The sequence below is a fragment of the Prolixibacteraceae bacterium genome (assembly GCA_019856515.1).
Lineage (GTDB): Bacteria > Bacteroidota > Bacteroidia > Bacteroidales > Prolixibacteraceae > Halosquirtibacter > Halosquirtibacter xylanolyticus.
Genome location: CP082230.1, coordinates 3,748,640 through 3,863,982, shown reverse-complemented (window position 1 = coordinate 3,863,982; position 115,343 = coordinate 3,748,640). Strand labels below are relative to the sequence as shown.

Below are 115,343 nucleotides of genomic sequence, written 5' to 3'. Positions count from 1 at the left end.
CTTTTTCTCTAAAGACGATAAAAGTCAGGCTTATCATGTATGGAACTATACTCATAGTGCTAACAATAGCTTTATCTTAGATCTAAAAAACCGCCCTTTCATTAGCGACTTTCTTATCGCAGACAAAGGAGTGGCTACGGAGAATAAAAGTGACAATGTAGATAAAGTTACTGTTAGTATCAGTGATGATAAGTTAACTTGGATTGATTACACGATTGAAAATGATTTGGACATTAAATATCTACATATCGAACCGACACAAGCAAGGTATGTAAAGCTAACCATTGACAATGCTAATCAAAAAGAAGATGGATTCATTGGCCTATTCCAAGTATATGGAAATAATAAAAATCCGAATATCACTAATAATATTGAGGGTATTCATGCAGTATTAAATGACAATGAACTTGAAGAGCCAGCATCTGGATGGAAAGCAGATAAGTCACACACTCATCTATTTGAATTCGATGACATATACACGATTGATCAAATTGACTTCTTTGAATATCGTAATTTCTGGCAAAGTGTAGGGTTTCCTCCAACCATTGACATGAAGGTGGAAGTGAGTATTGATAACAAAAATTGGACAACTATTTCTCAACAAAAGTCAACGAATAGATTTAAACGTGTAGGATTAGTTGACCCTGTTGTTGCAAAATACATAAGAACGACAACCCATCAAAAGACTGAAAGAGTATACCCTGGTCCTTCATCATCCTATTGGTCACTTTCAGAGGTTAGAGTATTTGGAAGAAGGTCTACTGTTGGAGAGCGAAAATTAGCAACGGCAGTTAAGACTATAGGCAATTCGGATATTAGTATTTATCCAAATCCAGCATCCAACTTTATCGTAATTAAAGGGGATAACATCAAAGGCGACATCAAGTTCTACAGTATTATTGGAGCTCTTGTGAAAGAGGTTTCTAACTACCAAATAGGTGATAAAATTGATATCACAGATCTTCAGTCGGGCATGTACCTAATCAAGAACAGTGGTAAAACATATAAGATTGTTGTCAAGTAATACCAAGTTCTAACTTTAAAGTGACCTATAAGTTATTGCTAATATATTTTATCTTGTCAAAGCAAAAAGTGTAGGTATCACTTTTACTATGATGATGATTAATCAACGTAGAAACAACAGATAGAACTGTAAGATATAGATCATTTTATTATTTGACTTAAAACCTATAGCTATTCAGGTCTGATAGATTTACGACAACTGTAGTTCGACTATGGTTGTCGTATTTATTATATCTCGGAGAAGTATATCTTTTTCACTCTTTGTCCAATTCCTGTCATCACTTCATATGGGATGGTCTCCAAAGATTCAGCGATGGTGTGAATAGAGTGTGATGGACCAAATACAATCACTTCATCTCCTACAGAAACATCCGCGACATTGGTTACATCAACCATACACATATCCATACAGATATTACCTATAGTAGGAGCTAAAACACCACGTATTAGCACCGTGTGATTTCCATTTCCCATCTTACGATGATACCCATCTGCATAGCCAATGGGAAGTATCGCAATTTTTCCGACAGTATCTCTTCTACCATGACGACCATAACCAACAGTATCTTTGTTATCAATCACTTTTAACTGTGAAATCTGGGTCTTTAATGTCATCACTTCCGTAAGTGCATCTTGACAGAAGAAGCTCACTCCATATAATCCTATTCCCAAACGAACCATATCCATCTGGTAAGGTGCAAACCGTTCAATACCCGCGGTATTTAAAGTGTGCTTCATAAAATCATAACCTAGGCGCTCCTCCAAATGAGATGCTAACATCTCAAAATGATCAAACTGTTTATAAGTAAAATGCTCTTCACCTTCTGTATCACTAACGGCTAAATGCGTAAATACACTTTTCACTTTTAGATACGGATAGGTTTTTAATTTCGCTGCAAGGATATCCATCTGATCCATAGAATCAAAACCAAGACGGCGCATACCTGTATCTAATTTAACATGGATAGCCACATGACTCTTTCCACTCTTAGATACTGCCATTGCAAAATCGTTTAACAGAGAGAAGTCATAAATATTAGGTTCTAAGTCATACTCAAGCATCAAATCAAAAGCATGCTTCTCAGGATTCATCACCACAACAGGAATACGAACATTCGATTTTCTTAACTCAATACCTTCATCAGCAATGGCCACAGCCAAATAGTCTACTCCACAATTTTGAAGCATATGCGCCACCTCAATACTTCCAGTTCCATAAGAAGAGGCTTTTACCATGGCCATCACTTTAGTGGTAGCTCCCAACAACGACTTATAGTATTGTAGATTATCTCGCATCGCATCCAGGTTCACCTCCAAATAAGTTTGATGCGTCTTCTCTTGGATCTGATATGAAAACTCTTCAAGCCTATAACTACGCGTACCCTTAATCAAGATACAATGTTGGGCTATTCTGAGGTTTGGGATATCTTGGATTAGCTGATCAGTATTCAGATAGAACTTTGCATTCAACTGCTCAAATAGAGAACGGTAATGATAAAGACGTGAGCCAACACCATAAAGCTGTACAATATGGTGTTGTGAAATAAGAGATGCTACCTCATGATATATCTGGGCCTCATCTTCTTCTCTCTGTTGAGAAAGATCTGATAGCACCAGTACTTTCTCTTTGTTCTCTTTATTATTTTGTTCCTGATAATTCAAGGCCACCGAAAGAGACAATAAATCACTATTATAACTATCATCAATGATGGTTGCATTTTGTAGCCCCTCTTTGATCTCCAAACGCAATGAGACACGCTCTAGATGTGCCAATTTATTTACACATTCATCACACCAAAGTCCCATCGACAGAACAAAGGATGCAGACAAGATAGCATTCTCAATAGCTGCCTCGTCTTTATATGGGATAGTAAAAGAGTAGTCCTTACCTTCAAATCGAAGCACGATGGCTGTAGACATATCTCCGATATCCACGAGAGACACAAAAACATCCGCATTCTTCTGATGCTGAGATATAATAAGCCGACGTGATCTATCCGTAATTTTCTTTTCAACAACATCCTTAACCCACTCTTGTGAGTCGAAGTAAATCAACTTATCAACATGTTGAAAAAGTAGTAATTTTTCTTCTAACAGATCTACTCTGTCATTAAAATTACTTAGATGAGCATCCCCCATATGGGTAAGCACACCTATGGTAGGTGCTATCACTTGTTGTAACCTAGCCATCTCATCTGGCTCAGATATTCCTGCCTCAAATAACCCAATATCATGTGATACATCTAGCATCTGTACAGACAGAGGGACACCAATCTGAGAATTAAAGCTCCTCGGGCTTTTCACCAAATTACACTGACCAAACAATATTTGTGAGATCCACTCCTTCACCTGGGTCTTGCCATTGGATCCCGTAATACCTACAACTGGTACAGAGAACTGACTTCGATGAAATCTGGCCAATTGCTGCATAGCATATAAGGGATCATCCACCACTACAAAGGCGATAGTATCCGTGACCAAATCTACAGGTACCTTTCGAACAAGGAAGGCTCTGACACCCATATCAATTGCCTGGCGTATATAGTTATGACCATCCGATTTCGTTCCTTTCAAACAGACAAAAAGCGTATGTTCTGCATCTGATATAGAACGAGTGTCCACCGCAAAACTGTGGATATACTTTCCCTGTAACGTATCACTATCAACATGACACATCAACTTCGATACCAAAGTGGACAACGGATAATTCATATTAATTTACTGTGCTTTATTTATCTCTTTAAAACAATGTCTACAAACAGGCTCATAAGCCTCTTGTTCTCCTAATAGCACTTGCTTATCATCAGTGGTTAGACGGTGACTAAACTGAGCTAAGTTACCACAACGAACACATATTGCATGCACTTTCGTAACATACTCTGCTTCTGCCATCAAAGAAGGAATAGGACCGAAAGGGACCCCCTTAAAATCCATATCTAATCCTGCCACAATAACCCTCACACCACTGTTTGCAAGTTCACGACAAACATCAACAATAGAACTATCAAAAAACTGGGCTTCATCAATGCCTACCACATCAGTATCGGCACTTAACAATAGAATATTCGCTGGGTTCTCAACAGGAGTTGAACGAATCGCACTTTCGTCATGCGAAACGACCTTATCTTCAGAATAACGAGTGTCAATAGAAGGCTTAAATATCTCCACATTCTGTTTTGCAATCTGTGCTCGTTTCAATCGACGAATCAACTCTTCTGTTTTACCTGAAAACATAGACCCACAGACTACTTCAATCCAGCCTCTCTTTTGTGTTGCATTGATGGTTGTTTCTAAAAACATATGTAATAGTTATAGCAATTTAATGTATTCATTTCTCTTCAACAAAGATAATAGATATAAGAATACTGTATATGATATTTCCATTGAAAGGTGTATAAAATTACATTGCCAATAAGATTTAAAAGATCTCTTTCTTACTTAAATTACAAAAATACTATAAAGATTATTGTAACTTTAGAACATAACTATTTAACTGTAAATCAAATGAACACACCACTATTTTTCATTCAAATCCTACTTTTAATCAGCCTCTGCTCCGGATGTAAGCATAGCAAAACATTAATCGTAGATAACAACTCTACCGACAGCTACACCCTTACTGACGCATTTACTGAGGCTTCAAGATTAAAAGAGCTCGACGACCATTTAAATATCCAAATTATCATTAAAGAAGGTACCTACTATTTAGACCGTCCTATTAGTATCACCCCTGTCATGAGTGGTTTATCCATTATAGGACAAGGGTTGGTAGAGATAAAAGGTTCGCGTATCTTAAAACCTAATTGGAAGATATACAATGATAAAATCATGTCATCTAATATTAAAAATATCTCCAGCAATTCACTACTATTTGTTGATAACCAGAAGCAGATCCTTGCTCGATACCCCAACTATAATGAAAAGAAAGGTCCTTGGCAAGGTTGGGCTGCAGATGCAATATCAAAAGAAAGAGTTGCTTCGTGGAAGAACCCCAAAGGTGCCATTTTTAATGCAATGCATAGAGGACAGTGGGGGGATTTTCACTATACAATTACTGGGGTCGATGACAATGGCAAGGCTATTCTTAGTGGAGGCCAACAGAATAACAGAGCTTCAAAACCGCATATTAAGTATCGGATGATAGAAAATATATTTGAAGAGTTAGATAGCCCCAAAGAGTGGTTTTTTAACAGACAAGAGCAAAAGCTTTATCTATGGGAAACAACAATCATGCCCCAATTAGTAGAGGTATCAAATCTAGACAATCTAATACACATAGAGGGTACAGAGAACAATCCGGTAAAAAATATTTCAATAGAAGGAGTACAATTTAGCCAAACCAACCGAACTTACTTGAAAGACTATGAGCCCCTTCTTCGTAGCGACTGGACTATACATCGAGATGGTGCTATTTATATGAAAGGAGCTGAAAAAGTATCAATAAACAGATGTACATTTAAAGACCTAGGAGGAAATGTTGTTTTTATCGATGGATATAATAGAGATCACCATTTCAGCAACAACCTAATCCACGACTGTGGAGCAACAGCATTTAATTTCGTGGGAGATCCCTCCGCAGTAAGATCTCCTGCTTTTCAATACTACCAATCCGTCGACCGAGATAAGATGGATACCCTAAAAGGGCCTAAAAACAATCACTATCCGATGCAATGTGTTGTAGACAACAACCTTATATATCGTATTGGTCGTATTGAAAAACAAACTGCTGGAGTAAACATATCGATGTCTCGACGCATTAAAGTCGATCACAACACCATTTATGATGTCCCAAGAGCTGCTATAAATATTTGCGATGGAACATGGGGTGGTCACCAAATTACCAACAATGATGCATTCAACACAGTACTTGAAACGAGCGATCATGGTGCGTTCAACTCGTGGGGAAGAGACCGATTTTGGCATCCAAACAGGGGCGTGATGAACAAATTAACAGCTAAAGATGCTTCCATTGCCAAATGGGATGCCATTGAGACGACAACCATTGCAAACAATAGGTTTAGATGTGACCATGGATGGGATATTGATCTTGACGATGGATCATCAAACTACATTATTGAGAACAACTTATGTCTCTCAGGAGGAATAAAACTAAGAGAAGGATTCTATCGAACCGTTCGTAATAATATCACACTAAACAATGGATTCCATCCACATGTGTGGTTTAGTAATTCTCACGACTCAATCTATAACAACATCTTTATGAGTAAGCACAAAGATATTCGCCTCCAAGCATGGGGAGATTACGTCGATAAAAACATATATACCGATAAAAGCATGCTTGTTATAAACAAGACCAAAGGGGTGGATAATAATAGCGGCTATAGCGATGATATAAGACATGCCATAGAGAAGAAAGTGTTCAATTTCGATCAAAATCTATTGCTTGATTTCAATTTCATCAACTTCGACACACAGCACTTTGGAGTCACAGATCCTAAACTAAAAGAGCTAGCAAAGAAACCAAACATATCCATTATCGTAAGAACAGAACAATTATCTAATGATATGGTATTCTATAACTGGAAGGGAGCAAAAGTAAAACAGGTTACTTCTTTAGCTGAAAGATCCGCTGCAGGACTACCAAACTCTAAAGGAATAATTATTGTATCAATAAAAAAAGAGAGTCCTGCCGATAGTTCTGATCTTCAGGTAGGAGATGTGATTACAAACATAGAAAACTACGAAACCTCTAGTTTACCTCAGTTTATCAAGGCCATAGGTCAACTTGAAACACATCATAGTTTAAAGATAAAAAGATATCGTAATCAGAAACAGAGTACAGTTACTATTACGAACTTGAAATAGTGATATCCATTAAATTATAGCGCATCGGTTAATGCAATGGATTAGTACCGACAATATCTTTGAGGTCTAAGGATTTGTTTCCAATAATTCTTAGACCTCCACAGATTTACGAAAACGGAGTATATGGATAACATGGATGTTAATCTTTAAACGAAAAAAATAGAGATAGAGTCCTTTTTTTACACGATGTTTCTACCTTTGTAAACAATTAAATATATCCTTCTTAAATACTTATGTTTTATGAACAAAACACAGATTGAAAAGCATTTAGATTTTGTACGTAAGGACATCGACCACCTTGTTTTTTTATTAGACAATCTAACAACGGAAGACAAAATCGTCCCTTCTCGTATTCGAAGCATTGTAAACAAATGTGATGGAATCTCTGATATGCTAAAACTTCTTTTAGATGAAAACGATGGGGCAGAAATAAACCAAACAGAAGAAGAGACAATCGTTGACCATAAACCTGTAACCGTATTAGAAGAAAAGAAGGTGGAACAAGAAGAGATACCAGCTCAGGCTCCTCCAAAGCCTGAAGAAGTAGCTCCCACACAAGCCAATATTCAAGAGCCAGAGAAGGTCGAGACACCTCAACCAGTAGAGGATAGAGTGGCAGACAATGCTCATACCCCTACCAAGACAGAACTTAAAATAGAGGCTGTAGAGAACAGCGATACTCCTGAACCGAAAACAGAAGAGACACCTCAACCTACACCCTCAGCTGTATCAGAAAACTCGATTGCTGGATTTGCCCAACTAAGACAATTGTATAACAACATATACATCGACCCAGCGGTAGTTGCATTCTTAGCTCCGAAAGAAGAGAGACAAATTGCTCTAAATCTTAATGACAGATTAATGTATGTCAGAGATCTCTTTGCAGGTGACATGGAGAGATTAAACAGCACGATGGAGAAACTAAACAGTACTCTTTCTGAACAAGAAGCACTTGTCATTCTTTCTGAAGTATCTCAGTGGAAAGAAGAACCTGCCCACCAATCTTTTCTAGAGCAAGTTAAACGTAAATTTATTTAATCGATCACAAATCATTATGTCAAAACTATATTTAGTTCCTACTCCTGTAGGAAACCTAGAAGATATGACATTCCGTGCAATACGTATCTTAAAAGAGGTCGATTTGATCCTCGCTGAAGATACTAGGACATCTGGAAAATTATTGAAACATTTCGAGATCGACACTCGATGTATCTCACACCATAAGTTCAACGAACACAAAACATCGGAGAGGTTTGCTTTAGAGATAAAGGCAGGGACCACGATGGCATTAATCACCGATGCAGGGACACCAGCAATCTCTGATCCAGGCTATCTTTTAGCAAAGAGCTGTATTGAAAATGATGTAGAGATAGATTGTCTTCCTGGTGCTACTGCTTTCGTACCAGCACTTGTGAATAGTGGTTTAGCTAATGATAAGTTCTGTTTCGAAGGCTTTCTTCCCCAAAAGAAGGGACGTCAGAAGAGACTGCAAGAGCTTGCGGAAGAAGAAAGAACCATCATCTTCTACGAATCACCCTACCGTGTAGTAAAAACACTCACCCAATTTAAAGAGTTTATCGGAGAAGATCGTAGGATAAGTATCAGTAGAGAGATTAGCAAGATGTACGAAGAGACCGTAAGAGGAACGGTAACAGAGATGATTGCTCACTTTGAAAATCATCCTCCTAAAGGAGAGTTTGTAATGGTATTAGAGGGGAAAATTCCTGAAAAAAAGAAGAAGAAGTTGTAATTATCAAAACCCCCTTCTGTTTGAGAATCAAAATATTTTAAATAAGAGAAGGAGTAGTCAGACTACTCCTTCTCTTATTTATTGAAATCATGGAATTGCTTGGCAAGATAATCTTAATGACAACTATCCACCTAAGTAATTTTATTATAACTCTTCGGTAGTATACCCTTTAACCAAATCACGCATATTATACGACGAAGCCATTGTTTGTCCATAAGCTCCAGAAGAGTGTATGGCCACAATATCACCTCGCTTAGATTTTGGAAGCATAACTCCTTTTGCAAATACATCCGATGATTCACACACAGGACCTACCACATCATATTTCTCTCTTGAGAGATCACTCGTAAGAACCGAGATGTCATGATGTGCTCCATAAAGTGCAGGACGAATTAACTCTGTCATTCCTGCATCCAAAATCATAAATTGGGTCTCCAAACCTTGCTTTACATACAAGACTTTAGATATCAAATGGCCACACTGTGCCACAACAGATCTCCCCAATTCGAAGTGAAGCTCCTGCCCCTCCTCTAAATGAATATGATCATGGAATGCTTTAAAGTAGCCCTTAAAATCTGCCACAGGTGCCTCAACAGGTGCTTCATAATTGATTCCTAATCCACCACCAACGTTAATATGATGAAGATGAAAATCATTCTCCTTAAACCATGCAGCGATTTTATTGATCTTCAAACTCAACTGCTCAAAGACAGTCATATCCATAATCTGCGATCCCACATGAAAATGAATACCAGTCAACTCAATATTATCTAACGATTTAAGACGCTCAGCCACCACATCAAAATCCCAATGGTTGATACCAAACTTATTGTCCTTTAATCCTGTTGTAATATACTCATGTGTCTTTGGGTCAACATCTGGATTAATGCGAATCGCGATAGGTGCTACGACTCCTTCCTGTGCTGCCAAATCATTGATCACCTCAATCTCAGGGATACTCTCACAGTTGAAACTGAAGATCCCCACACGTAATGCCGTTAGTATCTCATGATCTGTCTTTCCAACTCCAGCAAAGGCAATACGTTCAGAAGGTATACCCATACTATGAGCATAACTTACCTCATTACCACTCACACAATCTGCACCAAAACCCGCTGCTACAATCTCTTTTACAACACCATCATGTGTATTCGCCTTTAAGGCATAATGCACTTGATAGCCATACTTATTACTCTCCGTTTTGATCTCCTGAATCGTCTTTCTCAACAATTCTGTATCGTAAAAGTAATAAGGTGTAGCCTTGCTTGTCAGCTTTGATAATAACTCTCTATTTATCATGATCTCTTAAAATCTTAATCTAACAGGTGATTAGAAATCGCTTGTAACGTTCTTTTCTTATCCTCTGTTGAAACCAATACTGAAATATTGTGGTCACTACCACCATACGATATCATTCGTACAGGAATATCACCCAATGCATCAAAAACCTTCATGGCTAAACCTTCAGATGTAGAGATCATATTTCCAACAATACATATAATCGTTTGATCTACATCAAGCTCAACATCTCCATACTCCTTGAGCTCCATTACAATCGCATCTAGATTCTTAGGATCATCAATAGTAACAGAGACAGCAACCTCAGAGGTCGTAATCATATCAATAGGTGTCTTAAAGAACTCAAAGATCTCAAAGATGTTTTTCAAGAAACCATAGGCATTTAACATTCGTCCTGAACGAATCTTAACCGCAGTAATTCCATCTTTTGCAGCAACTGCTTTTAGACCTTGTGAACCCGTCTGACTTCGGATAATTGTTCCTTCATCATTACGGTTCATCGTATTCTTAAGACGTACAGGGATATTAGCCAATTTTGCAGGCAATACTGTTTGAGGATGAAGAATCTTAGCACCAAAATATGCAAGCTCTGCTGCTTCATCAAAAGATAGTGAATCCACTTTCTTCGTATTCTCTACCTCACGTGGATCATTATTGTGAAATCCGTCAATATCAGTCCATATCTGAACCTCTTCTGCCTTAATCGCAGCTCCAATCAACGATGCTGTATAGTCGGAACCACCACGCTGTAAATTATCAATCTCATCATCACTATTCAGACAGATAAACCCCTGTGTGATATAATAATCAGCACTTGGATTCTCCTCTAATAATTTACATACATTCTTCTCAATATAAAATTGATCCGCTGACTTATCACTATCAATCTTCATGAAATCTAGTGCCGAAAGTAGTGTAGACTTATACCCTTCTTGAATCAACAATAAGTTGAAAAGATTAGAAGAGATAATCTCTCCTTGGGCTAATATATTTTTTTCTCCATTCTCGGTGAACTCACCAGAAGTGAACGACTTGATCGTATCGAAACAATCTTCAACAATCATGAAAGCTCGCTCAATGATCTCTTCCGAATGATACATCTCACGAATGGTTTGGTAGTACTGTTTCTCTAACTTGCTGATGACAAAGCGTGCAGAATCCTTGTTCTTCTTGGCAAGATAATCTGCAATCTCCACCAAAGTATTAGTGGTTCCAGACATCGCAGAAAGAACAACCAACTTTTTCTCTCCATCGGTAACAATATCCATTACCGTCTTCATGTTTTCTACTGATCCAACAGAAGTTCCTCCAAATTTTAATACTTTCATTTGCCTCAACAGTTATAATTTCATAATCTACTACACACAAAATACTGCATGTTCATAAACTTAAACTATATCTAAAAGTATCACACTTATCACTTTCAATTTGTAAGCAACAAGGAAACACTCTTATTTATGTGTGTATGAGGTACAAAATTAATAAAATAATGATTCATAAAGTCGTCACACAAGATTAAAATGAAATAAATCAATAAAAATGTAAGCATTAGACCACCAAACTAATTGATTTATTAGTTTTTAGCAATATGAATACCAATTTGATATTTATTTAACAATTAAACTAGAAGAAAACAATTACATCAAACTTTTTACTATACATTCATTCTCTGCAAATAGAACACTCCCAAACACTCAAAGTGATCTATTTTTACATGACGAGAACCTCAAACCAATACTACTCTATGACTAGTCACTCATAGAAACACGCAATGAATCAACTTAAATAGAAAAAATGACAAATCGCAGAAGAAGTTATTATTCAAAACAGACTACCCCAACTCGGCTATTTAAGAGTAATTTAAAAGGGGTTTAAAAGGGACCTCACAGCCACCAAAGTTACCCTAAACTTACCCTTAAGTTACCCTTCCCTTACCAAAATAGCCTTTTGAGGTAAGGGAAAGGTAACTTAAGGGTAAGTAAACTGTATTTCAATAGGCTGTGAGATATATGCAAGCTCTATTTTTATCAGCCATTAATCCTTGATTCAATATTTTTTTGTTGGGGTTGTAATAAATACCACAAACATTCTACATATAGAGTAGAACAATAAATTATAAAGGAAATGAAAAAGGCGTTATTAATGCTAATGGTACTTCTTGGGGTACAACTAAGCAGTTTTTCAATGGAGAAACCTGATGTGACAAAACTTCCAAAGTATGTGATCATTACGATCGAAAATACTAAGCTACTAGGAGGAATCGGGATGACTATCGATTGGAAGCGTTCTCCATATAAACCACAATTACAAGAACTGCTAGATTATTTAGAGCTAAAAGATGGTCGTCGTATTCGTGCTGCAATTGACCTTTTTAATGTGATGGATGAACTTGGGTTTGAATATAAGGATGCATATAATGCCAACTCAGGATCTTTGGGAGTGGGAAATGGAAATTCAGATATCGAAGTTTCAGCTAGCCAAGCCAAGTTTCGTGTAAATATTGTCTTTAAAAAATACAACAAATAGCAACAATCTATTTTAAAAGAGTAGATAATAAAATAGCATCCCCGTAATGGAGGATGCTATTCTTTGCTTATTTCTTATTCAAAAGGTGTGGAACTAATTCTCAATGTTATAATTGAGATCGATATTTATCGAGTAGCTCTTGTGCCGCACCAAATGAGGATATTTTATCTTTCTCAATTTCATCCTCATACTTTCCAAGAAGGGCTTTTATCTCTTGGTTATGGAAGAAATCATTCTTCAATCTTTCGTTGATTGTTTCATACATCCAATACTTATCTTGTTCGGATCTACGAAGATCAAAATATTTGTTCTCTTGAGTGAATGACATATAGTCCATCATCATAGTCCAGATCTCGGTTATACGCAACTTATACAGTGCGGAACAAGTTACAACCTGTGGAGACCATCCTGATTTTGGTTTCGGAAACAGATGTAAAGCATTGCGAAACTGAGCAGCAGCTAATTCTGCTTTGTTTGCATTATCATCCTCCGCCTTATTTATTGCGATACCATCAGCCATCTCCATAATGCCTCTCTTAATTCCTTGTAACTCATCACCAGCACCAGCTATTTGGATTAAAAGGAAAAAATCAACCATAGAATGAACAGCTGTCTCAGACTGTCCGACTCCTACGGTTTCAATAAATATCGTGTCAAATCCTGCAGCTTCAACCAATATGATTGTCTCACGAGTTTTTCGTGCTACACCTCCTAATGAACCAGCAGATGGGCTAGGACGAATATATGCATTAGGATCAGCAGATAGATCTTCCATACGAGTTTTATCTCCTAAGATGCTCCCTTTAGTTCGTTCACTAGAGGGGTCAATTGCCAATACAGCTAATTTGTGTCCTTTTCCTGTGACTAGGGTACCTAAAGCTTCAATAAATGTACTCTTTCCAGCTCCTGGGACTCCTGTGATACCAATGCGGATAGATTTACCTGAATATGGAAGACATCGCTTTATCACCTCTTGGGCAATCTTTTGATGTTTTGGATTACTACTCTCAATAAGGGTTACTGCCTTACTAAGAATGGTTATGTTTTGATCTAAAATACCTTGAACGTACTCGTCAACAGTCAATAGACGGCGTTGTTTATTTAGAAAACGCTCGACAGCACTTTGATTTACAATCTCTGGTTGTGAAACTCCACTATTTACAGCCAGCCCTTTATATTGAGGATCATTCTCTGGATGATGATCTTTGCAGTTGTTACTCATAGAAAAATCATTTAATGATGAATTCTTTCTACAAATTTAGCAAAAAACAATCGGCCTTTTCACTACGATCACTTCTTTATAGCTTCTAAATTATCCTATATGCTTGCTAAAATTTAGCATAATAAATACTTTCACTATGCGAATAGTCGTTATTTTTGAAATAAAAAACAATGAAGAAGTTACTTACTATGCTAAGCATCATTCTGCTTAGCTCTTGTGCAAAAGAGTATATTGAAGGAGAAGGTCCTGTAATTAAGGACAAAGAATTACAAATTGATCCATTTACTAAGATCTCGGTAGAAGGTCCATTTACTGTGAACATAACACAAGGAACGGAACAAAAGGTTACCATCACTACGGAACAAAATATTATTGATAGAACCAACAAAGTGGTTGTAGATGGGGTATGGCAAATACGTCTTCAGGAAGGAGATTATAAGAACATATTACCAAAGATTAATGTTACTGTGCCTAATCTAACCTCGTTTGTGTCTCTTAATGAAGCGAAAGTATTTGTTTCTGAATGGGATTGTGGAGACGATGATCTACACCTTGAAGCATCTGCAGGAAAACTATCATTTGATCCTCCTGTTGTAGCAAAAAACATCAACATAACCATCTCCAAAGGAGCAGAAATATTTACACCTAAGGTGTCTACAAACGCCATAGACGTTGCTAGTGATAATTGTAGAGACCTCTCTATTACAGGTAGTACAACCAAACTGAACATCACCCACACAGGAAACGGAGGCATCAACACAAGAGCTCTTCAAGCTGATGATGTTACCGTTGTAATCACCAATGGTTCTAAAGTTAATGTAACTGCCAATAAAACATTAAATGCTACTGTTAATGGTTATGGACGTATTGGATATTATGGAGACCCTGTAATTACAAAATCAATTAATGGAACAGGCGAATTAAATCACTATAAATAGATATTTATATACAAAGCCAATCTGATAAATTTTTATCAGACTGGCTTTGTACATCGTTTAGATTCATGGATAGTATCTTGAATGTAGATCACAATTAATGATATGACCATAGTAATAGCTATTGTAATAAAGGTTCTTTCAACTGCACCATATTGAGAAATTTCCATTAATATTTGATTAACTCCATAATGAATAAAAAATACTAAAGCACTTAATCGTCTAAACAAAATACTATTAATTCCTAACTTGATATGATCCTTAAAATATAATAATAAGAAGACAGAGGTTGGCAAAAGCATAAACATAAAATCTGCACCTTCTGTTGACTCATAAATGTTGAAAAATTTTATTCTAAGAACATAAGACTCAAATAGTAAAGCTGTAATTGATAATAAAAACAACACCAAGTTATAACTTTGTTTAATTGTGAATCTTTTCCTCTTTATCATATAACCAATACCAATAAATGGTAGTGCATCCCAAAAACCATTTCTTATTAGGTATTTTGGTAGTTTTAAGATTTTTGCCACGATATTATGGTCAATATCTTCACTTATTATTTGAATATAATAAAATGAGAAACATGCAACTGCATAGATAAATATATAAAGTAAAACATTATTCAGTCTCGATTTATAGATAAAAGAAAATAGGAATACGCCAAGAATCATTGCACCGATATACCACAAGTGGCCATAGCCCATAACAAAGTTTAAACAATATGTTGATATAGAAGTATGATAATAAAATGGGAAATATAGTAAAGACCAAAATAAATAAATCTTTATATTTTTTTTCAAGTATAATGATTTATTCAATAAATATTGCTCTTTGAGTAAAAGTCCATTTATTAAGAAAAATGATGGCACAGCAATCCTTATAATTCCCTCAATTAAAAATTTATAACAATTATCATTCTTTATTGGATTACAATGAATGAGAACAACGAGTAAACTCAGAATGAACTTTAATAAATCTATACCATTAGTCGAGTGTTTCTTTTCCATGTCATGTTACTTAGTTAAAACAAATACGATACACCAAATATTAACCCAAGATTATTCCCCAAAAGATCTCCATGGTCATATCCCAACTGAGCTGTGAATACCCACCTACTTTTATAACTATAATCTAGTTCAAAAGAGTAGCTCTGCTGATTCTTAGGGTATTCAGGACTATCTTTAATAGAACTTGGGTCCTCTTCAAAATATCGCGCATAGTGCTTTAAATATGAAGCCCTCAGCTTCCACTTCACCTGATAATTTAGATACCCCATCGCACCTAAATAGTACGAGATAAAACGAGAAGATTCAAACCCTAAATTATTCTCCTGTGGGATCATAAAGGGAGTCCCAATAGTTTTATTATGATAGGTCCATCCAGACTTATATATATAATTGCCCATATAATTATCTTGTCCATACATATGATTTTCAGGATCATGATAACGACCTGACTGATCTAAAGTAGTCGCATATTCTGCGACCATTGAATCAAAGAACTTATCTCCAGAACGATCTATAAAAATACCCCAAGTTCCATCAGGGAAATTATTAAAACGTTTTCCCGAACCATCCTCAAAGAGATGAAAGTAATAAGCCTCCATTTTAAAGAACTTATTCTCATGAGATAGACGAAACACATGTTGAGAAATATGATTTCCAGCAACATTTTTTTTATCGAAATCAAGGCCTGTATCCCCTCCTTGCATACCCAGTATTGCTCTGTAATAACCTTCAAATGATTCATCCATTTGTCCAATATTAGGGTCTGGAGAAACTCCTCCCCACTGTACATAGTCATCTAGTCCAACCTCAATTGCTAATATTTTCGGAACTTTTAACCTAAAATGTAACTTCTTTTGATGAATATGAACCTCGTCCACATACCTATCATCATTAAGTAATCCTTCTCCATATTCAGCATACCAATCAAACCATTTATCGGCAATTTTAAATGGTAAAGAGACAAACCCATTGGTTGAAAATTTAAGCATCGGATAAGGAAGAGCATTATTACTCATCAACATATCACCATTAGTTGCAGACAAACCATTATAGCGAACATTATCTGATTTTGCTCCAATATCAAGTTTAAATATTCTACTGCTTAAGGACAAACTATATTGATCTAGTAGACCTTTAATACCACCAGAAGAGGTATTATATATCGAACTAGCCAAACGTGCTTCAATTGTATATTTGCTATCATTGAATGATTTTGAATAATTAAGCCACGGTCTAATATATTGAGTTACTACCTGTTTATTTTCCTCAATTACACCATTGGCACCACTATATAGCCAAAATGGTGTCTGTCCATCTATATTCACTAACGTACGCGATGACACAAACCCGTCAAGTTGTGCCAATGTGGAAAAATGACAAAGCAATAAAACGATTATCGTAAGATATCTCTTCAAAGAATGATTAATCACGTTACATCTTTATTTTAATTACATAAAAAACTAAATGGCACCTACATCAGATGTATGTGCCATTTAGTTAAATAGAGCTACACCAATTGCTCTTTATTCCGTCACATAAATATCATCATGATCCTTATTTGTATCAATGAACTCATAATGCAAAGTATTATGCAATCCCTCGGCTAAAGTATAGGGAGGCTTAAAACCAGCACTCCGTACAGCTGAAGCATCAAATTGAGTAGTAGCACAGAATTTCTTTATTCTCACACTACTTACTGCCAATTTCTTTCGTGTTACTAGAGCAAGTAGATCAAAACAGTACCCTCCTAACATTCCCAATGCATATGGAAACTTTACAGAAGGGATTTTCTTATCTAGACTTGTTTCTACCTGAGAAACCAATTCATTCATAGTGCAATCAGGGGTATCTACGTAGTTAAACACCTCATACCCAGAAACACGATTAATTAAACGATCTTTAATTAATGCAACAATATTCCCCACATAAGCCATTGATTTTTTATTATTACCTTGACCAATCATAAAGAAATGCCCTGATGCAATTTGCTTTAAAAGATTAAAAACATTACCCCGATTGCATTCTCCAAAGATTACTGTAGGACGTATGATTGTTAAAGATCTATTTTCAGGATCTTTGTGATACCATTCTCTTAATACCTCTTCTGCTTGCCATTTGCTCTTTCCATAATGATTAAATGGATCATGAGGATGGTTTTCATTAGGACAATTCTTATTAAGACCATAGACTGCGACTGAACTCGTAAAGATTATTTTCTTTACACCATTCTTATCCATTGCATTAAGAACATTTTTCGTCCCCTCTACATTAACATTATAATACAAGGAGGTAGGAGAAACATCATCGCGATGCTCCGCAGCAAGCAATACTACTGCATCAGTTCCTTTTAATGAAACATCTAAACTATCCTGATCTCTAACGTCGCCAATACTTGTTATATCACTATGATGGCGACTTGGGTTCTTATCTAAATTGTAGACAGAGAACTCATTTCGATATGTGTCTAGAAATCTCGAACCGACAAAGCCAGAAGCTCCAATTAGCTGAATATTCATTTGTTGTTATATATTTTTAAGAGAGAATCTAGAACTATGTGATCAGAAAATACGGTTTTAACCCTTTCACAAGCATTATTCCCCAATTTAATCCGGTAATCTATATCAAAAGACAATTTATCGATTGCCTTAGATAATTCATCAACATTATTTGGTTCGACAGTTATCCCAGTAATCTTATCCAACGAAACAAATGGAACTCCTGTTGGTAGATTAGTATTGATTACTGGCTTTGAACAAATCATTGCTTCAAGTTGAATAATGCCAAATGCTTCACTTGGCTGTACAGATGGAAAGACAAAAAAAGAACAGTTCTTAATCATTTCCCATTTTTCCTCTTCTGTTACGAAAAAATTTTTAAAAATAATTTTATCAGGAAACTGCTCTCTATATTCATTCACCAAATCGACGATAGAAGATTCACCATCACCTACAATCACTAACTTTAGACTAGTTACTGACTTATCATATGCTTTTAATAAAATATCTATTCCTTTATAATAGGACAATCTTCCCAAATAGAGAATATAGGAATCATCTTCTGTGATAGTATCCTTGACCTCAATACTTAGCGGAAGTACCTTGACCTTATATGAGTAATCTTGCAACAATTTAGAGAACTTAATCATATTAGGTGAAGTTGTTGTAATAACATCAGCTCTCCTTAATAATAAAGATTGGAAGAACTCAACAAAACCTTTAAGTATTTTTTGCTTAATTATGTCACTATGCCAAGTTACAATAATCTTTTTTTTTCGAAAAAGTCCAATTAAACTAAAGAGTGATGTGACACTTGCTAAAGGAAAAGGTTCATGAAAATGTATTAATGAACTTCGTAAGGCTAACTTTATGTAGTAATAGTAAAAAATGAATGATATAGGCATTGAAAAATATGTCCCCAATGAAGCGCATCTAACCACATTTATTCCATCAATAACTTCAATCTTTGTTTTAAGAGTAAAATCTTTGTTTACACAAAGAATACAAACTTCAAATTTATTCTCATGTAAAAATTCCGAATATTGCTTAACAACAGTCTCAACCCCACCAATATCAGGCGAATAATATTTATTAACTTGTAGAACTTTGTCACTCATGGTCAATAATCTTTATTTTTATTTTCATACAAATTATTAATGTTATTTACATGATTGGTGATCGAATATAATTCGGACTTATGAGAAGCATTATCGACGATTCTTCTATGGTGAATGGTATTAAGTTTACTAAAAGCGTATCGTATACCTTCAGAAATAGAATCAGTATCACCAACTTTCACAAGAATACCAGATATACCATCTTCTACAAGGTCAATATTTCCAATACAATCAGTGGCAACTACCAATAATTTAGACATTTGAGCTTCAATAATAGAAGTTGGCAACCCTTCAAAAAGAGAAGTTGATATATAAAAATCAAAATACTGTAGAATAGACGATGCTTTGGGAATATCACCCCAAAGAAAAACATTCGATATATTTAATTCATTAATTATTTTTTCAACATTAAGCTGATAATTTGTATCCCTAAAGCTACCTCCAATAATATGGAGAGCAACATTAGATAGATTTGCACTATCAAATGCCCTAATCATACGGATTAAATCTTTTTCTGGACTTATCCTAGAAAGTGTAACTGCATTATATGAATAATGCTCAACTTCTTTTAAAATATCATCATAATTAGATCTAACACAATCATCGAGTTCGATCCCATTATGAATTACTGTATTCTTATCTGAATTAACTTTAGTATATTTAATAAAATTCACTTGTTCTGAAGCAGATACAGAAATAGATTGGTCATATATTTTAGAAAAGACACGTTCAAATAATAAGAATAATTTGAGCTTAACACCTTTATACTTTAAATGGAAACCATGTAAAGTATAGAATATTTTAAACGAGTATATTAGCTTGAAGATTGATAAAAAGAAAGTATACAACGCTCCTCCTTTACCGTGACAATGAATTACATCTGGTTTCAACTTCTTAAAGAGAAGAAACACAGAGGTCAATGAAGAAATACTAAACCTAGACACATCGATATTATGAATGGTCGAGTACTTCTCAAACTCACCAAAAAGCTCGTTATCAGCATTATAACAAATAACATGTATATTCTTGTCTCGTGAATTTTTTATTAATCTTAAGACACACAGTGGTGCTCCTCCAATCTTACATGTAGGGAATATATGCAATACCTTCATTTAAAACCTTTTAATAAATTAATAAATCTAAACGTATAGAAAATTACAAAAAGAATAGTCAATAATACTTTATTTTTAGAATTCTTAATAATAAAAGGAGGTATAAAGATCTCTAACAATAATAATGGATAACTCAATCTTAGCAAGACAGAAACACTATTAAAAATAAAATTCAAACATACCCCAACCACAAACAAATTAAAATAGAACTCATATTTTGTACTATTAACAAAACGAATATAGTAACACCCTAAAAGAACAATTATGATATACCATAATTGAACAACTGAGAAACCAACTTTTATAGCATATTCAGACAAAATATAATACAACAATTTATCACCTACCATGCTAGGAGCAAAAGGAGAAATAAACTTAATAATACTAGAGAGCGGTAGAGATAAAAAAACAAAAATAAAACAAGTTAAGACTGATAATATTATAATTTTATAATTAGATGTACGAGGCACAAATGGCACAAGCAAACATAACAATAAAGAACTATGGAAAAAACAACCTGTCAATAATATTAGATAATATTTAATATACTCTTTCTTAAACAAGAACTCTATCGAAAATACAAAAAAGCCAACAGAGATACCTTGTCGCATCTGATTAAATTCTAAAGACAAAAAGTAACTAGATAAGAAAATAATGAAAGACAAGAGCTGATAGGGAGAGTATTTGGCAATAGAGTATGATTTTAATATAATACTAAGAGATGCAGCTAAAAAAAAAACAAAAATGTGATCATTAACCAAAGTCTTGGCTAATAACACAAAGTATATAAAAAATGGTTCAAATATCAACAAATATCTTTTCGTATTCCACCATTCAATATGCCTAACAAAAGAAATATAAGTGGCTGTATCTGCACCAAGTTCACCCCTAAAAGTGACCATAAGAATACTCAAAATTGTTAATCCAGCAAATATGATATTCCGTTGTTTTTCTTTGACTTGATTCAATACAATCACAAAAAAAACACATATTGTAAAATATATAAAAAGTGTAAATTGTGTTACAAGCATTAAACAGTTTTAAAAAGATTCATGTATTTTTCTATAATCACACTGGAATCAAACTTATTAACAGAACTTACAATATCATCTTTTTTTAGATTCCGAATAGAACCATCCACGCTATTCTGAAAATGAATACTATTTGTAATGTCAATAATCCTACCATTTGAATTATTAATTATTTCAGTAATTCCACCTTTATAGTTATTTGAAATAACGGGGGTCCCACAAGAAAGTGATTCTAAAACTACATTAGGGAAACCTTCATAACGTGAACTAGAAATAAAAAAATCAGCATCCATAATCAATGGATAAGGAGGATTAATAAAACCTAAAAAAGAGACATGATTATCACAATTGAGTTCTTTCGAAAGGTGCTCCAAATCATTAAGATTGTCTCCTTTTCCTATAATATATAGATGATACCGTTCTATATTACTAAATTTTGCAAAAGAATGTAACAAGAGATCATATCCTTTTTGATATGAAAGACGTCCAACCGTTATAAGATTAATTTTACTAGAATCAAATTGAATTGATCTTGAAAAATCCCTATAATCCTCTATTTTTTTGATGTCAATCGGATTATTTATTTTTTCAACATCCTTTTGGGGGATATGATATGTCGTCACAAAATCATTATACATATCATCACTCTGAACTATTATTTTGTCAAAAAGAGAATATGATAGTCTATACAAAAAGTCAAAAAATACTCCTCTTCTATTCTCTTTACTCACAATATTGGTTTCTCGGGCAATAAATTTAATTTTTGGAAAAAGAATAGATATAAAACCAACCAATAAATTAAAATGGCTTAATGTCGAAAATACAATATCTGGCTTTATCTTTGAAATAAAAGATATAACATCGATAAGACTTTCTCTAACTCTCACCGAATTTCCAAGTATTACATCTATCTTTAAATTCTTTGCATTTTCAATAAAATCACCATCACTAGAGAGAACTAATAGCTTACACTCAAATTGATCACTGTCGATCGAAGAACATAGGTTTATAATAAAACGTTCAGCACCACCACCATCTAACTTGGGGACAATAAATAGAATTTTTTTCAAACTTAATATTATTTTAAAATAAATATCATAATGGAATAGCAACTAAAAAGGTTGCAATTTTTAAGCTACACTTTTCAAGTTTATATTTCTTAATTCCATCTCCTTTTCGAATGGAGTCTTATAGTCCAAAGCTGAATGCACTCTATCATTGTTATACCAATAGATGTATTGATTAATAGTTTGACGTAGCTGTTTCATATTGTCAAATCTAATATGATTTACGCACTCATATTTGATCGATTTAAAGAAACTTTCTGCTACAGCATTGTCCCAACAGTTACCTTTTCGACTCATGCTCTGCTTTACATCACGGTGCTTTATGAAAATATTCCTAAATAAGTTACTTGCATATTGAGAACCACGGTCTGAATGAAAAATAAACCCTTTTTGTATATCTCTGTTATTGCGAGCATTCGTCCATGCTTTCAAAACGGTATTCTCTGTAGTCATATCTTCACTTATAGCCCATCCAATCACTTGTCTATCCGCTAGATCAATTACAGTTGTAAGGTATGCCCATCAGTTTAAAACATTAATGTATGTGATATCTGAGACCCACTTACTTCCTAGTTCCTCTACACGAAATTCTCGATTTAGAAGATTTGGAGCAATTGGATAGTCGTGACTAGAGTCTGTTGTTGCTTTAAACTTCTTTTTTAAGATACTTTTTAATCCCATTCTATTCATAAGACGTGCGACATAACTCCTTGACAAATAGATGTCAGAACGTCTCAATGTTATGCGAATTCGACAACTTCCATACCTACCTTTGCTTTGATCATAAATCCTTTGTATTTCTTCTTTTATGGTCAATGTCCTTTGAATAGATTGGTGCTTTGAACTATAATCTTTATTCACCCACTGATAAAAAGACTTCCTACTAATACGAAGAAGTTCACACATTTTCCCAACTGAATAGAAACTTCGATGATCCCTTATAAACAAATACTTATTCAGTCTTTCTTGGAGAAAATGCTCACCGCTTTTTTTAATATATCACGCTCTAATTCTGCATTTTTTAATGCCTTCTTTAGAAGTTTTATCTCTTGCTCTTCTGCTGTAAACGTTTTTTTTCCTGCTAAACCTTCAATACTAGCGGCTTTCTTTAACCAGCTTCTAAGCGTTATAGGACTTACCTTATAATCTTTCGCTACTTTGGTAACACTTTGACCTGATTGCACTAAGGATACAACCATCTCTTTAAATTCAATATCATATTTCATAACTCTGCTAAGTTAAGAAAAGCATAGATTTTTTTTGTTACCTCAAAAGTAGACATTCCATGACATTATCATACTTACACCTGTAATATGAGGATTTAAAAGAATAATCTATCATTGCTGAAATAAAAATAAATTCTTCTGATAATTTGATTATTCATACGATTACCCCTTGTGAACTGAGATAATTAAATTCTGGAAAGTATAATGATCAATGTTAGTATTTATTAACCTTAATAGATACTTCTAAAAAAATACTATAATTCAAATACCCTAATATTTGTCAATTACGCTGTCCCTAGTAAAAAAATTAACGAGTACTTAAATATGACATTAAAAATAGTAAAGGTTTAGTAACCATTCAAGTCACAAACACTGGTAACTCATATTTATATACTACCTAAAATATAACATAATTTCACATTCAACAAAAAAAGACAAGTATTACGAACATATATAGTCAATATAAATCCCGAACAAGAAATAAGACAGTTAAACATTTAGAACCCTAGCACTTAACAGCAAAGTTGTTTAGTTATTTAATAAAGCAGTAAATTTCACACTAATCGTTTATTGGTGAAAGAAAAGAAAAGCACATTACTGACTTTGCTTCATAAATGAATATTGTACTGAATAGTAAACGATAGCAATCATAGAACTAAAAATCGCAGTAAATAGTATATATAGTATCATTCTTGGCTTATTTTTATTTGAAGGGACACTAATTGGCTGCAAAATAGTGAAAACGGGAGTATCTTGTTTTACTTGCAGATTAGCCTGCTCTAACTGTTTTGCAAGCTCAGTATAGACCGAAAAAATCACATTAAAATCATTTGTTAGTTTCTGCAACGTAATTTGAGATTCAGCAGTACTAAAGTTTCTATTTTTGTCTTTAAATACTGCAATCTCTTTGCGACATTTCTCAACCAGTTCCCTTTGCTCAAGATACCTTTCTTTAACAAAAGTATATTGTTCTGTTGCCTTTTCGATTTTAAATCTAGTAACAAATCTCTGAAGCAATAAAAAATAATTCATACCAACTTCCGCAGCCATTAATGCAGTTGGAAAATTTGAAGATATTTTAACTGATTTAGTCTCATCATCAATAGTGAGTGAAATGGATGAATTAATTTGATTAACAATGCTTCTTTCATTCGCTGAAAGTGAAATAAATCGTTTATTATAATTAACGTCTAAGTGTTTTTTGGGCGGGCCTTTTAAACTATTGATAATTGTAAAAGGTAAACCTATAGAATACTTAGATAAAATATGCAGCGATGATTCTTCCTTATATATGGTATAATAATCATATAAAGTTATTGAATCCTCTCCATATGTTACAAAAGTGTTCATTAATTCCTTTTGAAAAGGCACACTTAAAACTATTTCAGGATACAAAATTGGGGGAAGAGATTGAACCCTATTTGATGCGCCAATATTAACACCAGCCATTGCAGCCAATCCAGATAATCCACCCATACCAGATTGACTTCCATTCTCTTGAGCTATAAACACAGTACTTGCCTGGTATTCAACAGGAGTAACAACTCCTATAATTAAACCTATAAATGAAGAAATTAATGTTATCATCAAAAGTCGAAGTCTTTTTCTAAAAAGATACTTTATTAAATAAATCAAGTCAATTTCTTCTTCAGTATTATCTTTTATCATTTTCTTAAATAGTATTTATGGAATTCAAACAGTTAAACAAACCACATATACTAGGACAAAATAATTTGTCTAGTTGCAAATACAGCATTTACTAATTAAATAAAGTAAGTTAACTCTACACATATTTAATTAGTAAGACACACACATCAAATAACTCAATTATCAATTCATTTTAAAATGAAACTATTTATCAAATACAATAAATGCCATTCAATAAATATATCATCAAATATGAATCATAGTTTTTTAATTAATGACTATGACAATTGGACATAACTAGATGAAGTATTGATTCTTATTTAAAATTAAATCTGATATTTCTTACAATTTTAACAATACTAGATTGATGTTACAATACAATAAATTTGTATATATCGGTTATTATAGATAATATTCAATTTATAAGGATTTTTTTTGTGATAAATCTAATATTGAAATAATCTGTTCATTTCTACTCAGATTAAGATTTAGATCTGCTTCTTTGGAATAACTATTTAAACATCGTCTTTTATATTCATTATAGTCTCCAATAATCTTAGCTGGATTACCACCGACAATTTTACCAGAAGGGATTGACTTTACAACTACTGAACCCGCAGCAACAACAACATTGTCTCCAATTGTAACGCCTGGAAGAACAATCGAATTACATCCAATAAATACATTATTACCAATGGTCACTTTATTATACAGATACCTTCTGCCATCATTATCACGAAATAACCATGTCGAACCATCATGAGTTAATATTCTTACACCTGCAGTAACAGTAACATTATTGCCTATTTCAATTAAAAATGGCTCTGAACCCCAATCTCGAATATAAATCCGACAATGATCTCCAATTATAACACCTAGAAATCGAGCATATCTTATTGCTCCCAAAAAGTAATAAGCAATAAGTCTCATTATCGAAGATGAAATTATTATTTGTTTAATCATCAATTAATTGCATTTAACTATTCATAAATAATACTGATATAATCTTATTGATACAATAAAATCTACTTTTGAATGATAATTCAAAAAAATCTACGTATTAATGTCAATAATATTAAAAAAAATGTCCTTCACTCTAAATTATAAAGTATTAGCCAACAAGTACATTTCAGCCACAAATACATTATAATTAATTGATCAATTGGAGTAAACTGAATGAACAAACCATCGTTTAAACATATATTGAAAAAAATGGAAACATAGTCATACAATAGGATGCATTTCTCTATAAAAAAGACATTAAGCTCATATGTAATATTTAGAAGAGTAATTATTTAGTCATATCGCTATTACTTGGATAAGTAACGATCCATTCATCTACAAGATTATAGATAGAGCCTTTGAATAAAAGGATTAAAGAATAAATGACAATAAATTATCAAAGATTACAAACGAGTCTTATTCACCAACTTAGGTTTATTTCTCACAAAAAACGCCCTCACAATCATTTCAAAAACACTTGCAGAAATTGAAATCATTACAATTGAAATAAGTGTTGTCGGCATAACCTTTATTACACATAATAACAATCCAAACAAATAAACCAGAACTGATGAAACCACACTAATCGAATATTTATTATAATATCCAAAGACTAATAAAAAAGTGCCTAGCATCATTGAAAATATATTAAAAGGGATAATTAAACTATTCAGATGCAACAGATTAATGATTTCCGAAGAATGATCCCCTAAAAATAACGATATAACTTGGTGTGAAAATAAGTTTAAGACCAATACAACCAACAGCATTGCAATTATTCCCCATTTGAAATAAAACCAAAACTTATTTTGTGATCTTGAGTGAACCAAAGTAGGGTAAATAGCATCATTAAACATTGAAAATGGAACCTTTGACAGATTAATTAATTTATTACACAAATCATAGAAAGTTACATCAGAGGAACTTAACATCATACCAATAAACACAACGTTAAAATTATCTCTTGCAACAATCATTACCTCAGAAAGAAAGATACTCGCAGATTTTACCAGATGAACTTTCACAAGGTTGAAACTAGGAAATTGATAGCTCTTATTTAATTTATGAAATACCAAAAGACAGGAAAATAATCCTGAAATAAATGCGCCTACCCCATTAATTAATGGGATATATAAATAATCAGATTTTATGCTTACTGTAAAAAAAATCAAACATGTAGTTACGATCTTTAAACCTCCCATTATATAAGTAATGTACTTCATATCTTCGATTCCCATATAAAACCATCTAGGAAAGAAAAGATCTTGAAAAATCATTAAAAATGACAACCAGTATAAAGAGCTCCATTCATTAGGACAAAAATATGTAACAAAACAATAATACAATATGGTTGCGATAATGCCTAAGAATAACTTTCCTGTTATAATTGAAACTGTTATTTCATAAACTTGATCAATATTATCTCTATGATAAGCAACTTCTCTTGCACCATACGGATCAAATCCATATTTGACTAAAGATCCAAAAATAAAAACTATTGATCTAATATAGATTATTTTACCGAACAGCTCGTTACCTAAAACTCGTAATAAATATCCATACAACAACATTGGTAGCAACATATTCACAACCTGGAGGATACTTAAGTATGAAAAATTCTTTACAATAGACCTGAATTCCTCTGAAATATTTCGAAACTTTAAAATCATCTGTTAAAGTAAGTGATTACTCTTCGGATTAACTTAATAAGCAAATTATCAATAGCTTTTTTATTATTTAATATTTTCATCTCCATATTAATAGCGTCCTTTTCATCATAGTAGATCGAGTTTCGATAACAATTCCACCAAATATCATATCTTGGGCATAATTCATTCCAAGGTTTTGGTCCATTGTAATGCACAATTCCAATATTTCTAGCTTCTTCGATCTCTGACTTACTATAGATAGGAGATAGCATATCTATATCAAAAGAATTCATATAATTACTTTGGACAAAAGTATACCGAGGGGAAATATATCTGATACGGTCTTTACAAACTAGATTTACAATATCTTGATCTTGAAAATTTAAATCTTTTTTTGAAAACTCAAGAAATTGATTTTCAATACAGTCATGTCTAATTAAGCTACAATTGAAAACAAGGAAACCTGAATTAATATAAGAATAATGATCAAGTCCTAACCTATCCAAATACGCTAAATTCTCTGATGATAGAAATGCAGCTTTAACTCCTGCCAAATAATTGTTTTCTAAATCAATCGTATGATACAATTCAGACAGATCATCTCGAAAGATCACATCAACATCGGAATATATAGCTTTATTAAGCTGAGGTAATAAAGATGGAATAAGTAGACGATAATACGCTGCAACAGATATATCACGAACTTCGAAAGAAGCCTTAAACTGATCTCCACAATCAACAAAATTAATAGTTAGACGATCATATACATCACATAATCTCAACAAATATTTTCTTGATACATCACTCAAATTATCATTACACAATATATAAATATCATATATAGTATTGACTTTTGCACAATCTAGTAGTGAAGTTATACATACTCCCGCAGGAAGAGCCATCTGATCATCAAATGAAAGAACTATTGGCACATTACTTCTTAAACTCATCATAAAATTCATTAAATGTAACTGACTTAATGTTATGTTTTTTGCACTTTATGAACAATTTTTCCAAAAAACTGAGATAACTCAATGATTCACTCTCACTTGTAACATATGGTGAGAGTTTAGGCACAACTTCCATATTATGGAACATAACAACCAAAGGCAAAGTATTCTTTAAATCATTATTAATTAAATTATATGCATCTTCAGTAGAGATAATCATTGGACGTAACCAATCTATATCCAACCCTCTCCCTATTAATCTCTTAAGTAGATTTTTAAAGCTCTTCTTTGGTATTGTTGTAATTGGCACCTCTAACAATTTCGAATTCCCCTCAAACTTTAGCCCTTTCTCTTCATCAACAAAATATAAATCTCGCGAACAGCCTGTAAAATCTAAATAATCATTGTTCGAATCATATTTCCAATGAATTCCAGGAGTTATTGAAGAATCTATCTTATAACCTAAATCAGAAAGTAATGATGCAGTATTCTTGCTTATGCCAAATCTACCTGCCCGAAATGATACGGGAGAAAATTCAAAACATTCCTTAAACTTATCTGTTAAAATATCTAAGTAAATACGTTCATCATCTAATGATAATTCTGATTGAATACCATCACAATGCTTTCCTTGTATATTTTCAAATTTAGCATTAATATATTCAAAGTGTAAATGTGTCCCAAGCTCACATTTATTTCTCTGATGCAAATCTTTAAAGTAATCAACGCTCTCTCTGTTACACATTACTTCATACGAAATAAAATATACAGGCTTAATATTATATTTTTCAAATAAAGGCTGAAGTCGTGTCTTAACTCCAACATGAATTCCAAAAAACGAAATAGGTTCAGAGTTTGACCAATCAACACTCTTGTCACATTCGGTGTCAATTGTTATAATTATATTTTTCATCTAAAGATTCTAATTATACTAGTAATAATGAACAGAGGAAAACTAATTAAATGCAATTCATCAAATTGAACTCCTCCAAAAGAACGCTTAAAATTATCTATTCCATTTGTTATAGGATCATCTTTTAAGGCTATCCCACCCCAATCATAAATATTAAAATTGTGCTTTTTAAAATACTTAATAGATTCCCAATGAAGAAACTTTGAAGATCGACCATGAATATTTCGATCTTCAATTTCATTTGAAGGACAGGACGCTTCATATAAGAATCTAGTGACCATACTTGACCTATCCACCAAAAAAACTCTTAGAATCATAGGTTTATCAAGACCATCATCCTTTACATAGAAGAAATGCAAGTTATCTTCCATTCCATTAAAGCTAGATCTATTTAATTTTAGAAGATTTTTTTCTTCAGCAAAGACATTATAGAAATCAATGAAATCATCTATAGAATAATTATTTAATTGATGAAACTCGAAATTATCCTTTTCCGAGCGACGAACTTCATAACGAACTTTCTTTCTAAAAGAGGCAAATATTTCATCTTCTGATAAGGTCAAGTCAGTCTTTAGAGTATGAAATTCTTTTCTCTTAAAGAAAGATGAACTTATATTACATACTCCTTGGTACTGATATATTTCGGTAAAACCTAAAATATCCTTAATATCCAACACTTCTTTGAACCAATATATATTCTTATACTTACGAGAGTTGATCCTAATCATATTATTTGTAAATTAACATACATAACGATAAGTAATTATTCCAAATTACACATATAGATAAAAAACTAGATTGACTCATCATTATGAAAATACTCAACATTAGCTAACGATGCAAATTAGTTTATCACTGGACTTTAATTGCATTTGTCATTAATTTAGTCTAAATGTAAGTAATTATTTTATACCATTCTATAAACTTCTCAACACCAACCACAAGATCAATTTTGGGTACATAACTCACAACAGTATTAAGATCCTGTACATTAGCAAATGTCTTCTCAACATCACCATCTTGCATAGGAAGGAATACCTTTTTCGAATCTAGCCCAAGCTCTTTTTCTAGGGTTTCGATGAAGTCCATAAGTTTCACAGGAGATGAATTCCCAATATTAAATATAGAATACTCCTCTACAATATTAACTTCTTTCATAATGAGAGAAAATACTCCTTCAATAATATCATCGATATAGGTAAAATCACGTTCCATATTACCATTATTAAACACCTTGATAGGCTCACCATTCATTATTGCTTTTGCAAAAAGCATTGGAGCCATATCAGGACGTCCCCATGGTCCATATACAGTAAAAAAACGAAGACCTGTAGTCTTTAGATTGTATAGATGCGAATAAGTATGAGCCATTAACTCATTGCTTTTTTTCGTAGCCGCATATAAACTTACAGGGCGGTCAACCCTATCTTCTTCAGAAAATGGCACTTTCTTATTTCCACCATAAACTGACGAGCTTGATGCATACAAAAGATGTTTAATTTTATTGTGACGACAACATTCTAGAATGTTGACAAATCCCACTAAATTACTCTGAACATATGCATGAGGATTCTCAATAGAATAACGAACACCTGCTTGGGCTGCAAGATTCACAACATGTGTAAATTGTTCTTTTCGAAATAAAGCTTCTAAGTTCGATAAATCTGTTATATCTAATCTTTGAAAACGATAATGATCGTATTTATTACTAATGACTTCTAAACCATATTCAGATACATTATCCTCTACAAAGCCAGATTCTTTAAGCCTTGCATACTTTAAACGAACATCGTAATAGTCATTAATATTATCAATACCATATACTTGAACATTATCCTCTTGACAAAATTTCTCAACTAAATGGAACCCGATAAACCCAGCTGCACCAGTAACTAATATTTTTCTCATAACTATTTATTACCTATGCCTTCATACTTAAATCCAACACTTGTCATATGGTCTCTGTCTAAAATATTTCGACCATCAAATACAAAAGCAGGTTTATACATATCTGCATAAACTTGCTCCCATTCATATGTCTTAAATTCATCCCATTCCGTTAATATAGCAATAGCATGAGAACATTTCATTACAGCATATGCATCATCATATACAAACACAAGGCTACGAATTTCATCTTCTGTAAGGGACTCAAACCTTTCTTTATTAACAAATCGATGGTTCTGCAAGTATAGAAGGTCCTGAATCATCTGCTCTCCACTTACTTTTGGATCATATATATGAATTTCAGCTCTATCTTGTAAGAGTTTATCCGCTACATAAATCGCTGCAGACTCTCTTGTATCATTTGTATCTTTCTTAAAAGCCCAACCTAAAAATGCAATTTTTTTCCCAGAGACAGTATTAAAAAGAGTCTTTATGATATTCTGAGCAAAACGTTGCTTCTGGTAATCATTCATCTTAATAACCTGTTCCCAATAATCAGCAACTTCTGGTAAATTAAAATAACGACAAAGATAAGTTAGATTTAAAATATCTTTTTGAAAGCACGAACCACCAAAACCAACAGAAGCCTGCAAAAATTTAGACCCAATTCTTGAGTCTGTACCAATAGCATGGGATATTTCTGAAATATCAGCTCCAGTTTGTTCACACAGAGCTGATATTGCATTAATTGAACTTACTCGTTGTGCCAACATAGCATTAGCAGTAAGTTTTGACAACTCAGAAGACCAAACATTCGTTTTAAGAACCTTGCCTGAAGGTAACCAATGCTCATATATAGAAGCAAGCTTATCCATTGCTTGTTTACCAAAATCAGTATTATCAGAGCCAATTAATACTCTATCTGCATGCTCTAAATCACGAATAGCTGTTCCTTCCGCTAAAAATTCTGGATTAGACAAAACAGTGAATTTATGATTAGAATCTTCTGACTCTAAAATTCGTTTAATACTTTCAGCTGTTCGAACAGGAAGTGTCGATTTCTCAACGACTATTTTATCATCATTTGCATACTTAGCGATTTGTCTTGTACATAACTCGACATACTTCAAATCAGCAGCCATGCCTTTCCCTTCACCATAGACTTTTGTTGGAGTATTTACAGATATAAATATTATATCTGCTCTTTCAATTGCACCTTTGACATCTGTAGAAAAAAACAAGTTTCGCCCTCTAGCAATACTAACCACATCATCTAAACCTGGCTCATACACAGGAAGTTTTGTTAAATCAGAATCATTCCATGCATTGATGCGCAATTGATTGATATCAACAACTTCTACATTAATCTCAGGACAATGCTTGGCAATAACAGACATTGTTGGGCCTCCAACGTAACCAGCACCAATGCACGCAATAGTATAACTAGATTTTTTATTCATTTTGCTGTTTTTCACTTGGTAAGAAATTCAGTTTTAGGTGTATGTGCAGTTAAATTAATACACTTACTTTAAATACTATGAAGATAGTAATTTTCATTTATTTAAACTGATAATATGACACAGCTTCGCCACTTAAGTCACAAATATAACTTACTAGCTTTACTGTTGCTTAAATAAAATGATAACCGACAATTCTTACTTTACTCAAAAATTCAAGTAAAGTAAGAAGATGAACACTTTATGACAAATATATAGCAATAAAATGAATATGAAAAGTATTTGATCAATTGACTTAAAAGAAACTAGCTATTATTGTGGATAGGATAATATCTTCTTACCTCATAAATTAGTATAGTATCAATAGTGAAACTTTAACATCATTATGGATAAAATTATAATGATAAATACCTAGTTATAACACTTTCAAAAATAACACTATTAGCAACATTAGAATGTATTTTATAAAAGCATAGACGCAAAGAATCGGTTCTCTGTAAAATGGCGACGATCTACTCTCGTCCATATCTGCAGTAGCCTCAGCGCGGTAGGGCTTAACTTATCTGTTCCCAAAGGGAAATGATGTCGGGAAGAGGTTACTCTTCCCATAATGGAGACACAGCATATTACCTAAAAAAATATAGACGCAAAAAACTGACCTTAATAGAATCAGTTCATATCGATAATAAAAGTATAGACGCAAAAAAACCGACTCTTTAATAAGAATCGGTTCTCTGTAAAACGGCAGCGACCTACTCTCCCACATCTCTGCAGTACCATCGGCGCGGTAGGGCTTAACTTCTCTGTTCGGAATGGGAAGAGGTGGAACCCCTATGCAATAACCACCTTAAATTCTAAATACGGTTATTTATATCTGACTTAAATGTTATAATCTAACATTATCAGCATACATAGTTCAATATATCTTTTTGACATGCTCCTGGAAAAAGTAATCTAAATACAACTAATCTTTTGTTCTAATGAAAGTTTCGGGTAATTAGTACTGCTCGGCTTTGGTCTCACAACCTTTACACCTGCAGCCTATCAACGTCGTAGTCTCCAACGACCCTCTAAGGAAACCTCATCTTGAGTGGAGCTTCGTGCTTAGATGCTTTCAGCACTTATCTCTTCCAAACGTAGCTACTCAGCAATGCACCTGGCGGCACAACTGATACACCAGAGGTTTGTCCACCGCGGTCCTCTCGTACTAGCAGCAGCTTCTCTCAAGTTTCCTGCGCCCACAACAGATAGGGACCGAACTGTCTCACGACGTTCTGAACCCAGCTCGCGTGCCACTTTAATGGGCGAACAGCCCAACCCTTGGGACCTTCTCCAGCCCCAGGATGTGACGAGCCGACATCGAGGTGCCAAACCGCTCCGTCGATATGAGCTCTTGGGAGCGATCAGCCTGTTATCCCCGGAGTACCTTTTATCCTTTGAGCGATGGCCCTTCCATACGGAACCACCGGATCACTATGCTCTACTTTCGTACCTGATCGACGTGTTGGTCTCACAGTCAAGCACCCTTGTGCCATTACACTCTACAGACGGTTACCAATCGTCTTGAGGGTACCTTTAGAAGCCTCCGTTACTCTTTTGGAGGCGACCACCCCAGTCAAACTACCCACCACACAATGTCCTCATTGCTGAGTTAGGTTTCAAACAAGCAAAGGGTCGTATTTCAAGGACGACTCCACAACGCCTAGCGACGCCATTTCATTGTCTCCGACCTATCCTACACATTACTTGCCCAAAATCAATGTGAAGTTGCAGTAAAGGTTCACGGGGTCTTTCCGTCCCGTTGCGGGTAATCGGCATCTTCACCGATACTTCAATTTCACCGAGCTCATGGCTGAGACAGTGCCCAGATCGTTGCACCATTCGTGCAGGTCGGAACTTACCCGACAAGGAATTTCGCTACCTTAGGACCGTTATAGTTACGGCCGCCGTTTACCGGGGCTTCATTTCAGCGCTTCTCCGAAGATAACGCCCCCACTTAACCTTCCGGCACCGGGCAGGTGTCAGGCCTTATACATCATCTTTCGATTTAGCAAAGCCCTGTGTTTTTGATAAACAGTCGCCTGGGCCTTTTCACTGCGGCTCCCCTTGCGAGGAGCGATCCTTCTCCCGAAGTTACGGATCGATTTTGCCTAGTTCCTTAGCCATGAATCACTCGAGCACCTCAGGATTCTCTCCTTGACTACCTGTGTCGGTTTGCGGTACGGGTTTATATAATCTACGTTTAGAGGTTTTTCTTGGAAGCCCTTAGGCACACTATCCAATCGTCCGAAGACTCTCGGTACTATCGGGTTTCAGCTCAACGTGCGGATTTGCCTACACATCTCATAACCTACGCCCTTCAACGTACTATTCCGTCAGTACGCGGTGCTTTCATCACTCCGTCGCCCCATCACAACTATATAAAGTACGGGAATATTAACCCGTTGTCCATCGAGTTCGCCGTTCGGCTACCCCTTAGGTCCCGACTAACCCTGATCCGATTAGCGTTGATCAGGAAACCTTAGTCTATCGGTGGGAGGGTTTCTCGCCCTCCTTATCGTTACTTATGCCTACATTTGCTTTTCTAACCGCTCCAGCGCGCCTCACAGCACACATTCAACGCAGTCAGAATGCTCCCCTACCACTTAATGGTAGTCCATTAAATCCATAGCTTCGGTGATATGTTTGATGCCCGATTATTATCCATGCCCGATCGCTCGACTAGTGAGCTGTTACGCACTCTTTAAATGAATGGCTGCTTCCAAGCCAACATACTAGCTGTCTATGCAATCAGACCTCGTTTGTTCAACTTAACATATACTTGGGGACCTTAGCTGATGGTCCGGGTTCTTTCCCTTTCGGACATGGACCTTAGCACCCATGCCCTCACTCCTGGTAATCATATTACAGCATTCGGAGTTTGTCTGGAGTTGATAGGCGGTGAAGCCCTCGCATCCAATCAGTAGCTCTACCTCTGCAATACTATATCCAAGGCTGCACCTAAATGCATTTCGGGGAGTACGAGCTATTTCCGAGTTTGATTGGCCTTTCACCCCTACCCACAGGTCATCCAAGAGCTTTTCAACGCTCCCTGGTTCGGTCCTCCATCTTGTGTTACCAAGACTTCAACCTGCCCATGGGTAGATCACACGGTTTCGCGTCTACCCCCACTAACTTCGACGCCCTATTCAGACTTGCTTTCGCTTCGGCTCCGAGCCTTAAGCTCTTAACCTTGCTAGTGAGGAGTAACTCGTAGGCTCATTATGCAAAAGGCACGCCGTCACATCTAATGATGCTCCGACCGCTTGTAAGTGTATGGTTTCAGGTACTATTTCACTCCCCTGTTCGGGGTACTTTTCACCTTTCCCTCACGGTACTGGTTCTCTATCGGTCTCTTAGGAGTATTTAGCCTTACCAGATGGTCCTGGCAGATTCAGACAGGGTTTCACGTGCCCCGCCCTACTCAGGATACTGCTAGATCATATTTGCTTACGTGTACAGGACTATCACCCTCTCTGGTGTAACTTTCCAGTTACTTCTACTTCACGCATAATCTCATATCGCAGTCCTACAACCCCAACCACGCCGAAACGTAATTGGTTTGGGCTAATCCGCGTTCGATCGCCACTACTAACGGAATCACTTTTGTTTTCTCTTCCTCCGGGTACTTAGATGTTTCAGTTCTCCGGGTTTGCCTCTGACCGAAGTCAGATAACCAATAAATTGGCTGGGTTGCCCCATTCAGAAATCTTCGGATCAAAGGTTGTTTGCACCTCCCCGAAGCTTATCGCAGCTTATCACGTCTTTCATCGCCTCTAAGAGCCTAGGCATCCACCATACACCCTTACTTACTTTCTATTATAATTAACCTTTAATGTTAATCTCGATATCTGTTGTATTCTTTTACAGATTACTTTTTTCCAGAATGTCAAAGAACTTATATACACCGATCTAATCAAATTAAATCTAACTAAATCAATATAAATGTGTGGAGAATATCGGAGTCGAACCGATGACCTCCTGCGTGCAAGGCAGGCGCTCTAGCCAGCTGAGCTAATCCCCCAAATAACCTCGTATAAATAATATTACGATTGTAGTCCCGCCCAGACTTGAACTGGGGACCTCTACATTATCAGTGTAGCGCTCTAACCAGCTGAGCTACGGGACTATGTTTAAAACATAACCACCTTAGTTTTTCAGCCTAACGCTATCCACTTTGGTTATGTGGGTATATAAGGTTTTTTGATATGACAAGAAAAAACAACCTAATCTCGTCGATTTTCTTTACCGTTAATGTCGGCTCCAGAAAGGAGGTGTTCCAGCCACACCTTCCGGTACGGCTACCTTGTTACGACTTAACCCCAGTCACTAGTTTTACCCTAGGCCGCTCCTTTCGGTAACAGACTTCAGGCACCCCCAGCTTCCATGGTTTGACGGGCGGTGTGTACAAGGCCCGGGAACGTATTCACCGCGCCATGGCTGATGCGCGATTACTAGCGAATCCAGCTTCACGGAGTCGAGTTGCAGACTCCGATCCGAACTGAGACCAGTTTTAGAGATTAGCATCCTGTCGCCAGGTAGCTGCCCTTTGTACTGACCATTGTAACACGTGTGTAGCCCTGGACATAAGGGCCGTGCTGATTTGACGTCATCCCCACCTTCCTCTCACCTTACGGTGGCAGTCTCTCTAGAGTCCTCAGCTTAACCTGTTAGCAACTAAAGATAGGGGTTGCGCTCGTTATGGGACTTAACCCGACACCTCACGGCACGAGCTGACGACAACCATGCAGCACCTTGTACGTCGTCCGAAGAAAAGTCTATCTCTAGACCGATCGCCGTACATTTAAGCCCAGGTAAGGTTCCTCGCGTATCATCGAATTAAACCACATGTTCCTCCGCTTGTGCGGGCCCCCGTCAATTCCTTTGAGTTTCAATCTTGCGATCGTACTCCCCAGGTGGATTACTTAAAACTTTCGCTTAGCCACTGACTGTGTATCGCCAACAGCGAGTAATCATCGTTTACGGCGTGGACTACCAGGGTATCTAATCCTGTTCGCTCCCCACGCTTTCGTACATCAGCGTCAGTTATACCTTAGTAAGCTGCCTTCGCAATCGGTGTTCTGAGTAATATCTAAGCATTTCACCGCTACACTACTCATTCCGCCTACCTCAAGTATACTCAAGTAATACAGTTTCAATGGCAGTTCTACAGTTGAGCTGCAGGATTTCACCACTGACTTATATTACCGCCTACGTACCCTTTAAACCCAATAAATCCGGATAACGCTTACACCCTCCGTATTACCGCGGCTGCTGGCACGGAGTTAGCCGGTGTTTATTCATATGCTACCTTCAGCTACTTTCACGAAAGTAGGTTTATTTGCATATAAAAGAAGTTTACAACCCATAGGGCAGTCATCCTTCACGCGGGATGGCTGGTTCAGACTTGCGTCCATTGACCAATATTCCTCACTGCTGCCTCCCGTAGGAGTCTGGTCCGTGTCTCAGTACCAGTGTGGGGGATCATCCTCTCAGAACCCCTAGACATCGTAGCCTTGGTAAGCCGTTACCTTACCAACTAGCTAATGTCACGCATGTTCATCTTGTACCGCCGGAGCTTTAATCACCAAGTCATGCGACTCGATAATACTATGGGGCATTAATCCAAATTTCTCTGGGCTATTCCCCTGTACAAGGCAGATTACATACGCGTTACTCACCCGTGCGCCGGTCGTCGTCTGGTAGCAAGCTACCTCCGTTACCCCTCGACTTGCATGTGTTAGGCCTCCCGCTAGCGTTCATCCTGAGCCAGGATCAAACTCTTCGTTGTATAAAAAGTTAATTAATTTAGCTCAACAAAAACTCAAAAATCTATTAGATTGACGGTTGCTTTTTTGTACTTGTCATTATCAAAAAAAATCTTCAAAGAACGTTTAGTTCATAAAAAAATCAACTCTAGTGAATTGATCTTTTACTAAAACGGCGGCGACCTACTCTCCCACATCTCTGCAGTACCATCGGCGCGGTAGGGCTTAACTTCTCTGTTCGGAATGGGAAGAGGTGGAACCCCTATGCAATAACCACCTTAAATTCTAAATACGGTTATTTATATCTGACTTAAATGTTATAATCTAACATTATCAGCATACATAGTTCAATATATCTTTTTGACATGCTCCTGGAAAAAGTAATCTAAATACAACTAATCTTTTGTTCTAATGAAAGTTTCGGGTAATTAGTACTGCTCGGCTTTGGTCTCACAACCTTTACACCTGCAGCCTATCAACGTCGTAGTCTCCAACGACCCTCTAAGGAAACCTCATCTTGAGTGGAGCTTCGTGCTTAGATGCTTTCAGCACTTATCTCTTCCAAACGTAGCTACTCAGCAATGCACCTGGCGGCACAACTGATACACCAGAGGTTTGTCCACCGCGGTCCTCTCGTACTAGCAGCAGCTTCTCTCAAGTTTCCTGCGCCCACAACAGATAGGGACCGAACTGTCTCACGACGTTCTGAACCCAGCTCGCGTGCCACTTTAATGGGCGAACAGCCCAACCCTTGGGACCTTCTCCAGCCCCAGGATGTGACGAGCCGACATCGAGGTGCCAAACCGCTCCGTCGATATGAGCTCTTGGGAGCGATCAGCCTGTTATCCCCGGAGTACCTTTTATCCTTTGAGCGATGGCCCTTCCATACGGAACCACCGGATCACTATGCTCTACTTTCGTACCTGATCGACGTGTTGGTCTCACAGTCAAGCACCCTTGTGCCATTACACTCTACAGACGGTTACCAATCGTCTTGAGGGTACCTTTAGAAGCCTCCGTTACTCTTTTGGAGGCGACCACCCCAGTCAAACTACCCACCACACAATGTCCTCATTGCTGAGTTAGGTTTCAAACAAGCAAAGGGTCGTATTTCAAGGACGACTCCACAACGCCTAGCGACGCCATTTCATTGTCTCCGACCTATCCTACACATTACTTGCCCAAAATCAATGTGAAGTTGCAGTAAAGGTTCACGGGGTCTTTCCGTCCCGTTGCGGGTAATCGGCATCTTCACCGATACTTCAATTTCACCGAGCTCATGGCTGAGACAGTGCCCAGATCGTTGCACCATTCGTGCAGGTCGGAACTTACCCGACAAGGAATTTCGCTACCTTAGGACCGTTATAGTTACGGCCGCCGTTTACCGGGGCTTCATTTCAGCGCTTCTCCGAAGATAACGCCCCCACTTAACCTTCCGGCACCGGGCAGGTGTCAGGCCTTATACATCATCTTTCGATTTAGCAAAGCCCTGTGTTTTTGATAAACAGTCGCCTGGGCCTTTTCACTGCGGCTCCCCTTGCGAGGAGCGATCCTTCTCCCGAAGTTACGGATCGATTTTGCCTAGTTCCTTAGCCATGAATCACTCGAGCACCTCAGGATTCTCTCCTTGACTACCTGTGTCGGTTTGCGGTACGGGTTTATATAATCTACGTTTAGAGGTTTTTCTAGGAAGCCCTTAGGCACACTATCCAATCGTCCGAAGACTCTCGGTACTATCAGGTTTCAGCTCAACGTGCGGATTTGCCTACACATCTCATAACCTACGCCCTTCAACGTACTATTCCGTCAGTACGCGGTGCTTTCATCACTCCGTCGCCCCATCACAACTATATAAAGTACGGGAATATTAACCCGTTGTCCATCGAGTTCGCCGTTCGGCTACCCCTTAGGTCCCGACTAACCCTGATCCGATTAGCGTTGATCAGGAAACCTTAGTCTATCGGTGGGAGGGTTTCTCGCCCTCCTTATCGTTACTTATGCCTACATTTGCTTTTCTAACCGCTCCAGCGCACCTCACAGTGCACATTCAACGCAGTCAGAATGCTCCCCTACCACTTAATGGTAGTCCATTAAATCCATAGCTTCGGTGATATGTTTGATGCCCGATTATTATCCATGCCCGATCGCTCGACTAGTGAGCTGTTACGCACTCTTTAAATGAATGGCTGCTTCCAAGCCAACATACTAGCTGTCTATGCAATCAGACCTCGTTTGTTCAACTTAACATATACTTGGGGACCTTAGCTGATGGTCCGGGTTCTTTCCCTTTCGGACATGGACCTTAGCACCCATGCCCTCACTCCTGGTAATCATATTACAGCATTCGGAGTTTGTCTGGAGTTGATAGGCGGTGAAGCCCTCGCATCCAATCAGTAGCTCTACCTCTGCAATACTATATCCAAGGCTGCACCTAAATGCATTTCGGGGAGTACGAGCTATTTCCGAGTTTGATTGGCCTTTCACCCCTACCCACAGGTCATCCAAGAGCTTTTCAACGCTCCCTGGTTCGGTCCTCCATCTTGTGTTACCAAGACTTCAACCTGCCCATGGGTAGATCACACGGTTTCGCGTCTACCCCCACTAACTTCGACGCCCTATTCAGACTTGCTTTCGCTTCGGCTCCGAGCCTTAAGCTCTTAACCTTGCTAGTGAGGAGTAACTCGTAGGCTCATTATGCAAAAGGCACGCCGTCACATCTAATGATGCTCCGACCGCTTGTAAGTGTATGGTTTCAGGTACTATTTCACTCCCCTGTTCGGGGTACTTTTCACCTTTCCCTCACGGTACTGGTTCTCTATCGGTCTCTTAGGAGTATTTAGCCTTACCAGATGGTCCTGGCAGATTCAGACAGGGTTTCACGTGCCCCGCCCTACTCAGGATACTGCTAGATCATATTTGCTTACGTGTACAGGACTATCACCCTCTCTGGTGTAACTTTCCAGTTACTTCTACTTCACGCATAATCTCATATCGCAGTCCTACAACCCCAACCACGCCGAAACGTAATTGGTTTGGGCTAATCCGCGTTCGATCGCCACTACTAACGGAATCACTTTTGTTTTCTCTTCCTCCGGGTACTTAGATGTTTCAGTTCTCCGGGTTTGCCTCTGACCGAAGTCAGATAACCAATAAATTGGCTGGGTTGCCCCATTCAGAAATCTTCGGATCAAAGGTTGTTTGCACCTCCCCGAAGCTTATCGCAGCTTATCACGTCTTTCATCGCCTCTAAGAGCCTAGGCATCCACCATACACCCTTACTTACTTTCTATTATAATTAACCTTTAATGTTAATCTCGATATCTGTTGTATTCTTTTACAGATTACTTTTTTCCAGAATGTCAAAGAACTTATATACACCGATCTAATCAAATTAAATCTAACTAAATCAATATAAATGTGTGGAGAATATCGGAGTCGAACCGATGACCTCCTGCGTGCAAGGCAGGCGCTCTAGCCAGCTGAGCTAATCCCCCAAATAACCTCGTATAAATAATATTACGATTGTAGTCCCGCCCAGACTTGAACTGGGGACCTCTACATTATCAGTGTAGCGCTCTAACCAGCTGAGCTACGGGACTATGTTTAAAACATAACCACCTTAGTTTTTCAGCCTAACGCTATCCACTTTGGTTATGTGGGTATATAAGGTTTTTTGATATGACAAGAAAAAACAACCTAATCTCGTCGATTTTCTTTACCGTTAATGTCGGCTCCAGAAAGGAGGTGTTCCAGCCACACCTTCCGGTACGGCTACCTTGTTACGACTTAACCCCAGTCACTAGTTTTACCCTAGGCCGCTCCTTTCGGTAACAGACTTCAGGCACCCCCAGCTTCCATGGTTTGACGGGCGGTGTGTACAAGGCCCGGGAACGTATTCACCGCGCCATGGCTGATGCGCGATTACTAGCGAATCCAGCTTCACGGAGTCGAGTTGCAGACTCCGATCCGAACTGAGACCAGTTTTAGAGATTAGCATCCTGTCGCCAGGTAGCTGCCCTTTGTACTGACCATTGTAACACGTGTGTAGCCCTGGACATAAGGGCCGTGCTGATTTGACGTCATCCCCACCTTCCTCTCACCTTACGGTGGCAGTCTCTCTAGAGTCCTCAGCTTAACCTGTTAGCAACTAAAGATAGGGGTTGCGCTCGTTATGGGACTTAACCCGACACCTCACGGCACGAGCTGACGACAACCATGCAGCACCTTGTACGTCGTCCGAAGAAAAGTCTATCTCTAGACCGATCGCCGTACATTTAAGCCCAGGTAAGGTTCCTCGCGTATCATCGAATTAAACCACATGTTCCTCCGCTTGTGCGGGCCCCCGTCAATTCCTTTGAGTTTCAATCTTGCGATCGTACTCCCCAGGTGGATTACTTAAAACTTTCGCTTAGCCACTGACTGTGTATCGCCAACAGCGAGTAATCATCGTTTACGGCGTGGACTACCAGGGTATCTAATCCTGTTCGCTCCCCACGCTTTCGTACATCAGCGTCAGTTATACCTTAGTAAGCTGCCTTCGCAATCGGTGTTCTGAGTAATATCTAAGCATTTCACCGCTACACTACTCATTCCGCCTACCTCAAGTATACTCAAGTAATACAGTTTCAATGGCAGTTCTACAGTTGAGCTGCAGGATTTCACCACTGACTTATATTACCGCCTACGTACCCTTTAAACCCAATAAATCCGGATAACGCTTACACCCTCCGTATTACCGCGGCTGCTGGCACGGAGTTAGCCGGTGTTTATTCATATGCTACCTTCAGCTACTTTCACGAAAGTAGGTTTATTTGCATATAAAAGAAGTTTACAACCCATAGGGCAGTCATCCTTCACGCGGGATGGCTGGTTCAGACTTGCGTCCATTGACCAATATTCCTCACTGCTGCCTCCCGTAGGAGTCTGGTCCGTGTCTCAGTACCAGTGTGGGGGATCATCCTCTCAGAACCCCTAGACATCGTAGCCTTGGTAAGCCGTTACCTTACCAACTAGCTAATGTCACGCATGTTCATCTTGTACCGCCGGAGCTTTAATCACCAAGTCATGCGACTCGATAATACTATGGGGCATTAATCCAAATTTCTCTGGGCTATTCCCCTGTACAAGGCAGATTACATACGCGTTACTCACCCGTGCGCCGGTCGTCGTCTGGTAGCAAGCTACCTCCGTTACCCCTCGACTTGCATGTGTTAGGCCTCCCGCTAGCGTTCATCCTGAGCCAGGATCAAACTCTTCGTTGTATAAAAAGTTAATTAATTTAGCTCAACAAAAACTCAAAAATCTATTAGATTGACGGTTGCTTTTTTGTACTTGTCATTATCAAAAAATATCTTCAAAGAACTTTGTATCTTATTCATCCATCGTCGCCGTTGCGCCGATGTTTTTGCGGTTGCAAAGATAAACGATTTTATCTTTAAACTCCAAATGTTTTCTTAAATAATTTCTCAACTTAATTGAGACTTAAAAAACACTCTCCGCTTTTTTCTAGAACGTGGCTGCAAAGATAACTCATTTCATTTGAAAGATCCAAATGAAAAGTGAAATATTTTTTCACCTTATATTCTAGTCAAAATTTCAATGTCCTACCTACCTCTAATCATGCCCTGTTTTTCTATCAGCTTCTTATGTCCTCTCTTTCTCATCTCGCTAGAATCAATGGAGCCACACAGCGGAAGGGATAATATTCAGTTCACTGTAAATATGTCGGTAGAACGTGTGCATTTGTTCTCAAATGCGATGCAAAGAAACATCATTTTCACCCACTATTCCAAATAAAATAACATGTTTTTTCTTAGAAAAAAACAGACCTCCACCCCCAGCCCCTTACGACCAACCTGTTACGCCCAAAACTTTTTTCAAACAAAACACACAACACCCCATATCCTATCCACACCACACTCCTCTCCCATCTCAAAAAATGCATCCGTTATATATATAACCCCATTCAAAGAGAAAAAACACCAGAATCAAATTTCAAACACACCACATCAACCACTCCCTAAAATCAGCACGACAAATACACCAACCCAGGAACAACAGCAACCAAAATCACACCTCCCCCTAACCAACCTCGCACCTAATCCGTCGTTAATCCGTCCTTAATATATACTTAATCCGTCCTTTGTCCATGGTTTAGCCATGATTCGTCCATGGTTTGTCCATCGATTTCGGGGGTTTCGATGGCTGAACCATGGACGAATCATGGCTAAACCATGGACAAAGGACGTACTAGGGACGGGTTAACGACGGATTAGGGATGGATTAAGTCTGAGGTTGGTAGCTTTTAAGGCATAGTTAAGTAGGGAATCGATGGAGAGAAGGTGGAAAATAACGGTTTTTTATTGTGAGAGGAGATAAGTTACATCCCACGACAAAGTCAAGAAGAGGTCGTGTAAATTAAACTCTGTCTGGGTTATTTTTAGTGGTGATTTTAAATATACTGTTTTTATTTTCACGCAAGGTCATTTTTGAAAGAGTGATAAGATGTATTCTATCTAACGAAAAAGCATCTATGTCATATATCTAGATTGGAGGCAGACGACATTATAGATATATTCACTATATCCACATCATAGTAGGTTAAATGAGATAGGCCCGACTTTCAGCGCATTATTGCAGCAAATACAGATGGAGTGTTTTAAATAGGTTCTACCTGCCAATATAATCCTTGAGATCTCTTTTAATGATGCAAATAGATCTTAATATGGGAACACTTCATTAATTACTATAACATAAAGTCTACTCCACTAGGGTATTTGAAGAACTTTGATCGAAGCGAAATAGGAATTAATGCTGATGGTATGATACTACGACCTGGTTTAACCTTTCGATTTAGATCTAAATTTACGACACAACCTATATCGAGTCATAATACGTTATGGATGACTCCATCATATAGTTGGCAAAAGTAAGGCATAACGACAAAAATATAAGACGTTGTATTTGAAAGATATCCATGAGAGAGACTAAATAATGTTTTCTCTTATATGTATCAACATTCCATTACTATAAATTGTATACATAATTAACAGAAAACATTCGGTTCACCCCCACAAATATCACGAACAACATCCCATATTTGTTGTTGTTACAAAAGTCTTATTAAAAGTGCATTCATAAATATCAGTTGTCTAGAGTATTCCTCAAATTGCGATCAGTTAATAGATAAAGACTAGAGAGATATGAATACTATGAGACATGTTGCATTGTTATTGATTCTTGTATTTACAGGAACAGTAGTAAATGCTCAAAATCCTCAAAACTTACCTACACATAAGGTTAAGGGTGTTGGAGGAAATGATTGGAAAGGTGAAATAAATAACCGTTGGCTAGAACTTAAGAAAGAAGATATTCCAGAGTGGTTCTTAGATGCAAAATTTGGTTGTTATACACACTGGGGACCATATTCAGAGGCGGCATATGCTGGTCCTGATTATGTGAAGCGTATTTATGAAGCACAAAACACGCGCAAGCCAGATGATCGTAAATCGAAAGAGCACCATATAGAGAAGTATGGTAGCCTAAAAGATTACACATATATCGATATCATCAACGATTTCAAGGCACCTAAATTTGATGCTGGAGAGTGGGCACAATTGATGGCAGATGCAGGTTGTAAGTTTGGGGGTATTTGCCTTGTACACCATGATGGTTTCTGTATGTGGGATAGTAAACAGACCAGATGGAATGCTAAGAACATGGGGCCTAAAAAAGATATATATGGTGAAATAGCGACGGAAGTAAGAAAAAGAGGTATGAAACTCGCAGCTACATTTCACCATGCAAGGACATATGATTGGATTCTTAAGTCTGGTAAATATACAGAAGAGGAGAAGAAGTGGAATCCTATCTTCAATCCTGAATATAAAGATCTATTTCAGTCAAAACTTTATGTACAACCAGAGGAGTTTGGTAAAGAGTGGGCTGCAAAAGTAAGAGAAGTAGAGGACAAGTATGATCCTGATTTCATCTGGTTTGATGGATTAAACCCAAGAGATGGTGTATTGAATGAAGATTCTGTATTGAATATCCTAGAGAATCAATACAGCAAAAAAGGGCATTTGGTTGCCAACAAACTACCAGGAGGTCGCAAGCAGTGGAATTTCCCTAAAGGAGTAGGTATTCGTTGTTACGAAGGTAACAGAGACATGGAACCAAATCCATCGGGTTATTTTCTTTCGGACAGAGCAATTGGTTATCCATGGTGTTGGGTAGAGAATAAGAAATATCGCTTTGGTGCAGACTACCACATAAATATCCTTGTGGATTTGGTAAGTAGAGGTGGTATTTACTTGATATCTCTTACACCTAAAGGAGATGGTTCGATTGCCAAAGCAGAACAAGATATCATGAAAGGAATGGGTGCATGGTTGAAAGTTAATGGTGAAGCCATTTATGCTACCCGTAAATGGAGAACTGCGGGTCATGGTGACACACAGTTGATCAAGATGAAAGAGAGCAGAAACTTACTATTCTGGGATTATCACAATTATGGTAAAAACGAAGTTCGCTACACACGTAAAAAAGATAACAGCGCAGTATATGCAATTACCACTACATGGAAAGACCATGGCACGTTGGTTCTTCCAGAGCTAGCAAAGGGAGAGAAATTTGCAAAGAAAGGTATTGCAAGAGTAGAGCTATTAGGCTCAAAAGAGAAGATAGAGTGGACAAGAAGCTCAAAAGGTTTAGAGATTAAGTTCCCTAATAACAAGCCTTGTAAAGCACAATATTCATTCAAGATTGTACCAAAAGGGAAATTAGTTAATTACGATAGAAGTTAGTATTATTTTTCATACTCTTGGGTAAGGGCACCAAATCAAAAAAGCCCTTATATTATTGGATTTTAGATTAATAGAGATTAACGCCTGACAGACGGTTCGCACAAGGAGCCTGACGTTGGGTGTTTCTCGTATATCCTATCTTGTGGTACATACATCTGGGCATAAAAAAATCTCCATTAAGCTAAATGTGTTATTTAGCTTAAGGAGATTTTTTTTATCGTATTAAGATGATCTAGAACCTAAATTATTTGGTATTACCAAGCAAATTTAGGTAGAGAAGACATCATTTCGTTTACTCTTTTCTTCACAGAGGCAATCACCTCTTCATTTTCGATATTTGAGATCACCTCGTCAATAAGATCAACAATAGGAGCCATATGCTCTTCTTTCAATCCACGAGTTGTGATTGCAGGCGTACCTACACGAAGACCTGAAGTAGAGAAAGGAGAACGAGAATCGAAAGGCACCATATTCTTATTGATTGTGATATCCGCTTTCACCAATATATTCTCGACTTTCTTACCTGTGATATCAGGGAATTTCGTACGAAGGTCGATCAACATTAGGTGGTTATCTGTACCATCAGAGATCACTTTGTATCCTTTGTTTACGAAAGCTTCAGCCATCACCGAAGCATTCTTCTTCACCTGAGCTTGGTAGTCTTTGTATTCTGGTTTTAGGGCTTCACCGAAAGCAACTGCTTTGGCCGCAATCACATGTTCAAGAGGACCCCCTTGAATACCAGGGAATACAGAAGTATTCAACATTGCAGACATCATTTTCTCCACGCCTTTAGGTGTTTTCACCCCCCAAGGGTTTACAAAATCTTCTCCCATAATGATGATACCACCTCTAGGTCCACGTAATGTTTTATGAGTAGTAGACGTTACGATGTGGGCATGAGGAACAGGGTTGTCCAAGATACCAGCAGCGATAAGTCCGGCAGTATGTGCCATATCTACCATAAAAAGAGCTCCAACTTTATCCGCGATCTCTCTCATACGAGCATAATCCCACTCTCTAGAGTAAGCAGATGCACCACCAATGATCAGCTTTGGCTTTTCAGTAAGTGCTATTGCTTCCATTTTATCGTAATCGATCATTCCAGTAGACTCCTCTACTGTGTAAGCCACAGGCTTATAAAGCAATCCTGAGCTATTCACAGGGGAACCGTGCGAAAGGTGTCCACCATGCGCTAAGTCAAGGCCCATAAATTTATCTCCGGGTTTCAAGCAAGTAAGAAGCACCGCCATATTAGCTTGTGCACCTGAGTGAGGCTGAACATTAGCATATGTTGCGCCATAAAGTTCACAAAGGCGATCAATAGCAAGTTGCTCCACTTGATCTACTACTTGACATCCACCATAATAACGGTGTCCAGGATATCCTTCGGCATATTTATTTGTCAAACAAGAACCTGCTGCTTCCATCACTTGATCAGAAACAAAGTTTTCTGAAGCGATCAGCTCAATACCTTCCAGTTGTCTCTTGTCTTCTTGCTCGATAAGATCGAAAACTTGCGTATCTTTTACCATGGTAATAATTCGATAAGGTTAAAAAATAAATAATGAACTTTGGTTTTTGGAATTGAAAAAGCTTTATTCATCGGAGAAGTGAACTAAAACACTTCTATAAGCACTAAAGATAGTTGCTTTCGAGATAAAACCAATATATTTTCTATTCTCCACGACCGGTAAGTTCCATGCCCCCGAAGATTTAAATTTTTTCATAACTTTTTCCATACTTTCGTCAGGGTGTACCATTTCAGGTGGCATAACCATCAAATCTGTGACGTAAGTTTTATGATACATCTCCTTGTTGAACATGATACTACGGATATTATCAAGAAGGACCACGCCTCTAAAATTATTATCCTTATCGATCACAGGGAATATATTTCTTTTACTTTTAGAGATCAATTTAACCAAATCACCGAGACAAGCATCCTCGTCGACAGTAATGAGATCGGTTTCAATCACTCTTCTAAGCTTCATCAATGTTAGAACTGTCTTATCCTTATTGTGTGTTAAAAGCTCACCTCTTTCGGCCAAGTGAGAATGGTATAACGAGTGTTTCTCAAAAGCTAATATCGTCAAATAAGAACAAGCGGAAGAGATCAGAAGCGGAACAAACAGCGTATATCCTCCAGTAATTTCAGCAATTAGGAATACTGCGGTCATTGGAGCAAACATAACACCAGCCATGACACCAGCCATTCCATATAAAGCATAATTTTCGGTTGCCAACTCAGGACTTCCTTGGTTTATTATTGATGAAAAAATAAATCCTGCAAAGCATCCCATAAATAGCGTAGGAGCAAAAATACCCCCAACACCACCTGCACCCGTTGTGATTGCAGTAGCAAATACTTTGAATGCTAATATGGCAATAAAAACAAGAATAAGTATCGTTTGGTTGTTCTTGAAAGAGAAGAAAACAGAATTATTTAACACATCTGTGTAGTTCCCATTTAGAATCTGATTGATAGAGACATATCCTTCACCCCATAAAGATGGGAAAAGGAAAATTAATAGACCTAAACCTACGCCACCGATAATTACTCTATGTATGAAACTCTTTTGTTTTTTGAAATGTCCCTCGACCCATCTCATCACACGCGTGAAGTAAACTGATATAAGACCACATAAAACACCTAGAATAATTACCCAGTGTAGATTGTTCACATCGAAAGACTCATGGAGACTAAATCTAAAGTGATAGCTATCCCCCATCAAGAAGTAGGAGGTGGTGGTTGCAGTCACCGCTGAAATTAACAGGGGTAGCAACGAGGACATTGTTAAGTCGATCATTAGTACCTCTATCGTAAAAAGGAGACCAGCGAGTGGCGCATTAAAGATTCCGGCGATAGCAGCAGAAGATCCACAACCAGCCAGTAGGGTAATCGCACGATAGTTTAAACGAAAGAACTGGGCAAGATTGGATCCAATCGCAGCGCCCGTAAGTGCTACGGGAGCCTCAGCACCAACAGAACCTCCGAAACCGATGGTGATGGTACTAGTGACCATCGAAGAGTACATATTATGTTTTGAGATCTTACTATTCTTCTTTGAGAAAGCATAAAGGATCTTAGAGACCCCATGTCCTAGATCTTCTTTAATGACATATTTAATTAGAAGGACAGTGATTAAAATCCCGATCATTGGATAGGCTAAGTATTGATAGCTTACATCATCAACACTGAAGTTTCCTGTCAAATGGTGAATGGTGAAATGAATTAGGTTTTTAAGGGTAATGGCAGCCAAGCCACTCAAGGCCCCGACAACTAAACTAAGAAGTAGAATGAATTTGCGTTCTGATATTGTATCCATTCTCCACTTCTCAATCTTCTTTAATATTGCATTCATTTTTTTCATAACGGGGGCAAAATTACGATTTCATATTGTATAATTTTAGCGAAACAGTATATTTTTTCCTTAACTATTAGGTTTTTATGATAAGGTTAATGCTAAAAACAGATGATATGATTTAAGTGGCACAACATCCTTCAGTTATGTTAAACCCAGCATATACTGACAGAGATAATAATATGTTTGAAAATTGGATATTAGATTTAATAATTCTCGTCAATTGACAGGCCACCCGTGTTTTTATCATCTCTTCATCTTCATATTTATGAAAAGTTTCATTAACCTTAGGATTGTATATTGTATCAATCAAGATACTTCTCAGCTTGTTGTTTTTCTATAGACATTCGTTTATAGAATTTATGAGGGAGAGGTATTTCGACATGCAGAGAGCATTGTGTCATGGGATGAATGAGGTCTAATGAAAAAGCACATAGGAATAATCCCTTATGCTTTAGTATCTTTCCTTCCACGCCATATAGAGTATCACCTAATATTGGTGTATCTCTTAGCGACATATGAATACGCAACTGATGGGTACGACCAGTTATGGGAGAAAGCTCTACGAGTGTCAGTTTCTCAGAACGTAGAGAAGGCACCACATCTATTTTACGGTATTTAGAGCATGCACACAGTCCATCGATAGGTAGCTTGATCTCCCCCTCAACATCAATATCTCCCATAATTAAGGCTTGATATTTCTTAGTTATCCTTCGTTCTTCTAGCATCTGACCAAGTAGCATTCGCGTTCTCTTTGTTTTGGCGATAATGACCAAACCAGAAGTTGCTTTATCTAAACGGTGAATGGCTCGTGGATTTACGTATGCATCTGGCTGCTCACTATGGATTAACTTTCCTTGAAGTGCATTCTCTAGTGTATCGAAACGATTTCCACTTGTAGTGATGCCTGCAGGTTTATCAACAATAGCCATCCAATCATCTTCATAAACTATCTTAACCTCTATATCATAAGGCTTTAACAGAGTCTCTATTTGTTGATAAAGTGATATTTGCATTCCCTCCTTAACCCAATCACCAGAAGAAGCTCTACGCCCATCTATATGTATCCATCCTTTGGCTAGTGTCTTTTTAATACTTTTTGATGAAGGTAACTCAACAAAAACACCCTTTAAATAGTTATATAAACGTATATCCTCTGTAATATGGGGAACGATATGAATCGAGACCACTTCTAGTTTATTTTGCATGATAGCATCACTGTTTGAATATGAGGCTACAAAAATAATAAATAAGAGGGAGTCATCGGATTAAACTGTGAAGAAATGATATACGATCACCATAGTACTATTGATAAAGAGTACGAAACGTTAAAAGAGAAGATTTTAGAAGCTCCAACACGAGAAGCGAATAGGTATATCTCTGAATATATTGAGAGTCTCAACTCGATATATATATTGGTAGGAACAGACCTTGTCTTGAATATGCTTTCGGAGTTAAAAGCACATATTCACTTTGGTTGCTGGTATCTAGAGCGCTCTAGTGATATTCCCAACCTCTATCGTGTGTTACATACCTTAGAGCAATTACCTGTATTCCTTCATCACTATCTGCCCTACAACGAGCATTTAACCACTCTATCGATTAAGGAGAAGTATCTATCGAGAGAGCACCAGTTACATCAGTTGCTACTCTCCTTTGCAGTAAAGCTCCTTGAGATAAAGCAAAAAGAGGCAATCAAGGTTCCCATGGTGATACTCTCCTTCGAGATCATACAAGATCTACAGATTGAGTTTATTGTGGAAGATATTGAACCTCATTTTTTTCCAATATTTGAAATTCTAGATGATGGGTTTCTTCCTCCTCTAGTTATCATTATGGACCACTATTATGTCGGCAAAGAATCTGTTCCCTCAACGAAGCTACTGCAACTTATTAGAGATAAATTTAAATATACCGATGAAGGTATGTTGGCATTAGATATCCTTGTTTTTCTACAGAATATAGGAGAACACGAACAAGAACAATCAGTAGCTTTGATGACGCAGTGGCAAAAGGCCAAATCCATAAGAAAAGATTTTCTATGGGATGCCTCCGATTTCGATGAAGGGTATGATGATACACCATGGATAGAAGAGTCACCATTGGATAATAAGACCTATCAATTCTTTGAAGAACTGTATCAGACACATGAAAAGAGAGAGATTGCAGAGGAGTTATTGTCACTTCTACATCAGTATGAATCACTTGATATCGAAAAGATAAGGGTTATCTCCCAAAGAAACGAACTCTCTTTTATCTCCATTATCAATGAGCGGAGTCAAAAAAGCGAATGTATTGATAAGATACGTCTATTCTTACAGGGGTTAGACAGAAATATGACGATTCTTATCATAAGTGAATACCTTATTCTTCAAGAAATTATCACGGAGCATGAATTAAACGAAATAAATAAGAGATAGCACTAATGCTCATTCTTAGAATCGTAATATCCCTTAAATTTTCATGTTAAAAGAGAAGGTGACATATTACACTCTGAAAGTATATCATTTTATGACCTATTCTTTTAAGCCTAGATTGATGATGATTTCAGAAGTGGAAGGCTGTAGGTTCGACCATCTTTTATGATTTACGATGGTCAATGAAATGAAAAGGAGCATACTTACAGCACCTACTCTGTTTTTCATCTATCCGCAGTGCTCCGCACTGGGCTAGAAATTGTAGCATCTTCAGTGCATGTTGTCAATATATGGATCGAAACAAAGAATCTATTTATTTAGACCTGAAAACTAGAGAATTAATGGCAACAAACACACTCTTAAGCTAGAGGGTTGACACACTCATTTAGCCCTAATTTTCAAATCGTATGGTATAATACAGCACCTCATTAATACTATCGATCTATCATATTATTGAAATTATATGTCTATATATTGAAAAGATTTTGGAAATCATTTGAAATGATATACATTAGCAGAAGATAAATACAGAGAGACACTGCATAGTTCTTCTATCGTTATTTTCATGGAAGAATCCTTACTAATTAGGACCTTTATTCAAATCATTACCCTTTCAATTTTTGATAATCAAATAAGCTATAGGCTTATTATACGATAACCAAGAAAAGCTTTAACAAACATGTTCAAGCATTTCTCAGCAACAAGAAAAGCCGAATACGCTCCCAGCGTGTCCGGCTTTGTTTATATTTAGATATTATCTAACTCCATTGGAAAATCAGAGCATACACTCTTGCCTTGCAATAGACAAGGTGTATTCAATACTGTTGGACTAGAAGCTCAAGAGACAAAAGATCTTATTAAACCATAGGGATCTGTGTATGACATTGAAGACTAGATATGTTGAATTAATTCACCGTAAATTTTACAGATGCTTCATTTCCTTTATCATCTTGGATCACTAATCGATGGCTTCCCATTTCTGGAGAGATAGCCACTTGATGAATTATTTCAGTCATTCCAATATTTTCGCCATCTAAGAACCAATAGAGCACTTCATCTTCATGGCTTGATGTAGCTCTTAAGATTACTTCAGTAGGTTTACCATTGAAATCTCTAGGAACGGTTATCGCGATACCTTTAGAAGGATATATAATGCCAATAGTATTTTCGGTGTTCCATTTGCCTTCAGACAGACGTGGAGGGACGACCACATAATCTGCATGGTATTTCTTATAGTAGTAGGCCATTTGTGGCGGAAGAATAAACCACTTCTTTTTCACCATCTTTGAGATCGGGTAGTTAGAGCTATTTACTCTAAAAGATTCTGTCTCGTCTAACATCACGTCTTGATGATATGGGCAGGGTTCCGTTTCAAAGACTTGTTTTCCAACAAGGATGGTATCTATTCTAGCGCAACGTTTGGATGCTCTAAAGCCACTTTCGTGACACACGGCAAGTTCTTCAAGATCTCTTGACGGGGTTTGGAACCATTGTGCTTTGGGTAGTAGATGGTAGATGTCGAATAGTAGAGGTGCTGCAGCCAATACGCCTGTACAAGCAGGGCGCCCCTCTCCAGTAGCATTTCCGACCCATACACCAATGGCATATTTAGGATTTGTTCCAATGGCCCATGCATCTTTAAAACCATAACTCGTCCCCGTCTTCCAAGCCAATGGCTCATAAGAATCAAGGTACTTCCATCCGACTTCATTCATCGGCCTATTGACCGTTTGCAGTGCCTTGAAGGTATTCCATATAGCCGCTTTGCTTAATGGCATATCTTGTCGTTTATATAGTGTACCTCCTTTAATAATATTTGGAGAGAATACAGCTTCTTTGCGACTTGTTTCTAAAGCCCTTGCCATGGATGCATAAGCACCAACCATTTGCCACAGACTCGATTCGCCCCCACCCAGTATCAACGAGAGCCCATAGTAGTCGGCTGAACGAGAAAAGGAGGACATCCCAAGGTGTTTTAACAACGACAAGAAACGTGGGGTTGAGTAGGATCTCAACATAAATACGGAAGGAACATTTAAAGATTCACTTAACGCCTGATTGGCCGCTACAGCACCTCTAAACTTATGGTCGAAGTTTTTTGGAGCATATCCATTCATGAAGATAGGATAATCAGGAATAATGGTGTAGGGGGTAATATATGATGCATCTTGCATGGCAGCATAAAGGAAAGGCTTTAGAAGACTCCCCGAACTTCTCTTGGCCTGCACCATATCCACAGCACCTTGATTTGGGTCATCCCAATCCACATTGCCAATATAAGAGATCACCTCTCCTGTTTCGACAGACATCACCAACACCCCAATATTATATATGCCATTGGCACGATACTTTACAGAGTAGTTCGAAACAATTGATTGAATTCTATTTTGTAGATTTATATCTAGAGAAGTGTGTGTTGCATTACCGGGAGAGATTCTTTTTGTCCATTGAAGGGCATGCATAAATTTCTTGGGAAAAGGGCGTATTGAAGATGGTATACGTTCTAATAGAGAAAGTTCGTAGGACTGCTTATCCATCTTTCCTTTAGCATACAATTTCTTTAGCAGTCTATCTCTCTTCTGTTTTAATAACTTGTTATTGCGCCCAGGGTAGATAACGGCAGGAGCATTTGGAAGCACAGCCAGGGTTGCTGATTCAGCCCAAGTGAGCTTAGTAGAGGCACATCCAAAATATCGCCATGAGGCAGCTTCTATCCCTACGATATTTCCACCATAAGGAGCATTGTTAGCATACATACGAATGATATGCTCCTTGGAATGAAGTATATCTAGTTTTATTGCCAACACGGACTCGTAGAACTTATTCCATATATTACGAGATCTATTCCCTAGCGCCATACGAGATACCTGCATCGTAAGGGTACTAGCACCACTCACGACCTTTCCATATTTCATGTTCAGGTATATCGCTCTTACCGTAGATTTAAAATCAACACCTATATGGTGATAGAAGTTCTCATCTTCGCATGTTATCAATGCTTCTTTAAACTTATCACCAATATGATGGTTATCGGGGAAACGCCACTGCTGATCTTGTGCAAGCGTCGCGCCGATAAGTTCATCATTTCGCCCAAAAAGGACAGTAGATTTTGGTGTATGAAACGAAACTACTGGTAAGATTATCCAAATAGTTAAACCAATAAACAAGATGGAGATCCATCTCTTGACTCTTTTAGAACATTTCACCTGTAGTCTCATCTCCTATATAACATTATTTAATTTCGATAACCTTAGCTGCACTGTTAGCATGAATCTGATGGTTATACATTGCTTCCACAGATATTGCAGGCCACTTGTAGACGCCAGTATAGCTTGCATTAAATGTAATCTCCACCTCAACGGATTCTTTGTCATCTAGATCGAAATATGAATACACTTCGCTATCTCTCACCTCTTGGTAGTTTATGTATTCAGGCAGCGCGCTCTTTCTATTCAATATTTCAACCCCAGAAGGAAGAGGAATAGTTAATGCGATCTCTTCAAGGTCCCAGTTACTTTGATTTCGAACAGATACAGTCAACTTATAATCCTTTCCCTGTACCAAAACAGAGTCCTTTACGATATGCTTCTTTTCATCAAAAAGGATTGGATTAATAGTCAATATATTAGAGGATGGTTTAACAAAAGCATCAGAACGTTGATAAGATTGGTTTATTGTAATATAAGCTGCTTTGTTGCCTTTGTTTTCAATCTCTATAGAGGTCGTCTTTTTAAATTCATTATCGTAAACTGAAGAAACGACAGGAGTAACTTGAGATGAAGTCTTATCCCCATCGATAGAAGAGGTCAAAGTTGTGATATTTGCATCATCATTCTGCTCAGACATAAAGCCATGCATTGCAATGAGAGCAAAACAAGTAGTCTGAGTACTCATCCATACATCAGAACTAAGTTTCTTTGCAAGATCTTTAGCCAAAGTGAATGCAATATCTCTCTTACCTAATATATCTAAAGTCATCAATCGAATTGCTTTATCTCTGTCCTTAGATCCAAAAGAGCTAGAAGACCATCCTTTTTCGTAAGAAGGGTATGAAAGATCTCTTAGGTCTATTAAAGACTCAGCTGTTTCTTTACGTCCAAGTTGCGCATAAGCTGCCGACAGAAGCCATGGGGTTGCACTATTGGTAATAAGCTCATCACCTTCTCTCATTCGGTTCATTGCACCCAGAGGAGCTTCACCAGCCATAACCAAGACAAACAGACGATAAGATTGAACGACATCATTGTCATCAAGACTCCATCTGTTTGCAAGAGACATTTGATAGCTTATCCAATTTGTCAACATATCTCCCGGAATAAAATATCCTGCTTTTTTAGCCATCACCATAAAGTGACCAGCATAACAAGATGCCCATTCAGAAGAGTAATGTCCTCCTGGCCAATATGAGAATGAACCATCGGACTTTTGGAAAAGCAGTAATCGTCTCAGTCCACGTTGTACATTATCCTCCATTGTTTGACGCTTATTCGAATCGATATTTTTATCCTTAAGCATCAATAATTGAGGGAACACACTTGAGGTTGTTTGCTCTAGACATCCATGAGGATAAACAATCAACTGCTCCATTCTCTGATCCATATTACAGGCGATCATAGTGGAAGCGTTTATCGACAGACTTTTGCCAATCTCATTGGCTTTAATTACCGCATCATATGTATAACTCTCTCCAGGCTCTAATTTCTTTGAGACCACCTTATACTGAATAGGATTGGAGTTGTCCACATGGATATCAATTTTATATGAAGCAGAGTAACTCCCACTTTTGGCAGATACCACTATTGTGGCAGGACCAGTAACTTTAGATGTCTTTAGATTAAAGTATGCATCTTTCTCTTGTTCGTCGCCCATTGAAACAGATTGCTTGGCCTCACCAACGAGAGCAACAGTTCCACTTACGTTAACTGAAACTTCCACATCGTCATCCATCTCTTTATTTGCAAAGATCGAAACAGGAAGTTTAAATGTCTCCTCTAGATCTAGAGTACGAGGTGCATCTGCCAAGATCATCAATGGATCAACGACCTTAACAGGTTTTTCTGTTGAACCATAACTGCGCTCATTTGATGCCACTACCATTACACGAACTTCACCGGAGTATGAAGGAAGCGGAAACTCATGTGTCTCTTTATCTCCTGCATTCAAATGGAAAGGTCCCGCATACATTACCACAGGCTTAAATCTCTTTGCTTTCTTATGAGAAGGATCATCAAGCATACCATCTCCTCCAACAGGAACCAATTTGCCCAATCGACCAGAGTACATCCCTAGTATGTCATTATATATATCCCATGTAGAAACACGCAATGCCTCTTCACGATAGAAATAGGTCCAAGGTGCAGGTGTTTTGAAGTTAGTAATTCCGAGTAGTCCTTCATCAACAATAGCCAAAGTATAGTCCATTGGTTGTCCACTTCCCTCACTAACTTCAACCTTAATTTTACGTTTCGCTCTTACTTCATCTTTACATTGAATCACAGGCTTCAAGTGGGTTTCAGGATCCTCCACTTTCACTCGTTGTATGCCATATAGACGAATAGGATGATCATTCTGTGTAACTTGATAAGGTTGTATATATGTTACATATAGATAGACATTTGGAGCCATCACTCCCTCCGTAGGAATAGATACTGTTGTTTGATTATCCTCTGTTTTTACCCATATCTGTTTTACAACCTCCGCTCCTTTTTCGATCGAGATCAAGGCATGGCCTCCTTTTTCACTAGGAAATAAGAGTTCGATGTTCTCCCCTTTAACCACACGCTCTTTCTTCAAGTTAAGGTTCAAAAGGTTTTCTGCTCCTCCATCTTTTTTACTATTGCCTGGCCAATCACAGAAAATAACCTTAGTGACTGTATTACCATCTGGTAATTTTACTACGATAAGATAACGTCCCCAATCACGATCACGTACTTGGAAAGCAAAAGATGCCTTACCATCTTTTGAATTAAGATTACCACTTTTATATGCGCTGTATCTGCGACCATCCACATAACGAGCTAAAGAAGATACTGAAGAGGCATCCCACCACCATGAGTAGTCTACTTTGTATACTTGATATTTAATCAAAGAGAATCCTTTTGCCAAGTTTGGCTTTAATACGACCAGATCACAATTAATATTTTTCTCTGTATCATAGTAAGACCCATAACTTTTGGTTCCAGAAATTCGCATTCCCACAAAATTTTTGAATGGATAATAATCCTTCGAGAATTCTGAGGTACTAAAAGTTCCACCATCTTCATATACTCTAGTTTCAAGATCCAAAGCAACCAAAGGCTCTTTTATGTTCTCTTTACTAAGCGTAAGTGCGACATTGGCATTCCCTTTGTCATCCGTTTTACCGTCCCAGATATTACGATATGATGAACGTAAAGTGGAAACTTCATTTTGGAATGAATAGCCGGCATATCCCTTGATCTTAATCTTCTTTCTTCGTACGCGAGCATCCACAGTCATCCTTTTTGATTTTGCGGGAAGACCATGTAACCACTTCGTATTGAATATCTCTTTGGATATCTTTCCCACTTCAAGACTTTCGGGTTCATCCACCCATTTAATCTTCATTCTATTGGGACGAAAGGTTTCGATTCGTAATACTTTATTGAATGTCAAGCCGCCAAACTTCACCTTTAGGGTCCAGTTTCCTGTTGGATCAACTTGCTTGGTCGCCGTTCGGTAAGCCACCATGCTCTCCTTCTTCATCATGACTTTTTTGTCTTTCAACACCCCTTTGGTGTCATAAAGCTCATAGACTACAGGATAGCTATCACCCAAATGTTTTTTCGGATCCTTGATAATGGTAGACACGAAGATGGAATCACCTGGTCTCCAAACATCACGTTCGCCATAAGTATAGGCAGTAATCTGATTCTTGTTAACAGTACCAGAAACATCAAAGTCACTTATCATTTGCTCATTAGAACCCAACTTCAAGAATCCCCAATCATCTCCTTTTTGAGCTAGCACCAAGATTGCAGGAGTTAATGTCTTTAGCTTTGCAAAACCATCCTTATCGGTAGTCTGTTCTGCAACCACTTGATTTTGGAAGTTTAATAGTGAGATCTTTACCCCATCCATAGGAGCCGAAGAAATTAGATCACTGGCTGCAATATGATATACATTCCCTTCTTCTTTCTTCGCAATCAAACCAATATTAGAGCTAATCACATACCTTGATATTGACCTTGAACTGCTATAGTAAGCTGCATTAGAAGCATCGTCTCTTTTACGCCAATCATATAGATTATTCGCTTGATAATAATCCTCTTCTCCCCATACGTCATCATTATCCCAAAAACCATTGTCTTTAGGCTCTTTAAGCTTCATACTTCTAAGCTCTGCTAAGGTCTTACATGGATATGTAGAGTAAGTAGGTCGCATTCCAACAGTAACCTGATAAATTTCGTTAGGTTTGACATCAATGATTTCAGGAATATTGATTGCATATGCACTCTTTTCGTTTACTACATTTCCTTCGAGCTTCATCTTTTCGCTATACACAATACGTCCATATCTTCGAGGAGAGGAGCTTGATGAAGTTATATTATGCTGTTGTAAAAAGAAAGGAATATTATTTTGGAAAATTCTAACGATACGAATGTCTACTGCATCTAGGTTCACGGCACTAAATGGGATAATAAATCCACTTGCATTAGGAACAATATTACCTTCCCCTTCGAAAGTTAGTTCTGGTTCCACAGAGGTAAAGTAGATCGATTTAGTAAACGATGTACCTAACTTCTTTCCTTTACTACTCTTTAAAGATGAAGATATGTTTAGAACTTGCTCTCCCGATAAAGGGCTATCTGGATATAAGATAACTTTATTTCCACTAATGGTCGCCCCTAATTTACATCCACTGATACGAAACAATCCTTTAAGATTTTGTTTGGTATTTAAAGGTTCAGAAAAAGAGACCGTGATTACAGGAGAAGTAGAGGAAGTGACGCGAATCGCTTGATATTTAAAATCCCCCATAGCAGGAACCGTCAACGTCTTCTTACCCGTCCTATCAATATCTAACTCTTTACCATTCCATTTAAAAGTGACATTGAAGGGTTTATCCTTTCTTGTTATGTTATCCACTTTGTAGAAGAACGTAGAGCCAACAGAGGTCCATTCAATTTTATATTTCTTATCAGATTCTACAGATAGGGCAGCTTTCGCTTTATCTGCATCCACAACATCATTAAATTTTATTGATCCTTTACAACTCATCTTTGTTGGATCATCAAAATTAGATTCTAAACTTCCAATTACAACAGTGAAATTTGGAACAATAGTTTTGAAATTGAAGCTATAATCATCAATTCCTTCTTTGGTCGGATAAAGTTCAGGCAGATCTACCTCCACTTCATATTTTGTCCCACTCTTTAACTTCTCTGTAGGGGTAATTATTAGTTGCTGATTTCCAATCCACTTTGATGTATACTCAAAACTAGGAGAGAAATCTAATATATCGTCAATGTCGATAGATACATCCGTGATTACTTCAGTAAATTCGATCAAGATAGGGCCTTTTACACTTACACCATGATTTGAAGTCATCGATATAAGGCTTGACACTTCTTTATTATTTTGATCCTTACCCCCTGATGTTAAGTTACATCCTTGAATAAAAATCATTATGGCTATCAAGTTGGTTAATAGCCAAGGGAAACGAGAACTATTCATAAACAATCTCTTAATAATGTATGATTTATATAATTTTAATATAGGTGACTGCAAAAATAATTATAATATGATAATTATTGGCTCTTTATGAGACATAATCATAAACAATTATTGCACAAGGAAAATAATACCGTCAATTATGATGAATGTACCTTTCAAGGGTTTGTATTATCATGGTAAGAAATAAACACCATGTAGCTCAAAGAAAAAGAATCGTAACTACTCAGGTTCTTCAGATAGGTTTTAATCGACAAAAACTTCAAACACGTTGATTTAATGTACAATGTTGATAGATAACAATGTATTTGTTGATTACTTTTAGTTGTTATCTTTTCTATTTTGACCATATGAATAGATCTTTGCAGGCATGAACAAAGTTGATCGTTTAGAAAAAGAAAATAAGGCATTAAAAGAGCAAGTACAATCTTTACTGGCAAAATTAGACATTGTTATGTCGGAGGTAAGAGCTTTGTCAGAAGAAAATGCGATGCTTCATGCTAAGGTTAAGACTCTTGAAGATCAACTATCACGTAGTAAGAAAAATAGTGGTAATAGCAGTTTTCCTCCATCTAGAGATTTATCGACAGTAAAGAAGAATCAATCTCTTCGCAAGAAATCTAATAAAAAATCAGGAGGTCAACTTGGTCATAAAGGCATGACTTTATTTCAAGATGCCACACCGACCGATATCGAATCTCATCATCCTTTAGGTAAGTGTAGTTGTGGAAACACATTGAATCCTGAGGATGCTAAGTTGCTATGCAAGCGTCAAGTTTTTGATATCCCCCCTGTTATTGACCCTATATGTATTGAGCATCGTCTTTATGAGAATAGATGCAGTTGTGGACAAATCCATAAAGGAGCTATGCCATCCAATGTTAATGCACCAGTTCAATATGGTCCCAACATACGTTCGCTAATTCTTAGTCTGCATATAGAGCACTATATCCCTTTAAATCGTATTAGTACGCTAGTAGAAGAGCTGACTTCATATAAAATAGGAGATGGAACTATTGACAATATTTTAAAACATGCAGAAAAGGTATTCACTCCTCTATATGAATCACTACGTCAATCTATTGAAGATGCCAATATAGTTGGATCTGATGAAACAGGTTGTAAAATAGATGGCAGTAAAGGATGGATGTGGGTTTGGCAAAATTATGAACTAACTTTTATTAGAGCTCACAGATCTAGAGGATATAAAGTTGTGGAAGAAAATTTCAAAGATGGATTTACTAAGGCGACTTTAGTAAGTGACTGCTATGCTTCACAACTGAAAACTCCAGCCAAACATTATCAGCTATGCTTAGCACATTTACAGCGTGAATTGATCTATATCAAAGAACAGACCACCAACAACTGGGCACAAGATATTTTAGACCTTTTTACTGCATCGATGAAATTAAAACGGGAATCCGAAGAGAGTGATTTCCCTCTAGACAAAAATGCTTCATTTAAAACCAGATTAATAGAACTTCTGAAGATCGACACCTACGATAATCAACTCGATGAAATCAGAACATTACGGAAACGATTAATGAAAAAAATAGATAGTGTATTTACTTTCTTAAATCATTATGAAGTCCCGTTTGATAATAATGCTTCGGAAAGAGCAATGCGTAATATCAAGGTAAAACAGAATGTGTCTAAGGGATATCGCACAGAAGAAGGGGCGCAGAGGTATGCCATGTTGCGATCTATAACCGACACATTAAAGAAACAAGGAAAGAGTGTTCTGAACATGATCGCATATTGGCTATCATGCAATAATGTTGCTGTAAGCTGGGAATAGACAACTTTGGACTATATCTTTTTGAACCATTATTTAAAATTTAATAAAAACTAAACTATAATACTACCTGAGTAGTTACAAAGAATCTCTTTGAGCTATATGTTTATCTAAAATGTAATACGATCAATTTTACTGCTATTTATATCATGTGATAGAACCATACCATGCTCTACATGCACCATATTAAGAGAAATTGGAAGAGGGACAGTCTCACCGTAGGTTTTCTGAACCCAATGTTTTCCATGATCGGCTGACAAGTAAATACAAAGTCTCGTAACGGGAATTTCAGGTACAATTCCATCAGGGAATTTCACGTAGTAGTATCCAAACATGACACGTGTTCCATCTGTATTATGCCCAATATCAGTAGGTACAACATGATCAATATTCTCATAAGATTCAAAATATTGATAATCCAAAGTTTCCATTACTTTATTTTTATATCTATCATGAAAGATAATTTCATTCCCAATTACATTTTGAATTTCAGTGTAGTGCTCGAGTGTCTCACCTTTTTTAAGCCAACTATGGCCATCATCATTACTAATTAAAAAACCATAATCTTCTTTATTATATTTTCCAATCACGATAAAATCACCATTCTCTTTACGATAAAAATTCTGTCTTTTATCGATACTTAACCCCTCTATTTTTTTCCACGTTAAACCACCATCAACCGTTCGGAAGACCGATTTAGTGTCTGTTTTTATAAAACCTATATCTCCATTAAAAAGGTTCATCATGTCAAAAAGATTTATCGTATCAAAGCTGAATTTCACATTCAAGCCACCCATATTGGGTGTTATTACCTTACCATTTTTATAAACTAACAAGTAACCTTTTCCATTCTTCTCTGCAATTATAACACAGTTATGTTCATCAAAACATTTGATATATATAAGTCCCTTACTATCATATATCTTATTCCAGATCTTGCCTCCATCTTCCGTTTTATAGAGACCATCTTCTCGGACTCCAAAACCATGATCTTTATCTGAAAAATCAACACGATATAATGAAATATTTGCATCGATTGTTTCCACCTTGAAGTTATACAAATCATACTGCTTTATATTCTCATTCTGGGTACAACTCATAAACCATAGCGTAGATAGCACATAAACAATCCTCTTTGTAGAGTGGATAGGGATCTTTCTTTTCATAAGACTTTTTTTTAGATTACATTAATTTAAACCAATCAGCCTATAGATTGTAATAAATAACACTGATATAGTTGTATTATAAAAATACATCAATAAATATCAGATATCTAAACATGACCTTGTCCACATGATAATCATAATAATTACTTAATCTCTAGAAACAGATCCTATATATTTCACTGCTTTATTAATCAAATGTAGGTTAGTAAGTAATTCGATATAGTTGATTGGCACTAATAATATGAGATATAATTATATTATCCTCAGCATCTATAATTCCATGGTTATGACCTACATCAAAAAAATGACCATTCGCATCGGTCCAAGAATCTCCTCTATCCCTTGAGAAAGTTAGCCGACCAAAAGGTGTGATATGATATGGAAGATAAAAAACACCAAAGACTGCATAAGTACCATCAGACTTTGTAGCAATATGTTTAACTTTTATCTTACTCATATCATCAAATACTTCGAATTCAGTAAAATCAGTTGTACTCATAACCTGATGTGACTGTGTTTCTTCGAACAGGATATCGTATCCATCAGTTGCATAAGTGATTAAATGGGCTTCTTTAAAGGGGGTATTGATATGCTTCCAATTAACGCCACGATCCATACTTAGAAGTATAACCCCCTTTGAGGGACTGCCAACCAACAATTCTCCATTTAATCGAGATACCATAGAAATAATTGATACTCCCTGTAAATAATCTATCTTTTTCCAATGTACCCCAGCATCATCAGTATGATAGGATATTCCTTCTTTCGTTTGCAAGAATCCTACTCCATGATTGAAGAGTTTTATGTCAATAAAAGTACTAAGAGTCTCAAAAGCTTGTTTGATAATACGAAAAGTTTCTCCATCATTTGAAGTATAGACATACCCACTTCTTTTAGGTGCTTCAGGATATGCATAGACCAATAATTTTCTATCATTAAAACACTTCACCTGTTTCAATTCAGCACTATCCAATCGTTTTATCCAAGATAAACCACCATCTTCAGTTATATAGAGACCATCATCCGTAATGCCAGCCCCGTAGTCATTATCAGCAAAGTCAATCTGAATAAAATCTTCATCTAGTAAGATACTTTCAATGATAAGATTGTTTAAATTGTAACCCTCAAGATTAGGAGTATTAGCACAGGATGTAGATAGAATGAGAAATACAGAATAACATATTATCATTTTTATTAATACAACAAGGCTTCGAGGTAGTTTACTGGGGATCATATGAATTAAGAGTTTTATATTCAGACTATAAATATAAAATCATAATTATTGTTCTCTGCAAATACATCCACAACAAAAACACTAATTACTCAAGATTAACAATTTTTACATCTATATACTAAGAAAGAAGAAGATAACCCTATATTTAATGAGTTCATCTTCTCCTTTCTATAACATTCAATTCACAAAATATTATTATTTCAATGCTTTTACTACAGCATTAAGGTGTTTAACCCAGATAGCAACAACACTATCATAATCTCCAAGCCCCTTAAGAGGCTCATCTTTAACATCTTTTTTGCGAACAAGATTTACTGTATAGCCAGCTTTTTCCAATTGGGGCTTCCAACTATATTTATCATCTCCTGCCATATCATTAGAGGCGTGATCTCCTGCTACAGACATTAAGGGAATAAGCGTAATATTCTTATCTTGAAGTTTTAATGCTTCAAGTTTTGTGATTACATCAATAACATCAGGTTTTGCCTCTACAGTACCCACAATAAATTTAGGATCTTTTGCCTTGAAGAAATCTCCGACTCTAGTGTAACGATCGTTAGCCGCATGTGTTGAACCATGCCCCATCATTAGAACTGTTTTTCCTTTTAGATCGTCTAATCCAACCATTATTTCAACAAGCTCTTTCATATCCTCGTCTGTATTCATCAAAGGTGTTCCCAATGTAATCTTTACATTCTTGTGTTTGGCATCAAGGTCATCAACAAGTTTTTTCACATCGTTGTATTCCAAACCAGGAATAAGATGAAGTGACTGTACTGCAATCTTACTATATCCCTCCTTGATAAGCTTCGTTAAAGCCTCCTCTGGAGAATCAACATTCTTAAATGGACTATTTTCTCTCTTAATAAGAATATTACGAATGATGTAAGAAGTAAATGCCCAGCGAATCTCCGCATCAGGATTTGCTTTTGCCACTTCCTCTTTGATATTCATTAAAGTAGCTTCTGGGCCTTTATAAGAAGAACCAAAACTAGCCAGTAGGATAGCTGTTTTATCTGCATTTTTCTTCTCTACAACTACATTATCATCATCTTTTGAACACGATGTAAATATCCCTAAGATAAGGGAAAAGATCATAACACTTTTTAAAACTGTCTTCATTTTTCTTTAGGTATTTAATTTAAAAGATTATCATATCTCGTTAGGAAAGATTTGACACCTTTTAGCTAATGATGGCAACACTTTTTTTGGTCATCTTTCATAGATGCTTTAAGGTGTTGTACAAAAATATCGACCACTTCATCGTAATCGCAAAGACCTTGTAATAGAGGAGAAACAGCATAATTATTTTTCTCAAGAACTGTTTTCCAACTATCTTCTTCATCTCCTGCCATATCATTGGTTGCATGATCGCCTGCAACGCTCATTAATGGCATAAGCAGTATGTTTTTCGAAGAGAGTTTAGCCACCTCTTCTACTACATTCTCTATATCTGGTTTTGCTTCTACTGTACCTACAATAAAACTTGGATGCTCTTTCCTAAAAATATTTCCAATTCTCACATACCTATCGTTGGCTGCATGCACAGTTCCATGTCCCATCATCACCACTGTTTGGTCATTCTTATCAAACTTATGAACCAAGATATCAGCCAATTGATTCATATCCTTATCTGTATCCATTAGTGGTGTTCCAAGAGACAAAGTCAACTGAGGATTCGCTTGTTGAAAAGCTTCCACTTTCCCTTTTAAGTCGTTATACTCTGTTCCTGGAATAATATGTAATGACTGAACTGCTATTCGTTGATATCCCTCTTTTTTAAGTTTTAATAAAGCATCCTCAGGAGCATTTACTCCTTTGTACGGACCGACCCCTCTTTTATGAAGAATCTTTCGAATAATTCGTGAAGTAAAAGCCCACTGAATTTCAACATCAGGATAAGCCTTCACAAACTCTTCCTCAATATTCTTAAAAGTAGCTTCAGGACCTTTATATGAAGAACCAAAAGTCACCAATAGGATGGCCTCTTTACTATCCTTACTTGTTGCTTTTGTTCCATTAGAGACACATGAAGTGAATCCAATGAACATCATCAAAACAACCACTACACTTCTGACACTTTTCAAAATCATAACTTTATTATTTATACCAATTTGATGAAACAAACATATTCATTTAAACGTAATTATCTGTCTAAGATTCATATTGAAGAATCTTGTTTCAGGAAACAAATCATATTCGAGCTATTAGAAACAGCTTAAATCCTCAAATGGTATTTAGGTATATCTCCAACGATAAGTTCTACTAGTTAAAGTAGATTTGGAGTCCTGCAAAGAATGTACGACCTGGACTCAATGTACTATAATGGTAACCATAAGGTTTATCATCCATATAGTCGAATAAATTATCCACACCGACCTTTGCATTAAACTTAAAATTATTGATCGTAAAACTATGATTGGCTATAAAGTTCCAAAGCATAAAACCGTCGACCTCCTCTTTTCCATAGAATCGTTTTGACTGCCCTTTACCTTGAATTATATATCGAAAACCAATATGTTTTGTTTGATGTAACCAAGACAATTGCGTATTGGCTTTATGCTCACTGACCCCATCTAAAACTTTATCTGTCTCTACATCTTTTGCATCCACATAACTATATCCAGCATTGAATTGCAAAAAAGAACATATTCTCCAATCCATTGCCACATCAACACCTTCGGTCAAGGCTTCATCGATATTTACCTGCTGTTTGGTGATTTTAACCCCCATTTCTTCAGCGCTAACAGGTGTAGGTATGACTTTGTAAGCTATCATATTGTTCACCTTATTATGATATGCAGATACTGAGAAGTTTAATTTATTGAAATCTAACTCTAATGAAATATCATAGTATGTGCTTTCTTGGGGTTTCAAGTCTTTATTACCAAGATATAGATAATGCGATCCCATACCCTCTTTTTCATAGTAGTAGTATAACTCTTTTAGTGTCGGTGCCTTAAATCCTTGACCTAAAGAAGAGCGAAGTTTAATCCAACTGTTTCCAACCATCGCAGACACTTTAGGTGTAAACATGGAACCAAATGCTTCATGATTTACATACCTTACCCCTGCCACTAATGTGACATACTTAGTACTCCACTCATCCTGTGCATAAGCAGATGTAGTCGTTGCATTTACATCATTTCCTTTGAATCGAAAAGGTGCCTCTAGAAACTCATACATATGCTCTGCACCTACACTCAACGTATTGTTTAGTGGTAGGACAAAAACACCATTTAACTTAGCTGTACGAAGAATTTGATTCGTATTAAGCTGTTCATCTCCAGAATAGAAAGTCTTCTGATGCTGTATCCCATTCTCATTATAAGCAATATTATACTTCTGATTATACAGATACTTGTATTTATAATTATCGTAATAACCCTCAAAGGATATCTTAGCCTTCTCAGAAAAAGTATAAGCTCCATCAATTGACAAGTTAGCATCAGTAAAGTATGAGTTATAGCTCTTGTATGCAACAGGGTAAATAACCTCTTTATCAAAAATAGTTCCTGTAGCTCCAAGAGAAAATTTATCGTTTGGCGTAAATCGTAAAGATTGGATGAAAGAACGATCCTGATATTCATTAGAAGCCTTTGCTAAAGTTGGTACAGGATCTTTTTGCCCCTTACGAATCATCTTCCTAGAGGGCTTCTCAACACTACTCAGTTGCCAACCGTCCGATGTCTTATAACTCACCGTAGAAGAAGTTGACCATCCCTTTGCTTTATAAGATACTTGATTGTTTTGTCTAAACTGTCCATAGGCACCCAGGTAGGTATCGTTACTAGCAGAGATCCCATTTTTTGGCGTCTTGGTAATGATGTTTATCACTCCAGCTATAGCTTCCGAACCATATAGAGATGAAGAAGCTCCTTTTACGATCTCAATCTGTTTAATATTCGAAAGAGGTATTCGATTTAGGTCACTGTTACCTCCCATGTCACCATACATCCTTTTACCATCAACAAGAATTAGAATATAGTCGTTTCCTAAACCATTGATCTTCATGAAAGAGCCCATCGCATTAGGAGAGAATGACATCGATGGGTTAACCATCGCTAGGATCTCTTCGATATTCGCAGCGCCCATTTGTTCTATCTGTTTTCCAGAAATAAGCTCTGTACGAACAGGCACACGCTTCAAGCTGTGCGCTGTTCCTGTTCCTGTAACCACTATCTCGTCCAAAGATTCACTTGATCTTTCTAGAACAAAACGATGAGCGTCATTACTCAGACTCGCAACAATAGAAACAACTAAAGTTTTGTATCCCATGTAACTGATCTCAACATGAGCATCACCTTCTCTAGGAACCTCTATTGAGAACTTCCCATTAAGGTCTGTAATTGTACCGATTTTGGTCTCTTTGATTTGTACAGAAGCGGATGAAACAGGTGTACCATTATCATGGTCTACCACAATTCCTCTAACTCGATATGTACGCTGGGCACATACAACTCCCATTCCTACAAGAAGGAAAAAGAGTAAGTTAATAATTTTAGACATGTTCGTTTTTATAATATTAAAATCATAAACAATACATGTACTGACGTGAAAAAGCTCATAACAATCCGAGCGGTTTACTTACAATGAAACGCTCTATGACTGTGGTGTGCACAATTTGACTTTTAATCCCGAAAGTATATGCTATGTATCTATCCTCTGGCAGGTCTTCTGGCTCAACTCATTTATCGTGCCTTCCCATAATCCTTGATTACAGTGGCGGTAGTTACGATAAACTTTTTAGAGTATTACAGCTGCGGGTACAGCCTCGGATTCACACCGAGTTCCCTCTCGTCATAGTAATGTATACTACGACTACCAAATTCGAACACAAAGATATAGGTTTTTTAAAAGAACAAACAAATAAACGACGGTTTTATTTAACACATATTAAGACTTGATTGTCTTATATTATATTAACCAATAATAATCAAGCACCCAATTCTCTTCGGCTCACCCATACACCAACCCACAGTAAACCAACAAAATACAGAAATAACACAGCCACAGAAGACCATATCATCTGTCCATCTAGCATCAACGCACGAATGGCAATAGAAGCATGAGTTAAAGGCAGTATTTTTATCAAGACTTCTAATAAATAAGGCATATTATCTAATGAAAAGAATGTGCCACACAAAAAAGTCATGGGAGTGATCAAAAAGGTTGTAAACCGATTCATATCATAATGCGTATTCACCACCATGGCAGCAATATAGCCAAAGGAGGCAAACAGTAAACAGTTAAGAAACGTAACCAATAGAAGTGAAATAGATAGGTCGACTTGAATACCAAACAAAAAGGTTACGATAAGAATCAATAGAGCCGCATAGAGGCCTCGTAATGCCCCTGCAATTATATTACCTAGTGTGAGTAAAAAAAGGCGCACAGGGGCTGTCATATAGAATTCAAAACTACGTTCATGAAGTTTGGATACAAGGATCCTAATGGAGACAGCATTAAAGCTTGTTCCCATTGATGAAAGTGCAATAATACCAGGTACAATATATTGGTTATATGGATGCCCCTCTACCACCACTCCTTGGCCGAGTCCCCAGCCAAAAGCAATAAAATAAAGAAATGGGCTCATGATAGCCGACGAAGTAATTCTAAATAAATTATTCTTAAAGAAGATAAACTCTCTCCATAAAATGGTTCTAATCTCCATAATCTCTATTTGTCTTTACTAAAATGATAGAATACATCTTCTAATGTTAACACCTTCACAGAATGATCTACATTCAACGTCTTTGCGAAGGCTTCCGCCTCTTCTCTAGTATCAAAAAAACGATACGCAACAGTGGTATCTGTTTCGCTAAAACTAACGGTAGTAGATCCTACAGCGTCTTTTAACTCTTGACTACTCCCCGTAACCACAGCCTCTCCATTCTTAATCAATACTATACGATCAGATAGGGCTTCCACCTCCTCGATATAGTGGGATGTGAGTAGGATTGTTTTACCCTCTTTACGCATCACTTGAAGAATCTCCCATATTTTACGTCGAGAGATTAGGTCTACACCGGTGGTAGGTTCATCGAGCACCAACACCTCTGGATTATGAATCAAAGCTCGGGCAATCATCAATTTACGCGCCATTCCACCAGATAATCGGCGGGCAATACGCGATGTAAAGTCTTTTAGCCCCATCAATTCAAGAAGATAATCAATACGTTCCTCGCTCCCTTTACCATTTACCCCAAACAATTTTGCCGCAAAAACCATATTCTGATAGACCGTTAAGTCCTTATCCAGGTTATTATGTTGGGGAACCACACCAATCAAACGCCTCACCTCTACATTCTGTCGCTCTACCTTCTGTTCTTCTACAAAGATTTGCCCTTGGGTAGGCAACAAAAGACCTGTAAACATCTGTATAAGCGTCGTTTTTCCTGCACCATTGGGTCCGATAAGACCTAAGAACTGACCTTTCGGTATATCTAGATTAAAATCATTTACGGCGACAAAGTCTCCATACTTCTTGGTTACATGTTGAAATGAAATCATGATTGAATATCTATTTTACACCAATTTAACTTTGAAATGACTCATTTAAAAGTTAAATTGTTATTATTCATTTTCTATTTGAGTAGTGCGATTTATAATAATCGACAAGTGTTGCAATGGAAGAACATTCAAATATCTCCTTCCCATGGATAACAACAGAGAAACGATCTTGTTCCCATAAAACACCTTCCACGTCTATGGACTCCACTTCTCTTAGTGCAACTCTTTCACGCTTAAACGCACTAATCAATAGCGCACAAATCTCTTTCGGTACCACAACATCTAGGATCTCCTTAGTCTCATAATGCACTTCATACTTACCTCGTAGCTTATCATACTTCAAATGGTCCGACTGGAATATCTCATTGAAGTTACCACGCCATAACAGATCTTCAGGACTTCCTTCCACCAAAGGTCCTTCGGGATAAAAAAGCCACACCTGATCGGATAGTTGTAGGGCTAGATCCAAGTCATGTGAAGAGAGTAAAATGGAGATATTTCGACTGATTGCAATATCTCGAAGCAACTTCATCACCTCGATACGTGCAGTAAAATCCAAGAAAGCAGCAGGTTCATCCAATATAATTAAATCGGTCTGTTGAATCAAAGCTTTCGCAATAAATACCTTCTGTCGCTCCCCATCACTTAGAGAAGACAACAGGTCTTCTCTTTTATGAGCAATTCCACATTGAATCAACGCCTCATCAATAATTTGATGATCCTGATGGTCCAAACGGTTCCATCGACCATGATAGGGACTCCGACCTAAGGAAGCAATTTCATATACTGTAGCATTAGGCACTTCCACCCTATCTGTTAATACCACAGACACACATCGTGAAAGACGTTGAGAAGAGATACCACGCAAAGGCTCTTCGTGATAATAAACCTCACCTGACAACATGGGTTGAAAACCAGCCAATGTTCTTAGTAACGTACTCTTCCCTGTACCATTACTACCAATCAATGAAGTAAGCACTCCTCTTTTCAATGTTCCTTGAAGTCCAGCGGCAACCACCTTCTTGCGTTTGCCACTCTGATAGCCTACATCCAAATCACGAAAGGATAAAACAGGTCCTAATTGTCTATCATGATCCATATCTTACATTCTTCTTTTTTTCCAAATAATAGAGATGATAATCGGTGCGCCAATAAAAGCCGTCACGGAGTTGATCGGTAGAGTCGACTCACTTCCAGGCATTCGAGAGATCAAACAACAAAATAACGTCACTAGTCCCCCCATCAAACAACACTCCGCAATCAATAGCGTATGTCGACTAGTTCTTAAGATCAACTTAGAGATGTGTGGAACAGCTACTCCAACAAAGATCACTGGACCACAAAAAGCAGTAACTACTGCTGTAAGTACTCCCGCCAAGAAGATGATGGCCCTTCTAGTTCTATCTACATTTAAGCCCAAGTTTTGTGCATAACGATCTCCTAGCGAAAGTAGATCTAACGATTTACTAAAAAACAGTGTAGAGAAAGACCCAACCACCATACCTATACAGAAACGAGTAGCTTGAGTTAAGTTCAATCGAGAAAAACTTCCCAATCCCCACATCACATAACTCTGAATACTCTCTTCCGTACTATAGAATTTCAACACACTTACCACTGCATTGGTAAGGTATCCAAACATCACACCCATAATAAGAACACCCAAGGTTCCTTCGAGATGTTTGGACACATACAACACCGTGAAAAGCACAACAAAAGCACCTAATAAAGATGCCAATATCACAGCAAAATCGCCCCAAAAGCCAACTGTAGAAAATACAATTTCGAAACACTGATCCGCAACCAATATCACCAGTGCCACACCAAGACTTGCCCCTGATGATATCCCTAATACAGATGGTCCAGCCAAAGGGTTACGAAACATTGTCTGCATCAGAAGACCAGAAATACCAAGTCCCATGCCTGCCCCCATTGCCACCATCGTTTGAGGCAAACGGGTTTTTATCACAATCAGCTCCCACACCTTCTTATCTACAGGTAAACCGAACAATGCTTTTCCAACCTGATCCACCGGTATAGATATTGATCCATAAACTAGGTTGGCAATAAAGAGCAAAGTCATCAACACCAATGTGCCGATGATTATTATCACCGTACCCAAAGAGACACGACGACTATTCATTTGGTAACGGTTCATAAAAATATGGTTTATACTCAGGGATTAGTTCTGGATGGAAGATATGTATATAATCGGACAGAACAATATGTGGTTTCATCGCATTCTCTTCATAGAAAGGCTTTGAACGTATATTACACATAAATACATGATCCCTATTAAAGGCATCAAAATCCCCATAACGCTCATCCTCTTTAATTAACATCTGTCGATTATAACCAACAGGTTCTGGAAGAAGTAGTCTCCAATAATCTGCATCCAAACATTTTGCATATACCGTCTCGAAGTCAAGTGGTCGTGCACCAGTATATTGATCCTTGAAAACGTATTCGGCTCCAGCATCTCTGAAATAGTGGGCATAAAAACTATTGCCACCAGGAACATACCATATACCTGAACGCAACTTTCCAGAGAAGACTGTTGGGCGCTCTTTCACCTCTTTGGTTAACTGGGTCAAACGATTATACTCCTTCGCTATCTGATCAAACTGAACAGTTGCCTCCTTCTCTTTTCCAATAAATAGCGAAATAAATTTCACCCATTCAGCACGTCCTAATGGTGTCTCTTCACTATATGCAGCCATAGGAATCAATGGGATACCAAGTTGTTTTAAAGAAGCATAACCACCTCTCTTAAATGGAGAGACAAAGATGACATCTGGTTGCAATGATGCAATTAACTCTAAGTTAAAATTTCCTTGCTTACCAACACGTTTCACTTTACCACTATTGATACGCTGTGTCATCCCTTTATGGAAAAGTCGACGACTACTATTGGTACCCACAATAGGATCAATATAGTCTAAAGCAAAAAAGTAAGTAAGTTGTGTCGAAGACAGGCAGATGATTCGTTTACAAGGAATCGGAATTTCCATCTCTGAAGATGACATAGAGACATCTGAAATACTATCTCTAAAAGTCAAACGAAAATGATCATCAACCTTCTTATCTTTCTTTTGTGTCACCACGTGACAATCATAACCTCGCGCATCCTTCACCACTTTAAAGTTATTGGCATATGAGAGTGCCAAACTATCTTGTGAAGCATACTGATTTTTTGTTTTCACTCCACCACAACTTGTAAACATTAATACAGTAGCTGCAAGTGTAATCCATATCAATGGAAAGAACCGTCTCATCATAAATAAATTATTATTGACACACCGTATTTCCCCCTCGAACACAACATGTGTAGAATTAATATAAGGCAGGTCTCCTGACTCTCCATAACATCTAAACCAATTCTATGTTGAAATAACATCTTAATTCCTACGAAATAGAATTGGTATTAACCTTCCCCCACCTTCAGCGGAGTGGTACGTAGTATAAATGCATAAATAAATGGATTACAGTAGCGAGGACTGTTCTGGACTTACACCAGATTCCCTTTTCAGTAAGATCACTAGAGTAGAAAAACTTACCACCTTATAACAAAGCAAAGATATAGTTTTCCTTAGCTCATAACCTATCTAACTCTTATTTTTTTAATCTCACTTCTCGATATTAACAAAATGAGACATGGGGAAATACATTAAGATGAGTTCTCTATAATAAACCAATCATAACTATAGGATATCAAACGACATCTATCCGTATCTCTAAACTGAAATAAAAACGGAGGACTTGTAGCAGTTATCAACATATTGATAATCGGGTAGATGGCTGGAAGATATTTTATCTTCCAGTACACCTCCCACACCACCGTACGTACGGGTCTCGTATACGGCGACTCCCTAAATCACGACTTTACTTTCTGATAATAATCACTTAGCGTAATATAGCCTGCCTTCTCCAAATTCTTATTCGTTATAGTCGTTTGTAGAATTGGACTCTTTGAAATGCGCCAATACTTTTTCCTCGTATTTGCATATTCATACGCTTTGTGCTTCGAAACTCCGAGTTTCATTAAATTCTTCATCTTCGTTCTTACTCTTTTCCAACATTTCCATATTACCATACGGATACGTCGTCTTAGCCATTCATCTACTTGTTTCAGAAATGATTTCATATCTGCCAATCGATAATAGGTTACCCATCCTTGAATATAACTTTTAAGCTTGGATTTGATTTCATCGTAACCAATACTATTCTTCCGTGCTACAATTCCTTCCAAAGAGCGCTTCACTTTCCGTTGTGTCTTTTTCGACAATCGAAAACGAACGGCACCTTTTGTTTTGTAAAAACTGTAACCAAGAAACTTAATCTGATTGTAGCGCACCACTTCTGTTTTATCTCGATTCACTTTTAAGAATAGAGTATCTTCTATAAAACGAATTGTAGAATTCATCGTGCGTGTAGCTCCTCGCTTGCTTTTACATAAGATCACAATATCATCTGCATAACGAACAAACTCATGTCCTCGTCTTGTGAGTTCATGGTCTAATTCATTCAGCATAATGTTGCTTAGCAATGGACTTAATGGTCCTCCTTGAGGAACTCCTGTTTCTGTTTCTTGAAACTGCTCTTCAACAACAACTCCGGCTCTTAGATATTTATGGATTAAGGAAACTAATCGACCATCTTTTATCGTTCGTGATAAGATCTCTATCAACTTGCTATGATTTACGGTATCGAAAAATCTTTCCATATCCATATCGATAGCATAATGATAACCTGCTGTGATCGTTTGGCTACAGGCTATAATAGCTGTATGTGCTCCTTTATTAGGACGGAATCCAAAGCTATAATTGGAAAACTGTTCCTCATAAATAGGACTAAGAACTTGTGAAATGGCTTGTTGAATAACACGATCCACGACAGTAGGAATACCTAAAGGGCGTGTTTTACCTGGCTCTTTGGGTATTTCGACTCGTCGTACAGGATTGGGAAGGTACTTCCCTTCTCGTAGTTCTGTTATTAAAACTTTTCGATGAAATCTGAGATAATCTTTTAATGATTCCACTTTCATCTTATCAACTCCATGACTCCTTTATTACGATAAACCTGTAAATAAGCCTTACCTAGGTTATCTGATTCTAGGACACATTCTAATAAATTATCTGTTGTAATGTTCGTTTCCATAATGGCTTCAGTTATCCCTTTGAAAGTGTGCGCTCTTGAGTTATTCTCGAGTTCCGCTCTACCTTCACTTAAGTAGCTATCTTCCGATATTTTCTGCATTGATCCCTTCATTAGGTAACAGTCTGTATTATGAATGATTTAAGATTCAGTCCTTCCTGTAAAGTGGGTACAGTACTATGACCTCGGCTGACTTCTCACAGTTAACTTTTTTTGAATGGACAGGGAAAATACATTGTATCCATCTGTGAGATCTCCCATGGTAAGGAAATTAACTTTCACTCCATCTATCCGCCACATCTACGGTATTAACTCCGTGTAGAATTCGGACTTTACTTTGTTTGGCAAGCTTATCCAGTTATATACCGCCTAATGAGATTCGTATACCTCGGATCAGAGTTTTGCATAAGGCTTCCTTCAGGTTATACCTCACGATAAGCACCCTTGCCGTCTGCTAGGTGGTTGGCTCTACAAACCGCCACTACGGACTTGCACCGATTAGTTAATTTACATGCATGGCACACCAAAAAAAAGGATACAACCCGTGGGCTGTATCCTTCTAATACATATATTCACAACATAATGATTAAGTCTACTTCAAGTTGCCATTAATCAATGTTTCATGTTCTGGAATAGGGAAGAAATAATCTACCTCCGTAATACTTGCAGCAGTGAAAGTAGGATCTTCACCTGCATGATCTTTATTAAATTCTGCTACTTTCTGACGACGTACCATGGTAATCCATGTTTTGTTTTCGAAAGCAAACTCCCACATACGTTCATTCAATACAGTTGTATCGAAAGTCGATTGATCTGCACCATCAGCAATAATATTTGCAGCTGAAGCAGAACCATCATATGCACGATGTTGAACTTGACGCAATGCATCATATGCTCTTGCAGTAGGTCCACCATTAGCCAAATTGTCCGCCTCAGCAACAATCAATAGTGCATCTGCATAACGGAAGATTGGATAAATTGTATTTGTAGTGACATCTTTCCATGGAGAACCGCCAAGGTCACGATATTTACCAATCCAAACATGCCCCTCTTTGCCATCTAAGCAAGACTTTTGCTTTGCAACAGGAAGAGGTTTTCCTTTTTTATCGTGCTTGATCACATCATAAATAGTATAAGCTTTTCGGTTATCATTAGGAAAATTATTATAGAAAGCTGTCTCTACCATATAATCCTTCCAGCCACCTTCTTCTGTACCACGAAAACCTTTACCTCCATATGATCCAAGATCACGACCTAAATTATAGTTTCCATAAAAACAGAAGATATGCTCTTTGCCATCTAAACGACGATCAAATTTCCAAAGGTCAGAAAAATCTGTATATAATGAGTGCTGTCCAGAAGTAATAACTTCAGCTGCAGTATCTGCTGCTTTCTGATAGTATTCAGCTCCTTTATTTAAAGGATATCCAGCCATATTCATATATACATATGCTTGTAACATACGAACTGCATCAAGATTTGCACGTCCCATCTCATCTCTTGTTGCAGGAAGGCCCATCGCTTCATCAATATCCTTAAGAATGAAAGCATACATCTCCTCCGCAGTAGACATCTTTACAAGCTTTGCTTCCTCTCCATTGAGCAATTTTTCTACAATTACCCCTTTACCCCAATAACTAACGATATTATAATAAGCTAGAGCTCTTAGGAAATGTGTTTCCGCAAGGTATATAGCTTTTTTATCCTTATTCATTGCGATATTCTCAATCTTCGCTTTATTACTTATAATACTGTTTGCTGCTCCAATGGCACGATACATCGCTTTCCATACAGCAGTAACATCATCATTATTAGCAGACACATTGAAATCATCAAATTCCAACATACGCTGTTTGTTTAAACCTCTGATTGAAGTTAAAGCTGGATCTCCACAGTTTAAAGAAAAACCTCTACCACTAATCCCACCAAAACGAGTGTCATCTTTAAAGATATAGTTATAGATAGGTGTTATTGCGCCAACTAATTCATTCTCACTTTGGAAATATGTTTCAGTTAACATCACAAGAGATGTATCTTCTTCTAACATATCACAACTACTGAATCCTCCGCCTAAAAAGCATACTCCTAAAGCTAGAGATAATATCTTTTTTTTCATTACTTACAACTTTTTATTGTTCTAACAATATCATCATTCTTAAAAACTGATATTAACTCCTAAGTTCCAAACTCTTGCTGTTGGATATGGAGCTATATCATAACCTGGCATCATATCTGAAGTGCTGCTACTCACTTCTGGATCATAGCCACTGTAGTTGGTGATTGTGAACACATTTTGAACTGAACCGTATACTCTAAGTTTAGAAATTCCGATGCTCTTAACTGCCTTTACAGGTAGTGTATATCCTAATGTAATGTTCTTAAGTCTTAAGAATGACCCATCTTCTACAAATCTTGAAGAAAGAGCTTGGTCTTTAGTACGACTTGTTGTACTAAATGCAGGAATATCACTATTTTCATTTTCTGGAGTCCAGCGATCTAAGATTTTTGTACTTACAGGATCTGTATTAGCAACCCCCATTATCTTAGCATCTAGATAGTTAAAAACATCTTGACCTAATGTTGCAGTGAACATCATTGACATATCTAGATTCTTATAACTGAAGCTATTAGAGAATCCTAGATACCAATCAGGAGTTGCATTTCCAATAATTGTTTTATCAGAGATATTAATCACGCCATCTTTATTTGTATCGGCAAAGTGTGGATCACCAGGCTTAGCACCAAATTTCTTTGCTTCTTCTGCTTGGCTTGTTTTCCATACGCCTAAGTAATTATATCCATAGAATTCTCCGACAGGTCTATCTAATATTACTTTTGACACAAGACCAGATGCTCCCATAAAAGGCAGTTCTGTAGCTCCATTAAGATCCAAAACCTTCTGAATATTACGTGTTGCAGTAATTGTACCGTTATATTTAAAATCCCTTTTACCTAGATTGACCCCCAAAGAAAGATCGACTCCTTGGTTTTGTAAAGAACCTACATTCTTAAGCTCAGTTCCAAAACCTGACACATAAGCAGTGTTGATGTAAAGAAGAATATCTGTTGTCTTTTTATAATAGTAATCTGCAGTAATATTAAACATACCTTCCTTAACAGATAAATCAATTCCTACGTTAGTTTGAGAAGTTGTTTCCCATGAAAGGTTAGGACTATCAGCATATTTTACCGTAGAACCAACATATTTCTCAGAACCATCCAAAGAGTAGTTTCCTCCAGGTCCCATCAAAGATCTAGATCTATAAGGATTTGTTGCAGAACTACCCGTTTGTCCATAACCTACACGAAACTTCAAATTATCGATGAATTCTGAATCAGATAAGAATCCTTCTTCCGAAATTCTCCAAGCAAAAGAAGCACTAGGGAAGTACCCCCATTTATGATTCTTTGCAAACTTTGATGAACCATCCGCACGAATCGACCCTGTAAAAAGATACTTTCCTTTGTAATTGTAGTTTACACGAGAAAGAAATGACATCATAGAAGAGTTATTCGAGAAATTTGAACGATAACTAGTAGCTTGAGAAGCATAATTCAAGTCATAATATCCACGGTTCAAGAAGAAGTCATTAGCTACAAATGAGTTGCTATTACTCTTGTTTCCACTTTGTTCATTAACTAAGGTAATATTCAAACTGTGATCGCCAAAATTATCAGCATAAGCAATCATGTTTGTATTCTGCCAATTATTACTGTATGTATTTGAAGCACTTCCTTTCTCTACACCTTTACCAGCATAAGTGTACTTATTGTCAAAACCATAGTTGTTTGAATTATTCATCAAATAACCACCAGAAACAGAAAGTGTAATCTTCTTAGAAAGCTGATACGTTAACGACGCATTAAGTGTCGAATTAGTTTTTGTGGCTTCTCTATTTAACTCATTTACATCAGCAATTGGATTATTAACTGTACTAAATGATGATTCTGTATATTCTCCATTCTCATCATAAATAGGTAGTGTTGGTTCGAAAACCAAGGCATCAGTTGGAGGAGCGCCGTTAGGCCATTTAAGATTAAATTTCTTTTCCTTAGATTGGAAACCACTAATATTAACTTTCAATTTAAGTTTATCCGATAATTTAGCATCTAAATTCATACGATAATTCATACGATTATAGTTTGAATTCTTCATGATGCCATCCTGATCCAAATATTGCCCAGAAAATAGAAAGCGTAGTTTATCTGTTCCACCAGTAAAAGATAAATTATGGTTTTGTGTTGCTGCAGTTCTATAGATCTCATCTTGCCAATTGTGTCCTCCATCTTTACGGAATGTATCAATTTGCTCTTGACTATATGGTGATGGTTTTCCGTATGCAGTTCTTTTTGCATTTACAACTTCAGCATAAGAAGCGGCATCTAAAACATCAAGTTTTTTAGCGATACTTTGTTGTCCATAATAGCCATCATAGTTAATTTTCATATCGCCAGCTTTACCTGTTTTTGTGGTCACAAGTATTACCCCATTTGAACCTCTCGACCCATAAATAGCAGTAGCTGAAGCATCTTTCAACACTTCTAAACTTGCAATATCATTTGGATTCAGTTCTTTTAGAGATCCACCAATAAAACCATCAATAACCACTAAAGGCGCATTGCTACCTGAAATAGAGTTCCCTCCACGAATACGAATCTTAATATCTCCACCAGGAGCACCACTGTTAGTTGATACACTAACACCAGCCATTTTTCCTTGAAGAGCCTCGTTTACTGACGAGGTGTTTGCTTTCAAGATATCGTCAGATTTAACACCAACAGTAGCACCTGTAACATCACTTTTTTTCATCACTCCGTATCCTACAGCGACTACTTCGTTTAGAGCAATAGCACTCTCCTTTAATGTTACATCTACTTTTGTTTTTCCTTCTAATGGAATTTCTTGGGTTGTAAAACCAACATATGAGAACCTAAGTACAGGCTTTTCTTGCCCTTTAATGTTGATCATATAATTACCATCAAAGTCGGTAATTGTACCCATTGAAGTACCTTGAACAATAACAGTAACACCAGGAAGAACTCCCCCATTGGTATCTTTAACTGTACCTGTCACCTTCATCTGCTGTGCCATTGCATTCCCTCCGATGAAAGAAAACAATAACAACATCGCCCCCATAAAGAGTCTACGATGCCAAGCTTGATTCACTTGTTTCATAATCTATAGTTAGTTTTTATTGCTACAATAACTTCTTCTTTGAACTTCTTAACAGAAATAAGAATATATATTAAACTCACCTCTTTGGTTCAAAAAATCGTCAATGTGTTAAAAATTCATACCCATCACAACGAAAAACAAATAATGGCACTTCTGTTTATCGGGGATCACAAATTACATAACAAACTAAATAATAGATAATTACATAACTAATTCTTGTAACAAAACTCAAACACTCATTACAGTTGTGATGATGAGTTCAAATCTATATAATAGAATTAGTTATTAAAGACTCTAAGCATCAATTGAACAATTACAACATATTATGTGAACTAATACAGCATTTTTGATTAACACATGAGCACACATTTTTACTATATCATCATGTCTGAACGATTTTATTCATTCTATTTTACATACAGAAACTTAATTAAACAAGCATGTGATAATAATTAACGTTCAATCTATCAGATAAAAAAACCTCTAGAGCAAAATTACTCTAGAGGTTACTTAGAAACAGTGAAACAAAATTACCTGATGGTAACAATATTAATGTTCTGGATCCGGATCAATATTAAGATTTGGATTCAAAGAAGATTCTCTTTCAGGAACCGGAGCATAATAACGACTCTCAGTAATAGAGTTTGGATCAAATCCAACTTCCTCGTCATCATGGTTCATATTTGTTTCAATAACACGCTCTCTTCTGACATTGTCATTCCACGTCTTATTTTCAAAAGCGAATTCCCAAGCTCTCTCTTGTAGGACTACTTGATCGAAAGTTGCTTCATCAGCTCCCGCTGCTAAAATATGATCTTCAATATCTGTACCTAAGTAAGCACGATCTTGAATTTGATGAAGAGCAGAATAAGCTTCTGCTGATGGTCCTCCATTGGCTTTATTTGATGCTTCGGCAAAAACAAGTAATGCATCTGCATATCGGAAGATCGGATATATAGCATTTGATGTAGCTTCATTCCAGTTTGCACCTCCGATATCTCTATATTTACCAATCCATGTATGCAACTCTTTACCTTCAATAGCCGCACTCCAATTCTCTTCTGCTAAAGCCTTACCTTTTTTATCGTACATAATCGTATCATATATACAAGACTTAATACGGTTATCTTTTGGGAAATTACGATAGAATTCATTGGTTACGACAAAATCTTTCCATCCTCCTTCTTCTGTACCACGGAAAGACTTATTTCCATAAGAGCCATAATTTCTACCAGAAGAGAAATCTCCGTAAAAAGCAAAAATATGTTCTTTAGAAAAACGATTATCATATCTCCATAGATCCGCATAGCTTGTCTCAAGAAAATGACTACCAGATTCGATTACAAGTTTTGCTTGGTCAGCCGCTTTTTGGTAGTACTCCACTCCTTTTTCAAGAGGGTAACCTGCCATATTTAGGTAAACATATGATTTTAATAAACGAACAGCATCTAAATTTGGTCTAGACTTATCTACATTTTGTGATTCAGGAAGATCTCCAGCTTTTTCTAAATCGGAGAGAACAAAAGTAAACACATCTTCCATTGAGGATTTCTTTACATTAACAGCCTCTTGACCATTAAGATTTTTGGTCATAATTGGCACCTCTTTCCAATAGATTGCTAGGTTATAGTAAGCGAATGCTCTTAAGAAATATACTTCAGAAATATAGGACTTCCTTAGTTGATCGTCCATAGGAATCGTTGCAATACGATCTAAATTCTCTAATACATTATTTGCTGCACTCACACCTCTATATAGTGCATACCAAAGCCCCTCAACATCAGGATTTTGATTAGAAACATTAAAATTATCAAATTCCAACATACGTTGCTTATTCAATCCTCTTGGAGAAGTAAGCGCCTGATCTCCTGCATTAACCGTATACCCATAAGTTCCCAAACCACCAAAACGGCTGTTATTCTTAAAGATATAGGAGTATATTGGAGTGATTGCTGCTTCAAACTCCTCTTGAGTTTTAAAGTAGTTATCAGGAGTCAACTGTGTTGAAAGGTCCTCTTCTAAAAAACTACAGCTAGTACTAAAGCCAAGTAGTATCAGAGAAGACAATGCTAGTGTAATAATATTTTTCTTCATAACTATCTATATAATAAATCGTTAATCTTCAATATTTTAAAATTAGAAACTTATATTTACTCCAATACTACCAACTTTCGCCATTGGGAATGGTGCAGTATCATATCCTGGAGTTTGGTCACCACCTCCATTACTTACTTCAGGATCATATCCTTTGTAGTTGGTTATAGTGAAAAGATTCTGTCCTTGAGCATACAGACGAATAGAACTGAATATTGCATCTTTATTCTTCGAAAGGAAGGTGTAACCTACCGTTAGATTCTTCAACCTTAAAAAGGATCCATTCTCTATAAATCTAGAAGACGAAAGTTGATATGTATTTGTTGCGGCATTGCTACTACTAAAAGCAGGAATATCTGAATTCTCATTATCAGGAGTCCAACGATCTTGAATAGCAACACTAGTCGCTTCTGTATTAGCCACACCCATCATTCGTGCATCCACACCATTATATATCTCGTTACCAAGAGATGCAGTGAAAAGAACTGCCATATCCCAATTCTTATAACTAAAGCTATTTGAGAAACCAAGTGTCCATGTAGGAAGAGCATTTCCAATTACCTGTCTATCGTCGGAGTTTATTGCTCCATCACCATTTAGATCATGGAATCTTGCATCTCCTGGTTGAGCTCCATAAACAGCTGCAGCTTCTGCTTCAGAAGATTTCCATACCCCCTCGTATTTGTAACCATAGAAATTACCAAATGGGCTTCCTGGTTCAAGGATTGTTGTCATATCACTATAATCAAACATGATATTATCAGCTCCACTAAGATCAATAATATTTGATTTGTTTGTTGAAGCAGTTAAAGTTCCATTCCACTTAAAATCATTATTACCAAGATTTAAACCAAGAGATAAATCCCAACCTTTATTACTCAAAGAACCAACATTACGAAGTTCTGTTCCAAAACCAGTATAGTTAGGGACTGGTACATACAATAATAAATCGGTAGTCTTCTTACTGTAATAATCAACACTAAAGTTCAACTTGCCATCGAAAAGTGCAATATCTGTTCCAACATTATACTGAGAAGTAGTTTCCCAAGTTAGTTCTGGATTATCAAAACGCTTCAATACATTACCTACAGAGTTCAGCTCCCCATTGATAGGATAATTCACTCCTGGATCTAAAACGGCATGAGATTGATAAGGATTAATTGCCTGATTACCTGTAACACCATAACTTGCACGAAGTTTCCAATTACTTACAGCTTCTACTTGTTGCATAAATGATTCTTGTGTAATTCTCCAAGCAACCGATGCACTAGGGAAATATCCCCATTTATGTGTATCTGCAAATTTAGACGAACCATCAGCACGAATGGCAGCAGTTAATAGATATTTATCTTTGTATGAATAGTTTACACGAGTCAAATATGACATTAATGTCGATTCAGAATATGATGATCTAGGATTTATACTATTTGCTCCTAATGAGATATCATCATAACCTAGGTTAACATCAAAATCAGTAACTGTGGTACCATTACTTCTACTTTTATAACCAGACTGTTCATTAACCAAAGTTACATTTAAATCATGGTCTCCGAATGAATCAACATAGGTTAACATATTAGTGTTTTGCCATGCACTATTCCAAGAATTCGATATAGATGCTTTACCATTTGTTCCAGTACCTGCATAAGTATATTTACTGTCATAGCGATAACTATCTGATGATTTCTTATTGGTACCTCCAATCACTTTCAGTGTTAGTTTTGGAGTAATTGCATAAGCAAAAGCGACATTGAGGTCAATACCATCTCTTTTGGTTTCAGCATTTAGCTCTTCATAATCGGCAATAGGATTATTTACCGTAGCATATTCAGATTGCGTATATTCACCATTCTCATCATATGCACTGTTCGTAGGCTCAAAAGTAAGTGCATCCATTGAGATACTTCCATTTGGCCATTTTAGATTATAAGAATTATTTGAAGATTGATATCCAGAAATACGTGTTGTCATCGTTAACTTATCTGACAACTCTGTTTCTAAGTTTGCTCTATATGAGAAACGATCGTAATTAGAATTCTTTAAGATTCCTTCTTGATCAAGATATTGACCAGAAACAAGAAAGCGAGTTTTTTCTGTACCTCCTGAAACAGACATGTCATGACTTTGCATCAATGCATTCTGATAAACTTCATCTTGCCAATCAGTGCCACCTGTTTTATTATAGTCAGCAATCTGTTGGTCTGTATATTTCGCTGATCCTCCTTCAGCAATACGTTTCTCATTTACAACTCCAGCATAAGTTGTAGCATCCATTACATCTAACTTTTTTGAAATACTCTGTACCCCCATAAAGCCATTGTAACTAACCTTTGTGTCTCCTGTCTTACCAGATTTCGTTGTTACAAGAATAACACCATTTGCACCTCTAGATCCATAAATAGCTGTCGAAGATGCATCTTTCAACACCTCTAAAGAAGCAATATCATTTGGGTTTAACTCTTTAAGACTGCCACCGATGATTCCATCAATTACAACCAATGGGTCATTATTTCCATTAATAGAGTTGGCTCCACGAATCAATATTTTCATATCGCCACCGGGCGCTCCACTATTTGAGCTAATTACAACACCTGACATCTTTCCTTGAAGAGCCTCATTTACTGAGGATGTGTTAGCCTTAACCACATCTTCGGCTTTAACTCCTGCTGTAGCTCCAGTTACATCACTCTTTTTCATGACACCATAACCAACAGCAACCACCTCATTAAGTGCAATAGCACTCTCATTTAGAGTAATATTAAAGTTTGTTTTTCCATCCACTGGGACCTTCTCGGTTTTAAAACCAACAAATGAGAAATTAAGGACTGCCCCTTGAACATTGTCCAAATTCAACTCAAAATTACCATCAAAATCGGTAATCGTTCCTTTATTAGTTCCATCAACCATTACAGTTACTCCAGGAATAGGCTGTTTACTTCCGTCGTAAACTGTTCCTTTAAGTTGTGTGTTCTGTGCAAATGCTATACCATGTAGCAACATGATAAATAGAAACAATGCACCTCTTTTTAGCATATTCAGATGCTTACGCAAATTCAGCTGTTTCATTTCCGTTTGGGTTTTATTGTAAGTTAATCTCGACTCTAAAATATCACCTCAATTTTTAGTGATATATATCTTGGTTTCCACTGTCGCTTTATTCTTTTTAATGAAAAAGATTGGGGAAAAACAACAGTATCTTTACTTTATGACCTAACTAATAACTCTTTGACTCACAAGAAGGTTACATAGAGTAACACCTCACTTTAACTTAATCCTTTATCTATTTTCTTGAAAGCATCTATTGAGGATCTATTTCAATCGTTAAGTGATAATTGACTTATCATGATATAAACTTGAAATAAAACCACCGTCCATTTTACAACTAGTATAGACAATCTCATGAGGTGGTTTTAGTCCTTTTAAAAACACGACAAGAATCACAATCAATAAATTAACTAATAGAAACACTTTAGATAGATCCATCATACATGCCCTACTTGATTCGTTAAGTCAATATTACCTTATAGCAACATTTCCAACAACAAAATAGTGCTTATACGAACTTTTAATACACTTTATACGAACGTTAATAGGATGTTTAACACCCATTCACATGATAAGTCGAATTTCAATGTTTGAGATTGTGGAAGATAATGGACAGTTTAACTTTATTAGAGCAAAGAAGTTCACATGTTATGTCAAACATATATGTTAATAACATACTACACACAAGAAGTAGTTGTAACATTATACTAATTTGTCAAAATAACAGCGTGATTTGAATAGCTTAGAACTATTGGAGTAGTATATTTAAGAAGTAGTCAAATTCACTTCCAATCTCACGAGATATAAAACAACGAATACAGAAACTGAAGAGCAAAAAAAAGAGATACTTAAGTAAATAAGTATCTCTCGAACTCTTCATCAGATGAAGGGTTTTATCTAATAATAAAAGGATCTTCGTACTTCTTTAAATCTTTCTTCAATAATGAAGTCATTCGACGTACTTTCTTTTTATTCTTACTTGCAATGTTAATCAACTGGTAAGGGTCCTCTTGTCTGTCATAAAGATATACCTGCTGATCCTTATCTTTTTCATTCTCGATAACAAAAGTATAGCGATCATCACGAATACCTCTAACACCACCACTCTTTGGACCATAGTTCATACGAACATACCACTGGTGATCTACAGTCTTCTGCTTTCCTTTACCTGTAATCGCAGGTGTATAATCAATACCTTTTAGGTTACTTGGAGTCTTTTCAGACATACCTAGAAGACCTAGAAGTGTTGGATAGATATCCAATGATCCCAATTGATAATCAACATTCTTTCCGTTTGTTACACCTGGAACTTTCACCATAAAAGGAACTCTCATAGACTCTTCGAACCAGTTATTCTTACTCACTCTATCATGAATTCCAATACAGTTACCATGATCTGATGTAAATACGATGATAGTATTATCATCTATACCACTCTCTTTTAATGCCTCAAGAATACGACCAAATTGCTCATCTACCCCAGTAATACATGCATAATAGTTCTTGATATTCTTACGATAGTAATCTCCCCACTTGGTTCCTTTAGCTGGAATATTAGGACGATCACAAAGTTTCTCCACATCCATATCTTTGTAGATATTCTTATATTTCTCAGGGACCTGGTCATAAGGACTATGAGGTGGATTGATACTTACAACTAATGCAAATGGTTTGTCGTTGTTACGATAGTTTCCATCCTTATTTTCGATATACTCAATAGCCTTGGTTGCTTCATGTGTCGGTCCCCATTGGTTATATATCTTAAATCCGTCTCTTGGAGCATCCGTATCCCAATACATAGGATGCATATGATAATCATAAGTTCCATATGCATGCCAATAGTCAAATCCATGACGGCGATCAGGCTCACACCATTCGTTCCACTTCTTTTTTCCTACATTATTCTTACATTTCACATAAGGAGGACGTGGAGAATCGAGATGCCATTTTCCAACATAACCTAAATCATAACCACTTGTCGATAATATATCAGACCAACAAAGAGCATCTTTAGGAAGTTCGCTACCAAACTTCTCTGTTTCATTATTACAGTTAAGAATAACCTTATTCTTCAAAGGGTGCATCCCTGAAAATATCATTGCCCTAGTAGGTGAACATACAGGATAGTTAGCAATAGCCTGACTAAAATTAACTGACTCCTGCTTAAAAGTATCTAGATTTGGCGTTTTCACCAACTCCTCATCTTCAAACCCCATCGCTTGACCTCTCATCTGATCAGGAAAGACAAAGATAATATTGGGTTGTTTTTTCTGTGCAAAGCCAGCAAAGCATGATAATAATGCTCCAGCACAAAGTGTTTTAGAAACAAATGTTGTTAGTTTCATATAGAAGTTCGTTTTATAGATTTATTAACTACAGTAAAAATAGTAAAGTAGTTAAACATTTATCATAGAAGATCATACAGTAATTGTCCCAGAATAAGTTAATATAGTATATTTGGGACGCTAATTAACTGATTATAAATAGAAACTTTTTTCATTCTCATTTGTAAATCTTAATATAAACAAAGGATAATATCCCTCATAAGTACATAATATGATAACAGCACAAGAGATCACACTAACAGATATGGCACTCAGAGTCACTATCTCTATGTTAATGGGACTATCTATTGGAATAGAAAGAGAGGCAAACAGGCAACCTGCAGGTCTAAGAACACATACCTTAATATGTGTAGGAGCAACTCTCATTATGCTTGTATCTATTTATATTCCACAAATGTATCATAAGATATATGACCTAGACCCAACAAGAATTGCAGCTCAAGTCGTCACGGGTATCGGTTTTGTTGGTGCAGGTGCAATTATTAAGATGGGTACAAACATTAGAGGACTAACGACTGCTGCCACCATATGGAGTACTGGTGCTATTGGTTTAGCTATTGGTGCAGGGATGTACGAAATCGCATGGATTACAACAGCCATCATTTTGTTCGTTCTTATTCTTTTTAATATTGCAGAAAGAAAACTATTTGCACCCTCTCCTCTTAAAAAGGTTATTGTAGAGTCTCATAAAAAAGAAGATCTAGAGAAGACCATTATCAACCATCTGAAGAGCAAAAAGATTAGGATTCGGTCGAGTAATATGGACATTAGATATGAACCATACGCAATTACCTATGACCTATTGGTTCACTTTAATAGCCGTGCAGATCTCTACCACCTGCAAAACTCATTAAAAGAACTAGACCCAACCATAACGCATATTCGTATATTCGAAGTTTAACATCAATTCGATTAAAAATGAGAGATAAAGGCTTGTGGATATATTTTATCTAAACAAAGTTAAAAAATAGACGCATCGCCATTTCCTATAGTGATATCTTTTAATGACAGATAAACAAAATAGAATGCAAAGGTGTCGAGATAAAACAAGTATATTATCAACGTATTCTACAGTTGCTCTTTTATCCAGTACCAATCATTGGTGATAGAGAGCAAGTTGTTCGACTCTTTTATTTCTGATCCACTTAATTTATCGTCAGTAAAATAGATCGTTGGAATCCCCATAGCTAGTGCACCTTTCACATCAGCCTCTAATGAATCTCCAATCATAATAGCATCTGCTTTACGGGTATTTGCACAAGAGAGTGCATGCTGGAATATTTTAGGAGAAGGTTTCGGTGACCCAACCTCTTCTGAAGTAACAACATGATCAACAAACTGATCGATTTTACTTGTATATAACTTCTTACGTTGCACCACCCTAAATCCGTTAGTGATCAACACAATACGATATTTACCACTGGCATACTCAAGGAATTCCCATGCTCCGGGCATAAGTTTCGACTGCAATGGCATATACTCTAAATAACATTCGTTAAGTCGAAGTCCCAGCCCTTTTGCTTTAGGTAGCACTTTTGCAAAAGTATCTTCGAAGCGACCAATGATTAACTTCTCTTTATCAATCTCTTTTTTACGATAACGTACCCAATATTCTGTATTAATCTTCTCATATTCTGCAAAAAATAGATCATAATTATCTACCCAATCTAAGATATTCATATGATCCATCGCTTCTTTCAAAGCAACCTTAGAGTTTGCATCAAAATCCCATAAAGTATGATCTAAATCAATTAATAACGTTTTGGTATTACTGGATTTCTTGAACATGATTACTTCTTTGTAAGTTGCAATAAAAAGGTTTGTATGATTTTATCCCGACAAGCAGGATCAAAGAAAGTGAGATTTATATAGTAATGGGCATCATCCCCCTCTATCTGGAACCACAACATCGTCTTTATGCCGAACAGATGATTTTTGATGAGAATATTCTTTATAGTGTGATTATCTAACCGATACTCTCTCACATCTTTCTTAAAAGACTCTTTTTGAGCCACCTCCACACTATCTTCATGCACAAACAGATCTATCTGATCGGGTTCCATATAGAAATAGAGAAAAATGTCCGACACAAACAGTACCGCGACCCAAATCATATAGGTATATTGATGAAACAAAAGAAACATAAGAGACACCATTAGATAAACGAACATAGTTCCTCTAAAGAGCCCATATAGTGACTTTTGTGCAATCTTATTTGATATTTTCATTCCTTAATATTCATTTAATGGATTCTCAATATACACAAACCTATGTTATCATTACCTGATTTTTTCGAATAAATTAACGCTGAAATCACACATAATACCGTCAAATCGTTACGATTTGTATTAATTTTGTGGAACACATTAAATTTATCAAAAGAGATATGATAAAAGAGGCCAAGTTACATTCAGACGTTGTCATCACGAATCAAGTCGTAGATGAAGTAAAAGATCTCCTTTCACAATACGAAAATAGATCAATTTTTGTATTTACTGATATAAATACTACTAACTTTTGTTTACCTATATTTTCTGACCTCTTCTCTCAGTATGCTATCTCTTATTATGAAATGCAACACGGAGAGGATAATAAGTCTCTGAATACTGTAGTAGAGATGTGGGACTTCTTAGGAAAACATGGAGCCGATCGTAAATCTCTTGTAATTCAGATAGGTGGAGGACTTCTTACAGACATCGGAGGTTTTGCGGCATCTACGTTCAAAAGAGGAATGGATTTCGTAAATATCCCTACAACCCTGTTATCTCAGGTCGATGCATCTGTTGGTGGAAAAACAGGATTCAACTACCATGGTCTGAAAAATGAAATTGGAGTCATCCGTCAACCAAACAGAGTAATTATCGATCCTATATTCCTGAAAACACTTGACGATAGCCATCTTATATCAGGATACGCAGAGATGCTTAAACATGGTTTCATCTTCGACAAAGAACACCTGAATAAGTTGTTGGATGTGGATATCTTAAATATCGACACACAGGAACTCGCAGCACTAATTCAACGAAGCATAGAGATCAAAGACCATTTTGTATATATTGATCCAAATGAGAAAGGCATACGTAAAGCACTTAACTTTGGACACACAGTAGGGCATGCATTAGAGAGTCTATTTATTGAACACCACGTACATCCTCAACATGGTTATGCTGTTGCCTGGGGTATGATAGCAGAACTATACCTATCTGCAGTGAAAAAAGGACTCTCAATCGATGTGGCTGACAACTACTCGGATAAATTAATCCATATTTTTGGGGTTCCACCAATTAAAATCGATGCTTCTCAACACGACAGGCTACTTCAGTGGGTATCAAAAGACAAGAAAAATGAAGGTAAGAAAGTCAACTTTACCCTTCTTTCAGATGTTGGTACTTTTAGTATTAATGAAGGTGCAGAGAGCAACGAAGTGATTGAGTCCATTGAATATTTAATCAAGAAAACGAACATCTAAGATGAAATTTAAGATAGATAAAACAGATAAAAACCTTTTAGGAACGGTTACTCTTCCGGCATCTAAAAGTATATGTAATAGAGCACTAATCATCAATGCACTCTCTTCCACTCCTATCGAGATTGAGAACATCTCTGAAAGTGATGACACCAAAGTGATGCTTAAAGCATTGACTTTTGAAAACAACACAGTAGATATTGGACATGCTGGTACCGCAATGAGATTCTTGACCGCCTTCTTTTCACAAAAAGAGGGGGAGTGGATTATGACAGGTTCCCAACGAATGAAACAACGCCCTATTGGTGTATTGGTAGATGCCCTGCGCGACATGGGTGCAGATATTAGCTATATGGAAAAAGAGGGCTATCCTCCTCTTCAAATCAATGGAAAGAAACTTAAAGGAGGAGAACTTTCATTGGACGGAAGTGTTAGTAGTCAGTATATATCTGCAATTCTAATGTTAGCTCCGACGCTAAGTGAAGGGATTGAACTCACGCTAACAAACCGAGTGATTTCGAGATCCTACATAGAGCTAACACTAAATATGATGAAACACTTTGGAGTAGACTCTACTTTCGAAGGGAACACCGTAAAAATCTCACCTCAAACATATCAAGCTGAAGAGTTTCTATGTGAGAGCGACTGGACAGGTGCATCTTATATCTATCAGATTGCTGCACTATGTGAAAATGTGGACCTTACTCTTCCTTATCTATTTAAGAATAGCCTACAAGGAGACTGCGCCATCATTGAATGGTTCGAGAAATTTGGCGTGACAACCACTGAAACAGAGAAAGGATTAAAACTTCAAAAACAAGGTGGGTTTACTGAGAATAAACTTGTTCTTGATTTTATTCTTAACCCTGATGTTGCACAAACGATGGCGGTACTCTGTGGACTTCTAAATATACCATTCCATTTTACGGGTTTAGAGACTTTGAAGATCAAAGAGACAGATCGCATTCATGCGCTACAAGTGGAATGTGGAAAGATGGGAATGATACTTACAGAACCTGTAGAAGGTGCATTGGCATGGGATGGCACATGGGATGAAGACAAAAAACAAGACCCTTGTACTTTTGACACATACAAAGACCATCGTATGGCTATGGCATATGCTGCAGTAGGAATGTTTAAGCACCCTATCTATATCAATGAGCCTATGGTAGTAACAAAATCATTTCCTCGATTCTGGGATGACATGAAAAACATTGGTTTTACTGTTGAAAATGTAACCGTTTAAATTGGTAATAATGATTCAACCATTTGACGATGCATACTATATGAAACAAGCCCTTTTAGAAGCAGAGAATGCACTACAAGAGGGTGAAATTCCTATAGGTGCCATCATAGTATCTGAAGGAAGGGTAATTGGACGTGGACATAATCGTACAGAGACACTAAACGATGTGACAGCTCATGCCGAGATGCAAGCCATCACAGCAGCAGCAGAAACTCTAGGCGGCAAATACCTCAAGGATTGCACCCTTTATGTGACCGTTGAACCTTGCATTATGTGTGCTGGTGCTTTAGGTTGGTCTCAGATAAGCAAAGTCGTATACGGAACCGGAGACAACCAAAGAGGATATAGCAATATTGCCCCTAAAGCATTTCATCCAAAGACCGAAATTATAGGTGGTATTTTAGAAGACGATTGCAAAGAGTTGATGACACAATTCTTTAGAAATAAGCGTTAATAACAATATCTCTATAAAAATATTTTTGGAATAAAATATAATAGAACACAGTCATAGAACATTTTTTTCAGATTATCTTTGCAAAATCTCTCCCTAAAAAAATAGGGATATACATAAAGTTTCCTGACTTAAATTAATTGAATTATGAGTGTACATAACGAAGCAAAAAAAGGAGATATCGCTGAAACTATCCTACTTCCTGGAGATCCTCAAAGAGCGAAATTTATCGCAGAGAACTTCCTTGAAGATGTAGTATGTTATAACAAGGTACGTGGTATGTTGGGATATACTGGTACATACAAAGGGAAAAGAATCAGCGTTCAAGGTACTGGTATGGGAATACCATCCATCTCTATTGTAGCAACGGAGCTTATTACGGAATATGGTTGCGAAAACCTTATCCGTATTGGAACATGTGGTTCAATGCAGGAAGATGTTCATGTAAGAGACCTTATCTTAGGACAAGGTGCATGTACAGACAGTAATGTCAATCGTATTCGCTTTGGAGGGAAAGACTATGCAGCTATTGCCGACTTTGGTTTATTAACCAAAGCATACAGCAAAGCAGTAGAGAAAGGGTTTACTACTCACGTAGGAAACATCCTAAGTTCAGATACATTCTATCACGATGAGCACTTAGGAGATACTTCTAGAGCATGGAGAGATTTTGGCATTATGGCAGTTGAAATGGAAGCAACAGCACTTTACACGATTGCGGCAAAATACCGTAAAAAGGCGTTGACTATTCTAACTGTGAGTGACCACATTATTACAGGTGAGGCAACCACCGCAGAAGAAAGACAGAACACTTTCACTAAGATGATGGAAGTGGCATTAGAACTTGCATAATAAGATTCTTCGGAAATAAACCAATAACCAGCTTTTTAGATCGCACGGATTCTATAGTATTTGGACCATAGTAGACGAGTCGGTGCGATCATCAAAAAAGCTGGTATTTTTATGTCAAAATATCAGCTTCTCATGTATGAAAAACAGATCCTAATCATCACCTAAAAACATCAAAGAGAAAAACTCTTCTAAGCCACCTTCTCCTAAATAGCACCTTACCATCCCCTGTCTTCTTTGAAATATCAAACGATGTACATTCGAAGTTTCCTCACCCAAAATAGAAAATCGATGAATGAACTTCGAATGAACTTTGAATGATTTTCGAACCATCTCAGGGGAAAGTCAGGGAATAGAAGCATGTTATACCGATTGTACTTTGATGTGAGTTATTAAATTGCCCAAAGACATTTTGCATCTCGTTACGAAACAAAGCACGAGCATTAAAATGCAATCAATGCTATTTAACCACTTTATTGGGATTCTTCTTTACAAACTCAGACCAAGAGGATGCTCCTGATTTTTGTAGTGGGTTCTTCTGTTGAAGATGATGACATACAGCAGCAGCCAAACCATCAGTAGCATCTAGCTCTTTGGGTAATATCTCTATTTTGAACATACTCTTTAGAAAGTAAGCGACCTGCTCTTTGCTTGCACCACCACTTCCTGTAATCGACTGTTTTATTTTCAACGGAGCATATTCAAACACCTTTTTATCCATAGATAGAGCCGCCACCATAGCAACCCCTTGCGCACGCCCCAGTTTCAACATCGACTGTACATTCTTACCAAAGAAAGGAGCCTCAAGGGCGACTTCATCAGGATCATACTGCTTAACTAAAGACAATGTACGTTGAAAAATATGGTGAATTTTATCGTAATGAGTCTGAAAATCTGAGGTCTTCACTACTCCCATCGAGATTAGCTTTAACTTTTTATTAGATACCTCTATCACCCCATACCCCATCACATTGGTTCCTGGGTCAATACCTAAAATCACCTTCTTCGGCTGTTCTGTTTTCAACAATAAGATCTCCTTTTTTCTTTAAAATGGTCTATTCAAAAATCGAGAGTAAAGATATCTTTTTTCTCTTAGATTGACGGTTAAGTCGCGAACCAGCTTCTTTGAGGCTCGTATTAAATTCAAAACCAATAATCAATGAGTAAGAGTTTAGATACAACCACATCAAAACAACCAACATGGCACCAATGGATCCATATAGCTTATTATATCGCCCAAAATTATCAATATAATAGGTAAAGCCTGTAGAGATGAAAATGGTCAAGACAGCAGCTATAGCACCTCCTATTGACACACTAGACCACTTTGCTCTTTTAGCAGGTGCAAACATATACAAGCAGCTATAGGCACAGTATAAGAACCCAAAACCAACAATCCACCTTAGCATATTCAATAGAAATGAGAATATATTATCTTCTAATATTCCCTTTGTGATAAGCCATGAATAAACATATTTACCTACTACAATACAGGCTATTGCAATAGTTACAAACAGTGTTAATAACCCGACCAAGAAGAGTGCAACGAGTCGTTGGTTAAGCAATGTGCGAGACTCTACAGTATGAAGAGACGTATTAAAGGCACTAATCATTGCATCAATACCACTTGTGGAGAAAATCAATGCCGCGATAAAACCAAAACTCAACAAACCTCCATGCTGTTGTGTCAACACATCATTAATAGTCCCTTCAATGGCATAATACGCATTATGAGGCATGGCCTGATACATAAAGCTCATCATCTGTTCTCTAAAACCCTCAATAGGAATGTAAGGTAGCAATGTAAAAAGAAAGATAATCGTAGGAAACATTGCAACGAAAAGGTTAAAAGCAATAGCAGATGCCCTCACACTCAGACGACCACCAATGATTCCTCTTAAAAAGAAAACAATAAAATCATAGAGAGGTACGCCTCCCATCATTGGGATCGTAATTTTCCTAGCATGAATAAATATAGACAACCAACGTCGTCTTAGATACGTTTTATTCCACTTCATAGTTTGGTTATAGTCTCATTTATATCAATTCTATATTGAAATGACACATAAGTTATTGTGAATATATTTTGTTTAAACAAGGCTAAATATACTATTATCCATGCCTCATACGATAATTTTTACGTAACGAAGCGTAAACAAAAACATAGTGAACATTCTAATATAGCATTGGGGTTACTCCTTCTCAAAACGGAGCTGATAGATCTTTTGACTTCCTCCACTTCCTTTCACAAGATAATAAACCCGATAGTTGCCATTAGAAGTCTCTAACTTACCAATCACGTAAGTGGCTTCGGCTTTGCCTCCTTGATGGAGTGCAACGAACTTAGATGGTCTATTCTCATTAAAAAAAGTAGAAACAATTATTTCTGCCTGATTCTTACTGTAGATTCCTTCTTTACTGACCACGACAAGCTCCACTGAATCATTAAAGTATGAAGAAAGTGTACCAGAATCACCTTGCTTTAGTGCAGAGGCGATATCATCCACGACATTCGCTTTCGCAATACAAGAAATTCCAATTAATAGGAAAGTAAAAAAACTCTTATGTATAAAACTTTTCATAATCAAGCCCTTTCATAAAATTAATGGCATTGTCCTAAAATAAAACAATATCCTCTATCAAAAATACATAAAAAAAACAAATGGTGGATATTATTTCATATTACGACCATATTTGGCCTATATTTTGATAATCAATTAATAGTATTTAAAGAGGAAATATGGAGTATCTAGTGTTATAATCATATTAGTAATAAGCTTCAAAACTATATATTTGTCCAACTAAATGCAAAACAAGATTGTTATTTATAAGAAATAAGCACTTTTAGATTTACGACCATATGAAAGTTACATTCCTTGTCATCGGTAAAACTGATCAAAAATACCTACAAGAGGGCATAAAGATATTCGAAAAAAGATTGGGGCATTACCTTCCTTATGAGATGAAGATCATCCCTGATATCAAGAATAACAGAAAGCTGAGTGAGAGTCAGCAGAAAGAGAAAGAGGGTGAACTTATTCTACAGCAAGTACAGAATAGTGACACGGTGGTGCTTATGGATGAAAGAGGGGAAAATTTTGACTCTATTGGTTTCTCTAAATATTTAGAGAAAAAGATGGTAATGGGCACACGTAATCTTATCTTTGTAATTGGAGGACCCTACGGATTCTCCGATAAAGTATATGATAGAGCCAATGGAAAAATATCTTTATCAAGAATGACATTCTCTCATCAAATGGTACGTCTCATCTTTGTCGAACAACTCTACAGAGCCATGACGATTCTAAAGAATGAACCTTACCATCATCAATAATAAAAAGAAGCGATGAACAGAGACAAAAGAACCATAGGAAAGATAATATACCACTTCGTATTTGCAATCGTTTTACTCACTATTGCCACTTTTTTATATGGTTCTTTTGACACCAAAGAGCTCAAAAGAGAGACACTCTCTTCTTTTAATCAGATCTTCAAAACAGAAGAAGTTATTCTTGACAGCTTAAATGCCTCTACCACTTCCCTATTTAGCCAGTCTCATGATATTGATTCCGTAATTCAACAAATCACTCCCTCTATTCCAGATCAATATCGGATCCTTGTATTTAAGAATGATACGCTTCAATATTGGAGTAACAACGATTGGAGTTTTTATAGTCAGTATAGTGAAGAACAGATGGGAGATGGAATACACCGACTTCCTAATGGGTGGTATTTCAACAAGACTCAAAATCTTGGAAAAGACATTAAGGTAGTTACCTCATTTGTGATCAAAGAGGAGTTCTCTTACACCAACAAATATCTAAAACCCAAGTTCATTGGTGCTTTCTCACGCCTTGATAATCTTCAACTGTATGACACAAAAACCATATTTAGTAGCCCAATATATACTAACGATGGAAAAATTGCTCTTTATGCATCTTACACGCCTCCAACCACATCATCATCAGAACACAACTACCTGCTATTCTGTTTGATTTTCACATCCATGGTGTTACTTTACAGTGCATCTATGAGAACACTATTGCTCCTATTCTCCAATATATTTTTACGATTAACCACCATCCTAATCACCTATATACTGCTCTTTCTCCTATACTCACAATATATTATTCCCCACTTCCATCTGACCTATTTTGCACCTTACACCCTAGCAATATCTGATTTCATAGATTCACTCGGAATATATCACCTAATGAGTATTACGATCTTCTCCTTTGTAGTAACCCAAAATATAGTGGTAGTCGATTGGAGCAAGGATAGAAAAAATAGATGTTACAGCATATACATCCTACTATATTTAGTTACAGCTACCATCTGGTATCTTTTATGCTACTATCTACAGAAGGGGATCGAAAACTCACATATCAACCCTTTCTTTGCTGAAGAGCTTCAATTTACAATCCCGAACATCCTCTTTGCGCTTTCTATTGTTTTAATCTTCTACTCTTTTGTGATTTCCATTCAAACATGGTCACAGTACAATGAAACGATCTTTAAAAATAGAAGTATACACTATCTCTTAGCATATCTAATTCCTTTCATTGGCCTACTAGAGTTCCCATATCAAAACCTATCATATCTACTCATTATTCTTTCGTATTCTATCACGATAACGATACAATTAAATAGTAAAGTAGACCATAGGCTTAAGTATCGATTTATGATTCTTTTTGTATTCACCGTCCTCGGAGCATCCACCTACGTAATATTCAGTAAAGAGGGAGTAGCCAAGAGGTCCAACAAACATCGTGAAGTATATACTGAGAAGATCACCAATGAGAGAGACCCACATGCTGAACTCCTTTTCGATAAAATAAGTAATCGCATTGCCAATGATTCATTAATCATGGATATGCTGCCACGACAAAAAAGAATTCGAGACTATATCATAGAGAGCTATTTTAGAGGCTATTTAACAAAGTACAATACTGCAATCACACTATATAGAGCGAGCGACCAGATGGAATTGGGACGTACAGACAAGTGGATACCTGTAGACGATTTCTTCAACCTGCTAATTATTAGAGAAGGGATAAATATCAAAGACACCCAATTCTCTTTCCTTCAGTCTATGGATGGTAGAATAACCTACCTTGGGAAGTTCAATTTCCAAAGTCCATATAGAAGATATGTCCTTATCATTGAGCTATCCTCTAAAACTTTTGATGAAGGGAAAGGCTATCCCGAACTTCTCTTAGATGATCGTATTCAAGAGGTATACAATACCAAATCTACGATCTTCTCTTATGCGAGATATCACCAAGGAAACATTGTTATGCAAAGAGGAGCTTTCCACTACCCTTCTCGACTTGATGCTTTTAAGCAAACTAACAATAAACCATATAATGGAGCGGCTTTACATCGCATGGCCTATGACCATAAGATTACAGAACTAAATGATGACATCACATTGGTTGTAAGCTATAAAACAGGCCAATGGAACGATATCATTGTGAATTTCTCCTATGCATTTATACTCTATTATAGCTTCGGAATCATTCTAATGCTCTTCTTTTTCAACCGTAGAAGGCCTATAAAAGCATTCGAATTAAAACATAAGATACAATACACTATCATTATCCTGGTTCTTACCCCTCTACTAATTCTTGCTGGAGGGATCATCGTCTATAACTACATCCAGTTCAACACACAAATGAAACAGGATCTGAACCGCAAGGTGAAAGAGGTAACCGCATCGCTACAGATAAACTTTAGCGATACCAACATGCTGACACCAGAATCTGCATCATTTATAGGAGAGGAATTAAACCATCTGTCTGAAATACTATGGACCGACATCAATTTATACGATACCCAAGGTATCATTGCAGCGACAAGTCGTCCTGAAATCTTTAGACTTGGACTTGTAGGAAATAGAATGAATAGAAAAGCCTTCAATGAACTATGCAATAAAGTCAAAAGAACCTATATCCACACCGAACATATTGGTAGTTTGAAATACCTATCTATCTATGTTCCTTTCAGAAATAATGAAGACAAAATATTAGGGTACATCAACATTCCTTACTTCTCTAAAAATAGTGACCTCATTAAACAGATCACCACATTTATCATCACCTTTATCAACCTATTTGTGATCATACTTCTTTTCTGCCTCACCATAGCCATTATTATTTCTCAGAAACTCACTTCCCCGCTGACCATGATTGAAGAGAAGATTGGAGATATGAAATTTGGTGAAAGCAATGAGAAGATAAAATATCAAGCCAATGATGAAATTGGTAAGCTTGTAATGCGTTACAATGAGAAAGTCGATGAATTGAAGAAGAGTGCAAAACTACTCGCTAAAAATGAACGAGAAGAAGCTTGGAGAGAGATGGCTAGACAGATTGCCCATGAGATTAAAAACCCTCTCACTCCAATGAAATTAAATATACAATACTTACAGAAAATGCACGACAACCAATCGGAAAATTTCAACAAGTATTTTAATAAAGTGACACAAACCCTAGTGGAGCAGATTGACACTCTGTCAAATATTGCAACATCGTTCTCTTCTTTTGCTAAAATACCAAGTGCCTATATAGAGAGGATTAATCTTCAACAATCCATACAAGAAACAATTGCCCTCTTCTCATCTTCAGGCACCATCTATTGGGACAACGAGTGCCAACAACCTATGATCGTTCTTGCCGACAAAGAACAACTAGGACGTCTGTTTATTAATTTAATAAAGAATGCACAACAAGCTGTTGTGGAAGGAGAAGAGAGCATTATCACACTGACCACATCCGAAGAGGAGCATCGATATGTTATCTCTATTCAAGACAACGGGCCTGGTATCAGTAAAGATGTTCAAGAAAGACTTTTCGAACCCTATTTCACAACCAAAAGTCAAGGGACAGGATTAGGGTTAGCCATTGTTAAGAAAATTGTTGAAACCATTAAAGGAACGATTATTTTTAAAACAGAAGAGGGGTTTGGTACCAATTTTACAATCTATATTCCCAAAGCAGTATCCACCACCAAATAGATAGGGTTCTATAATCAATAGCTCTAATCCAATGTTACATGGTCTATAAAACATCTACATATAGCTCATTTTCAATATAGATCGTTATCTACCTTTTTTTTGTATCTTCATTCCCGAATAATACCTATAAAACAAAACAAAAATGAAAAGAAGTTTCACTCTAATGTTCGCCATCACCCTGTTATGGTCATGTCAGAACACGCAAAAGAAATCTTGTTGTAAATCCAAAGAGAGCCTACCTTATTTTGGAAAAGCAGGGAAGAGAAGTAAAACCACCAATACCGACCTAAAAACTTTTAACGTCACAGAGTATGGTGCAATACCAAATGACCAAACAGACGATACAGATGCAATCCAAGCCACTATCGATGCAGCAAGTCAAGCTGAAGGTGGTATCGTTCTTATCCCTAAAGGAAAATACATTGTGCTATCGGATAAGTCACAGAAAGTGATCGAGATTAACCATAGTAATATTCATATTCAAGGGCAAGGAGAAGGCAAAGATGGAACCATCATCATGTCTATGAATCCAAGAACACAACCTAACGATCAGAGTCCTTGGCTCTCTCCTTCGGTTTTCCACACAGGACTTCAAATTCATGACACCTACTCTTTCTATAATATCAAGGATCAAGAAGGAAAGATTAAAGTGACAAAAGACGCTCGTAAAGGAGCAGACAAACTGTCTATTGAATCGACTAATGGGATTCATGCAGGTGACGTTGTATTGATCGGGATGCAGAACCAGAAAGACCAACCTAGTCTAATGAAGAAGCTAATGAACGATATGAAGTTCGAGAAATTTCAAACTAGCTATAGTGAAGCTAAACAGAAAGAAGAGTGGAGTTACCAGTGGTTTACAGAAGTAAAAGAGGTGATCAATGACCATGAAATTATGCTCACGCATAAACTCCGTCACGATATCGAAACAAAATATAACGCTTCTGCTGTAAAAATGGCGATGCTTAATAATATTAGCTTCACCAATCTTCGATTCGAGAGCCAGTGGGAAGGTGGATATGTACACCATAAAACTAGAGAATTTGACTACGGATGGTCTGCCATTGGAATGAACCGTGTCATTGATGGGATGGTTAAAAACATTACAATAGACAACTATACCCAAGGAGTACAGTTAGTAAACAGTACGAATACTACGGTGCAAGACATCACCATCACAGGTATTCCAGGACACTACTCTATAAAATTATACCACTCTAACGATAACCTATTCCAACGCATCCATGTCCTAGCAAAAAGAACCCATGGTCCTTCAGTAGAAGGAGCATCACAAGGTAATGTATTTACGGAGTTCGACTTCTCTACACCTCAACCACTCGATTTTCATGGTATTGGTGGAGTCGGTCTAATGCCTCCGATGAACAACCTAATGGAGAACATGACCAATGTGTCTGCTATCGCAGGAGGTGCAGCACCACAGAACACACCACATGCTGGACCAGGAAACACTTTCTACAATATCGAGATGACTGGAAACAAACATGGCGCATTCCACGAAGTATTCCACTCATGGATATACCAAAACCCTAAGAAATTCAAGATAGAGAAGCGCGACGACTGTCATATCCAGTATATTGGTTCCAATATTATTGGGGTGTACAACGAACAAAAGAATCTTACGGTGAACCAAAAAACAAACAATATCTCTAGCAAAGAGGTTATAGTTAAAGAGCTGAATAGCAAACCAGCAACGCCATCTCTTTATCATACACAAAAAGAGGCAGGATGTAAATCTAATTGTGGATCTAAGTAATGCATAATTGGGTAAGGGTAGCCAAAAGCTCTAATTAAATGTCTATTTTAGCAGCCGAAAGAAAAATTACGAAGTGTTATTATGGTAGAAATTGGAAAAATTAATCAACTGCACATTGTCAAAGACCACACTGCAGGAATATACCTTGACGGAGAAGACCTAGGAGAGATACTTCTTCCAAACCGTTATGTACCTGAAAATTGTGCACCGGGAGATCTTATCGAAGTGTTCATCTATCTCGACTCGGAAGACCGATTGGTTGCGAGTACCGACTTCCCAAAGGTGATGGTTGAAGAGTTCGGATTTCTACAAGTGAGACAAGTAAATCATATCGGTGCTTTTATGGACTGGGGACTACCTAAAGATCTTTTGGTTCCTTTCAAAGAGCAACACACAGATATGAAGGAAGGTCAATACTATCTTGTATTCACCTATCTAGACCCTCAATCTAATCGTATTGTTGCAACCTCTAAAACCAATAAGCTTCTGGGTAACATCAAACCCGAATTGAATAAAGGGGATAAAGTGGAAGCATTGATATGTGAAGATAGAGAGATTGGATACACTGTGATTGTAGACAACAAATATCGTGGGATGATCTACAAGAATGAGATATTTGATACACTAGAACCTGGAGATCGAATCGATGCATTTGTAAAGAATGTAAGAGAAGACGATAAGGTCGATCTACAGACAACACCGCTAGGATACAAAAAAGTGGATGAATCAACCGACAAAGTGTTGACCACAATCCAACAGTTCGGTGGTAAGATAAAGGTAACCGACAAATCTGATCCCGAAACCATTAAAGAGGTATTCGGAATGAGTAAAAAGACTTTTAAGAAAGCGATTGGTGCCCTATACAAACAACGTCTAATTGTTCTTGAAGATCAATATATTTCAATCGTAAAAGAGAAGAAATAGATACCAAAATACGCATACTAAAAAGAGAGTGTTTTCATTTCAACATGAAACACTCTCTTTTTTATTATCATAAATACAAATCTATGTCAGAACCTTTTATTAAAGAAAGCTCCGACAAAAGATAAATATATTAATTATACAAATCCTTGATCCATCATCGAATCAGCAACTTTTACGAAACCTCCAACGTTAGCACCTTGGATATAGTTTACTTTGTCACCTTTCTTACCATAACGTACACAAGTATCGTGAATATCTTTCATGATAAGCTTCAAACGCTCATCCACTTCCTTTTCAGTCCATGAATAACGCATACTGTTTTGTGACATCTCTAAGCCTGAAACAGCCACACCACCAGCATTCACAGCCTTACCTGGTGCAAAGATACATTTGTCTGTCAACAAGAATGCTGCCTCGGCAGTACATCCCATATTAGACACCTCTCCAACCATCATAACACCATTAGCAAGAAGTGTTTTCGCATCCTCCTCATTCAACTCGTTCTCACAAGCACAAGGTAACGCCACATCTACTTTACACTCCCATGGTTTCTTTCCTGCAAAGAACTCAGCGCCGAACTCTTCAGCATATGGAGAAACAATATCGTTGTTTGTTGCACGAAGCTCTAGCAAATAGTCTACTTTATCACCTGTGATACCTTCTTTATCATAGATATATCCATCAGGACCTGAAATCGTAACTACTTTTCCGCCTAGCTCATTGATCTTCTTGATACAACCCCAAGCTACATTACCGAAACCAGAAACACTAAAAGTCTTTCCTGCAATCTCCGTACCCATCTCATGAAGCATATGCTCTACGAAATAAACAGCACCATAACCTGTAGCTTCTGGACGAATCAAACTACCTCCCCAGTTAGTACCTTTACCTGTAAGTACACCTGTAAATTCATTACGGATACGCTTGTATTGTCCAAATAGATAACCAATCTCACGTCCACCAACACCTATATCTCCTGCTGGAACATCCGTGTTTGGTCCAATATGACGCTGTAATTCAGTCATAAAACTTTGGCAGAAACGCATGATCTCATTATCACTACGTCCTTTGGCATTGAAGTCAGAACCTCCTTTACCACCACCCATAGGTAGTGTAGTTAGTGAGTTCTTAAAAGTCTGCTCAAATCCTAAGAATTTCAAGATACTTAGGTTCACACTCGGGTGAAATCTCAAACCTCCCTTGTATGGTCCAATAGCACTATTGAACTCCACTCTATAACCACGGTTGATCTCAACCTCTCCTTGATCGTTAACCCAAGGGACGCGGAACATAATTACGCGCTCAGGTTCCACCATACGCTCAAGAATCTTTGCTTTCTTGTAGCGAGGATTCGCATTATAAACATCCCAAACAGTCTCTACAACTTCTTCTACTGCTTGATGGAATTCGCTCTCTCCTGGTGTACGGGCCTTTAAGGCCTCCATGAATTCGATTATCTCTGTATTCATAGATCTTAATTTAATAATAGTTATTTTTTCACCTTGAAAAAATCAACTCCCCAGTCGATCACTGAGTGGGTTGGTTTGGGTGGATTACTAATTCAAAGGTATGCTTTTAATTATAACGACAAAATGATTTTTATTATATTCTTAAATGCATTTTTAACCACAACAAACTGATAATAAAAAGGTTAAATACTTTTTAATGTTTGAGAGCATAATTACATCAATAACATAAGAATGAAATTTATAATGATAGTTTTAATTCAATTACAGCCCTATTTCAAGAAAAGTGTAAAGAAAAAACAAGCTATAATTAACGAATGTACATCTTTTGCCCTCGACCACTAACAAATCTACATCACTATACCCATGAAACTTTTATGAATAAAAATATCATTTAGACACATTCTAAGTACTAAAGACCAAAGATTGCCTACTCATTGGAGGGTATTTACATGATAAAACTCAAGAATCAAAGATCCCAATGCAAAAAAGTAGTTAGATACATTATCAACAGCAAGGCCCATTCATAAAACATTTATAACGACATACAGAAACTATTGCAACATGCACTGAAAGTGCTATAGTGAATAGCCCAGTGCGAAGCGCTGGGTATAGGTGAAAAATAAACAGGAGGGATGAAAGTCCGATTCGATCATATATTATCCACGTTAGTATGGATGAAACTAGAATTATTCTTTACCCGATAGAATCAAACGACAAACACCTTCGTCTTGCTTCAGTTGTTCCATAAGGTTCTCCAAAGAGTCAAACTTCTTCTCATCACGTACACGCGATACAAATTCAATGGTTATATTCTCTTGATAGATATCCTCATGAAAATCGAAAATATGCGCCTCAATAGTAGCCTTTGGATCTTTCTCTTCTAACGTCGGACGTATGCCTATATTTAACATCCCATGGTATATGTCACCACTCCACAGTACACGGATGGCATATACGCCAATTTTAGGAATAAGCTTTCTTACATCATTGATTCGAACATTAGCTGTGGGAAAGTGAATCTGGCGACCAATCTGCTTTCCTTCCACCACCACACCCGTAATCGAATAGTAACGACCTAATAGATCTGTCATGTGAGTGAGATCTCCATCCATGATCTTTTGTCTTATCAAAGAGGAGCTTAAATCATAAGTAGAGACTCTTTTCTGGTCTAGTCTATCTAACTCAAATCCAAATTGACGACCATACACCTCTAATGTAGACATATCATCGACCTGGTCTTTGCCAAAACGATGATCATATCCCAACAACAGATAACGAAGAGAAAGTTTCTCCACCAGAATAGATTGAATAAATGAAGAAGCACTTAATTGTGCAAAGGATAATGAAAAAGGATAAACGACCACATGATCAACCCCTAGCGATCTTAAGATATCAATCTTCTCAGGAGTCGTGGATAAAATCGAAGCTTTTAACCCTTTGGGAGCAAAAACTTCTTGTGGATATGGATCAAAAGTAAATACAACCGATTCTAGCCCTTTTATTTTGGCTCTTCGAACAAGCTCTTTGATCAAATATTGATGCCCTAAATGTAATCCATCAAATGTCCCTACAGTGATGGCGCTATTCGAAATCGAAACGTGGTCTAAGTTGTAATAAATTTTCACAGTATTCCTTTGAGTTCAACCCTACAAAAGTAGTGAAACCATTTGTTTTTTTAGTCGCGCATCCATATAAATAATAGCAGTATGACAGGTACCATCCCTATACTTAAGTTACCCTAAACTTACCCTTAAGTTACCCTTTCCTTACCTCCACACGTCATTTTGGTAAAGAAAGGGTAACACAACTGTATCGAAACCATGAGTTAAGGGGTGGTGAGATACGCTTATATATCCCCTTTGCATATTAGATAAATCGTTGTTTGCGAAACTACCATAAGATGGGTTTATAAGACCCTAACTTTCACGCAGTTTAATTATATAACACCATCATGAAATGGGTATTACAATAAACCTATCTATTTTATGTGTTCTTTAAAGAAAGCGATCTGTTTCTGAACAATTTTATCAAACGAAGCCCCTTTATATGCGTCATAATGACCTGCCTCTTCTACAATAAACAACTCTTTAGGCTCCACTGCTCTTTCAAAAAGATGTTTACTTTCAGCTACAGGATTTACATCATCCTGTCCTGCTCCCACAATCAAAATAGGTGCATCAATTAACGCCACAAACTTCTCTGCCTTCAGCCTAAAAGTGTTTTTCAATGTACTGAAAGGTATTTTTGATAATAACGCAGGATAAGCATCTGCATTCTCTTTTAAGAAGATCAATGACTGCTCATCATGAAGCATCTTGTTCAAAGGAACCATCATCCCTTTATTATTTAGAACCTCACGTCCCCATAACTTACGAATCATTCCTAAAGTCGCCGCTTTGGTCTCTTCGTTACCATTGGTTACCACACGCTCTCCATCTCCAAATGTAAGCTGAACACAAACACTACGATACACCGAGTCTAAAGCAGCAGCAATAATTGCATTCGCACCACCTAAAGAGGATCCCCACAAAGAGATATTCTCCACGTCCACAAAAGATTGGTGACGCAGATACTCTGTTGCATTATAAATATCCTGTACTTGATTTAATGGATCAATGGTCGTTTCCCCTTCACTTTCACCAAAACCTCTGTAATCAAAAGTTAATGCCACAAAACCATGGTCTGCAAATGCTTTTGCATAGCTATCGACCAATAGCTCTTTGATCCCTGCAAACCCATGACATACCAATACCGTAGGGTATTTGGTTTGCTCATCAAAAGAAGCAGGCTTATATAAATTGGCAGCAATAGTCGATCTCTCTGAATAGAATTTTATATTTTCCATAATTCACTTTTTAATGATTCCTTGAACTATGTACGTGTAAATCGCTATTTTGTTATCATAAATCACAATAAATTTTAGCACCTAAAGTAGTATACAATAGCAAATTAGTATTCCCAAACGAGACCTATTGCACCTAATTATATCGACTGTTAAAAGTTTACCTCTCTCTCAGTACATGCTTTACTAAGAATACACCACCATTTTGAAGAAATGACATCTGTGATTTTGTAAAACCTGAATCATCATCTGTAAATCGTACAATATTATGATCTACATATGATATTATTTCTACATCGTTATGTAGATACAATGGCATTAAAAGATCAAGAGACTTAAAATCTCCCTTTTTTACATGCATACTACTTTTCTTTAGATCATATCGATAGACCCCCAAATTTTTTCCAAGGCGCATCGTTCCATATATGGAACGGTTTGCTACAAGTGGAGTGATCTTAAGATATTCAACATACTTATTTCTATACGTCTTTGAAAACTTATCCGCATTGACCAGTGTATTTTCCGCAGGCTTATTTTTGCCAAAATCTAAATCATATAGCGCAACCATCTCACCACTCTTCTTAAACTGATATATTTTACTATCGTATGGTTGATTAAATGTTACGCCATCCAATGTCTCACGAAGAAGATTATCATTCCCCTTAGTAGAAATATTCACATGGTAATCACTTTTGTCATATGGCAGATATTTGTTTAAAACTTCTCCTTTTAAGTTGGTAACCACCACCCTTTCATCCTGTTGATGGATAGAACATGCAAAAATATACTTATCGTTAGAAAGAGGTAAAACTGCATCCGCCATGAAAGGTAGTTTTACTTCTGAAAGAAAGTTGTTTTGGATATCATACTTTACCAATCGATGTGATGAACCAGTTAAGATAACGACATCTCCATCATCAGTCACATAGAAATCACTTACTCTATTGTATTCTTCGGACCCTTTACCTAAGCGACCCACTTTCCCTATAAACTTACCCTGTTCATTAAATACAAAGATCTTTTTTGAATCCAATAGATCACCTATGTAGTAAGTATTATTTTTGTATATCAACTTCCGAATATCTGAAAAGACAGATTGTTCCGTTTGCTCTAGTGGAATTAACTCAGTATGATCTACAAAGTTCTTGCTGTCATAATTTAGTCGATCCACACAGTTTAAGATCTCTCCATTAAATCCTTCTTTTTCATGTTGTTCTTTTGTTCCGCAACTTATGATACAAAGAATCATTAGAATGTAAAGTATCGTTCTCATCGTTTGTTTAGATTAGTATTAAAATATACTGTATAGTTTCTCAATAAGTTCTCGAACATTAGGCCCATAGAGGGCTTAGTTTACGTTCATTGGCGATGTATACACAATATTGCGATCAAACAGACTAGTGGAATAACCTTCATGTTATAGTTATTATTTATCACTATTAAAAACCCAGTCTTTTGATGTGAACAAATAGATCGTTTCTTCGAACTTATGTTATTGAAACATACACTTAAAGAGTAGCACTTTCAGCGCATGTTGCATAAACATTTACATCGATATATTCCCAATCTGAAGTTTACTATTTTAGGATATGTTTGCAGATTACAAAGCCTCCTGACTCTAGATGAGCTACAATATTATCTGGTAAAGCGTCTTTGTTATTTATCTTATCACCTCCACTATTTCTTTCAAATGAGAAAAGAATACTATCGTTATATAGCTGTAAAGGATTAAATATTTGGTTAATATTTCTCCGATCTTTTTTATTAGGAAAATCAGCATACATCTTATTTCCTTTTAGATCATATTTAAAGAATCCGTTTCGCTTCTTTTCGAAATCACGGATCTCTCCATAAATAGCATCTTTTCCTACTAAGATTTCTGAATCACAAAATTCCATATGTGGTAGTTTCGTCTTTCGATATTCACGAATCATTTTCCCTCTATTATTTCGATACTCATCAGAGAGTGTCAAACTTCCAAAATCGAGTTTGTATAATGGTTTCAGCTCACCATCAGAGGTGATATTATAGACTTCTTGGTTCTGACGATGTATGTAATTCACACCATCTTTTGCATCGCTAAATCGTTTATAGTCAAGGTCTGTATCAATACATTCCTCTGGAAATTTGAAATATCTTTTTATGACATTACACTGCTGATCAGTAACTAGAATTTGATAAGCCTTTTGTTTCTTCCTTGTTAAAAAAACGAACTTATCATTCGATAGTAGACGAAAGCCTTTTGCAAGAAAATCGATCTTCACTTCTGATATAAATTTACTATTACGGTCATACTTTATCACCCTAGTATTATAGGTGTCTACGACATAGACATTCCCAAGATCATCCACATCAAAAGCATGGCATTTAATAAATTCACCAGGGCCTCTTCCTTTTCGTCCAATTTTATGTATAAATTTTCCTTTCGAATCGAATACAAGGATACGATCTCCCTTTACTATATCCATTATATAATAAAAGCCATTCTTATATTTCATCACTGGACCAAATCCTATCAGTGCATCTTTATTCTCTTCTATTTTTACAAATTCAATATGATCGACCAAACTGGGCATTTCAAACGTCTCTTTCTCTTCACAATCTAAAACTTTGCCTTGGAAACCATCACTTGACTGTTTGGAACCACAACCAAAGAGTAATAACATTAAGATTAGGGGGAAAATACTTTTCTTCATTCTATTAGTTTTTTAGGTTCTTTATTATTTAAAATTTGATTGGTATTAATGAGACATAAATCCCTGTTATATAGCAACAATCATTCTGTTAATATCACTATTTATCATCATTTGTTTTGAGTGCATGTTGCAGAAGTATTGACATTATCCATCGTAAGATTACTGTTTCAAAATGTGTTTAATAAGAATAGTTCCTCCCGATTTCAAATGCGGAATGAGACTATCTGGAAGCAACTCCTTATTATTACGTTTCTTAAATGTATTATAGGAAAGAGTCGAGAATATTATGCTATCATTATATAGTTGTGACGGAAAAACTATCTGACGTAGATCACACTCATTACTTTCAGAACCTACAAAATCTGCAGACATCTTATTCTTGTCTAAATCATATTTAAAAAATCTATTTTTTTTAGCTTCTGTATTATTGTAAGTTCCATAAATACATGTTTCGCCCAATAATATATCATATTTACAGAAATGCATTTGTAATAATTTTTCTGCTCTATGACCTCTAATCAATTTCCTGGGATCATTTCTAGACTCTTCACTAGGTGTATAACACCCAAAATCAAGTTTATATAATGGAACTAAATCACCATCCGAAGTAATATTGTATATTTCTTGATTCTGGCGATGAATATAATTCACACCATTTTTTGCATTGCTAAAGCGACAAAAGTCTATATCTCTATCAACATATCCTTCTGGATATTTAAAATATTTCTTTATGATATTACATTGATGATCCGTAACCAAAATTTGATATTCAGACTGTCTCTTATTGGCTAAAAAAACAAACTTATCATCAGATAATACCCTAAACCCTTTTCCAAAGAAATCCATCTTCACCTCTGATAAAAATTTATTATTTCGATTATACTTGATCACTTTAAACTTTTTACTACCTACGATATACACATTCCCTAAATCATCTACATCAAAAGCAATAGATTTAATAAATTCACCTGGCCCTCTTCCTTTTCGTCCAATTTTACGAATGAATTTTCCTTTTGAATCAAATACTAATACCCGTCCTCCATCTACTATATTCATCGCATAATAAAACCCATTAATATATTTTATTTTAGTACCGAATCCGAAAACAGATTCTTTATTTTGTTCCAACGTTACAAATTCAATATGATCAACCAAACTAGTCATATTAAAAGCCTCTTTCTTTTCACAATCTAAAACTTTGCCTTGGAAACCATCACTTGACTGTTTGGAACCACAACCAAAGAGTAATAACATTAAGATTAGGGGTAAAATACTTTTCTTCATTCTATTAGTTTTTAGGTTCTTTATTATTTAAAATTTGATTGGTATTATTGGGACTTGAGCCCTGTTATAGTGTAACAACCATTTAGTTTATGTCAGCATTTATCATCATTAATAAACTGGTTTACTAATGATGAGACAACTCATTTGGTTTGAATATGCATCAAATGATGGGATCGGACTTTCAGCCCTCTTATTTTTATATTACCTATACCCAGTGCTTCGCACTAGGCTATGTTCTATTTCCCTTTCAGGGAAGGTTGCAGCATAGAAAAGAAAACTTTGGGCCTTTGAGTCTTTAGTGGTGCTTTTAAAACCGTTGCCCATCCCTTATACTACAACCAAATCCGTGATAATCTGTCTAATCCGTGGCTATGAATTCCTTGTTTTCCATTCTTGCACGTCAATTTTTTGAACTTCCCTTCACCCGTGCGACACAACAAGATCCGTGGAAATCCGTCCAATTCGTTAAATCCGTGGCTAAAACTCCTTCGTGTCTTTGGGTCTTCGTGGTGCTTTCCCCCCTTACGGTTCAACACCTCCATGAAGCAATATTGAGTTACCACTCTCCTCATACAT

72 protein-coding genes, 4 tRNA genes, 6 rRNA genes, 1 pseudogene and 2 riboswitches (1 of these 85 cut by a window edge) are annotated in these 115,343 nt (G+C 36.8%); of the genes and pseudogenes, 18 read left to right on the top strand and 65 right to left on the bottom strand.

Features of this window, described 5'->3' with window-relative positions:
- Positions 1-1,024 carry the 3' portion of a T9SS type A sorting domain-containing protein gene (locus tag K5X82_14230; GenBank protein QZT36404.1) on the top strand. The gene continues 482 nt to the left of window position 1, outside the view, so 1,024 of the gene's 1,506 nt are visible here — the last part of the coding sequence; its start codon lies beyond the left edge, outside the window; its stop codon occupies positions 1,022-1,024.
- 227 nt (positions 1,025-1,251) lie between these two features.
- On the opposite strand, the gene K5X82_14225 is transcribed toward K5X82_14230, so the two are convergent.
- The gene (locus K5X82_14225; GenBank protein ID QZT36403.1) at positions 1,252-3,735 is read right to left on the bottom strand and encodes a bifunctional UDP-N-acetylmuramoyl-tripeptide:D-alanyl-D-alanine ligase/alanine racemase; all 2,484 of its coding nucleotides are present in this window, start codon (positions 3,733-3,735) and stop codon (positions 1,252-1,254) included.
- Between the two features lie 6 nt (positions 3,736-3,741).
- Positions 3,742-4,323 carry a thymidine kinase gene (locus K5X82_14220; protein QZT36402.1) on the bottom strand — a complete coding sequence of 194 codons (582 nt, stop codon included), beginning with the start codon at positions 4,321-4,323 and terminating at the stop codon, positions 3,742-3,744.
- A 204-nt stretch (positions 4,324-4,527) separates the two neighbouring features.
- Here K5X82_14220 and K5X82_14215 point away from each other — a divergent pair, with 204 nt between their 5' ends.
- The 3 genes from K5X82_14215 (at position 4,528) to rsmI (ending at position 8,599) form a co-directional block, all read left to right on the top strand.
- Entirely contained in the window at positions 4,528-6,849 is a 2,322-nt protein-coding gene (locus K5X82_14215) for a PDZ domain-containing protein (GenBank protein QZT36401.1), read from the top strand.
- Between the two features lie 240 nt (positions 6,850-7,089).
- A complete protein-coding gene (locus K5X82_14210) occupies positions 7,090-7,887 on the top strand; it encodes a hypothetical protein (GenBank protein QZT36400.1) in 798 nt (265 codons plus the stop codon).
- 16 nt (positions 7,888-7,903) lie between these two features.
- Entirely contained in the window at positions 7,904-8,599 is a 696-nt protein-coding gene (gene rsmI, locus K5X82_14205) for a 16S rRNA (cytidine(1402)-2'-O)-methyltransferase (GenBank protein QZT36399.1), read from the top strand.
- Positions 8,600-8,743: 144 nt separating this feature from the next.
- On the opposite strand, the gene lysA is transcribed toward rsmI, so the two are convergent.
- The gene (gene lysA / locus K5X82_14200; GenBank protein QZT36398.1) at positions 8,744-9,898 is read right to left on the bottom strand and encodes a diaminopimelate decarboxylase; all 1,155 of its coding nucleotides are present in this window, start codon (positions 9,896-9,898) and stop codon (positions 8,744-8,746) included.
- A 14-nt stretch (positions 9,899-9,912) separates the two neighbouring features.
- Complete coding sequence (locus K5X82_14195) at positions 9,913-11,226, bottom strand: aspartate kinase (GenBank protein QZT36397.1); 1,314 nt, start codon at positions 11,224-11,226, stop codon at positions 9,913-9,915.
- Positions 11,227-12,022: 796 nt separating this feature from the next.
- Between K5X82_14195 and K5X82_14190 the strand changes: the two genes are divergently transcribed.
- Positions 12,023-12,424 carry a hypothetical protein gene (locus tag K5X82_14190; protein ID QZT36396.1) on the top strand — a complete coding sequence of 134 codons (402 nt, stop codon included), beginning with the start codon at positions 12,023-12,025 and terminating at the stop codon, positions 12,422-12,424.
- Positions 12,425-12,530: 106 nt separating this feature from the next.
- On the opposite strand, the gene meaB is transcribed toward K5X82_14190, so the two are convergent.
- Positions 12,531-13,646, bottom strand: a complete 1,116-nt coding sequence (gene meaB / locus K5X82_14185; protein QZT36395.1) for a methylmalonyl Co-A mutase-associated GTPase MeaB — start codon at positions 13,644-13,646, stop codon at positions 12,531-12,533.
- A gap of 170 nt (positions 13,647-13,816) precedes the next feature.
- On the opposite strand from meaB, the gene K5X82_14180 reads away from it, so the two are divergent.
- A complete protein-coding gene (locus K5X82_14180; protein QZT36394.1) occupies positions 13,817-14,584 on the top strand; it encodes a DUF2807 domain-containing protein in 768 nt (255 codons plus the stop codon).
- 35 nt (positions 14,585-14,619) lie between these two features.
- Here K5X82_14180 and K5X82_14175 read toward each other — a convergent pair whose 3' ends face one another.
- From K5X82_14175 to K5X82_14050, 26 genes and pseudogenes are all read right to left on the bottom strand, one after another.
- A complete protein-coding gene (locus K5X82_14175) occupies positions 14,620-15,591 on the bottom strand; it encodes an acyltransferase (GenBank protein ID QZT36393.1) in 972 nt (323 codons plus the stop codon).
- A gap of 14 nt (positions 15,592-15,605) precedes the next feature.
- Positions 15,606-17,021, bottom strand: a complete 1,416-nt coding sequence (locus K5X82_14170; GenBank protein QZT36392.1) for a capsule assembly Wzi family protein — start codon at positions 17,019-17,021, stop codon at positions 15,606-15,608.
- Positions 17,022-17,114: 93 nt separating this feature from the next.
- Complete coding sequence (locus K5X82_14165) at positions 17,115-18,107, bottom strand: NAD-dependent epimerase/dehydratase family protein (protein ID QZT36391.1); 993 nt, start codon at positions 18,105-18,107, stop codon at positions 17,115-17,117.
- A complete protein-coding gene (locus K5X82_14160; protein QZT36390.1) occupies positions 18,104-19,204 on the bottom strand; it encodes a glycosyltransferase in 1,101 nt (366 codons plus the stop codon). The genes K5X82_14165 and K5X82_14160 overlap by 4 nt, the downstream gene beginning before the upstream one ends.
- Before the next feature lie 2 nt (positions 19,205-19,206).
- Positions 19,207-20,316, bottom strand: a complete 1,110-nt coding sequence (locus K5X82_14155; protein QZT36389.1) for a glycosyltransferase — start codon at positions 20,314-20,316, stop codon at positions 19,207-19,209.
- Complete coding sequence (locus tag K5X82_14150) at positions 20,313-21,347, bottom strand: EpsG family protein (protein QZT36388.1); 1,035 nt, start codon at positions 21,345-21,347, stop codon at positions 20,313-20,315. Before K5X82_14150 ends, K5X82_14155 begins: the two co-directional genes overlap by 4 nt.
- Positions 21,347-22,417, bottom strand: coding sequence for a glycosyltransferase (locus K5X82_14145; protein ID QZT36387.1), 1,071 nt, complete (start codon positions 22,415-22,417; stop codon positions 21,347-21,349). Before K5X82_14145 ends, K5X82_14150 begins: the two co-directional genes overlap by 1 nt.
- A gap of 60 nt (positions 22,418-22,477) precedes the next feature.
- A pseudogene (locus K5X82_14140) lies at positions 22,478-23,640 on the bottom strand (IS3 family transposase).
- A gap of 594 nt (positions 23,641-24,234) precedes the next feature.
- Positions 24,235-25,308 (bottom strand): hypothetical protein, encoded by a 1,074-nt coding sequence (locus K5X82_14135; GenBank protein ID QZT36386.1) that lies wholly within the window; start codon positions 25,306-25,308, stop codon positions 24,235-24,237.
- Between the two features lie 399 nt (positions 25,309-25,707).
- Positions 25,708-26,250, bottom strand: coding sequence for an acyltransferase (locus K5X82_14130; GenBank protein ID QZT36385.1), 543 nt, complete (start codon positions 26,248-26,250; stop codon positions 25,708-25,710).
- Positions 26,251-26,693: 443 nt separating this feature from the next.
- Complete coding sequence (locus tag K5X82_14125) at positions 26,694-27,959, bottom strand: oligosaccharide flippase family protein (GenBank protein QZT36384.1); 1,266 nt, start codon at positions 27,957-27,959, stop codon at positions 26,694-26,696.
- On the bottom strand, positions 27,956-28,891 hold the full coding sequence (locus K5X82_14120; GenBank protein ID QZT36383.1) for a glycosyltransferase family 8 protein: 936 nt from the start codon (positions 28,889-28,891) through the stop codon (positions 27,956-27,958). Before K5X82_14120 ends, K5X82_14125 begins: the two co-directional genes overlap by 4 nt.
- The gene (locus tag K5X82_14115; GenBank protein ID QZT36382.1) at positions 28,872-29,801 is read right to left on the bottom strand and encodes a hypothetical protein; all 930 of its coding nucleotides are present in this window, start codon (positions 29,799-29,801) and stop codon (positions 28,872-28,874) included. The genes K5X82_14120 and K5X82_14115 overlap by 20 nt, the downstream gene beginning before the upstream one ends.
- Positions 29,798-30,529 carry a hypothetical protein gene (locus K5X82_14110; GenBank protein ID QZT36381.1) on the bottom strand — a complete coding sequence of 244 codons (732 nt, stop codon included), beginning with the start codon at positions 30,527-30,529 and terminating at the stop codon, positions 29,798-29,800. Before K5X82_14110 ends, K5X82_14115 begins: the two co-directional genes overlap by 4 nt.
- Positions 30,530-30,689: 160 nt before the next feature.
- The gene (locus K5X82_14105) at positions 30,690-31,709 is read right to left on the bottom strand and encodes an NAD-dependent epimerase/dehydratase family protein (GenBank protein ID QZT36380.1); all 1,020 of its coding nucleotides are present in this window, start codon (positions 31,707-31,709) and stop codon (positions 30,690-30,692) included.
- A 2-nt stretch (positions 31,710-31,711) separates the two neighbouring features.
- Positions 31,712-33,148, bottom strand: a complete 1,437-nt coding sequence (locus K5X82_14100; protein ID QZT36379.1) for a nucleotide sugar dehydrogenase — start codon at positions 33,146-33,148, stop codon at positions 31,712-31,714.
- Positions 33,149-33,884: 736 nt separating this feature from the next.
- Positions 33,885-33,995 (bottom strand): 5S ribosomal RNA (gene rrf / locus K5X82_14095).
- Between the two features lie 128 nt (positions 33,996-34,123).
- Positions 34,124-37,003, bottom strand: a 23S ribosomal RNA gene (locus K5X82_14090).
- 131 nt (positions 37,004-37,134) lie between these two features.
- Positions 37,135-37,208, bottom strand: a tRNA-Ala gene (locus tag K5X82_14085).
- 31 nt (positions 37,209-37,239) lie between these two features.
- A tRNA-Ile gene (locus K5X82_14080) sits at positions 37,240-37,313 on the bottom strand.
- Positions 37,314-37,451: 138 nt separating this feature from the next.
- A 16S ribosomal RNA gene (locus tag K5X82_14075) occupies positions 37,452-38,975 on the bottom strand.
- A 147-nt stretch (positions 38,976-39,122) separates the two neighbouring features.
- Positions 39,123-39,233 (bottom strand): 5S ribosomal RNA (rrf, locus tag K5X82_14070).
- A 128-nt stretch (positions 39,234-39,361) separates the two neighbouring features.
- A 23S ribosomal RNA gene (locus K5X82_14065) occupies positions 39,362-42,241 on the bottom strand.
- Positions 42,242-42,372: 131 nt separating this feature from the next.
- A tRNA-Ala gene (locus K5X82_14060) sits at positions 42,373-42,446 on the bottom strand.
- Between the two features lie 31 nt (positions 42,447-42,477).
- Positions 42,478-42,551, bottom strand: a tRNA-Ile gene (locus tag K5X82_14055).
- A 138-nt stretch (positions 42,552-42,689) separates the two neighbouring features.
- A 16S ribosomal RNA gene (locus tag K5X82_14050) occupies positions 42,690-44,213 on the bottom strand.
- Together the 16S, 23S and 5S rRNA genes with 4 tRNA genes alongside form the textbook arrangement of a ribosomal RNA operon.
- Before the next feature lie 1,941 nt (positions 44,214-46,154).
- Between K5X82_14050 and K5X82_14045 the strand changes: the two genes are divergently transcribed.
- A complete protein-coding gene (locus K5X82_14045) occupies positions 46,155-47,756 on the top strand; it encodes an alpha-L-fucosidase (GenBank protein ID QZT36378.1) in 1,602 nt (533 codons plus the stop codon).
- Between the two features lie 254 nt (positions 47,757-48,010).
- Here K5X82_14045 and K5X82_14040 read toward each other — a convergent pair whose 3' ends face one another.
- From K5X82_14040 to K5X82_14030, 3 genes are all read right to left on the bottom strand, one after another.
- Complete coding sequence (locus K5X82_14040) at positions 48,011-49,291, bottom strand: serine hydroxymethyltransferase (protein QZT36377.1); 1,281 nt, start codon at positions 49,289-49,291, stop codon at positions 48,011-48,013.
- Positions 49,292-49,354: 63 nt separating this feature from the next.
- Positions 49,355-51,130, bottom strand: coding sequence for a chloride channel protein (locus K5X82_14035; protein ID QZT36376.1), 1,776 nt, complete (start codon positions 51,128-51,130; stop codon positions 49,355-49,357).
- A 296-nt stretch (positions 51,131-51,426) separates the two neighbouring features.
- Positions 51,427-52,329, bottom strand: a complete 903-nt coding sequence (locus tag K5X82_14030) for an RluA family pseudouridine synthase (protein ID QZT36375.1) — start codon at positions 52,327-52,329, stop codon at positions 51,427-51,429.
- Positions 52,330-52,404: 75 nt separating this feature from the next.
- Between K5X82_14030 and K5X82_14025 the strand changes: the two genes are divergently transcribed.
- On the top strand, positions 52,405-53,541 hold the full coding sequence (locus tag K5X82_14025; protein QZT36374.1) for a hypothetical protein: 1,137 nt from the start codon (positions 52,405-52,407) through the stop codon (positions 53,539-53,541).
- Positions 53,542-54,443: 902 nt separating this feature from the next.
- Here K5X82_14025 and pbpC read toward each other — a convergent pair.
- The gene (pbpC, locus tag K5X82_14020; protein ID QZT36373.1) at positions 54,444-56,756 is read right to left on the bottom strand and encodes a penicillin-binding protein 1C; all 2,313 of its coding nucleotides are present in this window, start codon (positions 56,754-56,756) and stop codon (positions 54,444-54,446) included.
- A gap of 13 nt (positions 56,757-56,769) precedes the next feature.
- Positions 56,770-62,232: an Ig-like domain-containing protein gene (locus K5X82_14015; protein QZT36372.1), complete on the bottom strand. Its 5,463-nt coding sequence runs from the start codon at positions 62,230-62,232 to the stop codon at positions 56,770-56,772.
- A gap of 367 nt (positions 62,233-62,599) precedes the next feature.
- On the opposite strand from K5X82_14015, the gene K5X82_14010 reads away from it, so the two are divergent.
- Positions 62,600-64,027, top strand: coding sequence for an IS66 family transposase (locus tag K5X82_14010; GenBank protein QZT36371.1), 1,428 nt, complete (start codon positions 62,600-62,602; stop codon positions 64,025-64,027).
- A 107-nt stretch (positions 64,028-64,134) separates the two neighbouring features.
- Here K5X82_14010 and K5X82_14005 read toward each other — a convergent pair whose 3' ends face one another.
- The 18 genes from K5X82_14005 to K5X82_13920 all read right to left on the bottom strand — a co-directional run bounded on the left by K5X82_14005 (position 64,135) and on the right by K5X82_13920 (position 90,751).
- The gene (locus K5X82_14005; GenBank protein QZT36370.1) at positions 64,135-65,190 is read right to left on the bottom strand and encodes a hypothetical protein; all 1,056 of its coding nucleotides are present in this window, start codon (positions 65,188-65,190) and stop codon (positions 64,135-64,137) included.
- Positions 65,191-65,392: 202 nt separating this feature from the next.
- Complete coding sequence (locus K5X82_14000) at positions 65,393-66,379, bottom strand: hypothetical protein (protein ID QZT36369.1); 987 nt, start codon at positions 66,377-66,379, stop codon at positions 65,393-65,395.
- A 240-nt stretch (positions 66,380-66,619) separates the two neighbouring features.
- Entirely contained in the window at positions 66,620-67,546 is a 927-nt protein-coding gene (locus K5X82_13995; protein QZT36368.1) for a sirohydrochlorin cobaltochelatase, read from the bottom strand.
- Between the two features lie 65 nt (positions 67,547-67,611).
- Positions 67,612-68,517, bottom strand: coding sequence for a sirohydrochlorin cobaltochelatase (locus tag K5X82_13990; GenBank protein ID QZT36367.1), 906 nt, complete (start codon positions 68,515-68,517; stop codon positions 67,612-67,614).
- A 172-nt stretch (positions 68,518-68,689) separates the two neighbouring features.
- Entirely contained in the window at positions 68,690-70,933 is a 2,244-nt protein-coding gene (locus K5X82_13985) for a TonB-dependent receptor (GenBank protein QZT36366.1), read from the bottom strand.
- Positions 70,934-71,073: 140 nt separating this feature from the next.
- Positions 71,074-71,268: riboswitch (cobalamin riboswitch) on the bottom strand.
- Between the two features lie 92 nt (positions 71,269-71,360).
- Positions 71,361-72,098: an ABC transporter permease gene (locus K5X82_13980; protein QZT36365.1), complete on the bottom strand. Its 738-nt coding sequence runs from the start codon at positions 72,096-72,098 to the stop codon at positions 71,361-71,363.
- 5 nt (positions 72,099-72,103) lie between these two features.
- Positions 72,104-72,937 (bottom strand): ABC transporter ATP-binding protein, encoded by an 834-nt coding sequence (locus tag K5X82_13975; GenBank protein QZT36364.1) that lies wholly within the window; start codon positions 72,935-72,937, stop codon positions 72,104-72,106.
- Between the two features lie 67 nt (positions 72,938-73,004).
- Entirely contained in the window at positions 73,005-74,036 is a 1,032-nt protein-coding gene (locus K5X82_13970; protein ID QZT36363.1) for an ABC transporter ATP-binding protein, read from the bottom strand.
- Between the two features lie 3 nt (positions 74,037-74,039).
- A complete protein-coding gene (locus K5X82_13965) occupies positions 74,040-75,080 on the bottom strand; it encodes an iron ABC transporter permease (GenBank protein QZT39134.1) in 1,041 nt (346 codons plus the stop codon).
- Positions 75,073-76,212, bottom strand: coding sequence for an ABC transporter substrate-binding protein (locus K5X82_13960; GenBank protein ID QZT39133.1), 1,140 nt, complete (start codon positions 76,210-76,212; stop codon positions 75,073-75,075). Before K5X82_13960 ends, K5X82_13965 begins: the two co-directional genes overlap by 8 nt.
- 49 nt (positions 76,213-76,261) lie before the next feature.
- Positions 76,262-76,516, bottom strand: a riboswitch (cobalamin riboswitch).
- Positions 76,517-76,811: 295 nt separating this feature from the next.
- Entirely contained in the window at positions 76,812-77,981 is a 1,170-nt protein-coding gene (ltrA, locus tag K5X82_13955) for a group II intron reverse transcriptase/maturase (protein QZT36362.1), read from the bottom strand.
- Positions 77,978-78,193 (bottom strand): hypothetical protein, encoded by a 216-nt coding sequence (locus tag K5X82_13950; protein QZT36361.1) that lies wholly within the window; start codon positions 78,191-78,193, stop codon positions 77,978-77,980. The genes ltrA and K5X82_13950 overlap by 4 nt, the downstream gene beginning before the upstream one ends.
- 490 nt (positions 78,194-78,683) lie before the next feature.
- On the bottom strand, positions 78,684-80,207 hold the full coding sequence (locus K5X82_13945) for a RagB/SusD family nutrient uptake outer membrane protein (protein QZT36360.1): 1,524 nt from the start codon (positions 80,205-80,207) through the stop codon (positions 78,684-78,686).
- Positions 80,208-80,246: 39 nt separating this feature from the next.
- Complete coding sequence (locus K5X82_13940; protein QZT36359.1) at positions 80,247-83,267, bottom strand: TonB-dependent receptor; 3,021 nt, start codon at positions 83,265-83,267, stop codon at positions 80,247-80,249.
- Positions 83,268-83,816: 549 nt separating this feature from the next.
- Entirely contained in the window at positions 83,817-85,361 is a 1,545-nt protein-coding gene (locus tag K5X82_13935) for a RagB/SusD family nutrient uptake outer membrane protein (GenBank protein QZT36358.1), read from the bottom strand.
- 42 nt (positions 85,362-85,403) lie between these two features.
- On the bottom strand, positions 85,404-88,427 hold the full coding sequence (locus tag K5X82_13930) for a TonB-dependent receptor (protein QZT36357.1): 3,024 nt from the start codon (positions 88,425-88,427) through the stop codon (positions 85,404-85,406).
- Positions 88,428-88,682: 255 nt separating this feature from the next.
- Entirely contained in the window at positions 88,683-88,847 is a 165-nt protein-coding gene (locus K5X82_13925; protein QZT36356.1) for a hypothetical protein, read from the bottom strand.
- A gap of 452 nt (positions 88,848-89,299) precedes the next feature.
- A complete protein-coding gene (locus K5X82_13920) occupies positions 89,300-90,751 on the bottom strand; it encodes a sulfatase (GenBank protein QZT36355.1) in 1,452 nt (483 codons plus the stop codon).
- 211 nt (positions 90,752-90,962) lie between these two features.
- Here K5X82_13920 and K5X82_13915 point away from each other — a divergent pair, with 211 nt between their 5' ends.
- Positions 90,963-91,652 carry an MgtC/SapB family protein gene (locus K5X82_13915; GenBank protein ID QZT36354.1) on the top strand — a complete coding sequence of 230 codons (690 nt, stop codon included), beginning with the start codon at positions 90,963-90,965 and terminating at the stop codon, positions 91,650-91,652.
- Positions 91,653-91,819: 167 nt separating this feature from the next.
- Here the strand turns inward: K5X82_13915 and K5X82_13910 are convergent, their stop codons facing one another.
- Both K5X82_13910 and K5X82_13905 read right to left on the bottom strand, forming a co-directional pair.
- On the bottom strand, positions 91,820-92,539 hold the full coding sequence (locus tag K5X82_13910; protein QZT36353.1) for a YjjG family noncanonical pyrimidine nucleotidase: 720 nt from the start codon (positions 92,537-92,539) through the stop codon (positions 91,820-91,822).
- A gap of 2 nt (positions 92,540-92,541) precedes the next feature.
- Positions 92,542-92,979, bottom strand: coding sequence for a hypothetical protein (locus tag K5X82_13905; protein QZT36352.1), 438 nt, complete (start codon positions 92,977-92,979; stop codon positions 92,542-92,544).
- A gap of 158 nt (positions 92,980-93,137) precedes the next feature.
- Here K5X82_13905 and aroB point away from each other — a divergent pair, with 158 nt between their 5' ends.
- The 4 genes from aroB (at position 93,138) to deoD (ending at position 96,766) form a co-directional block, all read left to right on the top strand.
- A complete protein-coding gene (gene aroB / locus K5X82_13900; protein ID QZT36351.1) occupies positions 93,138-94,220 on the top strand; it encodes a 3-dehydroquinate synthase in 1,083 nt (360 codons plus the stop codon).
- Position 94,221: 1 nt separating this feature from the next.
- On the top strand, positions 94,222-95,463 hold the full coding sequence (locus tag K5X82_13895; protein QZT36350.1) for a 3-phosphoshikimate 1-carboxyvinyltransferase: 1,242 nt from the start codon (positions 94,222-94,224) through the stop codon (positions 95,461-95,463).
- Positions 95,464-95,476: 13 nt separating this feature from the next.
- Positions 95,477-95,917, top strand: a complete 441-nt coding sequence (locus K5X82_13890; GenBank protein QZT39132.1) for a nucleoside deaminase — start codon at positions 95,477-95,479, stop codon at positions 95,915-95,917.
- Between the two features lie 144 nt (positions 95,918-96,061).
- Positions 96,062-96,766 carry a purine-nucleoside phosphorylase gene (deoD, locus tag K5X82_13885; protein ID QZT36349.1) on the top strand — a complete coding sequence of 235 codons (705 nt, stop codon included), beginning with the start codon at positions 96,062-96,064 and terminating at the stop codon, positions 96,764-96,766.
- Positions 96,767-97,223: 457 nt separating this feature from the next.
- Here deoD and ruvC read toward each other — a convergent pair whose 3' ends face one another.
- The 3 genes from ruvC to K5X82_13870 all read right to left on the bottom strand — a co-directional run bounded on the left by ruvC (position 97,224) and on the right by K5X82_13870 (position 99,345).
- The gene (ruvC, locus tag K5X82_13880; protein ID QZT39131.1) at positions 97,224-97,730 is read right to left on the bottom strand and encodes a crossover junction endodeoxyribonuclease RuvC; all 507 of its coding nucleotides are present in this window, start codon (positions 97,728-97,730) and stop codon (positions 97,224-97,226) included.
- Positions 97,731-97,818: 88 nt separating this feature from the next.
- Positions 97,819-98,781, bottom strand: coding sequence for a YihY/virulence factor BrkB family protein (locus K5X82_13875; protein QZT36348.1), 963 nt, complete (start codon positions 98,779-98,781; stop codon positions 97,819-97,821).
- Positions 98,782-98,955: 174 nt separating this feature from the next.
- A complete protein-coding gene (locus K5X82_13870; protein ID QZT36347.1) occupies positions 98,956-99,345 on the bottom strand; it encodes a DUF4783 domain-containing protein in 390 nt (129 codons plus the stop codon).
- A 278-nt stretch (positions 99,346-99,623) separates the two neighbouring features.
- On the opposite strand from K5X82_13870, the gene rlmH reads away from it, so the two are divergent.
- The 4 genes from rlmH (at position 99,624) to K5X82_13850 (ending at position 106,476) form a co-directional block, all read left to right on the top strand.
- Complete coding sequence (rlmH, locus tag K5X82_13865; GenBank protein ID QZT36346.1) at positions 99,624-100,097, top strand: 23S rRNA (pseudouridine(1915)-N(3))-methyltransferase RlmH; 474 nt, start codon at positions 99,624-99,626, stop codon at positions 100,095-100,097.
- Between the two features lie 12 nt (positions 100,098-100,109).
- Positions 100,110-103,778, top strand: coding sequence for a GHKL domain-containing protein (locus K5X82_13860; GenBank protein QZT36345.1), 3,669 nt, complete (start codon positions 100,110-100,112; stop codon positions 103,776-103,778).
- 142 nt (positions 103,779-103,920) lie between these two features.
- Positions 103,921-105,552: a glycoside hydrolase family 55 protein gene (locus tag K5X82_13855; GenBank protein QZT36344.1), complete on the top strand. Its 1,632-nt coding sequence runs from the start codon at positions 103,921-103,923 to the stop codon at positions 105,550-105,552.
- A gap of 81 nt (positions 105,553-105,633) precedes the next feature.
- Entirely contained in the window at positions 105,634-106,476 is an 843-nt protein-coding gene (locus K5X82_13850) for a GntR family transcriptional regulator (protein QZT36343.1), read from the top strand.
- A 134-nt stretch (positions 106,477-106,610) separates the two neighbouring features.
- Here K5X82_13850 and gdhA read toward each other — a convergent pair whose 3' ends face one another.
- From gdhA to K5X82_13820, 6 genes are all read right to left on the bottom strand, one after another.
- Positions 106,611-107,945 carry an NADP-specific glutamate dehydrogenase gene (gene gdhA / locus K5X82_13845; GenBank protein QZT36342.1) on the bottom strand — a complete coding sequence of 445 codons (1,335 nt, stop codon included), beginning with the start codon at positions 107,943-107,945 and terminating at the stop codon, positions 106,611-106,613.
- Between the two features lie 686 nt (positions 107,946-108,631).
- Positions 108,632-109,570, bottom strand: a complete 939-nt coding sequence (locus K5X82_13840; protein ID QZT36341.1) for a bifunctional riboflavin kinase/FAD synthetase — start codon at positions 109,568-109,570, stop codon at positions 108,632-108,634.
- A 353-nt stretch (positions 109,571-109,923) separates the two neighbouring features.
- Positions 109,924-110,790 (bottom strand): alpha/beta hydrolase, encoded by an 867-nt coding sequence (locus K5X82_13835; protein ID QZT36340.1) that lies wholly within the window; start codon positions 110,788-110,790, stop codon positions 109,924-109,926.
- Positions 110,791-110,947: 157 nt separating this feature from the next.
- Positions 110,948-112,060 (bottom strand): 6-bladed beta-propeller, encoded by a 1,113-nt coding sequence (locus tag K5X82_13830; GenBank protein QZT36339.1) that lies wholly within the window; start codon positions 112,058-112,060, stop codon positions 110,948-110,950.
- Positions 112,061-112,364: 304 nt separating this feature from the next.
- Positions 112,365-113,483 (bottom strand): 6-bladed beta-propeller, encoded by a 1,119-nt coding sequence (locus K5X82_13825; GenBank protein QZT36338.1) that lies wholly within the window; start codon positions 113,481-113,483, stop codon positions 112,365-112,367.
- Positions 113,484-113,642: 159 nt separating this feature from the next.
- Positions 113,643-114,767, bottom strand: a complete 1,125-nt coding sequence (locus K5X82_13820) for a 6-bladed beta-propeller (GenBank protein ID QZT36337.1) — start codon at positions 114,765-114,767, stop codon at positions 113,643-113,645.
- Positions 114,768-115,343: the final 576 nt, after the last annotated feature.

What these genes read in the sequence shown, in the direction of transcription:
- K5X82_14015 (QZT36372.1), bottom strand. Translation starts at nt 62,232, where the DNA reads ATGAATAGTTCTCGTTTCCCTTGGCTATTAACCAACTTGATAGCCATA.
- K5X82_13915 (QZT36354.1), top strand. Translation starts at nt 90,963, where the DNA reads ATGATAACAGCACAAGAGATCACACTAACAGATATGGCACTCAGAGTC.
- K5X82_13970 (QZT36363.1), bottom strand. Translation starts at nt 74,036, where the DNA reads ATGGATCATGATAGACAATTAGGACCTGTTTTATCCTTTCGTGATTTG.
- K5X82_14120 (QZT36383.1), bottom strand. Translation starts at nt 28,891, where the DNA reads ATGATGAGTTTAAGAAGTAATGTGCCAATAGTTCTTTCATTTGATGAT.
- K5X82_14100 (QZT36379.1), bottom strand. Translation starts at nt 33,148, where the DNA reads ATGAATAAAAAATCTAGTTATACTATTGCGTGCATTGGTGCTGGTTAC.
- K5X82_13920 (QZT36355.1), bottom strand. Translation starts at nt 90,751, where the DNA reads ATGAAACTAACAACATTTGTTTCTAAAACACTTTGTGCTGGAGCATTA.
- K5X82_14040 (QZT36377.1), bottom strand. Translation starts at nt 49,291, where the DNA reads ATGGTAAAAGATACGCAAGTTTTCGATCTTATCGAGCAAGAAGACAAG.
- K5X82_13940 (QZT36359.1), bottom strand. Translation starts at nt 83,267, where the DNA reads ATGAAACAAGTGAATCAAGCTTGGCATCGTAGACTCTTTATGGGGGCG.
- K5X82_13835 (QZT36340.1), bottom strand. Translation starts at nt 110,790, where the DNA reads ATGGAAAATATAAAATTCTATTCAGAGAGATCGACTATTGCTGCCAAT.
- K5X82_14025 (QZT36374.1), top strand. Translation starts at nt 52,405, where the DNA reads ATGATATACGATCACCATAGTACTATTGATAAAGAGTACGAAACGTTA.
- K5X82_14110 (QZT36381.1), bottom strand. Translation starts at nt 30,529, where the DNA reads ATGATTAGGATCAACTCTCGTAAGTATAAGAATATATATTGGTTCAAA.
- K5X82_13945 (QZT36360.1), bottom strand. Translation starts at nt 80,207, where the DNA reads ATGAAAAAAAAGATATTATCTCTAGCTTTAGGAGTATGCTTTTTAGGC.
- K5X82_13875 (QZT36348.1), bottom strand. Translation starts at nt 98,781, where the DNA reads ATGAAGTGGAATAAAACGTATCTAAGACGACGTTGGTTGTCTATATTT.
- K5X82_14010 (QZT36371.1), top strand. Translation starts at nt 62,600, where the DNA reads ATGAACAAAGTTGATCGTTTAGAAAAAGAAAATAAGGCATTAAAAGAG.
- K5X82_14190 (QZT36396.1), top strand. Translation starts at nt 12,023, where the DNA reads ATGAAAAAGGCGTTATTAATGCTAATGGTACTTCTTGGGGTACAACTA.
- meaB (QZT36395.1), bottom strand. Translation starts at nt 13,646, where the DNA reads ATGAGTAACAACTGCAAAGATCATCATCCAGAGAATGATCCTCAATAT.
- K5X82_13935 (QZT36358.1), bottom strand. Translation starts at nt 85,361, where the DNA reads ATGAAGAAAAATATTATTACACTAGCATTGTCTTCTCTGATACTACTT.
- K5X82_13960 (QZT39133.1), bottom strand. Translation starts at nt 76,212, where the DNA reads ATGAGACGGTTCTTTCCATTGATATGGATTACACTTGCAGCTACTGTA.
- pbpC (QZT36373.1), bottom strand. Translation starts at nt 56,756, where the DNA reads ATGAGACTACAGGTGAAATGTTCTAAAAGAGTCAAGAGATGGATCTCC.
- K5X82_13860 (QZT36345.1), top strand. Translation starts at nt 100,110, where the DNA reads ATGAACAGAGACAAAAGAACCATAGGAAAGATAATATACCACTTCGTA.
- K5X82_13830 (QZT36339.1), bottom strand. Translation starts at nt 112,060, where the DNA reads ATGAGAACGATACTTTACATTCTAATGATTCTTTGTATCATAAGTTGC.
- K5X82_13990 (QZT36367.1), bottom strand. Translation starts at nt 68,517, where the DNA reads ATGATTTTGAAAAGTGTCAGAAGTGTAGTGGTTGTTTTGATGATGTTC.
- K5X82_13825 (QZT36338.1), bottom strand. Translation starts at nt 113,483, where the DNA reads ATGAAGAAAAGTATTTTCCCCCTAATCTTAATGTTATTACTCTTTGGT.
- K5X82_13895 (QZT36350.1), top strand. Translation starts at nt 94,222, where the DNA reads ATGAAATTTAAGATAGATAAAACAGATAAAAACCTTTTAGGAACGGTT.
- K5X82_14210 (QZT36400.1), top strand. Translation starts at nt 7,090, where the DNA reads ATGAACAAAACACAGATTGAAAAGCATTTAGATTTTGTACGTAAGGAC.
- K5X82_13930 (QZT36357.1), bottom strand. Translation starts at nt 88,427, where the DNA reads ATGAAACAGCTGAATTTGCGTAAGCATCTGAATATGCTAAAAAGAGGT.
- K5X82_14030 (QZT36375.1), bottom strand. Translation starts at nt 52,329, where the DNA reads ATGCAAAATAAACTAGAAGTGGTCTCGATTCATATCGTTCCCCATATT.
- K5X82_13965 (QZT39134.1), bottom strand. Translation starts at nt 75,080, where the DNA reads ATGAATAGTCGTCGTGTCTCTTTGGGTACGGTGATAATAATCATCGGC.
- K5X82_14005 (QZT36370.1), bottom strand. Translation starts at nt 65,190, where the DNA reads ATGAAAAGAAAGATCCCTATCCACTCTACAAAGAGGATTGTTTATGTG.
- K5X82_14035 (QZT36376.1), bottom strand. Translation starts at nt 51,130, where the DNA reads ATGAAAAAAATGAATGCAATATTAAAGAAGATTGAGAAGTGGAGAATG.
- ltrA (QZT36362.1), bottom strand. Translation starts at nt 77,981, where the DNA reads ATGAAAGTGGAATCATTAAAAGATTATCTCAGATTTCATCGAAAAGTT.
- K5X82_14105 (QZT36380.1), bottom strand. Translation starts at nt 31,709, where the DNA reads ATGAGAAAAATATTAGTTACTGGTGCAGCTGGGTTTATCGGGTTCCAT.
- K5X82_14125 (QZT36384.1), bottom strand. Translation starts at nt 27,959, where the DNA reads ATGATTTTAAAGTTTCGAAATATTTCAGAGGAATTCAGGTCTATTGTA.
- K5X82_14175 (QZT36393.1), bottom strand. Translation starts at nt 15,591, where the DNA reads ATGGAAAAGAAACACTCGACTAATGGTATAGATTTATTAAAGTTCATT.
- rlmH (QZT36346.1), top strand. Translation starts at nt 99,624, where the DNA reads ATGAAAGTTACATTCCTTGTCATCGGTAAAACTGATCAAAAATACCTA.
- K5X82_14220 (QZT36402.1), bottom strand. Translation starts at nt 4,323, where the DNA reads ATGTTTTTAGAAACAACCATCAATGCAACACAAAAGAGAGGCTGGATT.
- K5X82_14165 (QZT36391.1), bottom strand. Translation starts at nt 18,107, where the DNA reads ATGAATATTCAGCTAATTGGAGCTTCTGGCTTTGTCGGTTCGAGATTT.
- K5X82_14160 (QZT36390.1), bottom strand. Translation starts at nt 19,204, where the DNA reads ATGAGTGACAAAGTTCTACAAGTTAATAAATATTATTCGCCTGATATT.
- K5X82_14135 (QZT36386.1), bottom strand. Translation starts at nt 25,308, where the DNA reads ATGATAAAAGATAATACTGAAGAAGAAATTGACTTGATTTATTTAATA.
- K5X82_14155 (QZT36389.1), bottom strand. Translation starts at nt 20,316, where the DNA reads ATGAAGGTATTGCATATATTCCCTACATGTAAGATTGGAGGAGCACCA.
- K5X82_14045 (QZT36378.1), top strand. Translation starts at nt 46,155, where the DNA reads ATGAATACTATGAGACATGTTGCATTGTTATTGATTCTTGTATTTACA.
- K5X82_14180 (QZT36394.1), top strand. Translation starts at nt 13,817, where the DNA reads ATGAAGAAGTTACTTACTATGCTAAGCATCATTCTGCTTAGCTCTTGT.
- K5X82_14150 (QZT36388.1), bottom strand. Translation starts at nt 21,347, where the DNA reads ATGCTTGTAACACAATTTACACTTTTTATATATTTTACAATATGTGTT.
- K5X82_14115 (QZT36382.1), bottom strand. Translation starts at nt 29,801, where the DNA reads ATGAAAAATATAATTATAACAATTGACACCGAATGTGACAAGAGTGTT.
- K5X82_14130 (QZT36385.1), bottom strand. Translation starts at nt 26,250, where the DNA reads ATGATTAAACAAATAATAATTTCATCTTCGATAATGAGACTTATTGCT.
- deoD (QZT36349.1), top strand. Translation starts at nt 96,062, where the DNA reads ATGAGTGTACATAACGAAGCAAAAAAAGGAGATATCGCTGAAACTATC.
- K5X82_13985 (QZT36366.1), bottom strand. Translation starts at nt 70,933, where the DNA reads ATGTCTAAAATTATTAACTTACTCTTTTTCCTTCTTGTAGGAATGGGA.
- K5X82_13980 (QZT36365.1), bottom strand. Translation starts at nt 72,098, where the DNA reads ATGGAGATTAGAACCATTTTATGGAGAGAGTTTATCTTCTTTAAGAAT.
- K5X82_13855 (QZT36344.1), top strand. Translation starts at nt 103,921, where the DNA reads ATGAAAAGAAGTTTCACTCTAATGTTCGCCATCACCCTGTTATGGTCA.
- K5X82_14225 (QZT36403.1), bottom strand. Translation starts at nt 3,735, where the DNA reads ATGAATTATCCGTTGTCCACTTTGGTATCGAAGTTGATGTGTCATGTT.
- ruvC (QZT39131.1), bottom strand. Translation starts at nt 97,730, where the DNA reads ATGGGGTATGGGGTGATAGAGGTATCTAATAAAAAGTTAAAGCTAATC.
- gdhA (QZT36342.1), bottom strand. Translation starts at nt 107,945, where the DNA reads ATGAATACAGAGATAATCGAATTCATGGAGGCCTTAAAGGCCCGTACA.
- K5X82_13995 (QZT36368.1), bottom strand. Translation starts at nt 67,546, where the DNA reads ATGAAGACAGTTTTAAAAAGTGTTATGATCTTTTCCCTTATCTTAGGG.
- K5X82_14000 (QZT36369.1), bottom strand. Translation starts at nt 66,379, where the DNA reads ATGATAATATGTTATTCTGTATTTCTCATTCTATCTACATCCTGTGCT.
- K5X82_13850 (QZT36343.1), top strand. Translation starts at nt 105,634, where the DNA reads ATGGTAGAAATTGGAAAAATTAATCAACTGCACATTGTCAAAGACCAC.
- K5X82_13870 (QZT36347.1), bottom strand. Translation starts at nt 99,345, where the DNA reads ATGAAAAGTTTTATACATAAGAGTTTTTTTACTTTCCTATTAATTGGA.
- K5X82_13820 (QZT36337.1), bottom strand. Translation starts at nt 114,767, where the DNA reads ATGAAGAAAAGTATTTTACCCCTAATCTTAATGTTATTACTCTTTGGT.
- K5X82_13905 (QZT36352.1), bottom strand. Translation starts at nt 92,979, where the DNA reads ATGAAAATATCAAATAAGATTGCACAAAAGTCACTATATGGGCTCTTT.
- K5X82_13925 (QZT36356.1), bottom strand. Translation starts at nt 88,847, where the DNA reads ATGATGGATCTATCTAAAGTGTTTCTATTAGTTAATTTATTGATTGTG.
- K5X82_13910 (QZT36353.1), bottom strand. Translation starts at nt 92,539, where the DNA reads ATGTTCAAGAAATCCAGTAATACCAAAACGTTATTAATTGATTTAGAT.
- K5X82_13975 (QZT36364.1), bottom strand. Translation starts at nt 72,937, where the DNA reads ATGATTTCATTTCAACATGTAACCAAGAAGTATGGAGACTTTGTCGCC.
- lysA (QZT36398.1), bottom strand. Translation starts at nt 9,898, where the DNA reads ATGATAAATAGAGAGTTATTATCAAAGCTGACAAGCAAGGCTACACCT.
- K5X82_14195 (QZT36397.1), bottom strand. Translation starts at nt 11,226, where the DNA reads ATGAAAGTATTAAAATTTGGAGGAACTTCTGTTGGATCAGTAGAAAAC.
- aroB (QZT36351.1), top strand. Translation starts at nt 93,138, where the DNA reads ATGATAAAAGAGGCCAAGTTACATTCAGACGTTGTCATCACGAATCAA.
- rsmI (QZT36399.1), top strand. Translation starts at nt 7,904, where the DNA reads ATGTCAAAACTATATTTAGTTCCTACTCCTGTAGGAAACCTAGAAGAT.
- K5X82_14215 (QZT36401.1), top strand. Translation starts at nt 4,528, where the DNA reads ATGAACACACCACTATTTTTCATTCAAATCCTACTTTTAATCAGCCTC.
- K5X82_13950 (QZT36361.1), bottom strand. Translation starts at nt 78,193, where the DNA reads ATGCAGAAAATATCGGAAGATAGCTACTTAAGTGAAGGTAGAGCGGAA.